The 115,343-nt window shown below is 72.3% G+C and carries 101 protein-coding genes, 3 tRNA genes and 2 pseudogenes (2 of these 106 only partly in view); 66 read left to right on the top strand and 40 right to left on the bottom strand.

All coding sequences use genetic code 11. From position 1 onward, the window contains the following. The 4 genes from sigM to trxA form a co-directional block, all read left to right on the top strand. On the top strand, nt 1-51 hold the end of the coding sequence (sigM, locus tag OG702_RS18115; protein WP_327289931.1) for an RNA polymerase sigma factor SigM. The gene continues 621 nt to the left of window position 1, outside the view; the window shows 51 of its 672 coding nt (coding positions 622-672); the start codon falls outside the window, past its left edge; its stop codon occupies nt 49-51. After that, the gene (locus tag OG702_RS18110) at nt 48-947 is read left to right on the top strand and encodes an anti-sigma factor family protein (protein WP_327289930.1); all 900 of its coding nucleotides are present in this window, start codon (nt 48-50) and stop codon (nt 945-947) included. The genes sigM and OG702_RS18110 overlap by 4 nt, the downstream gene beginning before the upstream one ends. Before the next feature lie 139 nt (nt 948-1,086). After that, nucleotides 1,087-2,037, top strand: a complete 951-nt coding sequence (gene trxB, locus OG702_RS18105; RefSeq protein WP_327289929.1) for a thioredoxin-disulfide reductase — start codon at nt 1,087-1,089, stop codon at nt 2,035-2,037. Nucleotides 2,038-2,084: 47 nt separating this feature from the next. Continuing rightward, nucleotides 2,085-2,414, top strand: coding sequence for a thioredoxin (gene trxA, locus OG702_RS18100; RefSeq protein WP_327289928.1), 330 nt, complete (start codon nt 2,085-2,087; stop codon nt 2,412-2,414). 101 nt (nt 2,415-2,515) lie between these two features. Here trxA and OG702_RS18095 read toward each other — a convergent pair whose 3' ends face one another. The 9 genes from OG702_RS18095 to rpmH all read right to left on the bottom strand — a co-directional run bounded on the left by OG702_RS18095 (nt 2,516) and on the right by rpmH (nt 9,162). Continuing rightward, nucleotides 2,516-3,133 carry a GNAT family N-acetyltransferase gene (locus OG702_RS18095; protein WP_327289927.1) on the bottom strand — a complete coding sequence of 206 codons (618 nt, stop codon included), beginning with the start codon at nt 3,131-3,133 and terminating at the stop codon, nt 2,516-2,518. A gap of 75 nt (nt 3,134-3,208) precedes the next feature. Next, nucleotides 3,209-4,306, bottom strand: a complete 1,098-nt coding sequence (locus OG702_RS18090) for a ParB/RepB/Spo0J family partition protein (protein WP_327289926.1) — start codon at nt 4,304-4,306, stop codon at nt 3,209-3,211. After that, nucleotides 4,303-5,427: an AAA family ATPase gene (locus OG702_RS18085; RefSeq protein WP_327289925.1), complete on the bottom strand. Its 1,125-nt coding sequence runs from the start codon at nt 5,425-5,427 to the stop codon at nt 4,303-4,305. Before OG702_RS18085 ends, OG702_RS18090 begins: the two co-directional genes overlap by 4 nt. A 235-nt stretch (nt 5,428-5,662) precedes the next feature. Further along, entirely contained in the window at nt 5,663-6,406 is a 744-nt protein-coding gene (gene rsmG, locus OG702_RS18080; RefSeq protein WP_327289924.1) for a 16S rRNA (guanine(527)-N(7))-methyltransferase RsmG, read from the bottom strand. 108 nt (nt 6,407-6,514) lie between these two features. Further along, nucleotides 6,515-7,033 (bottom strand): Jag family protein, encoded by a 519-nt coding sequence (locus OG702_RS18075; RefSeq protein WP_327289923.1) that lies wholly within the window; start codon nt 7,031-7,033, stop codon nt 6,515-6,517. A gap of 15 nt (nt 7,034-7,048) precedes the next feature. Further along, nucleotides 7,049-8,290, bottom strand: coding sequence for a membrane protein insertase YidC (yidC, locus tag OG702_RS18070; RefSeq protein ID WP_327289922.1), 1,242 nt, complete (start codon nt 8,288-8,290; stop codon nt 7,049-7,051). Between the two features lie 2 nt (nt 8,291-8,292). Then, a complete protein-coding gene (gene yidD / locus OG702_RS18065; protein WP_327289921.1) occupies nt 8,293-8,610 on the bottom strand; it encodes a membrane protein insertion efficiency factor YidD in 318 nt (105 codons plus the stop codon). After that, the gene (rnpA, locus tag OG702_RS18060) at nt 8,607-9,005 is read right to left on the bottom strand and encodes a ribonuclease P protein component (protein WP_327289920.1); all 399 of its coding nucleotides are present in this window, start codon (nt 9,003-9,005) and stop codon (nt 8,607-8,609) included. Before rnpA ends, yidD begins: the two co-directional genes overlap by 4 nt. A 19-nt stretch (nt 9,006-9,024) precedes the next feature. Next, the gene (gene rpmH, locus OG702_RS18055; RefSeq protein WP_030354375.1) at nt 9,025-9,162 is read right to left on the bottom strand and encodes a 50S ribosomal protein L34; all 138 of its coding nucleotides are present in this window, start codon (nt 9,160-9,162) and stop codon (nt 9,025-9,027) included. A gap of 391 nt (nt 9,163-9,553) precedes the next feature. Between rpmH and dnaA the strand changes: the two genes are divergently transcribed. The 14 genes from dnaA (at nt 9,554) to OG702_RS17985 (ending at nt 26,579) form a co-directional block, all read left to right on the top strand. After that, entirely contained in the window at nt 9,554-11,494 is a 1,941-nt protein-coding gene (dnaA, locus tag OG702_RS18050) for a chromosomal replication initiator protein DnaA (protein WP_327289919.1), read from the top strand. Nucleotides 11,495-12,227: 733 nt separating this feature from the next. After that, nucleotides 12,228-13,358 carry a DNA polymerase III subunit beta gene (dnaN, locus tag OG702_RS18045; protein ID WP_327289918.1) on the top strand — a complete coding sequence of 377 codons (1,131 nt, stop codon included), beginning with the start codon at nt 12,228-12,230 and terminating at the stop codon, nt 13,356-13,358. 124 nt (nt 13,359-13,482) lie between these two features. Beyond that, a complete protein-coding gene (gene gnd, locus OG702_RS18040) occupies nt 13,483-14,361 on the top strand; it encodes a phosphogluconate dehydrogenase (NAD(+)-dependent, decarboxylating) (RefSeq protein ID WP_327289917.1) in 879 nt (292 codons plus the stop codon). A gap of 57 nt (nt 14,362-14,418) precedes the next feature. Then, nucleotides 14,419-15,588, top strand: a complete 1,170-nt coding sequence (gene recF, locus OG702_RS18035; protein WP_327289916.1) for a DNA replication/repair protein RecF — start codon at nt 14,419-14,421, stop codon at nt 15,586-15,588. Next, nucleotides 15,585-16,133, top strand: a complete 549-nt coding sequence (locus OG702_RS18030) for a DUF721 domain-containing protein (protein ID WP_327289915.1) — start codon at nt 15,585-15,587, stop codon at nt 16,131-16,133. Before recF ends, OG702_RS18030 begins: the two co-directional genes overlap by 4 nt. A gap of 359 nt (nt 16,134-16,492) precedes the next feature. Next, nucleotides 16,493-18,493 (top strand): DNA topoisomerase (ATP-hydrolyzing) subunit B, encoded by a 2,001-nt coding sequence (gene gyrB / locus OG702_RS18025; RefSeq protein WP_327293275.1) that lies wholly within the window; start codon nt 16,493-16,495, stop codon nt 18,491-18,493. A gap of 43 nt (nt 18,494-18,536) precedes the next feature. Next, the gene (gene gyrA / locus OG702_RS18020; protein ID WP_327289914.1) at nt 18,537-21,179 is read left to right on the top strand and encodes a DNA gyrase subunit A; all 2,643 of its coding nucleotides are present in this window, start codon (nt 18,537-18,539) and stop codon (nt 21,177-21,179) included. Between the two features lie 3 nt (nt 21,180-21,182). Continuing rightward, on the top strand, nt 21,183-21,869 hold the full coding sequence (locus OG702_RS18015; protein WP_327289913.1) for a DUF3566 domain-containing protein: 687 nt from the start codon (nt 21,183-21,185) through the stop codon (nt 21,867-21,869). A 71-nt stretch (nt 21,870-21,940) separates the two neighbouring features. Further along, nucleotides 21,941-22,017: transfer RNA gene (locus OG702_RS18010), tRNA-Ile, on the top strand. 189 nt (nt 22,018-22,206) lie between these two features. Next, nucleotides 22,207-22,395 carry a hypothetical protein gene (locus tag OG702_RS18005; RefSeq protein ID WP_327289912.1) on the top strand — a complete coding sequence of 63 codons (189 nt, stop codon included), beginning with the start codon at nt 22,207-22,209 and terminating at the stop codon, nt 22,393-22,395. 18 nt (nt 22,396-22,413) lie between these two features. After that, nucleotides 22,414-22,614 (top strand): hypothetical protein, encoded by a 201-nt coding sequence (locus tag OG702_RS18000; RefSeq protein WP_327289911.1) that lies wholly within the window; start codon nt 22,414-22,416, stop codon nt 22,612-22,614. 171 nt (nt 22,615-22,785) lie between these two features. Beyond that, the gene (locus OG702_RS17995; RefSeq protein ID WP_200804389.1) at nt 22,786-22,926 is read left to right on the top strand and encodes a DLW-39 family protein; all 141 of its coding nucleotides are present in this window, start codon (nt 22,786-22,788) and stop codon (nt 22,924-22,926) included. Nucleotides 22,927-23,109: 183 nt separating this feature from the next. After that, the gene (locus OG702_RS17990; protein ID WP_327289910.1) at nt 23,110-25,074 is read left to right on the top strand and encodes a vWA domain-containing protein; all 1,965 of its coding nucleotides are present in this window, start codon (nt 23,110-23,112) and stop codon (nt 25,072-25,074) included. 74 nt (nt 25,075-25,148) lie between these two features. Next, the gene (locus OG702_RS17985) at nt 25,149-26,579 is read left to right on the top strand and encodes a hypothetical protein (protein ID WP_327289909.1); all 1,431 of its coding nucleotides are present in this window, start codon (nt 25,149-25,151) and stop codon (nt 26,577-26,579) included. A 28-nt stretch (nt 26,580-26,607) separates the two neighbouring features. Here OG702_RS17985 and OG702_RS17980 read toward each other — a convergent pair whose 3' ends face one another. Together OG702_RS17980 and OG702_RS17975 are read right to left on the bottom strand one after the other, a co-directional pair. Further along, nucleotides 26,608-27,870, bottom strand: a complete 1,263-nt coding sequence (locus tag OG702_RS17980) for a serine/threonine-protein kinase (RefSeq protein WP_327289908.1) — start codon at nt 27,868-27,870, stop codon at nt 26,608-26,610. A gap of 73 nt (nt 27,871-27,943) precedes the next feature. Next, the gene (locus OG702_RS17975; RefSeq protein WP_327293274.1) at nt 27,944-28,462 is read right to left on the bottom strand and encodes a DNA-binding protein; all 519 of its coding nucleotides are present in this window, start codon (nt 28,460-28,462) and stop codon (nt 27,944-27,946) included. A gap of 152 nt (nt 28,463-28,614) precedes the next feature. Here OG702_RS17975 and OG702_RS17970 point away from each other — a divergent pair. Together OG702_RS17970 and OG702_RS17965 are read left to right on the top strand one after the other, a co-directional pair. After that, nucleotides 28,615-28,687: transfer RNA gene (locus tag OG702_RS17970), tRNA-Ala, on the top strand. A gap of 526 nt (nt 28,688-29,213) precedes the next feature. Then, nucleotides 29,214-30,089 carry a LuxR family transcriptional regulator gene (locus OG702_RS17965; protein WP_327289907.1) on the top strand — a complete coding sequence of 292 codons (876 nt, stop codon included), beginning with the start codon at nt 29,214-29,216 and terminating at the stop codon, nt 30,087-30,089. A 34-nt stretch (nt 30,090-30,123) separates the two neighbouring features. Here OG702_RS17965 and OG702_RS17960 read toward each other — a convergent pair whose 3' ends face one another. Genes OG702_RS17960 through OG702_RS17935 form a run of 6 tightly spaced genes read right to left on the bottom strand, consistent with a single transcriptional unit; the run spans nt 30,124 to nt 36,384 of the window. Then, nucleotides 30,124-30,789, bottom strand: coding sequence for a TRM11 family SAM-dependent methyltransferase (locus tag OG702_RS17960; protein ID WP_327289906.1), 666 nt, complete (start codon nt 30,787-30,789; stop codon nt 30,124-30,126). An 11-nt stretch (nt 30,790-30,800) separates the two neighbouring features. After that, nucleotides 30,801-32,066 (bottom strand): MFS transporter, encoded by a 1,266-nt coding sequence (locus OG702_RS17955; protein ID WP_327289905.1) that lies wholly within the window; start codon nt 32,064-32,066, stop codon nt 30,801-30,803. Further along, nucleotides 32,063-33,484: an ATP-grasp domain-containing protein gene (locus OG702_RS17950; RefSeq protein WP_327289904.1), complete on the bottom strand. Its 1,422-nt coding sequence runs from the start codon at nt 33,482-33,484 to the stop codon at nt 32,063-32,065. The genes OG702_RS17955 and OG702_RS17950 overlap by 4 nt, the downstream gene beginning before the upstream one ends. After that, complete coding sequence (locus tag OG702_RS17945) at nt 33,481-34,782, bottom strand: ATP-grasp domain-containing protein (RefSeq protein ID WP_327289903.1); 1,302 nt, start codon at nt 34,780-34,782, stop codon at nt 33,481-33,483. Before OG702_RS17945 ends, OG702_RS17950 begins: the two co-directional genes overlap by 4 nt. Further along, a complete protein-coding gene (locus OG702_RS17940; protein WP_327289902.1) occupies nt 34,772-35,362 on the bottom strand; it encodes a serine O-acetyltransferase in 591 nt (196 codons plus the stop codon). The genes OG702_RS17945 and OG702_RS17940 overlap by 11 nt, the downstream gene beginning before the upstream one ends. Before the next feature lie 5 nt (nt 35,363-35,367). Then, nucleotides 35,368-36,384, bottom strand: coding sequence for a PLP-dependent cysteine synthase family protein (locus tag OG702_RS17935; protein WP_327289900.1), 1,017 nt, complete (start codon nt 36,382-36,384; stop codon nt 35,368-35,370). 255 nt (nt 36,385-36,639) lie between these two features. On the opposite strand from OG702_RS17935, the gene OG702_RS17930 reads away from it, so the two are divergent. Beyond that, nucleotides 36,640-40,581, top strand: a complete 3,942-nt coding sequence (locus tag OG702_RS17930) for an amino acid adenylation domain-containing protein (protein WP_327289898.1) — start codon at nt 36,640-36,642, stop codon at nt 40,579-40,581. Next, nucleotides 40,569-40,793 carry a tautomerase family protein gene (locus OG702_RS17925; RefSeq protein WP_327289897.1) on the top strand — a complete coding sequence of 75 codons (225 nt, stop codon included), beginning with the start codon at nt 40,569-40,571 and terminating at the stop codon, nt 40,791-40,793. The genes OG702_RS17930 and OG702_RS17925 overlap by 13 nt, the downstream gene beginning before the upstream one ends. Before the next feature lie 71 nt (nt 40,794-40,864). On the opposite strand, the gene OG702_RS17920 is transcribed toward OG702_RS17925, so the two are convergent. Continuing rightward, nucleotides 40,865-41,509: an FMN-dependent NADH-azoreductase gene (locus OG702_RS17920; protein WP_327289896.1), complete on the bottom strand. Its 645-nt coding sequence runs from the start codon at nt 41,507-41,509 to the stop codon at nt 40,865-40,867. Between the two features lie 84 nt (nt 41,510-41,593). Here OG702_RS17920 and OG702_RS17915 point away from each other — a divergent pair, with 84 nt between their 5' ends. The 3 genes from OG702_RS17915 (at nt 41,594) to OG702_RS17905 (ending at nt 47,251) form a co-directional block, all read left to right on the top strand. Continuing rightward, a complete protein-coding gene (locus OG702_RS17915; RefSeq protein ID WP_327289895.1) occupies nt 41,594-42,079 on the top strand; it encodes a MarR family winged helix-turn-helix transcriptional regulator in 486 nt (161 codons plus the stop codon). A 123-nt stretch (nt 42,080-42,202) separates the two neighbouring features. Further along, entirely contained in the window at nt 42,203-45,592 is a 3,390-nt protein-coding gene (locus tag OG702_RS17910; RefSeq protein ID WP_327289894.1) for an AfsR/SARP family transcriptional regulator, read from the top strand. 69 nt (nt 45,593-45,661) lie between these two features. Beyond that, nucleotides 45,662-47,251, top strand: coding sequence for an MFS transporter (locus OG702_RS17905; protein WP_327289893.1), 1,590 nt, complete (start codon nt 45,662-45,664; stop codon nt 47,249-47,251). Between the two features lie 47 nt (nt 47,252-47,298). On the opposite strand, the gene OG702_RS17900 is transcribed toward OG702_RS17905, so the two are convergent. Beyond that, on the bottom strand, nt 47,299-48,075 hold the full coding sequence (locus OG702_RS17900; protein WP_327293273.1) for a DUF5324 family protein: 777 nt from the start codon (nt 48,073-48,075) through the stop codon (nt 47,299-47,301). A gap of 224 nt (nt 48,076-48,299) precedes the next feature. Between OG702_RS17900 and OG702_RS17895 the strand changes: the two genes are divergently transcribed. Next, nucleotides 48,300-48,830 (top strand): peptidylprolyl isomerase, encoded by a 531-nt coding sequence (locus OG702_RS17895; RefSeq protein WP_327289892.1) that lies wholly within the window; start codon nt 48,300-48,302, stop codon nt 48,828-48,830. 92 nt (nt 48,831-48,922) lie between these two features. Then, nucleotides 48,923-49,777 carry a rhomboid family intramembrane serine protease gene (locus tag OG702_RS17890; protein WP_327289891.1) on the top strand — a complete coding sequence of 285 codons (855 nt, stop codon included), beginning with the start codon at nt 48,923-48,925 and terminating at the stop codon, nt 49,775-49,777. 268 nt (nt 49,778-50,045) lie between these two features. On the opposite strand, the gene crgA is transcribed toward OG702_RS17890, so the two are convergent. Continuing rightward, complete coding sequence (gene crgA / locus OG702_RS17885) at nt 50,046-50,300, bottom strand: cell division protein CrgA (RefSeq protein ID WP_327289890.1); 255 nt, start codon at nt 50,298-50,300, stop codon at nt 50,046-50,048. A 227-nt stretch (nt 50,301-50,527) separates the two neighbouring features. Here crgA and OG702_RS17880 point away from each other — a divergent pair, with 227 nt between their 5' ends. From OG702_RS17880 to OG702_RS17860, 5 genes are all read left to right on the top strand, one after another. Further along, a complete protein-coding gene (locus OG702_RS17880; RefSeq protein ID WP_442814458.1) occupies nt 50,528-51,241 on the top strand; it encodes a DUF881 domain-containing protein in 714 nt (237 codons plus the stop codon). 132 nt (nt 51,242-51,373) lie between these two features. Beyond that, nucleotides 51,374-51,550 carry a hypothetical protein gene (locus OG702_RS17875; protein ID WP_327289889.1) on the top strand — a complete coding sequence of 59 codons (177 nt, stop codon included), beginning with the start codon at nt 51,374-51,376 and terminating at the stop codon, nt 51,548-51,550. Continuing rightward, nucleotides 51,547-52,185 (top strand): aminodeoxychorismate/anthranilate synthase component II, encoded by a 639-nt coding sequence (locus tag OG702_RS17870; RefSeq protein WP_327289888.1) that lies wholly within the window; start codon nt 51,547-51,549, stop codon nt 52,183-52,185. The genes OG702_RS17875 and OG702_RS17870 overlap by 4 nt, the downstream gene beginning before the upstream one ends. Before the next feature lie 35 nt (nt 52,186-52,220). Further along, on the top strand, nt 52,221-53,414 hold the full coding sequence (locus OG702_RS17865) for a class E sortase (RefSeq protein WP_442814718.1): 1,194 nt from the start codon (nt 52,221-52,223) through the stop codon (nt 53,412-53,414). Nucleotides 53,415-53,456: 42 nt separating this feature from the next. After that, nucleotides 53,457-54,188 (top strand): class E sortase, encoded by a 732-nt coding sequence (locus OG702_RS17860; RefSeq protein ID WP_327289886.1) that lies wholly within the window; start codon nt 53,457-53,459, stop codon nt 54,186-54,188. 56 nt (nt 54,189-54,244) lie between these two features. On the opposite strand, the gene pknB is transcribed toward OG702_RS17860, so the two are convergent. From pknB to OG702_RS17830, 6 genes are all read right to left on the bottom strand, one after another. Continuing rightward, the gene (gene pknB, locus OG702_RS17855; protein ID WP_327289885.1) at nt 54,245-56,236 is read right to left on the bottom strand and encodes a Stk1 family PASTA domain-containing Ser/Thr kinase; all 1,992 of its coding nucleotides are present in this window, start codon (nt 56,234-56,236) and stop codon (nt 54,245-54,247) included. A 210-nt stretch (nt 56,237-56,446) separates the two neighbouring features. Continuing rightward, nucleotides 56,447-57,910 (bottom strand): peptidoglycan D,D-transpeptidase FtsI family protein, encoded by a 1,464-nt coding sequence (locus OG702_RS17850; protein ID WP_327289884.1) that lies wholly within the window; start codon nt 57,908-57,910, stop codon nt 56,447-56,449. Continuing rightward, nucleotides 57,907-59,289: an FtsW/RodA/SpoVE family cell cycle protein gene (locus tag OG702_RS17845; protein WP_327289883.1), complete on the bottom strand. Its 1,383-nt coding sequence runs from the start codon at nt 59,287-59,289 to the stop codon at nt 57,907-57,909. Before OG702_RS17845 ends, OG702_RS17850 begins: the two co-directional genes overlap by 4 nt. A 22-nt stretch (nt 59,290-59,311) precedes the next feature. Beyond that, nucleotides 59,312-60,907 (bottom strand): Stp1/IreP family PP2C-type Ser/Thr phosphatase, encoded by a 1,596-nt coding sequence (locus OG702_RS17840; RefSeq protein ID WP_327293271.1) that lies wholly within the window; start codon nt 60,905-60,907, stop codon nt 59,312-59,314. A gap of 57 nt (nt 60,908-60,964) precedes the next feature. Beyond that, nucleotides 60,965-61,489: an FHA domain-containing protein FhaB/FipA gene (locus OG702_RS17835; protein WP_327289882.1), complete on the bottom strand. Its 525-nt coding sequence runs from the start codon at nt 61,487-61,489 to the stop codon at nt 60,965-60,967. A 10-nt stretch (nt 61,490-61,499) separates the two neighbouring features. Continuing rightward, on the bottom strand, nt 61,500-62,420 hold the full coding sequence (locus tag OG702_RS17830) for a DUF3662 and FHA domain-containing protein (protein WP_327289881.1): 921 nt from the start codon (nt 62,418-62,420) through the stop codon (nt 61,500-61,502). 411 nt (nt 62,421-62,831) lie between these two features. Here OG702_RS17830 and OG702_RS17825 point away from each other — a divergent pair. Beyond that, nucleotides 62,832-62,915, top strand: a tRNA-Leu gene (locus tag OG702_RS17825). A gap of 426 nt (nt 62,916-63,341) precedes the next feature. After that, nucleotides 63,342-63,917 carry a TerD family protein gene (locus OG702_RS17820; RefSeq protein WP_327289880.1) on the top strand — a complete coding sequence of 192 codons (576 nt, stop codon included), beginning with the start codon at nt 63,342-63,344 and terminating at the stop codon, nt 63,915-63,917. A 96-nt stretch (nt 63,918-64,013) separates the two neighbouring features. On the opposite strand, the gene OG702_RS17815 is transcribed toward OG702_RS17820, so the two are convergent. Then, the gene (locus OG702_RS17815) at nt 64,014-64,448 is read right to left on the bottom strand and encodes a MarR family winged helix-turn-helix transcriptional regulator (protein ID WP_327289879.1); all 435 of its coding nucleotides are present in this window, start codon (nt 64,446-64,448) and stop codon (nt 64,014-64,016) included. 83 nt (nt 64,449-64,531) lie between these two features. Next, nucleotides 64,532-67,399 (bottom strand): SpoIIE family protein phosphatase, encoded by a 2,868-nt coding sequence (locus OG702_RS17810; protein WP_327289878.1) that lies wholly within the window; start codon nt 67,397-67,399, stop codon nt 64,532-64,534. A 159-nt stretch (nt 67,400-67,558) separates the two neighbouring features. On the opposite strand from OG702_RS17810, the gene OG702_RS17805 reads away from it, so the two are divergent. The 6 genes from OG702_RS17805 to OG702_RS17780 all read left to right on the top strand — a co-directional run bounded on the left by OG702_RS17805 (nt 67,559) and on the right by OG702_RS17780 (nt 73,571). After that, nucleotides 67,559-68,980: a DUF2252 domain-containing protein gene (locus tag OG702_RS17805; protein WP_327289877.1), complete on the top strand. Its 1,422-nt coding sequence runs from the start codon at nt 67,559-67,561 to the stop codon at nt 68,978-68,980. Between the two features lie 138 nt (nt 68,981-69,118). Further along, nucleotides 69,119-69,946 (top strand): hypothetical protein, encoded by an 828-nt coding sequence (locus tag OG702_RS17800; protein WP_327289876.1) that lies wholly within the window; start codon nt 69,119-69,121, stop codon nt 69,944-69,946. Between the two features lie 126 nt (nt 69,947-70,072). After that, nucleotides 70,073-70,405, top strand: coding sequence for a rhodanese-like domain-containing protein (locus tag OG702_RS17795; protein ID WP_327289875.1), 333 nt, complete (start codon nt 70,073-70,075; stop codon nt 70,403-70,405). A 184-nt stretch (nt 70,406-70,589) separates the two neighbouring features. Then, nucleotides 70,590-71,255 (top strand): DUF5819 family protein, encoded by a 666-nt coding sequence (locus tag OG702_RS17790; RefSeq protein ID WP_327289874.1) that lies wholly within the window; start codon nt 70,590-70,592, stop codon nt 71,253-71,255. 125 nt (nt 71,256-71,380) lie between these two features. Continuing rightward, the gene (locus OG702_RS17785; protein ID WP_327293270.1) at nt 71,381-72,700 is read left to right on the top strand and encodes an HTTM domain-containing protein; all 1,320 of its coding nucleotides are present in this window, start codon (nt 71,381-71,383) and stop codon (nt 72,698-72,700) included. A 64-nt stretch (nt 72,701-72,764) separates the two neighbouring features. Continuing rightward, complete coding sequence (locus OG702_RS17780) at nt 72,765-73,571, top strand: TrmH family RNA methyltransferase (RefSeq protein ID WP_442814457.1); 807 nt, start codon at nt 72,765-72,767, stop codon at nt 73,569-73,571. A 28-nt stretch (nt 73,572-73,599) separates the two neighbouring features. Here OG702_RS17780 and paaN read toward each other — a convergent pair whose 3' ends face one another. Continuing rightward, nucleotides 73,600-75,282, bottom strand: a complete 1,683-nt coding sequence (paaN, locus tag OG702_RS17775; RefSeq protein WP_327289873.1) for a phenylacetic acid degradation protein PaaN — start codon at nt 75,280-75,282, stop codon at nt 73,600-73,602. A gap of 165 nt (nt 75,283-75,447) precedes the next feature. Here paaN and OG702_RS17770 point away from each other — a divergent pair, with 165 nt between their 5' ends. Beyond that, complete coding sequence (locus OG702_RS17770; RefSeq protein ID WP_327289872.1) at nt 75,448-76,995, top strand: 3-hydroxyacyl-CoA dehydrogenase; 1,548 nt, start codon at nt 75,448-75,450, stop codon at nt 76,993-76,995. Beyond that, nucleotides 76,992-77,579 carry a TetR/AcrR family transcriptional regulator gene (locus OG702_RS17765; RefSeq protein WP_327289871.1) on the top strand — a complete coding sequence of 196 codons (588 nt, stop codon included), beginning with the start codon at nt 76,992-76,994 and terminating at the stop codon, nt 77,577-77,579. The genes OG702_RS17770 and OG702_RS17765 overlap by 4 nt, the downstream gene beginning before the upstream one ends. 99 nt (nt 77,580-77,678) lie before the next feature. Here OG702_RS17765 and OG702_RS17760 read toward each other — a convergent pair whose 3' ends face one another. Further along, complete coding sequence (locus OG702_RS17760) at nt 77,679-78,161, bottom strand: Lrp/AsnC family transcriptional regulator (protein WP_327289869.1); 483 nt, start codon at nt 78,159-78,161, stop codon at nt 77,679-77,681. 181 nt (nt 78,162-78,342) lie between these two features. Between OG702_RS17760 and pdhA (OG702_RS17755) the strand changes: the two genes are divergently transcribed. The 14 genes and pseudogenes from pdhA (OG702_RS17755) to OG702_RS17695 all read left to right on the top strand — a co-directional run bounded on the left by pdhA (OG702_RS17755) (nt 78,343) and on the right by OG702_RS17695 (nt 93,814). Beyond that, the gene (gene pdhA, locus OG702_RS17755; protein ID WP_327289868.1) at nt 78,343-79,443 is read left to right on the top strand and encodes a pyruvate dehydrogenase (acetyl-transferring) E1 component subunit alpha; all 1,101 of its coding nucleotides are present in this window, start codon (nt 78,343-78,345) and stop codon (nt 79,441-79,443) included. Next, the gene (locus OG702_RS17750) at nt 79,440-80,468 is read left to right on the top strand and encodes an alpha-ketoacid dehydrogenase subunit beta (protein WP_327289867.1); all 1,029 of its coding nucleotides are present in this window, start codon (nt 79,440-79,442) and stop codon (nt 80,466-80,468) included. Before pdhA (OG702_RS17755) ends, OG702_RS17750 begins: the two co-directional genes overlap by 4 nt. Next, nucleotides 80,468-81,859, top strand: coding sequence for a dihydrolipoamide acetyltransferase family protein (locus tag OG702_RS17745; RefSeq protein ID WP_327289866.1), 1,392 nt, complete (start codon nt 80,468-80,470; stop codon nt 81,857-81,859). The genes OG702_RS17750 and OG702_RS17745 overlap by 1 nt, the downstream gene beginning before the upstream one ends. 47 nt (nt 81,860-81,906) lie before the next feature. Continuing rightward, nucleotides 81,907-82,500: pseudogene (gene mobA, locus OG702_RS35515) on the top strand (molybdenum cofactor guanylyltransferase); the annotation flags it as partial. A 133-nt stretch (nt 82,501-82,633) separates the two neighbouring features. Next, a pseudogene (locus OG702_RS35510) lies at nt 82,634-82,900 on the top strand (DUF6457 domain-containing protein); the annotation flags it as partial. Further along, nucleotides 82,897-84,315 (top strand): molybdopterin molybdotransferase MoeA, encoded by a 1,419-nt coding sequence (locus OG702_RS17735; protein WP_327289865.1) that lies wholly within the window; start codon nt 82,897-82,899, stop codon nt 84,313-84,315. The pseudogene OG702_RS35510 and the gene OG702_RS17735, both read left to right, overlap by 4 nt. Continuing rightward, nucleotides 84,312-85,409 (top strand): potassium channel family protein, encoded by a 1,098-nt coding sequence (locus tag OG702_RS17730; RefSeq protein WP_327289864.1) that lies wholly within the window; start codon nt 84,312-84,314, stop codon nt 85,407-85,409. The genes OG702_RS17735 and OG702_RS17730 overlap by 4 nt, the downstream gene beginning before the upstream one ends. A 186-nt stretch (nt 85,410-85,595) precedes the next feature. Beyond that, the gene (locus tag OG702_RS17725) at nt 85,596-86,270 is read left to right on the top strand and encodes a hypothetical protein (RefSeq protein WP_327289863.1); all 675 of its coding nucleotides are present in this window, start codon (nt 85,596-85,598) and stop codon (nt 86,268-86,270) included. Between the two features lie 183 nt (nt 86,271-86,453). Continuing rightward, complete coding sequence (locus tag OG702_RS17720) at nt 86,454-87,419, top strand: NAD(P)H-quinone oxidoreductase (protein WP_327289862.1); 966 nt, start codon at nt 86,454-86,456, stop codon at nt 87,417-87,419. Nucleotides 87,420-88,014: 595 nt separating this feature from the next. Further along, nucleotides 88,015-88,383, top strand: a complete 369-nt coding sequence (locus OG702_RS17715; protein WP_327289861.1) for a hypothetical protein — start codon at nt 88,015-88,017, stop codon at nt 88,381-88,383. A gap of 318 nt (nt 88,384-88,701) precedes the next feature. Continuing rightward, entirely contained in the window at nt 88,702-89,382 is a 681-nt protein-coding gene (locus OG702_RS17710; RefSeq protein ID WP_327289860.1) for a PadR family transcriptional regulator, read from the top strand. A gap of 92 nt (nt 89,383-89,474) precedes the next feature. Next, nucleotides 89,475-90,311 carry an ABC transporter ATP-binding protein gene (locus tag OG702_RS17705; protein ID WP_327289859.1) on the top strand — a complete coding sequence of 279 codons (837 nt, stop codon included), beginning with the start codon at nt 89,475-89,477 and terminating at the stop codon, nt 90,309-90,311. Between the two features lie 20 nt (nt 90,312-90,331). After that, complete coding sequence (locus tag OG702_RS17700) at nt 90,332-93,208, top strand: ABC transporter permease (RefSeq protein ID WP_442814456.1); 2,877 nt, start codon at nt 90,332-90,334, stop codon at nt 93,206-93,208. Nucleotides 93,209-93,253: 45 nt separating this feature from the next. Then, the gene (locus OG702_RS17695) at nt 93,254-93,814 is read left to right on the top strand and encodes a bacterial proteasome activator family protein (RefSeq protein ID WP_327289858.1); all 561 of its coding nucleotides are present in this window, start codon (nt 93,254-93,256) and stop codon (nt 93,812-93,814) included. 107 nt (nt 93,815-93,921) lie between these two features. Here the strand turns inward: OG702_RS17695 and OG702_RS17690 are convergent, their stop codons facing one another. Further along, nucleotides 93,922-95,631, bottom strand: a complete 1,710-nt coding sequence (locus OG702_RS17690; RefSeq protein ID WP_327293267.1) for a protein kinase domain-containing protein — start codon at nt 95,629-95,631, stop codon at nt 93,922-93,924. A 274-nt stretch (nt 95,632-95,905) separates the two neighbouring features. Between OG702_RS17690 and OG702_RS17685 the strand changes: the two genes are divergently transcribed. Next, nucleotides 95,906-97,507: a protein kinase domain-containing protein gene (locus OG702_RS17685; RefSeq protein ID WP_327289857.1), complete on the top strand. Its 1,602-nt coding sequence runs from the start codon at nt 95,906-95,908 to the stop codon at nt 97,505-97,507. A 21-nt stretch (nt 97,508-97,528) separates the two neighbouring features. Here OG702_RS17685 and OG702_RS17680 read toward each other — a convergent pair whose 3' ends face one another. Together OG702_RS17680 and OG702_RS17675 are read right to left on the bottom strand one after the other, a co-directional pair. Continuing rightward, the gene (locus OG702_RS17680; protein ID WP_327289856.1) at nt 97,529-98,563 is read right to left on the bottom strand and encodes a phosphotransferase; all 1,035 of its coding nucleotides are present in this window, start codon (nt 98,561-98,563) and stop codon (nt 97,529-97,531) included. 95 nt (nt 98,564-98,658) lie between these two features. After that, on the bottom strand, nt 98,659-99,321 hold the full coding sequence (locus tag OG702_RS17675; protein WP_327289855.1) for a response regulator transcription factor: 663 nt from the start codon (nt 99,319-99,321) through the stop codon (nt 98,659-98,661). A 419-nt stretch (nt 99,322-99,740) separates the two neighbouring features. Here OG702_RS17675 and pdhA (OG702_RS17670) point away from each other — a divergent pair, with 419 nt between their 5' ends. From pdhA (OG702_RS17670) to OG702_RS17640, 7 genes are all read left to right on the top strand, one after another. Then, on the top strand, nt 99,741-100,928 hold the full coding sequence (pdhA, locus tag OG702_RS17670) for a pyruvate dehydrogenase (acetyl-transferring) E1 component subunit alpha (protein WP_327289854.1): 1,188 nt from the start codon (nt 99,741-99,743) through the stop codon (nt 100,926-100,928). Between the two features lie 2 nt (nt 100,929-100,930). Beyond that, complete coding sequence (locus OG702_RS17665) at nt 100,931-101,908, top strand: alpha-ketoacid dehydrogenase subunit beta (RefSeq protein ID WP_327289853.1); 978 nt, start codon at nt 100,931-100,933, stop codon at nt 101,906-101,908. A 19-nt stretch (nt 101,909-101,927) separates the two neighbouring features. Further along, nucleotides 101,928-103,322, top strand: a complete 1,395-nt coding sequence (locus tag OG702_RS17660; protein WP_327293266.1) for a dihydrolipoamide acetyltransferase family protein — start codon at nt 101,928-101,930, stop codon at nt 103,320-103,322. 167 nt (nt 103,323-103,489) lie between these two features. Beyond that, the gene (locus OG702_RS17655; RefSeq protein WP_327289852.1) at nt 103,490-103,684 is read left to right on the top strand and encodes a hypothetical protein; all 195 of its coding nucleotides are present in this window, start codon (nt 103,490-103,492) and stop codon (nt 103,682-103,684) included. Nucleotides 103,685-103,784: 100 nt separating this feature from the next. Then, complete coding sequence (locus tag OG702_RS17650; protein WP_327289851.1) at nt 103,785-104,456, top strand: GntR family transcriptional regulator; 672 nt, start codon at nt 103,785-103,787, stop codon at nt 104,454-104,456. After that, nucleotides 104,453-105,769 carry an MFS transporter gene (locus tag OG702_RS17645; protein WP_327289850.1) on the top strand — a complete coding sequence of 439 codons (1,317 nt, stop codon included), beginning with the start codon at nt 104,453-104,455 and terminating at the stop codon, nt 105,767-105,769. Before OG702_RS17650 ends, OG702_RS17645 begins: the two co-directional genes overlap by 4 nt. Nucleotides 105,770-105,915: 146 nt before the next feature. After that, nucleotides 105,916-107,142, top strand: a complete 1,227-nt coding sequence (locus OG702_RS17640; protein WP_327289849.1) for a cytochrome P450 — start codon at nt 105,916-105,918, stop codon at nt 107,140-107,142. 14 nt (nt 107,143-107,156) lie between these two features. On the opposite strand, the gene OG702_RS17635 is transcribed toward OG702_RS17640, so the two are convergent. The 6 genes from OG702_RS17635 to OG702_RS17610 form a co-directional block, all read right to left on the bottom strand. Next, complete coding sequence (locus tag OG702_RS17635; RefSeq protein ID WP_442814455.1) at nt 107,157-108,404, bottom strand: cytochrome P450; 1,248 nt, start codon at nt 108,402-108,404, stop codon at nt 107,157-107,159. Continuing rightward, nucleotides 108,401-109,009, bottom strand: a complete 609-nt coding sequence (locus OG702_RS17630; RefSeq protein ID WP_327289848.1) for a GTP-binding protein — start codon at nt 109,007-109,009, stop codon at nt 108,401-108,403. Before OG702_RS17630 ends, OG702_RS17635 begins: the two co-directional genes overlap by 4 nt. After that, nucleotides 108,990-109,367, bottom strand: coding sequence for a DUF742 domain-containing protein (locus tag OG702_RS17625; protein WP_327289847.1), 378 nt, complete (start codon nt 109,365-109,367; stop codon nt 108,990-108,992). Before OG702_RS17625 ends, OG702_RS17630 begins: the two co-directional genes overlap by 20 nt. Continuing rightward, entirely contained in the window at nt 109,364-109,816 is a 453-nt protein-coding gene (locus OG702_RS17620) for a roadblock/LC7 domain-containing protein (RefSeq protein WP_327289846.1), read from the bottom strand. Before OG702_RS17620 ends, OG702_RS17625 begins: the two co-directional genes overlap by 4 nt. Further along, nucleotides 109,813-111,312, bottom strand: coding sequence for an ATP-binding protein (locus OG702_RS17615; protein ID WP_327289845.1), 1,500 nt, complete (start codon nt 111,310-111,312; stop codon nt 109,813-109,815). Before OG702_RS17615 ends, OG702_RS17620 begins: the two co-directional genes overlap by 4 nt. A 353-nt stretch (nt 111,313-111,665) precedes the next feature. Next, a complete protein-coding gene (locus OG702_RS17610; protein WP_327289844.1) occupies nt 111,666-112,490 on the bottom strand; it encodes a maleylpyruvate isomerase family mycothiol-dependent enzyme in 825 nt (274 codons plus the stop codon). 134 nt (nt 112,491-112,624) lie between these two features. Between OG702_RS17610 and OG702_RS17605 the strand changes: the two genes are divergently transcribed. After that, on the top strand, nt 112,625-113,431 hold the full coding sequence (locus OG702_RS17605; RefSeq protein ID WP_327289843.1) for a carbon-nitrogen family hydrolase: 807 nt from the start codon (nt 112,625-112,627) through the stop codon (nt 113,429-113,431). 172 nt (nt 113,432-113,603) lie between these two features. Here the strand turns inward: OG702_RS17605 and OG702_RS17600 are convergent, their stop codons facing one another. Further along, entirely contained in the window at nt 113,604-114,089 is a 486-nt protein-coding gene (locus OG702_RS17600; protein ID WP_327289842.1) for an LURP-one-related/scramblase family protein, read from the bottom strand. Nucleotides 114,090-114,129: 40 nt separating this feature from the next. Between OG702_RS17600 and OG702_RS17595 the strand changes: the two genes are divergently transcribed. Then, a protein-coding gene (locus tag OG702_RS17595) for an NHL domain-containing thioredoxin family protein (protein ID WP_327289841.1) crosses the window boundary here: on the top strand, nt 114,130-115,343 show its 5' portion. Its footprint extends 622 nt past the window's final position; 1,214 of the gene's 1,836 nt are visible here — the first part of the coding sequence; the start codon lies at nt 114,130-114,132; its stop codon lies beyond the right edge, outside the window.

The following is a 115,343-nucleotide window of genomic DNA, read 5'->3' as shown; positions in this document are numbered from 1 at the left end:
ACATCCGTCCCACCGGCAGGAACGGAACAGGGCGGAGGTGACCACCGATGACATCGACCACGGGCCAGGACCCGCATCCCGAGGTCGCGGACATCTCCGACCTGGCCGAGGGCATCCTGCTGCCGGAGAAGGCGGCGGAGGTCCGCGCCCACATCGAGTCCTGCGAGCAGTGCGGCGAGGTGCTGGCCTCGCTGCGGGAGATCCGTGAGCTGCTCGGCGATCTGCCGCAGCCGGAGCCGATGCCACCGGACGTGGCCGCCCGGATCGAGACGGCGCTCGCCGCCGAGGCGCAGCGGGACACCGCGCCGCCACATGTTCCACGTGAAACATCGCTCCCGGCGCAGCACGCTCCCGCAGCGGCGGATGTTCCACGTGGAACATCCGCACCCGCGGGTCGCCCCTCCGCACCCACCGGACCCGGTCGCGCCAGTCGGCGGCGACGTGGCCTGCTGGTGGTCGCCGCCTCGGCAGTCACCGTCATGGCACTGGGCGGGGCGGTCTACGAGCTGGCGTCGCACAGCGGCCCGAGCAGTACCAGCGCCGACAGCAGCGCGGAGCGCAAGAGCAGCACGCAGGATCGCGGCAGCTCCAGCGCGGTCGGCGACGAGGTGGCGCGGCTGCTCGGCGGGTCGGCCGGCGGCGCGGCAGGCAGCAAGACGGCGGGCGGCGGTATCACCTCGCCCATGCTGGGTACGCGAGGCGATACCCGGGTCACCGCCCCCGACGGCACCGTCGTCACGGTGCCCGGATGCGTGCTCCAGGCCACGCAGCAAAGTCGGCAACCGGTGGCCGCCGACCGGGAACCCTTCCAGGGCGTCGACTCCTTCCTCGTGGTCCTGCCCGACCCTGCCGACCCCGCCCGGGTCGACGCCTTCGTGGTGGCCGCCTCCTGCACGGGCGACACCCCCGGCCGGGTGCTCTTCCAGGACAGCTACCCGCGCAGCTGACCAGGGGTCCACGGGGGTCACCGCGCTGGGCGTGGGGCGCCTCGCCTCCGGGGGAATGCCAGCCCCGTAGGATCCGTTAGGCACGACGAGAGTCCAGCCAGGGCCCCCACCGCAGTCCGCAGAGACGAGGAAGACACCCGTGAGCGACGTCCGTAACGTGATCATCATCGGCTCGGGGCCCGCGGGCTACACAGCGGCCCTGTACACGGCACGCGCATCCCTCAGCCCGCTGGTCTTCGAGGGCTCGGTCACCGCCGGCGGTGCGCTGATGAACACCACCGAGGTGGAGAACTTCCCCGGGTTCCGTGACGGCATCATCGGCCCGGACCTGATGGACAACATGCGCGCCCAGGCGGAGCGGTTCGGCGCCGAACTGGTCCCGGACGACGTGGTCGCCGTCGACTTCAGTGGCGACATCAAGACCGTCACCGACTCCGCGGGCACCGTCCACCGGGCGAAGACCATCATCGTCACCACCGGGTCGCAGCACCGGAAGCTCAACCTGCCCAACGAGGACCAGCTCTCCGGCCGTGGCGTCTCCTGGTGTGCCACCTGTGACGGCTTCTTCTTCCGCGAGCACGACATCGCCGTGATCGGCGGTGGCGACACCGCGATGGAGGAGGCGACCTTCCTCTCCCGGTTCGCCAAGTCCGTCAAGATCGTGCACCGCCGGGACAGCCTGCGGGCGTCCAAGGCGATGCAGGAACGCGCCTTCGCCGACCCGAAGATCTCCTTCGTCTGGGACAGCGAGGTCGCCGAGATCCACGGCGAAGGCAAGCTCTCCGGGCTGACCCTGCGCAACGTGAAGACCGGCGAGACGTCGGAGCTGCCCGTCAGTGGGCTGTTCATCGCGATCGGCCACGACCCGAGGACCGAACTCTTCAAGGGTGTTCTCGACCTCGACCCGGAGGGCTATCTCACCGTCCAGGCGCCGAGCACCCACACCAGCGTGCCCGGTGTCTTCGGTGCCGGAGACGTCGTGGACCACACCTACCGCCAGGCGATCACCGCGGCCGGCACCGGCTGTTCCGCCGCCCTGGACGCCGAGCGCTACCTGGCGTCGCTCAGCGACGCCGAGAAGGCTGCCTGATCCCTACCCCCCCCCCGCCCGCTCGTATCGAACCTGAGGAGACTGCCGTGGCCGGCACGCCCAAGCACGTAACCGACGCGACCTTCGCCGAGGAGGTTCTGGCCAGCGACAAGCCCGTGCTGGTCGACTTCTGGGCTGATTGGTGCGGCCCCTGCCGTCAGATCGCCCCGTCGCTGGAGGCCATCGCGGCGGAGCACCCCGACGAGATCACCATCGTCAAGCTCAACATCGACGAGAACCCGGCCACCGCCGCGAAGTACGGCGTGATGTCCATCCCGACCCTCAACGTCTACAAGGACGGCGAGGTCGTGAAGACCATCGTGGGTGCCAAGCCGAAGGCCGCGCTCGTTCGCGACCTGTCCGACTTCATCGGCTGACAAGGGCCCCGAACGCGCACTGTTCCACGTGGAACATCGAAGGGTCGGCTCCCCGATCGGGGAGCCGACCCTTGTTCGTGCCGTGTCGGGTGCAGGCGAGGTCAGAGCGGGCGGAGCACCGGTTCCTTCTGGACGGCACCCAGGAGCCGGTCGATCGCCATCTCGACGTCTTCCTTCCAGGAGATCGCCGAGCGCAGCTCCAGCCGCAGCCGGGGATAACGCGGGTGCTGGCGGACGGTCTTGAAGCCGACCGCCAGCAGATGGTCGGCGGGGAGCACGCAGGACGGCGCCGACCACTTCGCGTCGCCGAACGCCTCGATCGCCTTGACGTTCCGCCGCACCAGATCCTTCGCCACCGTCTGCACGAGCACCCGGCCGATGCCCTGGCCCTGATAGCCGGGCAGCACGCGGGCCGTCATCAGCTGGACGGCGTCAGCGGACACCGGACTGGTCGGGAAGGCCATCGACCGCGGCACATACGCGGCCGGGGCGTAGAGCACGAATCCGGCCGGCATCTCGTCCACATAAACTACCCGGCCGCAGGAACCCCACTCCAGCAATACCGCGGAGATCCAGGCCTCCTTCTCCAGCTCGGGCTTGCCCGCCTGGATTGCGGCCTCCCCGCTCACCGGGTCCAGCTCCCAGAAGACGCAGCGCCGACAGGGCTTGGGAAGGTCGGGAAGGTTGTCGAGGGTGAGCGGTACAAGCCGACGGCCCATGTGCCAAGGACCCCATTCCTGTCGCTGAACGAACTGCGGTGGCACCCCGGTGGTCAGAACCGGGGCGCCACGGTGTCACTCGTCGTCGTCCTCGGCCTCGTCGTCTTCCAGCCGGTTCTCCAGCACCTTGCCCTCGCCCGGTGCCATCGCGCCGAGGATGCGTTCCAGATCCTCTATCGAAGCGAACTCCACCACGATCTTTCCCCGCTTCTGGCCCAGGTCCACCTTCACCCGGGTGTCGAAACGGTCGGAGAGCCGGGTGGCGAGGTGGGTGAGCGCCGGGGAGACCCGGCGGCCGGCCCGTGGCGCCGCTGACTTACGAGCGCTCTTCGGCTCGCTGTTCATCAGCTTCACGATCTCTTCGACCGTGCGGACCGACAGCTCCTCGGCGACGATCCGGAGGGCCAGCTTGTCCTGGTCCTCGGAGTCGTCCAGCGAGAGCAGGGCCCGGGCGTGCCCGAAGGAGATCACCCCGGCCGCCACCCGGCGCTGGACCGGGGCCGACAGCTTGAGCAGCCGCAGGGTGTTGGAGACCTGCGAGCGGGACCGGCCGATCCGATCGGCCAGCTGCTCGTGCGTGCAGGAGAAGTCCCGCAGCAGCTGGTCGTAAGCTGCCGCCTCCTCCAGCGGGTTGAGCTGCGCGCGGTGCAGATTCTCCAGCAGGGCGTCCAGCAGCAGCTTCTCGTCGTCCGTGGCCCGGACGATGGCCGGGATCCGCTCCAGGCCTGCCTCCCGGCAGGCCCGCCAGCGGCGCTCGCCCATGATCAGCTCGAAGCGGTCCGCGCTGATCTCGCGCACCACCACCGGCTGGAGCAGACCCACCTCCTTGATCGAGGTGATCAGCTCGTTGAGCGCGTCCTCGTCGAACACCTCGCGCGGCTGGCGCGGGTTGGGGGTGATCGCGTCGAGTTCCAGCTCGGCGAAGTAGGCGCCGGAGACCGGAACGCGGGACGACGAGAGATCCGGCTCTGTTTCACGTGAAACAGGGATCTCCGCCACCGGTGACACGGTCTCCGGCGGCCGGCGGTCGACCAGGCCCGTCACCTTGGCCGCCGCGACCCCGCGGTCCGGCACCAGGACCGGCGCGGTCCCCGACGTCGAGCTGGTTGCCTGCGGCGCGGCAGGGATCAGCGCGCCGAGACCACGGCCGAGCCCTCTGCGTCGATCACTCACTGGATCCCCTCCGACATGCTGTGCGGGTGCTGCTCGTTCTGCTGTTCGCCCGGCGCCTGCGGGTCATACGCGACTGCCATCTCACCCGGCTGACCGCGCAGTGCCATCTCCCGGGCGGCCTCCAGATACGACAGTGCGCCGCTGGAGCCCGGGTCGTAGGTCAGGACGGTCTGCCCGTAGCTGGGTGCTTCGGAGATGCGTACCGACCGGGGGATGCTGGTGCGCAGCACCTCCTTGCCGAAGTGGGTGCGCACCTCCTCGGCCACCTGGGAGGCCAGCCGGGTCCTGCCGTCGTACATCGTCAACAAGATGGTGGAGACGTGCAGCTTCGGGTTGAGGTGGGCGCGGACCAGGTCCACGTTCTTCAACAGCTGCCCGAGTCCCTCCAGCGCGTAGTACTCGCACTGGATCGGGATGACCACCTCGGCGCCGGCCACCAGGGCGTTGACGGTGAGGAGCCCGAGCGAGGGCGGGCAGTCGATCAGGACGTAGTCCAGCGGCTGCTCGTAGGACTCGATGGCCCGCTGCAGCCGGCTCTCCCGCGCCACCAGCGAGACCAGTTCGATCTCGGCGCCGGCCAGGTCGATCGTCGCCGGAGCGCAGAAGAGCCCCTCCACGTCGGCCACTGGCAGCACCACATCGGACAGCGGTTTGCTCTCCACCAACACGTCGTAGATGGACGGCACTTCGGAATGATGGTCGATCCCCAGCGCCGTGGAGGCATTGCCCTGCGGGTCGAGATCGATCACCAGCACCCGGGCTCCGTGCAGAGCCAGGGAGGCCGCCAGATTCACCGTGGTCGTGGTCTTGCCGACCCCGCCCTTCTGGTTGGCGACCACCATCACCCGGGTCTGTGCGGGTCTCGGCAGTCCCTCACCGGTACGGTTCAGCGCCTCGACGGCCATCTGGGCAGCACGGCCGATCGGGGTGTCATCCATGGGAGGCAATGTTTCACGTGAAACATCGCTCCCGAACCCCGGGGGCACGGAAAGTGGGCCCCCGGCTGTTTCAGCTGAGCGGGGACCGGGGACCGGGTCGGCCATCGGCCCCGCGATGTTGGCGTCGGACCGCAAGGACTCACTCTCCTCGACTTCAGGCTCGCTATGGGAAGAGCCTGCCATGCCCGAGGGGTGCTGAACCAGCGAGCCCCGGCCGGCTGTGGATAAATCCCGGTTATCCACAGCCGAATTCGACTTGGTCGGTTTGTTGGCGCGCGCCTCGGCCGCGGCGCGGCCACGGCTGAGGACTCCTGGAAGCAGTGAGCGACGTTTCACGTGGAACACGATGCGCCGCGCCGCGCCGGTATCCCGGCAGACACTCCGGATTATGCCGTTTTGGCCGTTTCTCGGCGACCGGTCAGCGGCGCCGGCGCCCCGCGTTGCCGCCGCCGCGCGGTGTCCGGCTGGCCCGGGCCGCCTTCGCCCGCCGGGTGGCCGCGCGCACTCCGCCAGGACTTTCCCCCACCAGCACGCGGACCACTGTGGACAACGGATCCACCACGCCCTCGCCGACCTGGATCACCGAGGCGTTCACCGCACCGAGGCGGCCGAGCGCCGCCCGGGCGGCCTTGAGCTCCTCCTCGGCGGTGTCGCCCTTGAGCACCGCCATCTCACCGTGCGGGCGCAGCAGCGGCAGTCCCCAGCCGGCCAGCCGCTCCAGCGGCGCCACAGCCCGCGCGGTCACCACGTCGACCGGCGGCAGCTTGCCCACCATCTCCTCCGCCCGGCCGCGGACCACCGCCACGTTGGCCAGTCCCAGCAGCCGGACCACCTCCTCCAGGAAGGTCGTGCGGCGCAGCAGCGGCTCCAGCAGGGTGATCTCCAGGTCCGGCCGCGCCAGGGCCAGCGGGATGCCGGGCAGCCCGGCTCCCGAGCCCACATCGCACACCGACACGTTCTCGTCGATCACCTCGGAGAGCACCGCACAGTTCAGCAGGTGCCGCTCCCACAGCCGGGGCACCTCGCGCGGACCGATCAGACCGCGTTGCACCCCGGCATCCGCCAGCAGTTCGGCGTAGCGCAGCGCGTCGGCGAACCGGTCGCCGAACACCGCCCCGGCCTGCTCGGGCGGCGCGGGAAGCTCCGCTGCTGCCTCCGTCACGGGACTGTCCTTTCCTCGGTTCTCGCACACGTTCGTCTCTGTCCAGGCTGACAAGCCTCGGCCCCGCCTGCGAACAGACGGGGCCGATCGATCGGGGCGAACAGCCGGTCAGACCGGCAGGACGACCACCCTGCGCTGGGGCTCCTCGCCCTCCGACTCGCTGCGCAGGCCGGCCGCGGCCACCGCGTCGTGCACGACCTTGCGCTCGAACGGTGTCATCGGGTCCAGCTTCACCGGCTGACCGCTCTCCTTGGCCTCCGCTGCGGCCTCGGCGCCCAGCTGTGCCAGCTCGGCGCGCTTGCGGGCCCGGAAGCCGGCGATGTCCAGCATGAGCCGGCTGCGCTCACCGGTCTCCCGGTGCACCGCCAGCCGGGTCAGCTCCTGGAGCGCCTCCAGCACCTCGCCGTCCCGCCCGACGAGCTTGGTGAGCTCCCGGGAGGAGGTGTCGCCGATGATCGACACCGACGCCCGCTCACCCTCGACATCCATGTCGATGTCACCGTCGAGGTCGGCGATGTCCAGCAGCCCCTCCAGATAGTCCGCCGCGATCTCACCCTCCTGCTCCAGCCGGGTCAGCGTCGCGGACGAGCTGCTGTCGGGTGCCGTGGTGGTGTTGACGTCGCTCACGCCTGGACTCTCCTCTTACTTCTTCTTCGACAGGTTGGTCGGCTTGCCCTTGCCGCCGCCGGACTGCTTACCCGTCGTGCCGCCGCCCTGCTTCTGGCCGCCCGCCCGTGGAGCACCGGCCCGCGGCGCGCCGCCACTGCCCTTGCCGCCGCCACCGGATCTGGGCGCACCGCTCTTGGGGGCACCGCCCGACTTCGGGGCGCCGGGCTTGGTGCCGCCCGCGGCAGGCTTCGTGTCCTGCACATCGGCCGCCGTGGCGCCGCTGGAGCCGGGGGTGTCCGATCCTGCCGAGTCGCCGGCCCGGGGCGCTCCGGGGCCGCCTGCGGCGCCTCCGGTCCCCCGCTTGGCCTTCGGCTGCCGCTTGGGCTGGGTGCGGTTCGCCCGGGCGACCTCGACGGCCTCCTTCGCGGCGACCTCCTCGGGCGCCTCGACCAACTTGCCCTTGGCCCGCAGCCGCTCCTGGCGCTGCTGGAAGGCCAGGCTGCCGGGGGTGGGGTTGCGGTAGATCACGAACATCTGCTGGCCCATGGTCCACACGTTGGTGGTCAGCCAGTAGATGAGGACACCGACGGGGAAGTTGATGCCCAGGACGGCGAAGACGAGCGGGAAGACGTACATCAGCATCTTCTGCTGCTGCATGAACGGGGTCTTCACGGACATGTCGACGTTCTTCGTCATCAGCTGGCGCTGCGTGTAGAACTGCGAAGCCGACATCAGCAGGATCATCACGATGGTGACAACCCTCACATCGACGAGCGTGGCGCCGAGGGAGTGGGCCTTCGCCGAGTTGTCCAGGAACTTCGCCGCGAGCGGGGCGCCGAAGATGTGCGCGTGCTGCGCGCTCTCGACGAGGTTGGTGTGGATGACACCGACCTCGTTGCCCTTCGCGATGTTGCTGAGCACGTGGTAGAGCGCGAAGAAGAACGGGGACTGCGCCAGAATCGGCAGGCACGAGGAGAGCGGGTTGGTGCCCGTCTCCTTGTACAGCTTCATCATCTCTTCGGACTGCTTCTGGCGGTCGTTCTTGTAGCGCTCCTGGATCGCCTTCATCTTCGGCTGGAGCGCCTGCATGTTCCGGGTGGACTTGATCTGCTTGACGAACAGCGGGATCAGACAGATCCGGATCAGGACCACCAGCGAGACGATGGACAGACCCCACGCCCAGCCGCTGTCCTTGTCGAAGATCAGGCTGTAGAACGCGTGGAACTGGACGATGATCCACGACACTGCGTCGTATAGGGGGTTCAGGATCCCCACGGTCAGGCTCCTTGGGCGTGAGAGGGTCCGGTGGGCTCGGGCGTGACGGGCCCGTCGGAGCCGCCCCGCAGTGTGCGGCGCAGCAGTTCGTGCCATGGCGGCCGCTTACGCGGCGGGACGTGGTCCACTCCGCCGGGCGACCAGGGGTTGCACCGGAGGATGCGCCACGCGGTAAGGGCGGTGCCCTTGACCGCGCCATGCCGGTCGATCGCGGTGTACCCGTAGTGGGAGCACGACGGGTAGTACCGGCAGACCGGGCCGAGCAATGGACTGATCGTCCACTGGTACAGCTTGATCAGTGCCAGCAGCGGGTATTTCATTGAGCCACCCTCCCCTCGGCGTCGCCATGGGTGTCACGGCCCAGCAGCCGCTCCAGTGCGGCGTCCAGGTCGAGGGCCAGCTGTGCTTGGTCAGCGCCTCCCGCGTCGGGAAGCGCGCGTACCACTACCAGGCTACCGGGGGGCAGCAGAGACAGACGCGCCCGGACGAGATGACGCAATTTGCGCTTTACCTGATTCCGCAGTACCGCCCCGCCGACCGCTTTGCTCACGACGAAACCCGCACGTGCCGGGGGAGTGCTCTCCCCCGGCAGATGCGGGTAGGTGGCGTCTCGGCGCAGATGGACGACCAGCAGCGGGCGGCCCGCCCGGCGTCCACGGCGAACCGCCGTCGCGAAGTCCTGGCGCCGCCTCAGCCGATTCTCGGTGGGCAGCACGACATCAGGCCTGAGGCAATCAGGCGGACAGACGCGCGCGGCCCTTGCCACGGCGGGTCGCGAGGATCGCGCGGCCCGCACGGGTGCGCATCCGCAGGCGGAAGCCGTGGGTCTTGGCGCGGCGGCGGTTGTTCGGCTGGAAGGTGCGCTTGCTCACTCGGGGGCTCCAGGAGAGATCGGGTCCGGCGGGGCGTCGCCTGGCTGTCACCGTGCGCCCACGAAAAGCTCGCGGACCAAACGGGTGCACCGCTTGACGATCGCCCGGCAGCGTTAACGCTCCGGAAGATCCTCGCCCATCGGTAGGCAGGCGGCAGCAGCCATCGACAACTCGACCTCGATACGGTACGTGCGGCTAGGCCATCCGGTCAAACCCGGCGGCGCGGCCCCGCCATTTGTACACAGCCTGTGGACAACGACTTGAACCGCGCACGCCGCGCTGATTACCGTGGCTGAACTCCGTACTCTTCCCGCCCCTGCCGAGGTCCACACGCCTGCGGGAGTTCGCTGCCCCCACCTACGCAACTAAGCAACCCGAGAGAGCGTGCCCTGTGGCTGACGTATCCGCCGATCTTGCCGCAGTGTGGCCACAAGTGCTCCGGAAGCTGCTGGTGGACAGCGAGGACCTGAAACCCACCCACGCCGAGTGGCTCCGGCGCATCCAGCCGCTGGCCCTGGTGGCCGGCACCGCCGTGCTGTCGGCGCCGAACGAGTACGCCAAGAAGATCCTCGAAGGGCAGCAGCTCAAGCAGTTGATCACCGATGTGCTCAGCCACGAGTTCGGTCACCCGGTGGGGATCGCCATCGCCGTCGCGTCCGGCGGCGAGCAGGATCCGAGCGCCCCGCCGCCGCCCGTCCTGCCCGAGCAGCCGCAGGGCGGCCCTGATCCCTACGACGAGGCGCCGCGGATGCGCCGGGCCTACCAGGATCAGCCGGATGGCGGTACGGACGACTGGTCGCCGCGTGCGCCGGGCGAGGAGTGGCAGCAGCCCGGGCTCGGGAACTGGGGGGCGCCGGCCGGCGGGGGTTTCCAGGACCGCAGGCCCGATCCGTATCCCGACACTCGGGACGGACGTGATAATCGCGACAATCGAGACAGCCGCGACCCGCGCGACGACCGCGGTGACCGCGGTGACCGCGACCCGAGGGACCAGCGGGACCCGCGGCTCGACGGGCGCGACCACCGCGACCCGAGGGATCCCCGCGGCCACCGCGACGACCTCGATCACCGGGACGGCCGCGGGGACCGCGACCGGGACCGCTACCGCCCCGACCGCCTCGACGGCGGCTACCCGGCCGTCCCGCACCAGGCGCACCCTGCCGACCGCCCCTACGGACCCGGCTCCGGCGGCTATCCCCCGCAGGGGGCGCCGCCGCCCGCCGCGCGGCCCGACCGATCCTCGATGCCGCCCGGCGGCGCGGGGGGCGGCGGTACGGGCGGCAGCGGCGGGGCGGTGGAGCCCACTGCCCGGCTGAACCCGAAGTACCTCTTCGACACCTTCGTGATCGGCGCGTCCAACCGCTTCGCGCACGCCGCCGCGGTCGCGGTGGCCGAGGCGCCGGCGAAGGCGTACAACCCGCTGTTCATCTACGGCGAGTCCGGTCTGGGCAAGACGCACCTGCTGCACGCGATCGGGCACTACGCGCGCAGCCTCTACCCCGGCACCCGGGTCAGGTACGTCAGCTCGGAGGAGTTCACCAACGAGTTCATCAACTCCATCAGGGACGGCAAGGCCGACGCCTTCCGCAAGCGCTACCGGGACATGGACATCCTGCTGGTCGACGACATCCAGTTCCTGGCGAGCAAGGAGTCGACGCAGGAGGAGTTCTTCCACACCTTCAACACGCTGCACAACGCCAACAAGCAGATCGTGCTGTCCTCCGACCGGCCGCCCAAGCAGCTGGTCACCCTGGAGGACCGGCTGCGCAACCGCTTCGAGTGGGGCCTGATCACCGACGTCCAGCCGCCCGAGCTGGAGACCCGGATCGCGATCCTGCGCAAGAAGGCGGTCCAGGAGCAGCTGAACGCGCCGCCCGAGGTCCTGGAGTTCATCGCGTCGCGGATCTCCCGCAACATCCGGGAGCTGGAGGGCGCGCTGATCCGGGTCACCGCCTTCGCGAGCCTGAACCGGCAGCCGGTGGACCTGCAGCTCACCGAGATCGTGCTCAAGGACCTGATCCCGGGCGGCGAGGACTCGGTGCCGGAGATCAGCGGGACGGCGATCATGGCGGAGACCGCGGCCTACTTCGGGCTCGCGGTGGACGACCTGTCCGGTTCCTCCCGCAGCCGGGTGCTGGTCACCGCGCGGCAGATCGCCATGTATCTGTGCCGGGAGCTGACCGACCTGTCGCTGCCCAAGATCGGCGCCCTCTTCGGCGGCCGCGACCACACCACGGTGATGCACGCGGACCGGAAGATCCGCTCGCTGATGGCCGAGCGGCGGTCCATCTACAACCAGGTGACCGAGCTGACCAACCGCATCAAGAGCTGACGCGCGCCGCCTTCTGTTCGATTACCCGTCGCCGCGGTCCTGTTGTCCACAGGATCGCGGCGATTTGTCTGTCCACACCCTGGGGACACCGGAGTTGTCCAGATACTCTCCACAGGCGGGCTGCCCGCGACGGCGTACGGGCTGCTCAGTGGGGTGGGGATATGTGGGTAACCGGTGTCCACAGACTGTGGACGGACCGGCTGTCCACAAGGCCCCCCGACCGGTTGTCCACCGCTCGCCCACAGGTTGAGGCCGGTTGTGCACAGCTCGGGGCCACTTCTCCACATCTTTGTCCACTGTTCGGCAACGAAATGCGCTCTGTCCCACGGGAGAGTGAAAGCCGTCACACCAACGTGGTGGATTGGCCTGGGGAGAACCGGGGTATTTCTGGGGACGGAGCTGGGGACAACCCGGGGTCGCCTGTGTACGGGGTGTGCACAACTTTCGGCCGTCCACAGCACCCCCTGGTTGTCCACCGGTGCCGTCCACAGGCTCTGGGGATAAAAAACACCGGCTGACCTGCGCAGGAACCGGTTATCCACGGTATCCACAACCCCTACTACTACGACTACACGTAGAGAACGGGGAAACTGCTTCGAAGTGGCTGCTGTGCACAACTCGGCCCTCGCCGCCCGGCACCTCGTGTCGCCGCTTGACGCCAAGCCGCTCCGAGTGACAGTCCTGTGCGTCAGACTGTTCCCCGACAGCTGGCAACAAGCAGGAGGCGGTTCCGGTGAAGATCCGGGTGGAGCGCGACGTACTTGCCGAGGCAGTGGCTTGGGCAGCCCGCAGCCTCCCGGCCCGCCCCCCGGTGCCGGTGCTCGCCGGACTGCTGCTCAAGGCCGAGGACGGCCAGCTGAGCCTGTCCGGCTTCGACTACGAGGTCTCGGCCCGGGTCGCCGTCGAGGCCGAGGTGGACGAGGAGGGCACCGTCCTGGTGTCCGGCCGGCTGCTCGCCGACATCTCCCGGGCGCTGCCCAACCGCCCGGTGGAGATCTCCACCGACGGGGTGCGCGTCACCGTCGTCTGCGGCAGCTCCCGCTTCACGCTGCACACCCTGCCGGTGGAGGAGTATCCGGCGCTGCCCGCGATGCCCGTCGCGTCCGGCACCGTCCCCGGTGAGGTCTTCGCCGCCGCCGCCAGCCAGGTCGCCATCGCGGCCGGCCGGGACGACACCCTGCCGGTGCTGACCGGCGTGCGGATCGAGATCGAGGGCGACACGGTGACGCTGGCCGCCACCGACCGCTACCGCTTCGCGGTCCGCGAGTTCCTGTGGAAGCCGGAGCAGGCCGACATCTCCGCCGTCGCCCTGGTGCCCGCCAAGACGCTCCAGGACACCGCCAAGTCACTCACCAGCGGTGACACCGTGTCCATCGCACTGGCCGGCTCCGGCGCGGGCGAGGGCCTGATCGGCTTCGAGGGCGCGGGGCGGCGTACGACGACCCGGCTGCTTGAAGGCGACCTGCCGAAATACCGCACGCTGTTCCCGACCGAGTTCGCCTCCGTCGCGGTGATCGAGACCGCGCCCTTCGTCGAGGCGGTCAAGCGCGTCGCCCTGGTCGCCGAGCGCAACACCCCGGTGCGGCTGAGCTTCGAGCAGGGTGTGCTCACCCTGGAGGCCGGCTCCAGCGACGACGCACAGGCTGTGGAAAGGGTCGACGCCACGCTGGAGGGCGACGACATCTCGATCGCCTTCAACCCGACCTTCCTGCTCGACGGTCTGAGCGCGATCGACTCCCCCGCCGCGCAGCTGTCGTTCACCACCTCCACCAAGCCGGCCCTGCTCAGCGGACGGGCGGCCGTCGACGCCGAACCCGACGAGGCGTACAAGTACCTGATCATGCCGGTGCGGCTGTCCGGCTGAGCCCACCCGCGGCGCGGGCCGCGGCCGACGTAGGCTCATCCCCAGGTCAGGTTCAGGGTCAGGCAGCGGCCGGCGTCCACCGGATATCCCGGGCGCCCGCGACGCCTCGAACGAAGGGTTTGTGATGGAGCTCGGTCTCATCGGTCTCGGCAAGATGGGCGGCAACATGCGCGAGCGCATCCGCCGCGCGGGCCACACCGTCATCGGCTACGACCGCAACCCGGATCTCGCCGACGCCCACAGTCTCAAGGAGCTGGTGGACTCGCTGCACGGGCCGCGGGTGGTCTGGGTGATGGTGCCGGCCGGCGCCGCGACCCAGTCCACCATCGACCAGCTCGGCGAGCTGCTCTCCCCCGGCGACGTGGTGGTCGACGGCGGCAACTCCCGCTGGACGGACGACGAGAAGCACGCCGACCAGCTGGCGGCCAAGGGCATCGGCTTCGTCGACTGCGGCGTCTCCGGCGGCGTCTGGGGCCTGTCCAACGGCTACGCGCTGATGTACGGCGGCAAGGACGAGGACGTCGCCAAGGCGCAGCCGATCTTCGACGCGCTCAAGCCCGAGGGTGACTCCGGCGCGGTGCACGCGGGCCGGGTCGGCGCCGGCCACTTCGCGAAGATGGTCCACAACGGCATCGAGTACGCGATGATGCAGGCCTACGCCGAGGGCTGGGAGCTGCTGGAGGCCGTGGGTTCGGTCACCGACGTCCGCGAGGTCTTCCGCTCCTGGAAGTCCGGCACGGTCATCCGCTCCTGGCTGCTCGACCTGGCCGTGGACGCCCTCGACAAGGACGAGCACCTGACCAACCTGCGCGGTTACGCCGACGACTCGGGCGAGGGCCGCTGGACGGTGGAGGCCGCGATCGACAACGCGGTGCCGCTGCCGGCGATCACCGCCTCGCTCTTCGCGCGTTTCTCCTCCCGCCAGGAGGACTCGCCGCAGATGAAGATGGTCGCCGCGCTCCGCAACGAATTCGGCGGCCACGCCGTCACCGCCGCCGAGTAGGCGGCCCGCACCACACAGCAAGCAGGGAGGTCGGCGCGGCGACGCGCCAAGCACGCGATGCACGTAGCGCACCTGTCGCTCGCCGACTTCCGCTCCTACGCCCGGGCCGAGGTCCCACTCGACCCGGGCGTCACGGCTTTCGTGGGCCCCAACGGGCAGGGCAAGACCAACCTGGTCGAGGCGGTCGGCTATCTGGCCACGCTGGGCAGCCACCGGGTCGCCTCCGACGCCCCGCTGGTCAGGGTCGGCGCCGAGCGTGCGGTGGTACGCGCCCAGGTGGTGCAGGGGTCGCCCGGCCTGCCCGGTGCGATACCGGCCGACGCGGAGCGCCGCCGGCTGCTGGAGCTGGAGATCAACCCGGGCCGGGCCAACCGGGCCAGGATCAACCGCTCCTCCCAGGTCAGGCCGCGCGATCTGCTCGGCATCGTCCGCAGCGTGCTCTTCGCGCCGGAGGACCTGGCGCTGGTCAAGGGCGACCCGGGCGAGCGCCGCCGCTTCCTCGACGAGCTGATCACCGCCCGGGCCCCCCGGCTCGCGGGGGTGCGCAGCGACTTCGAACGCGTGCTCAAGCAGCGCAACACGCTGCTGAAGACCGCCGCGCTGGCCCGCAGGCACGGCGGCAAGGGCGCCGACCTGTCCACCCTGGACGTGTGGGACCAGCACCTGGCCACGGTCGGGGCCGAGCTGCTGGCCCACCGGCTCGACCTGGTGGCGGCGCTGCAGCCGCTGGCCGACAAGGCGTACGAGCAGGTGGCGCCGGGCGGCGGCCCGGTGGGCCTGGACTACCGCAGCTCGATCGGCGACGAGGCGATGGCGGGCGCCACCGGCCGCGAGGAGCTCTTCCAGCGGCTGCTCGAAGCGCTGACGGCGGCACGGCGGCAGGAGATCGAGCGCGGGGTGACGCTGGTCGGCCCGCACCGGGACGACCTGGTGCTCAGGCTCGGCCCGATGCCCGCCAAGGGCTACGCCAGCCACGGCGAGTCCTGGTCGTACGCGCTGGCACTGCGGCTGGCCTCCTACGAGCTGCTGTGCGCCGACGGGGAGGAGCCGGTGCTCGTCCTGGACGACGTCTTCGCCGAGCTGGACGCCAGGCGCCGGGAGCGGCTGGCCGAGCTGGTGGCGCCGGGCGAGCAGGTGCTGGTCACCGCGGCGGTGGACGACGACGTACCGGGAGTGCTGCGCGGGGCGCGCTTCGCGGTGGAGAACGGGACGGTGGTTCGGCAGTGAGCGAGACGGCGGGGACCGGCGACGTACCCCAGCAGCCCGCGCCCCCTGAGGCGTCGGGCGTGGATCTGGCGCGGGTGGCGCTGCGGGCGGCCAAGGAGCAGGCCAGGGCCAGGGGCGCCGCGGCCGTACAGAAGAAGCAGGCCAGGCGGGGCGGGCTGCGCAGCGGCGCGAGGGCGGACGGCAGGGACCCGCTGCCGCTGGGCGCGGCCATCAACCGGCTGATCACCGAGCGCGGCTGGGAGGCGCCGGCCGCGGTCGGCGGCGTGATGGGCCGCTGGCCGCAGCTGGTCGGTCCCGAGGTCGCCCAGCACTGCTCGCCTGACCGCTACGACGAGGAGGCGCGGGTGCTCACCGTGCAGTGCGACTCCACGGCCTGGGCGACCCAGCTGCGGCTGCTGGCCCCGACCCTGGTGGCCCGGCTCAACGCCGACCTCGGCCACGGCACGGTCAAGCTGCTCAAGGTGCTCGCCCCGGCGGCGCCGACCCGCAACTACGGCCGGCTGCGGGCGCCCGGCAGCCGGGGCCCGGGGGACACGTACGGCTGAGCGGGCCGCTGCCGGGCGCCCGCACGGGCCTGGCGCGGGGAAGGGTCGCCGTACTCACGGCGGCCCTTTTCGTACGCTCGCGCGATCGGCGGAGCGCGCCCCTGCTCAGCGTAGCCGGACCCTGACAGCCGGAAGCCCTGGAGGCCCGTGTGAGCGGTTTTGGCACCGGGGCCGCGTGTAGGGAGTCGGGCGGCGGCCGGTTTGGGCGGCACATGGGAAGGGAGGTACCGGCAAAGCCCCATTCATGTCGGCGCTACCGGTAGACTGATGTCACACCGCCCTCCCCTGGCATCGCGGCAGGGGTACCCCAGCGGAACATGTCGAAGACGCAGCCGATCCCGCCCCGCGGGACCCGGCTCGTGCTGTGCCAGAAAGGGCGCTTCGTGGCCGATTCCGGCAACCCCAACGAGAAATCCAGCAAGTCCTACGACGCCAGTGCGATCACCGTGCTCGAAGGCCTGGACGCGGTGCGCAAGCGCCCGGGTATGTACATCGGCTCGACCGGTGAACGCGGCCTGCACCACCTCGTGCAAGAGGTGGTCGACAACTCGGTCGACGAGGCGATGGCCGGGCACGCGGACACCATCGATGTGACGATCCTCGCCGACGGCGGCGTCCGGGTGGTCGACAACGGCCGCGGCATCCCGGTCGGCATGGTCGCCTCCGAGGGCAAGCCGGCCATCGAGGTGGTGCTGACCGTCCTGCACGCAGGCGGGAAGTTCGGCGGCGGCGGCTACGCGGTCTCCGGCGGTCTGCACGGCGTCGGCGTCTCGGTGGTCAACGCGCTGTCCACGCGCGTCGCCGTCGAGGTCCGCACCGAGGGCCACCGCTGGACGCAGGACTACAAGCTGGGGGTGCCGACCGCGCCGCTGGCGAAGAACGAGACGGTCGAGGAGACCGGCACCTCGGTCACCTTCTGGGCCGACCCGGACATCTTCGAGACCACCGACTACTCCTTCGAGACGCTGTCCCGGCGCTTCCAGGAGATGGCGTTCCTCAACAAGGGCCTGCGGATCTCGTTGACCGACGAGCGCGCCGACCACGTGGACGAGGAGGGCAAGCCGCTTGCCGTCTCGTACTACTACGAGGGCGGCCTGGTCGACTATGTGACATATCTCAACTCGCGCAAGGGTGAGCTGATCCACCCCACCGTCATCGACATCGAGGCGGAGGACAAGGAGCGGCTGCTCTCCGTCGAGGTCGCGATGCAGTGGAACAGCCAGTACAGCGAGGGCGTCTACAGCTTCGCCAACACCATCCACACCCACGAGGGCGGCACCCACGAGGAGGGCTTCCGCGCGGCGCTGACCAGCCTGGTCAACAAGTACGCGCGCGAGAAGAAGCTGCTCCGTGAGAAGGACGACAACCTCAACGGCGAGGACATCCGCGAGGGCCTGACGGCGATCATCTCGGTCAAGCTCGGCGAGCCGCAGTTCGAGGGCCAGACCAAGACCAAGCTGGGCAACACCGAGGCGAAGACCTTCGTGCAGAAGGTCGTGCACGAGCACCTGACCGACTGGCTGGACCGCAACCCCACCGAGGCCGCGGACATCATCCGCAAGTCGATCCAGGCGGCCACCGCCCGGGTCGCGGCCCGCAAGGCGCGCGACCTGACCCGCCGCAAGGGCCTGCTGGAGTCGGCGTCGCTGCCGGGCAAGCTCAGCGACTGCCAGTCCAACGACCCGACGAAGTGCGAGATCTTCATCGTCGAGGGCGACTCGGCCGGCGGCTCGGCGAAGTCCGGCCGCAATCCGCAGTATCAGGCGATCCTGCCGATCCGCGGCAAGATCCTGAACGTGGAGAAGGCCAGGATCGACAAGATCCTGCAGAACACCGAGATCCAGGCGCTGATCTCGGCCTTCGGCACCGGGGTCCACGAGGACTTCGACATCACCAAGCTGCGCTATCACAAGATCATCCTGATGGCGGACGCCGACGTGGACGGCCAGCACATCAACACGCTGCTGCTGACCTTCCTCTTCCGCTTCATGCGTCCGCTGGTCGAGGCCGGGCACGTCTACCTGTCCCGCCCGCCGCTGTACAAGATCAAGTGGGGTCGCGACGACTTCGAGTACGCCTACTCCGACCGTGAGCGCGACGCGCTGGTCGAGCTGGGCAAGGGGAGCGGCAAGCGGATCCGCGAGGACTCGATCCAGCGCTTCAAGGGCCTGGGCGAGATGAACGCGGAGGAGCTGCGGGTCACCACGATGGACATCGACCACCGGGTGCTCGGCCAGGTCACGCTGGACGACGCGGCCCAGGCCGACGACCTGTTCTCGGTGCTGATGGGCGAGGACGTGGAAGCGCGCCGCTCGTTCATCCAGCGCAACGCCAAGGACGTCCGGTTCCTGGACATCTGAGTCGGCCCCCACTTTGGCCGTGTGAAAGGACAATCTGACAGCGATGGCCGACGAGACCCCCAACATCCCACCCGTGCCCGACGTCCCCGCGTCCGAGCGGGAACTGCGCAACGAGTCCGGCGGACTGCGTGTCGAGCCCGTCGGGCTCGAGACCGAGATGCAGCGCAGCTATCTCGACTACGCGATGTCCGTCATCGTCTCCCGCGCGCTGCCGGACGTGCGCGACGGCCTCAAGCCGGTGCACCGCCGGGTGCTGTACGCGATGTACGACGGCGGCTACCGGCCCGAGAAGGGCTTCTACAAGTGCGCCCGCGTCGTCGGCGACGTCATGGGCACCTACCACCCGCACGGCGACTCCTCGATCTACGACGCGCTGGTCCGGCTCGCGCAGCCGTGGTCGATGCGGATGCCGCTGGTGGACTCCAACGGCAACTTCGGTTCACCGGGCAACGATCCGGCCGCCGCCATGCGGTACACCGAGTGCAAGATGATGCCGCTGTCCATGGAGATGGTCAGGGACATCGACGAGGAGACCGTCGACCTCCAGGACAACTACGACGGCCGCAACCAGGAGCCGACGGTTCTGCCGGCGCGCTTCCCGAACCTGCTGATCAACGGTTCGGCGGGTATCGCGGTCGGCATGGCCACCAACATCCCGCCGCACAATCTGCGCGAGGTCGCCGACGGCGCCCAGTGGTGCCTGGCCAACCCCTCGGCCACCCCGGAGGAGTTGCTCGACGCGCTCATGGAGCGCATCAAGGGCCCGGACTTCCCGACCGGCGCCCTGGTCGTCGGCCGCCGCGGCATCGAGGACGCGTACCGCACCGGCCGCGGCTCGATCACCATGCGGGCGATCGTCGCGGTCGAGGAGATCCAGAACCGGCAGTGCCTGGTCGTCACCGAGCTGCCGTACCAGACCAACCCGGACAACCTGGCGCAGAAGATCGCCGACCTGGTCAAGGACGGCAAGATCGGCGGCATCGCCGACGTCCGCGACGAGACCTCGTCGCGGACCGGCCAGCGCCTGGTGATCGTGCTGAAGCGGGACGCGGTCGCCAAGGTGGTGCTGAACAACCTCTACAAGCACACCGACCTGCAGACCAACTTCGGCGCCAACATGCTGGCCCTGGTCGACGGCGTGCCGCGCACCCTGTCGCTGGACGCGTTCATCCGCAACTGGGTGAACCACCAGGTCGAGGTCGTCGTCCGGCGCACCCGCTTCCGGCTGCGCAAGGCCGAGGAGCGCGCCCACATCCTGCGCGGCCTGCTCAAGGCCCTGGACGCGATCGACGAGGTCATCGCGCTGATCCGGCGCAGCGACACCGTCGACGTGGCGCGTGAAGGCCTGATGGGCCTGCTGGACATCGACGAGATCCAGGCCAACGCGATCCTGGAGATGCAGCTCCGCCGGCTGGCTGCCCTGGAGCGGCAGAAGATCATCGCCGAGCACGACGAGCTGCAGGCGAAGATCAACGAGTACAACGCGATCCTCGCCTCGCCCGAGAAGCAGCGGCAGATCATCAGCGAGGAGCTGCAGGCCATCGTCGACAAGTTCGGCGACGACCGGCGCAGCAAGCTGGTGCCCTTCGACGGTGACATGTCCATCGAGGACCTGATCGCCGAGGAGGACATCGTCGTCACGATCAGCCGTGGCGGCTATGTCAAGCGCACCAAGACCGAGGACTACCGCTCGCAGAAGCGCGGCGGCAAGGGCGTACGCGGCACGAAGCTCAAGCAGGACGACATCGTCGACCACTTCTTCGTGACCACCACCCACCAGTGGCTGCTGTTCTTCACCAACAAGGGCCGGGTCTACCGTGCGAAGGCCTACGAGCTGCCGGACGCCGGACGGGACGCGCGCGGCCAGCACGTGGCCAATCTGCTGGCCTTCCAGCCCGACGAGCGGATCGCCCAGATCCTGGCCATCAAGGACTACCAGGCGGCGCCGTATCTGGTGCTGGCCACCAAGTCCGGCCTGGTGAAGAAGACCGCGCTGAGAGACTACGACTCCCCGCGGTCGGGCGGCGTGATCGCCATCAACCTGCGGGAGGCCCAGGTCGAGGGCGGCTTCGACGAGCTGATCGGCGCCGAGCTTGTCTCGGCCGACGACGACCTGCTGCTGGTCAGCCGTAAGGCGCAGTGCATCCGCTTCACCGCATCGGACGATGCGCTGCGGCCGATGGGCCGGGCCACGTCCGGTGTGAAGGGCATGAGTTTCCGCGAGGGTGACGAACTGCTCTCGATGAATGTCGTCAGGACCGGTACGTTCGTCTTCACCGCCACCGACGGCGGTTATGCGAAACGCACGGCTGTGGACGAGTATCGGGTGCAGGGCCGCGGCGGACTGGGGATCAAGGCAGCCAAGATCGTTGAGGACCGGGGCTCGCTGGTCGGGGCGCTGGTGGTCGAGGAGACCGATGAGATCCTCGCCATCACGCTGAGCGGCGGGGTGATCAGAACGCGGGTCAACGAGGTCAGGGAGACGGGCCGTGACACCATGGGCGTCCAGCTGATCAACCTCGGCAAGCGGGATGCCGTGGTCGGTATCGCGCGTAATGCCGAAGCAGAGGATGATCCTGAGGCGGCCGGTATCGTCGGCGTCGAGGATGATGACACAGTGCACGACAGTGAGCACGACGTTGCGGCCGAGGGCGGGCAGCCCGCGGCCGGTGAACCGGAGGAGTAAGCCGTGAGTGGAGCCACGGGCGCCGCGGGTGGGGCCGGGAGGTCCGGGGGTGCCCGTGGCTCGGCCGACCTCAACGGCCCGGACGAGGGGGGATTCGCCGTGACGGGCACCCGTCAACCGGCACAGCCGCATCAGCCGCCGCAGGCGTACGCGCCGCCGCCGCCCGGCGCGCCGCCGGCGCCGCCGGCTGCCGCGCCGGCCGGGCACGGGAACCGCGGGACGCCGCCGAGCAAGCCGGGCACGTCCGGCGGGCACGGATCGCCGGCCGCAGCGGGAGTACGCCGCCCGCGCCCGGCCGCCCGTACGGCGCCGCGTACGCGCAAGGCCCGGCTGCGGATCGCCAAGGCCGACCCCTGGTCGGTGATGAAGGTCAGCTTCCTGCTGTCCATCGCGCTGGGCATCTGCACGATCGTGGCGGTGGCCGTGCTGTGGATGGTGCTGGACACGATCGGTGTCTTCAGCACCGTCGGGTCCACCATCAGCGACGCCACCACCTCCGAGCAGGGCGGCAAGGGCGGCTTCGACCTGGTGGCCTTCCTGTCGCTGTCCCGCGTGATGCTCTTCACCACGGTGATCGCGGTCATCGACGTGGTGCTGGCCACCGCGCTGGCCACGCTGGGCGCCTTCATCTACAACCTGTCGGCCGGCTTCGTGGGCGGCGTCGAGCTGACGCTGGCCGAGGACGAGTAGGACCCCCGACGGGGGGCGCGATACCGATTTTGGGACATGGCCCGCCGTGCGCTAATCTTTCGGTGCAGCGCGGGGCTATAGCTCAGACGGTTAGAGCGCTTCCCTGATAAGGAAGAGGCCCCAGGTTCAAGTCCTGGTAGCCCCACCAGCGCAAGCAGCCCCTCACGGGATTCCGTGAGGGGCTGTTCGCATGGGCGGGCGCTCAGTTCGCTTCCGCGGGGCAGAGATGCGCGGAGGGTCACGGTCGGCTACCGGAGTCGGCATCCGCAGGCAGACATCGTGCCGGGTGGGTAAAAGTGCCGCTATGGCGGGATCGCGGACAAGACGCGTCGGTGCCGTGTACGCGGCGGGGCAGCTGGCGGCCGTGGTGGTCGCGTTATGGCTGAACCGGCAGTACCACCTGGGGAGTACGGCGGCGCTGGTCGTGGTGCTGGTGCCGACGCTTCCGGGGGCGTTCCTGGGGTGGGAGGCCTTCCGCGCCGACCGGGCCGGAGGCGGCTCTCGACCTGGACGTCACGGCGCGTGAACGACCCGGCCCGTACGGATGCCGACCCGGTCCCGGTGCGGGTCTCGCTGGCCGGGTGGGACCCACCAGTCGCCGGCCGAGTGGCCGGCCGAGCAGATACACCAGCGCTACGCCGGTCGGGGCGTCAGCTACGCGGAGGCGTACTGGCTGGTCGACCAGCGGCGGGTGCTGCCGGTCCTGGAACTCCAGGACCGGCCCGCCGTCAATCCCGCGCCGTGACCGGCAGGTCCCTGGATTCCTGCCGGTGCGGGGCGATTTCGGTGCTCCGGGTGTGGCGGGTGGAAAATAGGGGTAGGGCGTGCCGACCTCAGGTCACCGTTCGGTATCGGCTGCTGTGTATAGTCGGGCGCGTCAGATGCTGTCCCCACCCATGAAGGAGGAGGTCACGCGATGAAGAAGTTTCTCCTGGTCGCACTGGCCGCCGTCGCCGGGCTGTTCGTGTACCGACAGATTCAGGCGGACCGCGCCGAGCAGGACCTGTGGACGGAAGCCACTGACGCTGTCCCGGCGGGTTCCGGCGCGAACGTGTGACGCACGGCGGTGCGGCACCGTGAGGTGCCGCGACCGCCCCGGGTCCCGGCCGCACTCTGCGGCCGGGACCTTCGTTGTTGCAGGACCGTGACCGCAGCCGCTTGAGTTTGCGCCAGCAAATCAAATACTTTGCTTGAGCAAACGACAACGCGGGTGTGCGGAAACGATGGGGGAAGTGGCGCCATGAAACGACGACCACCGCCGGGGCGGTTCCTGCGGCCGGCCGCCGGCCTGCTGCTCGCGGGGCTCACCGGACTCGCCGCCCTGGCCGGGCTCGCGGGGGCGGGCCTGCTCGCCGCGACCACGGCGTCGGCGGCGCCGCCCGCAGCAGGGAGTCAGGACGGCAGCCTGATCATGGTGCTGGACTCGTCCGGCTCCATGGCAGGCCCGGACGGCTCGGGGCACACCCGGATCGAATCGGCCCGCGCCGCCGTCGGTTCCGTGGTGGACGCGCTGCCCGACCGCTATCCGACCGGGCTGCGGGTCTACGGCGCGGGAAAGACCCACGGCTGCGACGACACCTCGCTGGCCCAGCCGGTCACGGCGCTTGACCGGGCGGCGATGAAGCAGGCGGTGGGCGCCGTGCAGCCGAAGGGGGACACCCCCACCGGGCTCGCCCTGACCAGGGCCGCGGCCGACCTTCCGGCGCAGGGCCGGCGGACGATCCTGCTGGTCTCCGACGGCGAGTCCAACTGCGGTGCGCCCGAGCCCTGCGACGTGGCGGCGGCACTCGCGGGCGACGGCCTGAACCTGCGGGTCGACACGGTCGGCTTCCAGGTCAAGGGCGCCGCGCGCGACGAGCTGGAATGCATCGCGAAGGCCGGCCACGGCGCCTATTACGACGCCCCGGACGCCGCCGCCCTCGCCCGCCAGCTGGTGCGTGCCTCGCAGCTGAGCGCCGACGCCTACCGCATGGCGGGCGATCCGGTGACCGGCGGGGCGACCCCGGCGAAGGCGGCGCCCATCGGCCCCGGGCAGTACACCGACACCATCGGCCCCGGTGAGACCCGGTGGTACGCCGCGCGGCTGGACGCGGCGAGCACCGCCGACCTGTCCGCGACGGCGGTCCCGCAGCCGGGCGTACCCGTCGACTACGGCGACGGCATCGAGTTGAAGCTGGCCGGCACCGGGACGTACTCGTACACCTGCGGCTCGGACTCCGCGCACTTCGGCCAGCACGAGGGCGCGATGACGCTGACCGGTGCGGTGAGCCGGGTGCCGAGCCGGGACGGCAAGGACGACTGCGACGAGGCCGCCCGCTACCTGTTCTCCGTACACCGCACCACCGCGGCGACCTCCGACCGCAGCCGCTGGCCGGTCGAGCTGCGCTTCGACAACGAGGCCCCGCTGCCGGAGGGTACGGTCGCCGCGGCCGCGCGGACCGACTACGGGAAAGCGCCCGCACCGCTGACCGGCACCCCGAAGGACCTGGTCGGCGGGACCGGTTTCAACGACGCCGCCGAGGTCACCAAGGGCGTCTGGCGCGACCGGCTGCTGCCGGGCCAGACCCGCTACTACAAGGTGCACGTCGGCTGGGGCCAACAGCTCACCTACGCGGCCGAATTCGCCAACGAGCCGGTGCTCGACAGCGCCTCGTCCAGCGCGTCGACCTTCGTGGCGACCAGCGCCTACGCACCGGGCCGGCTGCCCGTCGAGGACGCCTCGGACGCGCGCGACAACCGCTTCTACAACGGGACGCCGGCGTCGGTGGGCCTCGGCACCGTCCCGGTGACCTGGACCAACCGCTGGGTGGACGACGGCGACGCGGCCACCGTCCACACCGCGGGGGACTACTGGATCGCGGTCGGCCTCGGCCCGGACGCCGCCCAGCTCGCCAGGAACACCGCGGTGGGGGTGATCCTGCGGGTCGACGTCACCGGGACCGAGCTGGCCGGGCCGCAGTATCAGGCGCCGGCCCTGGCCGCCCACGGCAATGTGCAGCGCAATGTACCCGGCACAACGCAGGGCGACGTACAGAGCGACGGCAAAGGCGGCTCCGACGCGGCCGCGCCCGCCTCCTCCAGCGGCGGCATCAAGGGCATGGACCTGGTGGCAGCGGGTACGGGCGGCGCCCTCGCGCTGGCCGGCATGGGAGCGGTGGCGCTGGCGCACCGCAGGCGGAGCGGTACGACAAGGGGTGGGGCATGAGACGGGGCAGCTCGACGAAGCGCGCTGTATCCGCCGCGGGGGCGCGGCGGGGCGGCATGCGTAGCGCGGCATCCATGGCGGCGCCGACCGCGACGCCCGGCATATCCATGGCTGGACGCGGCGCCTCTGCCGGGGTCACCCGGCGCGGCATCCGGACGGCGGCCGCCGCGCTGCTGGCGCTGACCGCGCTCCAGGGTTTCCTGGGCGGGCAGGCCGTCGCCGACGGGACCCCGACCAGCGGGCCCGGGGCGCCGGCGACCTGGCAGCCGCAGGGCACGGTGATCGCGGGCGCGGCCACCACCGCCGACGCCCCCGCGATGAAGCCGGGCGTCACCTACCGCGACACCATCAAGGTCGGCGAGACCCGCATCTACGGCATCACGCTGGACGACAAGTCCTCCGCCTACGCCTCCGCCTTCGCCCTTCCCGCGCCCGGCACCCGGGTGGCCTACGGCGACGGGATCGAGCTGAAGCTGGAGAGCTCCGACGGCGACGACTGCGACAGCGTCGACGCGCACTTCCAGGCGGACGGCGCCGTACGCCCGGTGGGCAGCGCGGTGGCCCGGCTGATAGGCGTCGACACCTCCTGCCAGGACGCCAACCAGTACACGCTGTCGGTGCACCGCACCAGTGACGGCGCATCGGACCCCGGTGCCTGGCCGCTCGAACTGCGCTACGTGCTCGAACCGCCGCTCAAGGCCGGTGCGGCAGCCGGCCACGCCCCGGCCGGCGCCGGCACGGCCACGCCCACCCCGCTGACCAGCGGCACCCCGCACCAGGCGACCGGCGGCACGTCGTTCGAGACCGCGGCCGCGGTCAGGACCGGCATCTGGAAGGACAAGGTGCTGCCGGGCGAGACCCGCTTCTACAAGGTCCCGGTCGACTGGGGCCAGCAGGCGACCGTCTTCTCGGACTTCTCCAGCGCCCAGGTCACCGACAGCGGCGCCTACATCGGCTCCGGGGTGCGGCTGGCCGCCTACAGCCCGGTGCGCGAGCTCATCGACGACCAGGAGCACTCCTACACGGGCACCCCGGCCTCGGTGTACGAGCAACTGGCCCCGGTCTCCTACGCCAACCGTGCGGCCGACGACACCGAGGTCTCCCGGGTGCGCTACGCGGGCTGGTACTACTTCGCGGTGAGCGTGCACCCGGATGTGGCCAAGGCGGTCAGCGGCGCGGTGCCGGTGACGCTGCGGGTCGACGTGACGGGCTCGGCGCAGGCCGCGCCGGCCTACGCGCAGGACCCGAAGGCGGCCGGCATCGGCGTCGGGGCGCACGACGTGTCCGCGGCGAACGGTTCGCCGCAGTCCGCCGCCTCCTCGCCCGCCGGTAATTCCGCCAAGCGGTTCCTGGGCTTCGCCGCGCTCGGCGCGGGCACCGTGCTGGTGCTGGCGCTCGCGGTGTGGATCCTGGCCGCACGACGCCGTGCGGCCGCCCTGCCGGACACCGTGACGCGGCAAGTGCCCCCGCCGCCGCCCGGCTTCGGGCCGCCGCCTTCCTGGTGACGACCGCGCGGTCCGCGCGACCGGAGGGTCAACTGCCGGCCAGCGCGTAGAAGCCGACCGCGAAGCAGATCGCGGCGAGCACGAGAACCGGAATCACCACGGAGGCGGGTGGTCCCGGTTTCCGCCTGCGGGCGGGCGGTGCGGCCTCGGGCCCGGCGGCGGCCGGCCGGGGCGGTTGCGGCGTCGGCGACGACTGCTGCGGCTGGGGCTGCGGCTGCGGCTGCGGCATGGGGTGCGCGGCCTGCGGCGCCGCCGGTGCCGGGACGTCGGTCCTGGTCGGCGGATGCGCGGGCGCCGCCAGCGGGTAACCGGCCGTCGCCGAGACGTAAGCGGGCTCCGGCGCCTGCCGTGGCGGCGCGGGCGGCGCCTGCGGCGCGGGCGGGCGTACGGAGGCGGCGACGGGGCCCGCCGCCAGCGGGCCGTCCGGGCCGAAGCCCTCGGGCAGCGGCCCGATCTGGTCGAAGATCTCCACCGGCTCCTCCCCCGGCGGCGGCTCGGGAAGCAGCTCGACGGCGCCGGCCAGCGCCTTGCGCGCCCCGGTGGCGGTACGGAAGCGGGCCCGCGGGTCCGGCCGCAGCAGGGCCCCGATCACCTGCCACAGCGGCTCGGGCACCCCGACCGGCGCCCCGGGGACACCCTCAGCCATGAAGCGCTCCGCGATCGCGCGCGAGTCCGGCTTCCGCCCGCTCAGCAGGTAGAGGGCGACCAGGCCGACGGCGTAGAGGTCGGCGGGGATGTCCGGCTCCGCGCCCATCATCTGCTCCGGCGCGAAGTATCCGGGCGTACCCACCACGTAGTCGGCCTCGGTCAGCCGCGGCTCGCCCTGGCGCATCGCGATGCCGAAGTCCGACAGCCGCACATGCGGGGTGCCGGTGCCGGTCGCCTCCAGCAGGATGTTGGCCGGCTTGATGTCCCGGTGGATGATGCCCTCGGCGTGCACCGCGTGCAGCCCGGACAGCAACTGGTCGAGCAGCACGCACACATAGCGCGGTGGCAGCGGCCCGTAGTCGCCGATCAGGTGCGACAGCGAGCCGCCGTGCACCAGGTCCATGGTGAACAGCACCTTGTCGTCGTCGGCCGCCCAGCTCGCCGGCGCCAGCACATGGGGGTGGTCGATGCGCATCGCCTGCTCGCGGACGAAGCGCAGCAGCGCGTGGGCGTCGCTCTGCTGGAGCACCTTCGCCGCCACGTAGCGGCGCCGCCGCTGGTCCCAGGACCGCCAGACCGCGCCGGCACCGCCGCGCCCGATCGGGTCCACCAGCTCGTAACGGCCCGCGAAGACCTCACCCATGGCGTACCGCTCTCCCCCTGCTCGCCGGCCTGCTTGCTGTCCTGCCTGCCGTCCCCGTGCTGTCCAGCTGACGTCAGTCCCGGTGCGCCTCGTAGTGGGCCACGGCCTCACTCGTCCGCCCGGCGCCGTACACACGAAGGAACTCTGCCAGGTGGGGATGGCTCCGCGCGAGGGAGTGGGCGGCCTGCTCGATCTCCTCGGCCGACGCGACCGACCGCAGCACCTCCTGGATGCCCCGCACCACCTGCCGGGGCGCGACCGCTGCCGCGGCCGCCGGATGCGAGGTCGTGCCGAGCACCGAGGACCCCGCCGACTCGCGGATCTCGTCCATCCTGGCCGCCGCCTCCAGCGCCCCGGTACGCCCCTCGGCCACCTGCCACGCCAGCTCCTGCAGCGCCTGCAGCCGCTGCACCACCGCCGGGTTGCCGATCTTGGCCCGCTGCCCGCTCTTGAGTTGCGACAGCATCGGCGCCGACAGCCCGAGCACCGCGGCCAGCCGCGCCTGATTGAGCCCCAGATCCCCGATCAGCCGCTGGAACAACTCCCCCAACGGCTCCCCGTACCACCCCCGCTGCAGCTCCCTGGCCTCCATCGCCCGGTCCACGGCGTCCTGCCCCGAGCCGCCCTGTCCCGAGCCGTTCATACCGCCCCCCAAATTTGCGCCTGCGAATCCGCAAACCATCCTAGGCGCCCGCAATCCCGTTTCGGCCCACGCCACCCGACCCGGTACGCTGTTTCCGACGCGGGGCCTTAGCTCAGTTGGTAGAGCGCTGCCTTTGCAAGGCAGATGTCAGGAGTTCGAATCTCCTAGGCTCCACTCGTGTTCTTCGCAGGCCAGTGGCCTCCTCACCCGGTCAGGGTGAGGAGGCCACTGGCCTGCGGCACGCATTCCGCACGCATCAGCCTGCGGCTCGCGTTCGCGAGTCACTGCCGCCGGGATCCCGCGGGGCAAGGTCATCAGCAGCGCCACCGCGACGGGGTCGTACAACATCGCGATGTGCGAGGTCATGCAGGACCCGATGGGTGACGGCTGGATCGACGCGAACTCGTTCTGACCACGGGAGCCGTCCCGCCTGCCGGACTCCGGTGGGCGGGACGTGAGCACTGATCCGTGGGTGCCGGTCCGCGTGGTGCGGGCTCTGGAGGGCGGTCGCGGCGCGAGGGACCCGGTGGAGGGCAACCGGGAAGAAGCCGGGGCGGGTGGGGTGTGGCATAACGGCATCGGTGTGCGCGGGGCCGGCGGGGGCCTGGCCGGGGGAAGGGGGTCCGGGGGGCGGGGAGGGGGGACGCGCCCGTGGCCGCGGCACCGTGACCAGGAGGAAATCCAGGTAAAGGACGATGTCATGAGCGCAGGCAGTACATCGACGCAAGGGGGCGCGACGCCCGTCAACTTATCGCTGGAGTCGCTGCTGCGGATCGCCGACACCCTCAGCAGCCTCGAGCGGTACGCCACGCAGACCGCGGTCCGACTGGTCCTCGCCGAGGGCGGGGACGGCGAGGCGGGGGAGGCGCGGGGGCGGATCCGGTACGTCGAGGGGCGGGGGGCCGTGCGGGAGGCGGTCGGGGAGGTGCTGTGGCGGGCGGAGCGGGAGATTCTCAGCGCGCAGCCGGACGGACCGGGGGCCGGCGGCACGCTGGAGGAGGCCTTCGCGACGGTGCGCGGGCCGCTGGCGCGCGGGGTGGCGATGCGGACGCTGTTCCAGCACAGCGCCCGCTTCTCCGAGCCGGCCAAGAAGTACGTGCAGAAGGTGCTGGCGCACGGCGTCGAGGTGCGTACGCTGCCGGAGTTCTTCGACCCGCTGATCATCGTGGACGGCGCGATCGCCCTGATCCCGGGCGGCGAACGCCTGGACAGCGCCGCGCTGATCCGGGACCGGGCCGTCGTCGCCTTCCTCGGTGACGTCTTCGAGCGGGCGTGGGTGCGGGCCGAGCGGTTCCCGTTCCGTCCGGTGCGGGCCGCAGACGCCGCGGGCGAGGTCGTGCCGGACATGCGGCAGGCCATCAAGGCGCTGCTGATCGAGGGGCGTTCCGACAAGGCCATCGCCCGCCGCCTCGGCATGAGCCTGCGGTCCGTGCAGGGGCACATCGCGGTGCTGCGCGAGCAGTACGGCGCCCAGCACCGCTTCCAGCTCGGCTACCGGATGGCCCGCACCGAGGCGGAGTCCCTGGCGGACGCCGCCTCGGCCGTGACCGTCCCGGCCGACGGCGAGGCCGTCTGAGCGCGGCGGCTCCACGGGTGGCCCCGCGGGTGGCTCACTTCCTGGCCATCAGCAGGTACTCGTGCGACCGGTTCGTCCGCATCGGGTCGTCGCCGTCCTTGACCGGCCAGTCGTAGAGGTGGACGCGCTCGTCCCCCAGGGTCAGATGGCGGCCGAGCACCCGGGCCGCGTCCCAGGCAAGCGGGACGAACCGGTCCGCGATCCGGCGGTTCTGGACGGCGACGACCGCGTACGCGCCCGGCCGCATCACCCGGGCGACGGCGGTGAAGGCCTCGTCGAGCGCGGCCAGGTAGGCGTCGTAGTCGCGCAGCGCGTACAGCTGGCCGGGGTCGGGCGCGTCGAGGTCCAGGTCGGTGCCGAAGTAGGGCAGGTCGCACAGGACCAGGTCCACGGTGTCCGGGTCGAGCGGCGGCCTGCGGGCGTCGCCGCAGAGCATGCGCTGCTCGGGGAAGCGGGCGACGCGCTGCCCGGCCTCCGCCGCGCGGGCCGGGTTGACCTCGATGCCGACCCCGCGCCGCCCTTCGGCCGCGCAGGCCACCAGGGTCGTGCCCCAGCCGGCGAACGGGTCGAAGACCAGGTCCCCCGGCTTGCTCAACTCGGCGATCAGCGGCCGCAACTGGCTGACGAGACCGCCCTGGCTCGCGACCTCCTCCTGGGCGAACTCCGGGTCCTCCGCGCCGAGTACACGCCAACTGGACATCCCCATGACGGTCACGCAACCTCTCGTGCGGTACTGGTGGTGGTCAGAGCGGGTTCTGCAGCGGGCAGCACCGGGTGCACCGCGGCCGGCGGCAGCGTGCGCTCCAGGCGCAGCACGCCCAGCGCGGAGCCCGCCGTGCCCGCGGCGAGCAGCAGCCACATCCCGGTGGCCGACAGCGACAGCAGCGCGGTCAGTACGGTCGGTGCCAGCGCGATGGGGACCGCCCACGACAGCTGGTAGACCGACAGGTGCCGGCCGCGGGTCTCCTCGGGCGCGGCCTGGGCGACCAGCGCGGAGGCCATGGCGCCGTGCAGCAGCTCGCCGGCGGTGAAGGTGGCGGTCGCGGCGAAGACCCCGGCGATCAGCGCGGCGCCGCTCGACAGGCTGCCGAGCACCGCGAAGGTGACGAAGGACAGCGCGAAGATGCCTGCTCCGAGGGCCACCGCCCGGGTCCTGCGGTATCTCACCAGCACCCGGCTGACCGGGATCTGCAGCACCGCGATGCCGACGGTGTTGACCGCGTAGAGGACGCCCACCAGCGAGACCGGCGCGTCCAGTTGACGGGTGAGGTAGACCGGCAGTGCCACCGAAAGGACCATGTAGCCGAAGGCGGTGGGGATGTTGAGCAGCGTCAGGCTCAGGAAGGGGCGGTTGCGCGCCACCATCCGGTAACCGCCCTTGCGGGACGCCCGCTCGCCGGCCGGCTGGGCGGGGGCGCCGGGGCGGATCGTACTGAGCAGGGCGGCCGAGAGCAGGTAGCCGGCGGCCGCGCCGAGCACCACGACGTAGTAGCCGGAGTCGCCGACGGCCAGGGCCGCGCCCGCGAGCAGGCCGCCCACGCCCATCCCGGCGTTGCGCAGGCTGCGTTGCAGGGCGAGCAGCTTGTCCCGGTCGGTGCCGCGCACGATCTCCGCGACGAAGGACTGGATGGACGGCGGGTAGGAGGTGTCGCCGAGGGCGACCGGCAGCACGACGGCGAACATCACCACGCCGTTGTGCACCAGGGGATACGTGCAGAAGGCCGCGGCGCGCAGCACGTAACCGCCGACCAGGACGGCGCGGGCGCTGAAGCGGTCGATGAGGATGCCGGCGACCGGGTTGCTGATCAGGCCGATCACCGACGCGGTCGTCACGATCACGCCGACCTGGGTGAGCGGCAGGCCGGTGACGTGGTGGAAGTAGAGCAGCGACAGGGGCAGGTACATCCCGCTGCCGGTCGCGTCGACGACCATGCCCAGCATGTACTTGACGCGCACGGACGACGGTGTCTGCGTCATGAGGCATCCGCCGGCCGGGCTGCGCCCTCCTCGTGCGACGCCGGCGCGGCACCCCGAGGCAGCGGCGGGGCACCCCCGGGCGCCGCCCCGGCACCCCCGGGCGCCGCCCCGGCACCCTCGGGCCGCGGCTCGATCACCGTCGCCGCGATGACGCGGTCGCCCAGGTCGCGGAGCCTCGCCTCGCACTCCACCCGGGTGGGCGCCGAACCCACCGCCGCGGTCAGGAAGTCCGCCGAGCCGGCGGCCGGCGCGATGACCTGGCCCTCCTCGGCGAAGAGCCAGAAGCCCCGCACCCAGGCGTCCGCAGGGACGGCGGGCAGCGACCGCACCAGGCCGGGCCGCTTCATCGTGAGTACCTGCCCCGACATGCAGCGCGGCCGTAACAGGCCCGCCTCGTCCGTGGGGCCCTCGACCGACGGCAGCGGGAGGCCGGCCTCCGCGCGGGTCACCTGGACCGCGAGCTGGATGCCGAAGAGCGTCTCGAAGACCTCGCGGATCTTGGCGCCGCCCGAGCGGCCGGCGATCTCGCACAGCACCAGGCGGTCGTCGGGGGTGTGGAAGACCTCCGCGTGGAAGGCGTGCGTGCGCAGCCGGGAGCCGGCCGGCTTCAGGGCGGCCAGGGTCGCCTCGACCAGCGCGAGCAGCCGCGGGGTGAGCGGGTCGTCCAGGTCGAGTGTCAGGTCGACACGCGGGCCGGGGTCGGCGCCGAAGGAGGCCAGCTCGTACTGGTACTGGGAGGGCCAGGCGGCCACCGTCCTGCCGTCCACCACCAGGCCGTCGACGTGGCACATCCGCCCGGGGACGTACGCCTCGACGAGCAGGTCCTCCCGCGAACCGTCGCCGTAGGCCTGCGCCAGTCGCAGGTCCAGCTCCTCCTTGTCGGCGATGATGCGCAGGCCGATGGAGTTGTAGCCGGAGCGGTCCTTGAGCACGACCGGGAAGTCGTGCTCCGCGGCGAAGTCGCGGACCTGCTCGGCGGTGGCGGGCGCGGCGTGCGGGGCGACCTCGATGCCGGCCCGCACGGCCAGCTGCTTCATCAGCAGCTTGTCGCGGAAGGGCGTGATGTCGGCGCTCCAGGCGCCGTCCAGGCCGAGGCGTTCGCGCAGGGAGGCGGCGAGGACGACGTCCGCCTCGTGGTGGGCGACGACATGGGTGACGCCGTACTGCTCGGCGAGGGCGAGCGCCCGGGCCGGGACCGCCGCGTCGTCCAGGGTGTCGAAGACCTCCAGGTGGGAGAAGCCGTGGCCGGCGTCGCCGGGGACCTCCTCACCGGCCAGCTCGACCTTGTCGCGGGCGGCGAGGACGACGATGTCACCCGCGTACGGCGTGCCGGCGTCGAGCCCGGGGGCCAGGCCGTCCAGCCACTGGCGGTAGGGGAAGGCGGCGAAGGGGTTGCGGTGCAGGATCAGGACGCTCATGCGCTGATCACCGTCCGGTCGCTGACCGCGGCGACCCGGGCGACGCCCGGCCGGCCGCCGGGATCCTTCAGCAGGACCCGCACCACGTCGGCGATGATTTCGGCCCCGCGCGCGACGGCCGCGGTGGTGTCCGCGCCGGTCACCGCGACCAGGCCCAGCCGGTCCCAGTTGTCCCGCAGCGGGCGTACGGTCTCGCCCGGCTTGGCGCTGACACGTACCGCCAGCACGTCGTCCAGCGCCTGCGCCTCGGACACGCCGTCGACCGACTCGACGGTGTCGCCCGGCGAGCCGACCAGGGAGCGTACGGCGGCGCCGCCGTGCGGTTCAGGCCGGTCGGGGAGCCGCGGCGCCAGCCCGAAGGGGGCGGCGAGGGCGAGCGTGACGGTGTCGATGCCGTAGACGCTGTGCACCAGGTCGGGGATGGCGTCGCCGGCGATCCGGTTGTGGCTCTCGATGACGCGGGGGCCGCGGGCGCCGACGCGGATCTCGGTGTGGCAGACGCCGTCCCTGACGCCGAGCCGGTCGAGGAAGCCGGTGACGGCCGCGCGCACCCGCTCCTCGACCGCCGGGGGGAGCCGGGCGGGGACCGCGTGCCCGAGCTCGGCGAAGTGCGCGGGGTCGGTGAACTTCTCGGTGACGGCGATGACCACGTGGCGGCCGGCGGCGCTGAAGGACTCGACGCTGTATTCCGGGCCGTCCAGATACTCCTCCATCAGGAAGTCCCGCAGCAGCATCAGCGTCGAGACCCGGTCGGTCCTGGTGCCCGACAGCCGGCGCACCTCGGCCCAGACCCGGTCGGCGTCGGCGGGGCCGTCGAGGCGCTGCACGCCGATGCTCGCGGTGGCGTCGGTCGGCTTGACGATGAAGGGGTAGCCGTACCGCTCGCCGAAGTCGTCCAGGTCGGCCCGCGCGGCCAGCGTCCGGGCACCGACGGCGTCCGGGTCCAGGGCCGCCAGGTGCTCGCGCATCACCGCCTTGTCGCGGAAGCGGCGGGCCACCTCCCAGCCGGTGCCGCCCAGCCCTAACAGGTCGTTGACGCGGGCGGCGTTCTCCAGGCCGGGTTCGGTGATCGAGGTGGCGGCGGCGAAGCCGGGGGAGTCGTGCAGTCGCGACGCTATCGGCTCCACCAGGTCCCAGCGCGTGTAGTCCACGACCTCCAGGTGGTCGGCGAGCCGCTCCTGCTCGGCGGTGACCTTGGTCGGGTGCTGCAGCAGCAGGACGTGCAGGCCCAGTTGCTTGGCCTTGGCGACGGTCTCGTCGGTGGCGCCGACGAGCAGCAGTGAACGCTCAGGATTCATGGGTCCGTTCCGATCCGTTCCGGTGGGGATGCTGCGCGACGACCGCCTGCGGGGCGCGTACGTGCACCCCCTTGGGCACATCGCCGAGCACCAGGGACATCGCGCCGATCAGCGCGTCGTCACCGATGGTGATGGGTCCGAGCAGGGTCGCGCCAGCACCCACCGTCACTCCGTTGCCGAGCACCGGATGGCGGCGGCCGCCGGGACCGGGGTGCTCCCGCTCGTGCCACCAGCCGACCGAGCCCAGGGTGACCTGGTGGAACAGCGACACGTCGTCACCGATGACGGCGGTCTCGCCGACCACCACCCCGCTGCCGTGGTCGACGAAGAACCGCCGGCCGATCCGCGCGCCCGGGTGGATGTCGATGCCGCCGGTGAGCACCTTGGTGGCGGTGCACACCAGGCGCGCGGTCAGGCAGCGGCCGTGGCGGTGGAGGAAGCTGCCGGTGCGGTGGCCGACCAGGGCCAGCACGGTCGGATGCAGCAGCGCCTCGGTACGGGAGCGGACCGAGGGGTCGCGGGTCACGATGACGTCGAGCGTCTCGCCGATCCGCCGGCGCCAGGCGGGCAGGGTGCGCACCCCCGTCAGCCGGCCGGGCGCGCGGCGGCACCGGCGCCGAGCGGGGGCTGGGCGTCCACGGAGGCCTGGGCGGCCACCGGCGCCGGCGCGTCCGACCACCAGCTGAGGTAGCGCTCCCCGGTGTCGGGGAAGACCGTGACGACGGTGGCACCGTCCAGGTCGTGGCGGCGGGCCAGCTCGACACAGCCGTACGCGGCCGCGCCGGAGGACACGCCGACCAGCAGTCCGGTGGCGGCGGCGATGGCCCGGGTGGTGGCCGCCGCGTCCGCGTCCTCGACCACGATCACCTCGTCGATCACCGCGACGTCGGTGACCGGGCTGGTGAATCCGCCGTTCAGCCCGGGGATGCGGTGCGGTCCCGGGTCGCCGCCGGACAGCAGCGGCGAGCCCGCGGGCTCGACGGCCACGACCCGCAGGCGCGGGTTGCGCTCGCGCAGGAAGTGGGCGATGCCGGTCAGGGTGCCGCCGGTGCCGACCGTGCACACCAGGTGGTCGACCCGGCCGCCGGTGTCCCGCCAGATCTCCGGGCCGGTCGTCTCGTAGTGGGCCCGTACGTTGTCGGCGTTGACGTGCTGGCCGGCGTACCAGGAGCCGTCGGTCCCGGCGTGCAGCTTCTCCGCGCGCTCCACGCAGGCGGCGAAGCCGAGGGTGTGGTCGGTGAACTCGACCTCGGCGCCGAGCATGCGCAGCGTCAGCAGCCGTTCCCGCGAGGCGTTGTCTGGCAGCACGATCCGGCAGCCGTAGCCGCGGGCGGCGGCCAGCGCGGCCAGCGCGATACCGGTGTTGCCCGAGGTCGACTCGATGACCGTCCCGCCGGGCCGCAGGGCGCCGGACTCCTCGGCGGCGCGCAGCATGAACAGCGCGGCGCGGTCCTTGATGCTGGACAGCGGGTTGGCCGCCTCCAGCTTGGCCAGCACGTTCGCGCCCGCGGGCAGACCGGGCAGGCGCAGCCGCAGCATCGGCGTGTTGCCCACGAGTTCGTCGAGCGAGCTGACGACGTTGCCGGTGGATGGTTCGGTCACGGGGCCCTCCGGATCGCTTCCGCTCGACACGCGTCACCGGCGTCACCGCTGCCGCCGGGGCCACCGGTTTCCGTGCGCTCCGGTGGGCACGTGCTCGTCCAAAACCTGCCGCTCCTGCCGCGCCGTTGGCCACGCCGCCCATGGTTCGGGTTGCCGCAGTGCATGGATTGCGGGGGTGCCGCGCGGCGCGGGGCGGGGGGTGAATCCGTACGTTCGAGCACGAGGCCGAGGCCCCATCCGACTACGGGGGTACGTGTGACGAAGAGCCCGGACGCCGCCGCGACAGGCCTGCCCGAACTGCTGGCGACCCAGGCACTCGCCCGGCCCGGCGCGATCGCCGTGGTCCACGAGGGCGAGTCGCTGACCTTCCGCGAACTGGCCGACCGGGCGGACGACGTGGCGCGCTACCTGCACCACCTGGGCATCGGCGCGGACGCGGGCGTCGGCCTCTTCGTCGAACCCTCGCTGGACCTGATGACCGGCGCCTGGGGGGTGCTGCGCTCGGGCGGCGCCTATCTGCCGCTCTCGCCGGACTATCCGGAGGAGCGCATCCGGCACATCGCGCAGGACGCCCGGCTGTCGGTGGTACTCACCCAACTGCCGCTGCGGAAGAGGCTGGTGGACCTGCTCCCGGCGACGACCGCCGTCATCACCGTCGAGGACGTCGCGGACTTCGTGAAGGGACGCGCGGCGGAGGCGGAACCGGACGGGGCCGCCCTGCCGGCCGGCCCGGGCCCGGCGGACCTGGCCTACATCATCTACACCTCGGGCAGCACCGGCCGGCCCAAGGGCGTGACGATCGAGCACCGCGCCATCGCGCACCAGATGCGCTGGCTCGCCGCCACCTTCGGGCTCGGCGCGCGGACGACCGTGCTGCAGAAGACGCCGATCAGCTTCGACGCCGCCCAGTGGGAGATCCTGGCCCCCGCGTACGGCAGCAGGGTCGTGGTCGGGTCCGGCGGCATCCACCGCGACCCCACGCGCGTCGTCGAGGCCGTCACCCGGCACCACGTCACGACGCTGCAGTGCGTGCCGACGCTGCTGCAGGCTCTGGTCGACACCGACGAACTCCACCGCTGCACCTCGCTGACCCACCTCTTCAGCGGCGGCGAGGCGCTGTCCCGGGCGCTCGCACGGAAACTGACCCGGGCGCTGCCGGGGACGGCGCTGGTGAACCTCTACGGCCCGACCGAGTGCACGATCAACACGTCCGCCTACGTGGTCGATCCCGGCGCGCTCGGCGAGGGTCCTGGCGCGCTGCCGATCGGGGCGCCCCTGCCGGGCCTGCGCTACTACATCCTGGACGGCCGGGGCCGCCCGGTGGCGCCCGGCGGGACCGGCGAGCTGCACATCAGCGGGATCCAGCTGGCCCGCGGCTACCTGCACAGGCCGGAGCTGACCGCCGAGCACTTCCCGCCCAACACCGGTGTGGGCGCGGCGGCCTGCGAGCCGGGCCACGAGCGCCGCTACCGCACCGGCGACCTGGCGCACTGGAACCCCGACGGCACCGCCCAGTTCGCCGGCCGTGCCGACAACCAGGTCAAGCTGCGCGGCTTCCGGATCGAGCTGGACGAGATACGGCTGGCCATCGAGGCGCACGACTGGGTGCGCAACGCCGCCGTGCTGCTGCGCACCGACCCGCGCACCCGCACCCAGAATCTGGTCGCGTGCATCGAACTGAGCCCGCGCGAGGCCGCGTTGATGGACCAGGGCGAGCACGCCGACCACCATGTGTCGAAGTCCTCGAAGCTCCAGGTCAGGGCCCAGCTGTCGAATCCCGGCGTCAGGGACGCGGCCGATCTTGCGGGCCGCCCGGTGACCCGCCTGCCCGGCGCGACCGCGGGCCCCGAGCAGCGGCGCCGGGCCTTCGCCCGCAAGACCTACCGCTTCTACGAGGGCGACCGGCTGGACGTTGCGGACGTGCTGGCGGCCCTCGGACGGCGTACCGAGGCCGCCGGGCCGCGCCGCCCGCAGGAGCTGGGGCTGGACGAACTCGGCGCCATCCTGCGGAACTTCGGCCAGCATTTCAGCGGCGAGCGATTACTGCCGAAGTACGCCTACGCCTCCCCCGGCTCCCTCTACGCGACGCAGCTCTACGTGGAGCTGGCCGGTGTCGCGGGCCTGGCGCCGGGCAGTTACTACTACCACCCGGCGAACCACGAGCTGGTGCTGATCCACCCGGCGGGGGCGGACGGCGGGCCGCGGGCGCTGGTGCACTTCGTCGGCCGCAGATCCGCGATCGAGCCGGTGTACAAGAAGAACATCCGGGAGGTCCTGGAGATCGAGGCGGGACACATGGCAGGCCTCTTCGACGAGGTGCTGCCCGCGCACGGGCTCGCGCTCGCCGAGGCGGCCCATGACACCGGCCGGCTGCGGCAGCTCGGCTGCGCCGAGGACGACCACTACCTGGGCTCCTTCGAGCTGGTGCCCTGGACCCCGGCGCACGCCGAGCCGCCGGCGCACACCTCCCTCGACATCTACGTGCAGTTCCACCCGGGCAGCGAGGCCGGGCTGCCCAGCGGGCAGTACCGCTACCGGGACGGCGGCCTGCACCGGGTCAGTGACGAGCTGGTGCTCAAGCGCCATGTGATCGCCATCAACCAGGCCGTCTACCAGCGGTCCGCCTTCGGGATCACGCTGGTCAGCCCCGACGCGACGCGGGAGCGGGGACCGCTGAGCTATCTGGACCTGGGCCGCGGGCTGCAGCACCTGATGATGAACACCGGCCGGCTGGGGTTCATGTCGGCCGGCTACAGCTCGCGCACCGGTGACGACCTGCCGGCCGCCCGCCGGATGGCGGCGATCCTGCGGGCCGCCGGGCAGCGCACCGGGCACTCGTACTTCTTCGTCGGCGGCGCGGTCAGCGAGGAGCAGCTGCGCCACGAGGGCATGTACGAGGACCAGGTGCACATGAAGGGTCCGGCGGAGCTGATCAGGGAGGACCTGGTCTCCTCGCTGCCCGACTTCATGCTCCCCGGCCAGATCCTGGTGCTGCCGCGGCTGCCGCACACCCCCAACGGCAAGGTCGACACCAGGGCACTGGAGGCCTACGTCGACCGGACGGCGGCCCGGGCCCGCCCGGTGGTGGAGCCGCGCAACCGGGTCGAGGCGCGGCTGTGCGGGCTGTGGAAGGCCGCGATGCGGCGCGACTCGGTCTCCGTGCACGACGACTTCTTCCAGCTCGGCGGCAATTCGCTGATCGCGGTCGCGCTCGTCAAGCAGATCAACGAGGCCTTCGGCTGCAGCCTGCCGCCGCAGCTGATGTTCGAGGCGACCACGGTGGCCAAGCTCGCGGAGGCGGTGAGCGCGCGGGCCGCCGTCACGGCCTCGCGGCTCGCACCGCTGCGGGCCGAGGGCGGCGGGCCGCCGGTCTTCTGCTGGCCCGGGCTCGGCGGCTTCACCATGAACCTGCGGCTGCTCGCCGCCCGCGCGCCGGGCGAGCGGCCGGTATACGGCGTCCAGTCGTACGGCATCAACGCCGGCGAGACGCCCTTCCCCTCCCTTGAGGAGATGGCCGCCGCCGACGTCGAGACGCTGCGGCGCCGCCAGCCGGCCGGGCCCTACACGCTGTGGGGCTACTCCTTCGGCGCGCGGGTCGCCTTCGAGACCGCGTGCCGGCTGGAGCAGGCCGGCGAGCGGGTGGACCAGCTGTTCCTGCTGGCGCCGGGGTCACCGCGAGTGGGCGGGAACGCGCAGGCGCAGGCGGGGGGCGCCGGGGCGGAGGCCGACTTCGCCGACCCTATCTTCACCACCATCCTCTTCTCCGTCTTCGGCGCCACGGTCAGCGGCCCGGGCGTCGAGGAGTGCCTGCGCGAGGGCACCGACGCGGAGAGCTTCGCGCGGGTCATCGAACGCCGCTTCCCCCAGCTGGACCCCGCGCTGATCCGCCGGGTGGTGGATGTGGTGCGCTGCACGTACGGCTTCACCTACGACCGCCCCGACCCGGCCGCGCACCGGGTCTCGGCACCTGTCACGGTCTTCCGGGCCCGCGGCGACGAGCCCTCCTTCATCGAACGGACCCCGGGTCGCACGGCGGCCCCGCCCGTCGTCGTCCAGCTGGAGACCGACCACTACGGGGCGCTGCGCGACCCGGGCGTCGACGAGCTGGCCAAGGCGCTGCACCGCGCCACCCCCCGGCCGGCCGCCGCCGGCGGTCCGGCACCGTTACGGACAAGGACCCTGCCATGCCTCACGTGACCATCCAGCACTTCCCGAAGCCGCTCACCGCCGGCCAGCAGGCCCGGCTGGTGGAGCGGCTGACGGCCGCCGTCCAGGAGGCCTTCGAGGTCGACGAGAGCGCGGTGTCCATCGCCCTGACCCCGGTGCCACCCGAGGACTGGGACAGCGAGGTCTACCAGCCCGCCATCGCCGCTCACCGCGGCGAACTGGCCAAGGCTCCCGGGTACTGACCGGCGGCGGGTCCGCGGGGGCGGCGGCCCCGGCGAGGGCCGGGGTCCGTCGTTCCGCGTGACCTTGCCGGTCAGGCGAGGGCGCTGGCCGGCCACAGCGCGTCGATGGACTGCTCCGCCGCCGCGAGGCTCTTGTCGGCCAGCGGGATCAGGTCGGCCATGGCCGGGTTGACCTTGGCCAGCGTCAGTTCCGCGGTGATGAAGCGCGGGGTCAGCCCGGCCATCGCGACGCCGTGCGGGAGCCACTGCTCGGCGTGGTCCCACCCCTCGCGGGGGGTGCCGGGGGCGTAGCCGCCGCCCCGGGTGGCCAGGACGACGAAGTCGCGGCCGCCGAGCAGGCCCTCGTGGGTCTCCGGGTCGATGGACAGGCCCAGCGCGATCAGGTGGTCGACCCAGGCCTTGACGCTGCTGGGCGCGCCGAAGTTGTAGACGGGCAGCCCCAGCAGCACGGTGTCGGCGGCCTGCACCTCGGCGAAGACCTCCTGGCTCAGCGCCCAGGAGGCGGCCTGCTCGGAAGTGCGGTCCTCGACCGGTACGGCGCCGGAGTAGACGGTGCTCGGGACGATGTGCGGCAGCGGGTCCTTGCCCAGGTCACGGTAGGTGACGGTGCCGTCCGGATAGGCGGCCTTCCAGGCCGCGGCGGCGCGGGCGGTGAGCCGGCGGCTGACCGAGGTGGCGCCCTGGACGCTGGAGTCAATGTGCAGCAGGTGAGGCATCTCATTGGCCTTTCATAATTGGTTTGTGTAGGCCAAACGATTTATACCACGACACGATTCCCGCGGGACAGATAGACTGCTCAGATGGCCTCACTGCCCGTGTTGAACCAGCCGCCGAGGCGGTCGGGCGCGCTGCTCGACAACCTGGCCAGGCGGATGCGCCTGCACGCCGAGTCGGTGCTGGAGCCGCTGGGGCTGCGCCCGCGGCATCTGGTGGCGCTGACCGTGCTGCGGGACCGGGACGGGAGTACGCAGCAGGCCCTCGCCTCGACGCTGATGATGGACCGGGCGACGGTGGTGGGACTGCTCAACGACCTTGAGGCCGACGACCTGATCGAGCGGCAGCGCTCGCCCCAGGACCGCAGGCGGCACATCGTGCAGCTGACCGACCGCGGCGCCAAGCGGCTCGCGAGGGCGGAGTTCGCGCTCGCGGGAGTCGAGGACGAGGTGCTCAGCGCACTGGACGCCGGGCAGCGGGCGGCGCTCTACGAACTGCTGCTGCTCGCCTCCTCCGGTACCGCACCGTGCGACCCGGGCGACCTGCGCAGAGTGCCGCCCGGGGAGTGCTGACCGGCGGGATTCCGGGGCCGCGGCGGCCCTGATGCCCTGGCCCGCGTCCGGGGACCCCGGGGCCCGTTCAGCGGGGTGATCTCGGGGCAGACCTCGCCGACGCCGGTGCGACACAATCGGCGCGTGAGGTTCGGCATCCTGGGTGCGACGCAGGCGCTGGGCCCGGACGGCGCCGAGGTGGCGCTGGGCGGGCCGCGACGGCGTGCCCTGCTCGCCCTGCTGCTGCTGGACGCCGGCCGGCCGGTCAGCGGTGAGCGGCTGATCGACGGGCTGTACGGGGAGGGGCCGCCGGCCGGTGCGGGTAACGCCGTGCAGTCGCAGGTCTCACGGCTGCGCCAGGTGCTGCCGGTGCCGATCGAGGGACTTCCGGCGGGCTACCGGCTCGCCGTCGACCCGGGCCAGGTCGACGCCCACCGCTTCCAGCAGCTCGCCGTGCAGGGCCGCGAGGCACTGACCTCCGGTCAACCGGGCGTCGCCGCCCGGCTGTTGCGCGATGCTCTCGCGCTGTGGCGCGGGCCTGCGCTGGCCGATGTCGGCGACGCCCCCTTCGCCGCCGCCCAGACCGTCCGGCTGGCCGAGCTGCGGACCGGCGCGGTGGAGGACCGGATCGAGGCCGACCTCGCGCTGGGGCGGCACCGGTCCCTCGTCGCCGAACTCGGCGAGCTGGTCGCGGCTCACCCGCTGCGGGAGCGGCTGCGCGGCCAGCTGATGCGGGCGCTGTCCGGCAGCGGACGGCAGAGCGAGGCCCTGGCCGCGTACGAGGACGCCCGCCGCGAACTGGCCGACTCCCTGGGCGCGGACCCGGGACCGGAGCTGGCCGCCGTCCACCTGGCCGTCCTGCGCGGCGAGCCGCTGGCGGCGCCACGGGATGTTTCACGTGAAACCGGACCCGTAGGGGATGTTCCACGTGAAACATCGCCGGACGTCGGCCGTTGGGCCGGTTCGCAGGGCGATTCGCCGTCGAGCGCGGACCCCGTACTGCCCGGACCCTCCGTGCGGCACGACCTGCCCGCCCAGCTCACCAGCTTCGTCGGCCGGGCGGACGAACTGGACCTGATCGCCGACCGGTTGGCCCGGCAGCGGCTGGTGACCCTGATCGGCCCCGGTGGCGCGGGCAAGACCCGCCTCGCCGTGGAGGCGGCCGGCCGCCACCCGCAGGACGCCTGCTTCGTGGAACTGGCCGGGGTGACCGATGGGGCCGAGATCCCGCAGGCGGTGCTCGGCGCGCTCGGGCTGCGCGACGGCGGCCTGCTGCCGGCGGTCGGCCACGGCTCGGCCGGCGGCACCACGGCGGGTCCCGACCCGGTCGCCCGGATCACCGCGGCACTCACCGAGCGCTCCCTGCTGCTGGTGCTGGACAACTGCGAGCATGTGGTGGCCGACGCGGCGCTGTTCGCCGAACGGCTGCTCACCGGGTCACCGCGGTTGCGGATCCTGGCCACCAGCAGGGAGGCGCTCGGCATCACCGGTGAGGCGCTGTGCCCGGTGGCGACGCTGGGCCTGCCGCGCCCCGGCACCGACCCCGAGCAGGTGCTAGCCTCCCCCGCCGTGCGGCTGTTCACCGAACGCGCGGCCGCCGTCAGCCCGGGCTTCGACCCGGCGGCCGACACCGCGACCGCCGACACCGTGCTGCGGCTGTGCACCGTTCTCGACGGGCTGCCGCTGGCCATCGAACTGGCCGCCGCCCGGCTGCGTTCGCTGTCCGTCACCGAGATCGCCGCCCGGCTCGGCGCACTGCCCGACGACGGCGTCCCGTACAGCCTCGGCGTGCGCCCCGACGCGCTCTTCCGGCTGCTGTCCCGGGGCAGCAGGACCGCCCAGCCGCGGCAGCGGACGCTGCGCGGCGTGGTCGACTGGAGCTGGGACCTGCTGCCGGACGACGAGCGGGCCGTGCTGCGCCGGGCCGCGGTCTTCGCCGGCGGCTGGACGCAGGCCGCCGCCGAGGCCGTATGCGCCGACGGCGACACCATCGCCACGGACGAGGTCCTGGACCTGATGGCCGCCTTGGTGGAGAAGTCCCTGGTGGTCGCCCAGCACACCGAGGGCGCCGGCCGGTTCCGCTACCGGATGCTCGAATCCATCCGGGCCTACGGCGCCGAGCGGCTGGCCGAGGCGGGCGAGACCGCGGCCGTCCACCGCGCGCACGCCGAGTATTTCCTCGACTTCGCGCTGCGGGCCGACCCGCATCTGCGCGGCACCGGGCAGTTGGCGTGGCTGCGGCTGCTCGCGGACGAGCGGGACAACCTGCAGGCCGCCCTGCACCGCTCGCTGGCGGCCGGCGACCTCCCCATGGCCATGCGGCTGATCGCCGCGCTGTCCTCCTACTGGCTGCTGCGCGGAGTCCGCTACGAGGGCGCCGGCCCGGCCCGGCAGGTGCTCGCGGCGCTCGGGCCCACGCCCCCGGAAGGGCTGGAGGAGGAGTACGCGCTGTGCGTGCTCGCGGTCGTCAGCGCGCTGTCCGACCCGTCCGACTACGCCGCGCATGTGGCCGCGGCGGCCGGGATCGTCGAGGGCATGAACCGGATCGCCCGGAACTTCCCGGTGCTCACCTTGCTGTGGGCGCCCTTCGCCGGCGTGCCGCAGGGCGAGGAGATGAACACCCTGGAAGGCATCGACGCGCTGCTCGCCGGGCGGAAGGACCCCTGGTACGACGCGCTGGCGCACCTCGGCTACGGCTTCCAGGCCTGGATGGTGGGCGGCGAGGCCGGTATCGCGCGGCACGAGTGCGAGCGGTCGCTGGCCGGCTTCCGTCGGCAGGGGGACCGCTGGGGCATGATCACCTGCCTGAACGTGCTGGCTGACCTCGCCGACCACCGCGGCGAATTCCAGGAGGCCGTCGGCCTCCTCGGCGAGGCGCTGGTGCTGGCCGAGGAGCTGGACTCGGCGCTGGACATGGCGGAACTGCTCACCAACCGCGCCGCCTACAGCCTGCGGGCCGGTGACTTCGCCGCCACCACCGCCTACTGCGAGCGGGCGGTCAGCCTGTCCCGGCGGGCCGGTGCGCCCGAGACGCTGGCGATGGCGCACCGCTGCCTCGCCGACACCGCCCGGCTGCGCGGCGACCTGCCCGCGGCCAGGGCGCTGGCCGAGCAGGCGCTCGCCGAATGCCCCACCGGCTGGTTCTCCAGCAACAGCACCCGCTCGGTGGTGATGACCTCGCTCGGCCTGGTCGCCGTCGCCGAGGGCGACGCGGAAGCCGCCCGGGACTGCTTCCGATCAGCCGTCACCTTCGACCGCGACGTGCTGCAGCTGTCGCTGAGCGCTGCCGACATCGCCGGCGCCGCCGCCGCGCTCGCGCTGCTCGACTGCGCATCGCGGCAGGCCGCCGCACTGCTCGGCGCCGCCGAGGCGCTGCGCGGCCGCCGCCCCACCGGCCCGGACACCGACGCGACCACGGCCGCCGCCCGGGCCGCGCTGGGCGAGGACGACTACGAGACCGCCGTCGCAGCGGCCGCCGCCCTGGGCCGCCCCGCGGCCCTGGACCTCCTCACCGCGTACGTCACCAGCGGCTGACCCGGCCGGTGCGCCCGCGGTCAGCGCGCGGTGCGCGGGCGGTCAGCGGCGCCGCGCACGCTGCCGGACATGACGACGACAACCGAGCACGACACGACCGGCGGGGCGGCCGCCGAGCGGGACGGGCGGCGCTGGGCCGTCCTGGCCATCTGCGCGGTCGCCTCCGCGCTGCTGGGCATCGACACCAGCGTTCTGAACTACGCGGTGCCCTCGCTGTCCGCACAGCTGGCCCCGTCCGCCACCCAGCTGCTGTGGATCGTGGACGTCTACGGCTTCGTGCTGGGCGGCCTGCTGATCGTGGCGGGCAACGTCGGCGACCGTGTCGGGCGCAAGAAGCTGCTGCTGCTCGGAGTCGCGGGCTTCGGCGCCGCCTCAGCGATCAGCGCCTACGCGAACAGCCCCGCCACCCTGATCGCCGCCCGCGCGCTGCTCGGGCTGGCCGGCGCCACGATCATGCCGTCCACGCTGTCCCTGGTGCGGGCCTCCTTCACCGACCCCAGGGAGCGCACCACCGCCGTCGGCATCAGCGGCGGGGCCGCGGCCGCCAGCTTCGCGCTCGGCCCGGTGGTCGGCGGGCTGCTGCTCGACCACTTCTGGTGGGGCTCGGTCTTCCTGGTCAACGTGCCGGTGATGGCCCTGGTCCTGGTGGCCGGAGCGCTGATCCTGCCGGAGACCCGCAACCCGCGGCCGGGCCGGCTGGACTGGGTCAGCGTGCCGCTGTCGGTGCTCGGGATGTTCGGCGTGATCTATGCCGTCAAGACGGCGGCGCGGGACGGCGCCGCGGAGCCCTCGGTGTGGATCGCGGCCGGTCTCGGCGCCGCGCTGCTTGCGGTCTTCCTGCACCGCCAGACCGTCTTGTCCGAGCCGCTGATCGACCTGCGGCTCTTCCGCAAGGCCGCCTTCTCGGGTGCGATCAGCGCCAACGTCGTGACGATGTTCGCCGCGTCGGTGCTGTCGCTGGGCTTCTCGCTCTACTTCCAGGTGGTCCGCGGCTGGTCGCCGCTGACCGCGGGCCTCGCGGTGCTGCCGGGGCCGCTGGCCGCCGCCCTCACCGCACCCGCGGCCGGCGCGCTCATCCCGCGTATCGGCCGGGCACGTACGGTCGCGGCCGGGCTGTTCCTGATGGGGATCAGCACGGCGGGCCTCGGCATGTCGACCCCGCACACCGCCTACTGGCAGCTGCTGCCGGTCGTCGTCGTCAACGGAGCGGGCCTGATGCTCACCTTCGCCGTGACCGCCGACACGATCCTGGCCAGCGCGCCCAGCACCAGGACGGGCGCCGCCGCGGCCATCTCGGAGACCGCGATGGAACTGGGCGGCGCGCTCGGCATCGCGATCCTGGGCTCGCTGCTCAGCGCCTCCTACCGCAGCGATCTCAGGCTGCCGGCCGGCCTGACGCCGCGGCAGGCCGGCGCGGCACACGAGTCGGTGAGCGGCGGGGTGGAGACCGCCCGGCACCTGCCGCGCGCCCTGGGGGGACAGGTCGCCGACGCGGCGCGGCAGGCCTTCACCGACAGCCTGCACACGACCACCCTGATCGGCGGGGCGCTCATGCTGCTCGGCGCCGTGGCCGCGCTGATCACCCTCAGGGACGTGCCCGCGGTATTGAACGACCCCGACCCCGAGCCGCTGCCCGCGCCGGTGACGGCGGCGGGCTGACGGTCGGGGCCGGGGCTCGGCCCCGCGGCCCTGTCAGGGCCGCGGGGTCAGGCGCCGTCGCGGTACGGGTTGTCGTCCTCGGACGGGGCGGCCTCCGGCTCGGCGTCGCCGCCCGGAGAACTGTCGACACTGCCCAGGTGGGCGCCGGAACCGTTCGCCGAGGCGGGGGAGCCGTCCAGCGGGTCCACCACGGTCAGGGTGCTGGTGCCGTTGACCCGGTCGGTGGCCTCGTCCGCCTCGGTCGCCTCGGCGGGTTCCACCAGCCAGTCCGGGTTGGCCTGCTTGCTCCACCAGCTGTAGGCCGCGAAGGCGGCGCCGCTGACGAGGCTCACCACCAGCACGCTGCGCAGGGCGCGGCCGGTCTGCCGGCGGCGGGCCCGCCTGCGGACCAGTCGGTCGATCTCCGCGGCGCTCACCTGGTTGCGCAGCGCGTGCAGGGCGGCGGCGCCGCGCACCATCGCCTCGTTGGTCACCGGCACCGCGACGGCCCGGGTCGCCGCGACCGCGGAACCCACCTTCGGCGCGGTGTAGTCGGCCGCGGTCTTCGCGGTCTCCACGGTCCGGCGGGCCGCGGTCTCCACGGCGACCGCGGTCTTCGGCGGCACGGCTGCCCACGCCTGTTCACGGGCCTGCCGCACCTGGGCGGCGAGCTTGGCGTCGTAGGTCTGCTTGGCGAGAGCGCCGGCCTGCTGCGCGTACGTACCGGCCTGTTGTGCGTATCGTGCTGCTTCGTCCTTGGCCGTGCTCGCGTACGGCGCAGCCACCTCCGCGGCGTGCCGCACGCTGTCCTTCGTGATGTCGGCCGCGTTGCGCACGCTGTCCATGCGGGTCACAGGAACCTCCTCTTCGGTGGCGTACCGTTTTCGCCTTTCCACCCGGTTTGAAATCATGCCCGGCTGGCGGAAGTACGGCATGTGCGGGCGGGCATCCGGGTCAGTCGGCCCGGTTGCCGCGGAGTCCGGACGGACGGAGAACGGGGGAAGCCCGCACGCCGGCCCGGGCCGTGCAAGGATTTGTCCCTGTCAGCGAAGACTATGGAAGGTAGACCGTGGCCGAGCAGCTCTACGCCACCCTGAAGACCACCCACGGCGACATCGTGGTCCGGCTGCTGCCGAACCACGCCCCCAAGACGGTGGCCAACTTCGTCGGGCTCGCCGAGGGCACCCGCGAGTGGACCGACCCGCGGACCGGCAAGGCGTCGCACGACAAGCTCTACGACGGTACGGTCTTCCACCGGGTCATCTCCGGCTTCATGATCCAGGGCGGCGACCCGCTGGGGAACGGCACCGGCGGCCCCGGCTACGAGTTCGCCGACGAGTTCCACCCGGACCTGGCCTTCGACAAGCCCTACCTGCTGGCGATGGCCAACGCGGGCCCCGGTACCAACGGCTCGCAGTTCTTCATCACGGTCGCCCCCACCACCTGGCTGACCCGCAAGCACACGATCTTCGGCGAGGTCGCCGACGACGCCAGCCGCAAGGTGGTGGACGGCATCATCAACAGCCCCGCCAACCCGCGCACCGACCGCCCGCTGGAAGACGTGGTCATCCAGTCGGTCGTCGTGGAGAAGCGCGACTGACGTAGTCTTCGGGAACACCGCGCCCCGCCCGCACGTCCAAGTGGGCGGGGCGTTCCGCGCGTCAGGGCGCGCTGCGACAGGAGAGTGCGTTGATGGACCAGGCGGTCTGCTGCTACCGGCACCCGGACCGGGAGACCGGCATACGCTGCACCCGGTGCGACAAACCGATCTGCCCGGACTGCATGGTCAGTGCCTCGGTGGGCTTCCAGTGCCAGGACTGCGTGCGGCAGGGCTCGGGGCACACGCCCCGGCAGCGGACGGTGGCCGGCGGGGTGGTGGCGCGCGACCCGTTCCTGATCACCAAGATCCTCATCGCGCTGAACGTCGCCCTGTTCGTGATCGAGCTGGCCGTCGGCGACCGGGTGGTGCGGGACCTGGGCCTGTACGCGGTCTGCAGCCCTCCGCGGTTCGGCCCCCAGCAGTGCATCGGGGTCGCCGACGGCGAGTGGTATCGGGTGATCACCTCGGCCTTCCTGCACGACCGGGACAACTTCGCCCACATCGGCTTCAACATGCTCTCGCTGTGGTGGATCGGCGGCCCGCTGGAGCGGCTGCTCGGCCGCAGCCGCTACGTGGCGATCTATCTGGTCTCCGCGCTGGCCGGCAGCGCGGCTGTGCTGCTGATCACACCGGACTCGCTGACCCTCGGCGCCTCCGGCGCGATCTTCGGGCTGTTCGGCGCGACGGCGGTCTTCGTCCGGCGGCTGCGCTACGACATGCGGCCGATCCTGATCCTGCTGGCGCTGAACATCGCCTTCAGCTTCCTGTGGCCGAACGTCAGCTGGCAGGCGCACCTGGGCGGGCTGGTGGCGGGTACCGCGATAGCGGTGGCGATGGCCTACGCGCCACGGGCCCGGCGCAACGCCATCCAATGGGGGACGGCCGGCGGCGTCCTGCTGCTGACGGTGGTGCTCACGGTGGTCGCTGTGGCGCAGGTCACGTCCTGAGGCCGTGACCGCTGGCGTTGATCACACGTTATCCACAGCGGGTAGGTGATCCTGTGCGAGTTGTGCACAGCCGGGGTGAAAGGCTGTGCCGTCGCCGACGCATCCGGGTTGTCCGGGTATTCCCGGCAAGATCAGCACAGTTCGGCGTCCGGACAGCAAACGACCGGTGGCCGTCAGCCCTGGCCACCGGTCGTACCGGCGTCAACCTCGTAGAGGTTATCCACAGATCTTCCGACCTTTTCCCCACTGTGGATAACCGTGTGGACAACTACTTCCACTGGGTCGAGACGACGAACCCGCCGGCGATGAAGCCGAAGCCCACCACGATGTTCCAGTTGCCGAACGCGTCCACCGGCAGGCTGCCCTGGGTGACGTAGAACAGCACGATCCAGGCGAGACCGACGATGAAGAACGCCAGCATCAGCGGAGCCACCCAGCTGCGGCCGCCGAGCTTTATGGCGGTGGCGGTCTTCGCCGGGGGCGGGGTGAAGTCGGCCTTCTTGCGGATCCGTGACTTCGGCACGAGGGGATCTCCTGTCGATGCGCTGCGTAACCGCGCGGATGTGCGGGGCGGTTCTGGCGGATAAGGGGGTGGCAGTCCGTGCCGGCGAGGGGCACTGCCGCCGCCGGGCGTCCGTTAGCGTAGTGCTTCCTCTGGTTGTAAGGAGACAGCGTACGGTGGCGACGGATTCCGGTGGAAGCGCACCCACCCCCTCCCCGCGTGCTGTCTCCCGCACGGTAGCGCTGCGAGTGCTCAGTGCGGGAGTCTTCGCACTGGCCGGCCTGATCTTCTGGATGAGTTTCGACACCGCCAAGGGCGTGGACATCCGCAGTGACGACCCGCTGCCGAAGCTGTCCGACACCATTCGTACCAAGAACACCCGCAATGGCCGGCTGGAGGGCCAGCTGACCGGTGTGCGCAGCGACGTCGACCGGCTGACCCGGCAGGGCAGCGGCCTCAGCGCGGCCGAGCAGGCCAGGATCGACGCCCTGGGCAGGGCCGCGGGCGCCGACCCGCTGGCCGGACCCTCCATCGAGGTCACCCTCGACGACGCACCGCCGAACGCCACCGCCCTGATCCCCGGCGTCCCCGACCCGCAGCCCAACGACCTGGTCATCCATCAGCAGGACCTGCAGGCGGTGGTCAACGCCCTGTGGCAGGGCGGCGCCCAGGGCATACGGGTGATGGACCAGCGCCTGATATCCACCAGCGCCGTCCGCTGCGTCGGCAACACCCTGATCCTCCAGGGCCGCGTCTACTCGCCGCCCTACCGGATCACCGCCGTGGGTGACCAGGGGAGACTGCGCCAGGCACTCGACGACAGCCCGCCCATCCAGAACTATCTGCAGTACGTGGCCGCCTATGGCCTCGGCTGGAAGGTCGGCTCCGCGAAGAAGACCACTCTTCCCGGCTACTCCGGCTCGACCTCTCTTCACTATGCGCAGCCTGTGAGCCCGCCCTGAGAACTCCCAGGTCGGCGGGCGCGGACCGGCCGGACGCCCAGGTGAAGCCATGACGAAGCTTTGTCCGGCTACCAACCCACTCCGTGCGATCTCCCCTTACTCTGTTCCGGGGAGCCGGAAGGAAGGGACCGCATGTACGGCTGGATCTGGCGGCATCTGCCAGGGAACGCATGGGTGAGGGCGCTGATCTCCCTCGCACTGGCCCTGGTCGTCGTCTACGTCCTCTTCCAGTACGTCTTCCCCTGGGCGGAGCCGCTGCTGCCGTTCAATGACGTGACCGTCGACAATGGGATGGCTGCCGTCCGATGAGCGCACGCATTCTCGTGGTCGACAACTACGACAGCTTCGTCTTCAACCTGGTGCAGTACCTCTACCAGCTGGGCGCCGAGTGCGAGGTGCTGCGCAACGACGAGGTGCTGCCCGCGCACGCGCAGGACGGCTTCGACGGGGTGCTGCTGTCCCCCGGCCCCGGTGTCCCCGAAGAGGCGGGGGTGTGTGTCGACATGGTGCGGCACTGCGCGGAAACCGCGGTGCCCGTCTTCGGCGTCTGTCTGGGAGTGCAGTCGATCGCGGTGGCCTACGGCGGAGTCGTCGACCGGGCGCCCGAGCTGCTGCACGGGAAGACCTCGCTGGTGACACACGAAGGGGTCGGCGTCTTCGCCGGACTGCCGACACCGTTCACCGCCACGCGTTACCACTCGCTCGCCGTGGAGGGCAGCACCCTTCCGGACGAACTCCAGGTCACCGCGTGGACGGAGAACGGCATCATCATGGGGCTCCGGCACCGGGAAGCGGCCGTCGAGGGCGTGCAGTTCCATCCCGAGTCGGTGCTCACCGAATGGGGGCACAAGATGCTGGCGAACTGGCTCGCCGACTGCGGTGACGACAGCGCCCGGGGTCGCTCGCACGGACTCGCGCCGGTCGTCGGGAGGGCGGGGGCGTGACCACGCTCCGCCCGGAGCGTGCCGCGGACGGCCCGATGTCGTACGAGGACACCGGGCAGTTCAAGGCGGTCGTGGAGCAGCTCGACGACCCGCTGAACGACCCGCTGCCCGGCCGCCCGCCGGCGGTGCCCGAGCCGGAGTATCCCGAGCGGCCGTTCGCCGAGCCTGCCCCGGTCTTCCCCGACCCCGATGTGCCGCCGGTCGCCGAGCCGGACCCGGCCTTCCCGGACCCCGATGTGCCGCCGGTCGCCGAGATGGAGCAGACCGCGCGGATGCCGGTGGTCGCCGAGCCGGACGCGCCCGCGCGGAGCGGCGGACCCGAGCCCGTGACGCCGTCGGCGCCGCCGGTGCCGCCCGCGCCGCCGCCGGCACCCTCGGACGGCGGCCGGGCCGCCAGGCGCAAGGCCGCGCGGGCCGGCGGGGGCGGGCACCGGGCCGGTGGACGCGGCCAGAGCGGGCCCGCGCACGGCTCAGGCGCCGCCCAGGAGGCTTCAGGGGCGCCGCTGAGCCGGGTGGAGGCCCGGCGGGCGGCCAAGGCCGCCAAGGACAGCCCTGCGGTCGTCGTGAGCCGTATCGTCGGTGAGCTGTTCATCACCACCGGCGTGCTGATGCTGCTGTTCGTCACCTACCAGCTGTGGTGGACCAACGTCCGCGCCCACCAGCAGGCCAACGGCGCCGCGAACAACCTCCAGCACCAGTGGGACAGCGACTCGGCCGACCCGAACCGGGTGCCGGGCACCTTCTCGCCGGGCCAGGGCTTCGCGATCATGTACATCCCCACGCTGGACGTCAAGGCGCCCATCGCTCAGGGCGTCTCGAAGCACAATGTGCTCGACAAGGGCATGATCGGCCACTACGACGGCGCCCTGAACACGGCGATGCCCTGGGACAAGTCCGGCAACTTCGCGGTCGCCGCCCACCGCAACACCCACGGCGAGCCCTTCCGCTACATCAACCACCTGGTGCCCGGCGACAAGGTGGTGGTCGAGACGGCGAGCGACTACTACACCTACCAGATCACCAGCTCGCTGCCCTCCACGTCGCCGGCCAACACCGAGGTGATCAAGCCCGTCCCGGTCGGCTCGGGCTTCACCGGCCCCGGCCGCTATCTGACCCTCACCACCTGCACCCCCGAGTTCACCAGCGAGAACCGGCTGATCGTCTGGGGCAAGCTCATCGAGGAGCGGCCGCGCAGCAAGGGCAAGCCGGACGCGCTCGTCGGCCACTGACGCCCCGCCCCCCCTTCCCGGCACCTCGGGTGCCGCCCCGACATGCCACCGGACGGAGAGCCGAACAGCGTGACGACCAGCAGTCCCAGCGGGCGGCGCAGGGCCGCCTCCGCCATCAGCGTCATAGGTGAGCTGCTCATCACCGCGGGGCTGGTCCTGGCCCTCTTCGTCGTCTACTCGCTGTGGTGGACCAACGTGCTGGCCGACCGGCACGAGGCCAAGGCCGGCGACAAGGTGCGCCAGCAGTGGGCGGCAGGCTCGCCGGGGAGCCCGCCGCGCGGCCTGGACACCAAGGACGGCATCGGCTTCCTGCACGTCCCGGCGATGGGCAGGAACTACCAGGTGCTGGTCAAGAAGGGCACCACGACCGACGTGCTCAACGAGGGCGTCGCCGGCTACTACACCGACCCCACCCCCGCGGCCATGCCCTGGGACTCGGTCGGGAACTTCACCCTCGCCGCCCACCGGGACGGCCACGGCGCCAAGTTCCACAACATAGACAAGATCCACGCCGGCGACCCGGTGGTCTTCGAGTCCAAGGACACCTGGTACGTCTACAAGGTCTACAAGGTCCTCGACCAGACCTCGAAGTACAACGTCGCCGTCACCGACCAGGTCCCCAAGGAGTCCGGCCGCAACAAGCCGGGCCGCTACATCACCCTGACGACCTGCACCCCGGTCTACACCTCGCGCTACCGCTACATCGTGTGGGGCGAGCTGGTCCGCACCCAGAAGGTCGACCCGCAAAGGACGCCGCCGCCCGAACTGCGCTAGTCCGGACGGCGGTGCTCACTGCTGCTGGTGACGGTGCGGGTCGCTGGCGGCCCCGGCTACTGGCCGTTCCCCCCGCCCGGGCCACCAGCGGTCTGCAGCTGGATCTGCTGGCCCTGCGTCAACGGCGTCCCCTTGCCGGGGTTGCTGCCGATGACCCACGCGTTGTCGTCCTCCGGGCCGCCGTTGACGACCACGACGCTCAGGCCCAGATTCATCGAGTTCAGCTGGTTGCGCACCTCGCCGAGCCGGTGGAAGTGCACGTCCGGCATCGCCTGCCCCGGCGGCGGGTTCTGCGTCTGCGGCGGACCGGTGGACATGACCACGTTGATCGAGGTGTCCTTGGCCACCTTCGTCCCCTTGGCCGGCGTCTGGCTCATCACTGTGCCCGGCGGATCGTTGCCGTCCAGGGACGGCTGGTCGGTGAAATGGATGTTGGTGAAGCCGTCGCCGGTGAGCTCGTTCTGAGCGGCCTGCTTGGCGTAGCCGTGGAGGTCGGGGACCTCGATCTGCTCCGGCTCGACCGTGATCTTGAGGGTGATCACCGTCCCCTTGGGCTGCTTGCTGCCCGCCGCCGGGTCCTGGCCGACGACGATGCCCGGGTCCTTGGTGGTGGAGACCTGGTTCTGCGTCTTGACGTCGAAGCCGGCCTTCTGCAGTTCCGCCGTCGCGTTGTCGACCTGGTCGTTCTTCACGTCGGGTACCGCGACGGGCGCGTCACCCTTCGACAGGTAGACGGTGACCGTCTTGTCGGACGGGATCGCGGACTTGGCGGCCGGGGTCTGCTTGCAGATCAGGTCCTTGTCCACGCCCGCGCAGAACTCCGGCGTGCCCTTGACCAGGTTCAGGTCGATGTTCTGCGCCGTCGTCCTGGCCTCGTCGAACGACTTGCTGACGAAGTTCGGCACCGTGGTGTCGTTCCCGGCGCCGTGGCCGCCGAAGGCCTCCTTGCCCAGGAAGATCGCACCGATCAGCACCAGCACGCCCGCGACGACCAGCAGCACGGTGGACGTACTGCTGGCCTTCTTCTTCTGCCTGCGGCGGTCGGGGCGGTCGTCGTAGCCGTAGCCTCCGTCGTCGTCGCGGGACGGCGGCAGCATCGAGGTGTGCGGGTCGGTCTGCGGCGGCAGGGCTGTGGTCGCGCCGCCGTCGGCGTACCCGTGCGGGTAGCCGTATCCCACCGAGCCCATGGCGGCGGCCGCGGCGACCGGCTGGCCGTCGAGCGCCGCCTCGATGTCAGCGCGCATCTCGTCGGCCGACTGGTAGCGGTAGTCCGGGTCCTTGGTCAGCGCCTTGAGGACGATCGCGTCCATCGCCGGGGTGACCTCGGGGTCGAAGACCGACGGCGGCTGCGGGTCCTCGCGTACGTGCTGGTACGCCACCGCCACCGGCGAGTCGCCGACGAAGGGCGGGCGTACGGTCAGCAGCTCGTAGAGCAGGCAGCCGGTGCTGTACAGGTCGGAGCGGGCGTCGACCTGCTCGCCCTTGGCCTGCTCGGGCGACAGGTACTGCGCCGTGCCGATGACGGCCGCGGTCTGCGTCATGGTCATACCGGAGTCGCCCATCGCACGGGCGATACCGAAGTCCATGACCTTGACCTGGCCCGTACGGGTCAGCATCACGTTGGCCGGCTTGATGTCGCGGTGGACGATGCCGGCCCGGTGGCTGTACTCCAGTGCCTGGAGGATGCCGACGGTCATCTCCATGGCGCGCTCGGGCAGCAGCTTGCGTCCGGAGTGCAGCAGCTCACGCAGGGTGGAGCCGTCGACGTACTCCATCACGATGTACGGAATCGAGATGCCGTCGACGTAGTCCTCGCCGGTGTCGTAGACAGCGACGATCGAGGGGTGGTTGAGCGAGGCGGCCGACTGGGCCTCCCGGCGGAAGCGGGCTTGGAAGGACGGATCGCGGGCAAGATCCACCCGCAGCGTCTTCACAGCGACGGTACGGCCGAGGCGGGTGTCATGTGCGAGGTACACCTCGGCCATGCCTCCGCGGCCGAGCACCGAGCCCAGCTCGTACCGGCCGCCGAGGCGACGCGGCTCTTCCATAGCTCTGCCCTCTCCTCAAACCCGTATCGTGACGTTCACGACCTGAATTCCGTTAACCCATGCCCTGCGCCTGCACGGTGATACGGTACCGGGCGTTCCCGGCCCATCCGCGCGCCGGACGTTCGCCGATACCCGACCGGTATGTGGGCGGGTGCTTCGGCGCGGGTGACGTTCGTCTCGTCCGGCATGCACGGCGCGTCCTCGTGCCGGTCACTTGTTGAGGACCGCTTCCATCACGCTCTTGGCGATCGGAGCCGCGAGACCGCCGCCGCTGATGTCGTCCCGGTTGGCCGAGCCGTCCTCGACGACCACGGCCACCGCGACGGGGGAGCCCTGGTCGGTCATCGCGTAGGAGACGAACCACGCGTAAGGGGCCTTGTCGTTGTTGACGCCGTGCTGCGCCGTACCGGTCTTGCCGCCCACCTTGACCCCGGGGATCTTGGCCTTCTTGCCGGTACCGTCGTTGACGACCGTCTCCATCATCGACTGCAGCTTCTGCGCGTTCTCCGGCGACAGCGGCTTGCTCATCTCCTTCGGATCGGTCTGCGAGATGGTGCTCAGGTTGGGCGCGACCAGCTTGTCGACCTCGTAGGGCTGCATCAGCACGCCGTTGTTGGCGATCGCCGAGGCGACCATGGCCATCTGCAGCGGGGTGGCCGCGGTGTCGAACTGGCCGATCGAGGACTGGGCGACCTGGTCCGGGCTCATCTTGGTGTCGAAGTTGCTCGCGTCGGCGCGGACCGGGATGAGCTGCTCCTTGTTGAAGCCGAACTTCTCCGCCTCGTCGACCATGCCCTGCAGCCCGACGGTGGCGCCGAGCTTGCCGAAGACGGTGTTGCAGGACTGCCGCAGCGCGTCGCGCAGCGAGGTGTCCTTGCACTGGATGTGGCCCTCGTTGACCAGCTTGAAGGCGGAGCCGGGCAGCGGGTAGTACGGGTCGGGCGAGTTCGTCTTGCCGTCGATGTCCGTCACCTGGCCGCTCTCCAGTGCCGCCGCCGCCGTGACCAGCTTGAACGTCGATCCCGGGGGGTAGGTCTGGCGCAGCGCCCGGTTCAGCGACGGGTCGTCCGGGTCCTTCTTCTTGTCCAGCGCGATCCAGTTCTTCTCGTCGCTGGTGGAGTAGCCGGCGATGTCCGACGGGTCGTACGACGGGGTGCTCGCCATCGCGAGGACCGCGCCGGTGCGCGGGTCCAGCGCGACGACGGCGCCCTTCTTGTCGCCCAGACCGTCGAAGGCGGCCTTCTGCGCCTCGGCGTTCAGCGTGGTCACCACGTTGCCGCCCTGCCGCTGCTTGCCGGTGAGCAGGTCGATGGTGCGGTTGAAGAACAGCCGGTCGTCGTCACCGGTGAGGAACTTGTCCTCGACGCCTTCGAGCATCGTGGTGCCGTACGCCTGCGAGGCGTGGCCGGTCACCGGCGCCCACATCGGGCCGTCGGTGTAGGTGCGCTTGTACTTGAAGTCGCTGCCGTTGGTCTCGGTGTGGCCGGTGACCGCCTTGCCGTCGACGACGATGTCGCCGCGCGGCTGGGCGTACTGGTTGATGGCGACCCGGCGGTTGTACGGGTCGTTCTGGAGCTGGTCGGCCTGCACGAACTGCACGTAGTTGACCCGCACCAGCAGGGCGAGGACGAGGAGACCGCAGAAGACCGCGACCCGTCGTAGCGGCTTGTTCACTGGTTACGCACCACCTGGGTCGCTTCGGCGTCGGGGGAGGGGGCGGGGCTCGGGGCCGGCCGCCGCGCGGTGTCGCTGATCCGCAGCAGGATCGCGACCAGCGCCCAGTTGGCGATCACCGAGGAACCGCCCTGGGCCATGAACGGCATGGTCATACCGGTCAGCGGGATGAGCCCGGTCACGCCGCCGGCCACCACGAACACCTGGAGGGCGAAGCCGCCGGACAGCCCGATCGCCAGCAGCTTGCCGAACGGGTCGCGGGCCGCGAGAGCGGTCCGTATGCCTCGCTCGATCAGCAGACCGTAGAGCAGCAGCACCGCCATCAGGCCGGCCAGGCCGAGCTCCTCGCCGACGGTGGCCAGGATGTAGTCGCTCTTGGGCGCGATGCCGTGGATCAGCCGCGAATACCCCTGGCCGAGCCCGGAGCCGAACAGCCCGCCGGAGCCGAAGGCGTAGCGGGCCTGGGCGGTCTCGGTCACCGCGTCGTTCTGCAGGGCGAGCGGGTGCAGCCAGTCCTGCACACGGACCTTCACATGCCGCTCGGACGAGGCCACCGCGACCGCGCCGGCCGAGCTGAGCAGCAGGCCGAAGACGATCCAGCTGGTGCGCTCGGTCGCCACGTACAGCATGATCACGAAGAGGCCGAAGAAGAGCAGCGAGGTGCCCAGGTCGGTCTCGAAGACCAGGATGAGCAGGCTGACCGCCCAGATCACCAGGATCGGGCCGAGGTCGCGGCCGCGCGGCAGGTACAGGCCCATCACCCGGCGGCTGGCGAGCGCCAGCGCGTCCCGCTTGACCATCAGGTAGCCGGCGAAGAAGACCGTGATGATGATCTTCGCGAACTCCCCCGGCTGGAGCGAGCCGATACCGGGCAGCGTGATCCAGATCCGGGCGCCGTAGACGGGCGGGAAGAACACCGGCAGCACCAGCAGGACCAGCGCGAGCACCATCGAGATGTAGGTGTAGCGCTGCAGGATCCGGTGGTCCTTGATGAAGACCAGCACCGCCACGAAGAGCACCACGCCGAAGGTGGACCACATCAGTTGCTTGGGCGCCATCGCGGCGCCCAGGCTCGGCTCCTGGTCGAGCCGCCAGATGAGCACCAGGCCCAGGCCGTTGAGCAGGGTGGCGATCGGCAGCATCAGCGGGTCGGCGTAGGGCGCGAACTTGCGCACCAGCAGGTGGGTCACCGTCGCCAGCAGGCCGAGTCCCACACCGTAGCCGAGCAGCCCTGCCGGGACCGAGCCGTTCTTGGCCAGGCCGACGTTCGCGTAGGCGAAGACCGGGATGGCGACGGCGAAGACGAGCAGGGCGAGCTCGGTGTTACGGCGGTTGGGAGCGCCGATCGAGGTGATGGTGGTGGTGTTGCTGGCGCTCATGACGAGCCGACCCCTCCTGGTGTTACGGCTGGCCCGAGGTGCAGTTCGGGGCCAGCTTCTGCTCGTCCGGCGTCAGTGCCGGGTTCGGGGCGGTGGTCGGGGTGGTGCTCTTCTTCTGTGTCGTGCCGGTCTTGGTGGTGGAGCCGGCTGACGCCTTGCCGACGGGGGTGCTGGCTGAGCCGCCCGTCGCAGCGCCGCTCGCCGCCACCTCGTCCTGGGCCTTCTTCGCCGCGGCGGCGGCCTGGGCCGCGGCCGTGTTGGCGTCGGCGACCTTCTTGCACACCGAGGCCTGCTTGGCGAGCTCGTCGGCCTTCTCGTTGGCCTGGCCGAGGCTGCTCAGTGCGATGGTGCTCCTGACCTGGTCGCGCTGATACGACGGCAGGTACTTGAGTTCGATATCGGTTCGGTCCTTGTGCACCTTCGACAGGTCGATCCAGGCCAGCTTCTGGTCGATGCCCTGGTAGACGGCGACATGGTCGTCCTTGGCCCCGACGTAGTACTGCGTCTGCGTCCAGGCGTAGCCCGCGTACAGGCCGCCGGCCACCACCGCGAGGACGGCGACGCCGATCAGCGTGCGCTTGGGCCACCGGCGGGCGGCGCCCGCCTTGTCGAAGTCGGCGTCGTCGTGGCCGCCGAAGCTGCCCAGCGGGACGCCTGCGGCACCCGGGACCGGGTCGCCGCTGCCGGGCGGGCCGAAGGAGCCGGCCGGACCCGTCTGCTGCGGCGGCGGCGTACGGCCCAGCTCGGCCGCGCGGCCGGCCGGGGTCTGCAGGTGGCGGGCGTCGCTGAGCGGCAGCTGCGTGTCGGCGACCGCGCCGACCACCACGGGGGTGTCGTTGAGCTGCGCGGCCAGCGTGTCACCGTCGTCGGTGTCCAGGACGTCGGCGACGATGCAGGTGATGTTGTCGGGGCCGCCGCCGCGCAGCGCGAGCTGGATCAGCTCCTGCACGGTCTCGTGCGGCGCCTGGTAGCCGGCCAGGGTGTCTTCCAGCGTCTGGTGGCTGACCACCCCTGACAGGCCGTCGGAGCAGATCAGGTAGCGGTCGCCGACCCGGACCTCGCGGATGGACAGGTCGGGTTCGACCCGCTCGCCACTGCCCAGCGCGCGCATCAGCAGGGAGCGCTGCGGGTGGGTGGTGGCCTCCTCCTCGGTGATCCGGCCCTCGTCCACCAGCCGCTGCACCCAGGTGTGGTCCTGGGTGATCTGGGTCAGCACGCCGTCGCGCAGCAGATACGCGCGCGAGTCGCCGACATGCACCAGGCCGAGCCGCTGGCCTGTCCACAGCAGGGCGGTGAGCGTGGTGCCCATGCCCTCCAGCTGCGGGTCCTCCTGGACCATCTGCAGCAGCTGGTCGTTGGCCCGCTGCACGGCCGTACCCAGCGACGTGAGGATGTCGGAACCGGGAATGTCGTCGTCAAGCGTGACAATGGTGGAGATCACCTCGGAGGAGGCGACCTCGCCGGCGGCCTGGCCGCCCATGCCGTCGGCGATCGCGAGCAGACGCGGGCCGGCGTAGCCGGAGTCCTCGTTCCCCTCGCGGATCATGCCCTTGTGCGAACCGGCGGCGAAACGCAGGCTCAGAGACATGCGCACCTCCCCCGTCGGCTCCGGGTACATCCGCACGCTGCCCACCCTCTCGCTCGCGCGTCGTGGCTCCGCTCGCCCATTGTGCGACTACTTCCGCAGCTCGATGACGGTCTTGCCGATGCGGATCGGCGCACCCAGCGGGACCGGGGTCGGCGTGGTCAGCCGGTTCCGGTCGAGATAGGTGCCGTTCGTGGATCCGAGGTCCTCGACGATCCACTGGCCGTCGCGGTCCGGGTAGATCCTGGCATGCCGGCTGGACGCGTAGTCGTCATCGAGGACAATCGTCGAGTCATGCGCCCGGCCGAGCGTGATGGTCTGGCCCTGCAGCGCCACCGTGGTGCCGGCCAGCGACCCCTCGGCGACCACCAGTTTGGTGGGCGCGCCGCGGCGCTGGCGGCTGTTCTGCGCGGGTTGCTGGGCACGCCTGTCCTGCGCCGCGGCCTGCTGGCGCTGCTGCGGCGGGCGGGCTGCGGTCTCACCGCGGCGCCCAGCGCGCTGGGTCACCCGCGTTCCGAACAGGTCGCTGCGGATGACCTGCACCGCGACGATCACGAACAGCCACAGAACGGCGAGGAAACCCAACCGCATGACCGTCAGGGTCAGCTCTGACATTGGCCCCGCTTCACCCTTCGGCTTGCCGGTAGACGATGGTGGTGCTCCCCACGACAATGCGGGAGCCGTCGCGGAGCGTAGCGCGCGTGGTGTGCTGCCCGTCCACCACAATGCCGTTTGTCGATCCCAGGTCCTGCACGAGGGACGGTGTGCCGACGCGGATCTCGCAGTGTTTGCGTGATACGCCCGGATCGTCCACCCGCACGTCGGCCTCGGTGGAGCGGCCGAGGACCAGGGAGCCCCTGGTGATCTGGTGCCGGGTGCCGTTGATCTCGATCCAGCGCCGGGCGCCGGCCGCGGCGGAGCCGGCCGCTGCGCCGGTGCCGGGCAGCCGGGTGACGCCGGCCGGCGGCCGGCTTCCCGCGGGCGGCGGTGCGGCGGGCATCGGCGGCGGCGCCGACGGGCGCGGGCCGCCGGCCGCCGGGAAGGGGGTGCGGGGGGCCGACTGCTGGTAGCCCTGCGGAGCCTGCGCCGCTTGCGGATACGGCGACTGCGGGGCTCGCTGCGCCGGCTGGCCCTGCTGCTGGCCCTGCGGGAACTGCGGCTGTTGGGACTCGCTGGACGCCAGGGTGCGGCTGCGGACCCGGTACAGCCCCGTGTCGAGGTCGGCGGCCCGCTCCAGGTGCACCTTGATGGTGCCCATGAACGTGTAGCGCTGCTGCTTGGCGTAGTCGCGGACCATCCCGGCCAGTTCGTCGCCCAGTTGCACCGCGTACGGGCTCAGCCGCTCGAAGTCCGGGGTGCTCAGTTCGACGATGAAGTCGTTGGGCACCACCGTGCGGTCGCGGTTCCAGATGGTGGCGTTGTTGTCGCACTCGCGCTGCAGCGCGCCCGCGATCTCGACGGGTTGCACCTCGCTCTTGAACACCTTGGCGAAGGTGCCGTTCACCATGCCTTCCAGCCGCTGCTCAAAGCGCTTCAGTACTCCCACGGGGCACCTCCCTCCTCGGGGCCTTCCACCGAGTCGAATCCGATACTGCTTACTGATCGTATCCACGCGCGGGAAAAACCTGTGGTTCCCCGAACGCCCTGGACAGGCCAGTGTCAACCCTCACACCGGCCGTGCTTCCCCTCCCGGTGTCCACTGCGATGGTAGATGCGACCCCGTGCGCGGTGTTCCCAGTGTCGCGCACCGCCGGGCAGGTCCGCGCCGACTCCCCGCATCCCGTCTGCCCACCATTGCGCACCCCTCTCCTCTGCTTCCCAGCCGGGTTGCGTCCAGGCCGAACAGATGTGATTCCACCCCGTACCCCGTGCTAATCTTCTGCATGTCGGAAGGCACTCCCACCTCACCGGACCGAGCAGTCCACCGGATGTGTGAGAATCGAACGGCAGCACCCATGCGCGGGTGGCGGAATAGGCAGACGCGCTGGATTCAGGTTCCAGTGCCCGAAAGGGCGTGGGGGTTCAACTCCCCCCTCGCGCACAAACAACGGTTGGCGAAGTGGCAGAGCAGCACGCTGCCAGGCCGGCTTCGAGGACCCCCGCTCCGGATCACTCCGGAGCGGGGGTTCTTTCGTGACGGGGGTCCTTCGTGGCGGTCGCGCCGACGTCCGGCCGGCCACCCGGAGCCAGGCGAGACCCTGCGCAGGGTGTTCTTCCCGGGCGTCCTCACTCCGGTGGAGTCGCTCCCCCCCTCCCAGTCTCGAAGCGGCCCGCGCCGCCGAGGAGCCTGCCGCACGGGAGCGGTGGGCCGGGGGGCAGGTCGCCGGGCTCGGCTGATCGCCGCGCGGCCGGACGCGAAGGGTGGCAGCTCTTCGGGAACAGGGGCAGGGTGGTGTCCGTTGGAGTCATTGGGCAAAGGAATCGTCAAGTGGCGCGGCCCGCGCCGGATTGAGCAGGGAGATCCACCATGGGTGTCAGCCTCTCCAAGGGCGGCAATGTCTCACTGACGAAGGAGGCCCCCGGATTGACGGCGGTCACCGTCGGCCTGGGCTGGGACGTTCGCACGACCACCGGTACGGACTTCGACCTCGACGCGAGCGCACTGCTGCTCGACGCCACGGGCAAGGTCGTCTCGGACAAGCACTTCGTGTTCTTCAACAACCTCAAGAGCCCCGACGGCTCGGTCGAGCACACCGGTGACAACCTCACCGGTGAGGGCGAGGGCGACGACGAGGCGATCAAGGTCAACCTGGCCGGAGTGCCCGTCGAGGTGGACAAGATCGTCTTCCCGGTCTCCATCTACGACGGCGAGACCCGCCAGCAGAGCTTCGGCCAGGTGCGCAACGCGTTCATCCGCGTCGTCAACCAGGCGGGCGGCACCGAGATCGCCCGCTACGACCTGACCGAGGACGCCTCGACGGAGACCGCGATGGTCTTCGGCGAGCTGTACCGCAGCGGGGCGGAGTGGAAGTTCCGCGCTGTCGGCCAGGGCTACGCCTCCGGCCTGCGCGGCATCGCTCAGGACTTCGGCGTCAACCTCTGACGCCTGGTCCGCGTCCGTGAGTCCCCGTCCGCCACCGTGCTGGCCCGGCGGGCGGGACCCACGGCCCAGGGCTGCCCGCACGCGCCTCGCCGCGGCTCATGCCTGGGCCGCGGCGTCCGTGTTGTAGCGGACCAGATAGCGGGCGAAGCGCTCCAGGTCCGCCGGTTCCCAGGCGGCCAGCCGCGCCTGGACGGACTCCTGGCGGCGGGCCCGGGCCGTGGCGAGGATCTCGATGCCGCCCGGCGCCAGGTGCAGCACCTGCACGCGGTGGTCGGTCTCGTCCACCCGCCGTTCGATGAAGCCGAGCCGCTCCAGCGAGGCCACCTGCCGGCTGACGGTGGACTTGTCCAGCAGGTAGTGGGCGGCCAGATCGGTCGCCCTGCAGCCCTGCTGCTCCTCCAGGTGCGCCAGGATCGTGTAGGCCACCAGCGACAGCTCGGGGTGCATCCGGGCGGCGCTCGCCCGCGCCCGGCGGGCGAAGGCGGTCAGCTCCCGCTGCACGACGTCGAGGGACGACTCCCGTGCGCTCATGGCTGCGACTCCTCACACCGGTTCTCGGTCGGCCGGAGCCGGCGACCACCTGCGGAAACGTTGTGTTGTAGAGTGCAACGATATCATTTGGGCAGCGGGAGTTCGAACCACACGACCTTGCCGACCGCCTTGCGGCTGGTCCCCCACCGGCTTGACATGTGCGACACCAGCGCGAGGCCGCGCCCGCGGACGTCGTCGGCGTCCGCGCGCTGCAACTGCGGCAGGTTGTGGTTGTCGTCGCTGACCTCCACCAGCAGCTTGCCGACGCGCATCAGCCGGAGTTCCACCTCGTAGGAGGCGGCCCGGATGGCGTTGGTGACCAGCTCGCTGACCAGCAGCTCCGTGGTGTCGCTGAGCCGGTCCAGGCCCCAGGCGGCGAGCTGCCGCCGGGTCAGGTCACGGGCCCGCGCCACCTCGCAGTCCTCGACCCGCAGCTGCCACTTCACCACGTCCTGCGGTGCGACGCCCTCGAAGCGTGCGACGAGCAGGGCCACGTCGTCGCGCCGGTCCTCGGAGTGCACCCGGCTGAGGATCTGCGCGCACACATCCTCCGGGGTCTGCTGAGGCTCGATCACATGGGCGCACAGGGCGGCGAGTCCGGCGTCTATGCCCTGCCCGCGCACCTCCACCAGCCCGTCGGTGCACAGCACCAGCCAGCTGCCGTCGGGCGCCGGGATCTCCACCGTCTCGAACGGCACCCCGCCCACCCCGATCGGCGCGCCACCGGGAATCTGCAACAGCTCGCCCCGCCCGTCGTGCCCGGCGAGCACCGGCGGGATATGGCCGGCGTTGGCGAGCGTCAGGGTGCGGTGGATCGGGTCGTAGACGGCGTAGACGCAGGTGGCGAGGTGGTCGGTGCCGAGCCGCTGGGCCAGGTTGTCCAGATGGCGCAGCAGCTGGGCGGGCGGCAGGTCGAGCCCGGCCATGGTGATGACCGCCGTGCGGAACTGGCCCATGACGGCCGCGGCCTGCAGCCCGTGCCCCATCACGTCGCCGACGATCAGCGCGACCCTGCCTCCAGGCAGCTGGATCGCGTCGAACCAGTCGCCGCCGACCTGCGCCTGGCGGTCGCCCGGCATGTAGTGGTGCGCGATGCGCACCCCGGGGATGCGGGGCGGCCGGGTCGGCATCATCGAGCGCTGGAGGGTGGCCGCCGCGCGCGACTCCAGCCGGTGCAGCCGGGCGTTGTCCAGGTGGACCGCGCCGCGGGCGGCGACCTCGGCGGCGGTGGCGGCGTCGCGGGCGTCGAAGGGGCGGCGGCCTGGACCGCGTACGAAGCACACCCGGCCGAGCACCGTGCCGCGCGCGGTGAGCGGCGCGAGGATCAGCGAATGGCCGGCCAGCAGCCGGCCCAGCGCAGGAACGCCCAGGTCGGCGGCGACGTCGGGGGCCAGCGCGGCGTCGATGACCGGCAGCAGGAGCGGGTCGCCGAGCCGCGGCATCGCGTCCTGCGCGGCCAGCGTCAGCAGTTCGCCCTCGGGCAGCGCGGTCTCCCAGTAGGCCTGCGGGCCTGACCGGTCGGTGATCGCGACCCGGCGGACCAGCACCGTGTCGGCGACCCGGTCGTCCTTGGGCGGATCGGTGTCGGAGAAGAGCTGGTCCACCACCAGCACGGTGGCCAGGTCCGCGAAGCGCGGCACGGTGACCGCGCACAACTCGCGTGCGGTGGTGTGCAGGTCGAGGGTGGAGCCGACCACCGATCCGGTCTCGCGCAGCAGCGACAGCTGCTCGTCCAGCGCGCTGCCAGGCAGCGGGCTGCCGTGTCCTGCCCCGGCGGCGGGTCCGGCGCCGGCTGCCGGGTCCTGCCGGGCCGCAGCCGGCGGGGCGTATGGGGTGTAGGTGCCGGAGGAGGGGAACGGGACAGCGGTCAGGGCGGACGCGCTTGAACGGTCGCCACTGTGGGTAGTCACATCATTGCGGGGAGTAGGGTGGTCTGACGGTACGGCAGGCCCGGCGGCAGGGCAGGGCGTTGCCGCAGGACGAGGACCGGGCAGCAGTTCGCGGCGCGCGGAGCGGTCGGTGCGGGCCGCGGCGGCGACCTGGGCGTAGTCCTGCGGGGTGACGGGCAGCCGGACGCTGCCCTCCACCTCCAGGGCAGGGTGCCCGAGCGGGGCGATCTGCCGCACGATGCGGTCCAGCCGTCCCGGGCTGACGCCGGGCAGCACGGTGCCGAACCGCGCGGTCAGCGCGTGGCCCTGAGCCGGATCGGGGACGGGGCACAGCACGGCGGCGATGGCGATGTCCTGGCGCTGCGGCCCTTCGGCGGTGTACGGCAGCAGCCGGCCGCCCACCGCGATCCGCAGGCTGCCGGTGCGCAGCGGCCTGGCGTGCGTGGCGATGGCGAGCAGGCTGCGCCCGCCGGGCTCGGCTATCCGGTAGGTCCACCACAGCACGTCCTTGACCGTGCCGTCCCGGTCGGTGGCGGCCAGCGCCCCCGCCCAGGCGGAGGTGGTGAGGTCGTCCAGCACGTCGAGGGTGTCCTGGCGCGCGCTGCCCGAGGCGGCGGGCACCGCGCCCGCGGCGGCGCGGGTCGGGGTGAGCAGCCCCGAGGCGCGGTGGCCGAATACGTGCTCCCAGCGGTGGCCGAACAGCTCCTCCGCGCCGCGGTTCCAGTACGAGATCCGGCCGTCCGGGTCGACGCACAGCACGGCGAGGCGGAGCAGCGCGGTCATGCCGGCGCCCTGGAGCGTGCTGTCGCCGCCGCCGGTGGCGGCCGGGCTGCCGAACGGCGCGGCCACCGGGGCGGGACCGCCGGTGCCGGCGCGCCCGGCAGCGGGGCGGCCGGTGCCGGGTCGGCCGTCGCCGGTTAACCGGGCGTGCTGCGGCGGGTCGGTGTCCGGCGCCTGCCGGTCCGCCCTCCGTGCCTGCTCGTCGCGCTGTTCTTCTGCGGTGGGACGGTCTGTGTGATCATCTGCGTCGGTGGCTGCGGGATGCCGGGTGATGTCGTCCAACGTCGTGCACCTGCGGTTCGCCGCTGAGTAGGGTCCTGGATTCAAGGCAAGCACGAATAGCCCCGCGGGGGCGACCGAATAGCCGGATTGACCCCCGCGGTGGGAAACATGACGGGATGTCCGCTGACGCGGACTATGGGGATGTGGGGGAGACGACCGGTGCACGCACGAGTGCCGCAGGTGGCGGGATTCGCCCGCTGGCCGCACGAGCGGTCCGCCAAGCAGACGGGGAAGGCCCTGCGTGAGCGGGTGCCGAGGGCGGTTTTCGGCCGGCCCGAGGCATGGACGTGGCAGGACCGTGGGCGGGACGGCGCCGGGCCGGAGGTGGCGGCCGCGGTCGCCGCGGTCGAGGAGTCCAACGCGGGCCGGATACCCGGACTGGTCCCGCTGCGGGTCGGCCGGATGGCGGCGAGCCCCTTCGCCTTCCTGCGCGGCTCCGCCGGCCTGATGGCCGCCGACCTCGCCGACCGCCCGGTCACCGGCATCCCCGCCCAGATCTGCGGTGACGCGCACGCCGCGAACTTCGGCCTCTACGGCGACGCCCGCGGCGGCCTGGTGATGGACATCAACGACTTCGACGAGACCGTGCGCGGCCCCTGGGAGTGGGACCTGCTGCGGCTCGCCGCCTCGCTGGTGCTGGCCGGGCGCGAGGCGGGCGCGGCCGACGAGGTCTGCCGGGCGGCGGCGTACGACGCCGTGGGCGCCTACCGGCGGACCATGCGGCTGCTGGCGAAGCTCCCAGTGCACGAGGCGTGGAACGCCATCGCCGACGAGCAGCTGGTCGCGCACGCCGACGCCCGCGACCTGGCCGGGACCCTGGAGCAGGTCTCGGCGAAGGCCCGGCGCAACACGAGTGCGAAATTCGCCGCGCGCTCCACCGAGCCGATCGAGGGCGGCGCCCGGCGCTTCACGGACGCCCCGCCCGTGCTGCGGCGGATCCCGGACGCGGAGGCCGCCGCGGTGGCCGGGGCGCTGGACGGCTATCTCCGCACGGTCGGCGAGGACCGGCTGCCGCTGCTGGCGCGTTACGCGGTGCACGACGTGGCCTTCCGCGTCGTCGGCACGGGCAGCGTCGGGACCCGGTCGTATGTGGTGCTGCTGCTCGACCACCTGGGGGAGCCACTGGTGCTCCAGGTGAAGGAGGCCCGCCCGTCGGCGCTGCTGCCGTACGCGGCCAAGGCCGGTTTCCCCGCCGAGCCGGTGGGACACGAAGGGCGCAGGGTGGTGCTCGGCCAGAAGACGATGCAGGTGGTCAGCGACATCCTGCTCGGCTGGACCGAGGTCGACGGTCTGCCCTGTCAGGTGCGGCAGTTCAGGAACCGCAAGGGCAGCGTGGACCCGGCGACGCTGCCGCCGGGGCTGCTCGACGACTACGGCCGGATGACCGGCGCGCTGCTGGCCAGGGCGCACGCGCACAGCGCCGACCCGCGGCTGGTGGCGGGCTACTGCGGCAGGAACGAGGAGCTGGACGAGGCGATCGCGGCCTTCGCGGTGGCCTACGCCGACCGGACCGAGGCCGACCACGCCGACCTGCTGGCCGCGATACGGGCCGGGCGGCTGCCCGCCGACCTCGCGGGCTGACCAGGCAGGACCGCCGGCCCGCCCGGTCGGGGCGCCGTCCGTACGGGGGCGATCCCGTACCCCGGTCGGCGCCCCGCGCCGGGTCCCCCGCGGCCCGGCGCTCCGCGCGACCACCCGGACAGGCCCTAGGCTGTCCGGGTGACGAACACCTTCGGAACCGAGTCCGCCGCCGAGTCCGCCGCTGCCGCGGCGCCCGCGGCCGGTTCGCAGGAACGGCTGGCGACGGCGGTGCGGGCGGCCGAGCAGGCGCTGATCGAGTTCGAGATCGCCGTGGAGACCTTCCGGGTCGAGGTGGAGAACTTCTCCCGGCTGCACCACCAGCGGCTCGGCCCGATGTACGCGCGGCTGGACGAGCTGGACGCGCTGGTGGCGGAGGCCGTCGCGGCGCACAGCGGCGAGCGGGCGGACATCGAGCGCGCCTGGGAGGCCCGCGCCCTGGTGATGCCCATGCCCGGAGTGGAGGAGCTGTTCGGCGGCCTGCTGGGCTCCGACGGCGTACGCCCGGTGGAGGACCCCAACCCGCCGCGCCGGGTCCGGCCCGGCAAGGAGGCCCAGCGCCTCTACCGCGAGCTGGCCCGCAAGGCGCACCCCGACCTCGCCCAGGACGAGGAGGAGAAGGAGCGGCGCAGCGCCTTCATCGCCCGGGTCAACGAGGCCTACGCCTACGCCGACGAGGAGGCCCTGCGCACCCTGTCCGCCGAGTGGGACGCGGGACCGGTGCCGCTGGCCGACCTGCCCAGCGAGGCCGAGGTGCTGTACGCCCGGCTGGAGTGGCTGGCCGAGCGCAAGGAGAACCTCTCGGCCATCGCCGCCGAGCTGGACGAGAGCGCGATCGGGCAGATGATGCGGCTCGCCCCCGACGACCCGGACGCGCTGCTCAACGAGATCGCCGAGCAGCTGCTCACCCAGGTCGCCCAGCGCGAGGCAAGGCTCGCCGAACTGGTCAGGGACCGTACGGGCGGCTGAGGTAGTTTTGCCGGGGCGCACCGGAAAGCCGCCGCACGAGCCGCTCACGCGGCGCACGTCCTCGCACGTGGGCGGTACCGCCGGTGCGCGGACCGCATTCCCCCGTGTCCTTGGAGGCCGCACCCGATGTTCCGTTCCCAGCTGCCCTCGGTGGACGCCACCGCCGTACCGGCCGACGCGTTCCTGCTCGACGTCCGCGAGGACGACGAGTGGGCGGCGGGTCACGCGGAAGGCGCGCTGCACATCCCGATGGGCGAGGTCGTCTCCCGCATCGACGAGCTGCCGCAGGACGCCACCCTCCACGTCGTCTGCCGGGTCGGCGGCCGGTCCGCGCAGGTCACGCAGTATCTGATCGGGCAGGGCAGGGACGCGGTCAACGTCAGCGGCGGCATGCTCGACTGGGAGTCCGCCGGACGCCCGGTCGTCACCGGCGACGGCGCCGACGGCCACGTCCTCTGACACCTGCTCGCCGATCTCCGCCCGCCGCCCACCGGTCCTGCCGCTCCCCCGCACGGCCGGTGGCGCATTGTGGGTGCGCCGAGCCATTCCGTCACCTGTGGGTAACTGGATAAGGTCACCGCCTGGACCCGGCGGTGGGTAGCGTGCTGCCCCGCAGACCTGCCCGGCGGAGAGCGGAGAGACGATGGAGTCAGAGCAGGGGCCACCGCCCCAGGTGGCGGCATTGTCGCTGCCCGCCCGGATAGCCGTGGCCGTGACGGTGGGCGTGGTCGCCGTGGGAGCGCTCCTCCACCTCGGCATGATCTTCCTGCACGTCGCACCGTCCAACACGCTGAGCAAGCAGCACGCCACGGCGGTCAGCGACTACGTCTATCCCGAGTTCGAGCAGAACTGGAAGCTCTTCGCGCCCGACCCCGTGCAGCAGAACAACCACGTGCAGGCCCGCGCGGAGGTCCGCAAGCCGGACGGCAGCACACAGACCACCGGCTGGGTGGACATGACGGGGATCGACGTGGCCGACATGCGGCACAACCCGCTGCCCAGCCACACCGAGCAGAACGAGCTGCGCCGCGCCTGGGGTTACTACACCGACACGCACAACGACCAGAACCAGCCGACCGCCGGCAGCGGCAGCGACCTGAGCAGCAGCTACCTGGAGAACATCCTGGCCGGCCGCCTCGGCCACACGCTGAACGGCGGCACGGTCGTCCGCATCCAGGCCAGGGGCGCCACCACCGCGGTCGCCCGGCCGACCTGGAGCGGCGAGTCGGTCGACGCCACCACCCAATATCGCGAGCTGCCCTGGTGGACCGTCACCACCACGCCGGCAGGGCAGGAGAAGTCCTCGTGAGCGACCACCGCACCCCGGCCGCGCACGCCGGGGACCCGTCCGCCGCCGCCGCCACCACCGCCCCGGCCGGCGGCAGCCACGCCCAGGACGCCGCCTCCGCCGCCGCGCCCTCGCCCTTCGCCGGGATGGGCCGTGCGATCGACCGGGGCATCGCCCGCGGACTGGCCCGGGTCACCGGCGGCGCGCTGGCCCCCTACCAGGCCGCGGTCGTACGGATCGGCTTCGCGTTGACCTGGCTGCTCTTCCTGCTGCGGGAGTTTCCGCACCGCTCCGAGCTCTACGGCCCCGACAGCCCGTGGAGCTTCGACCTGGCCAAGCGGCTGGTCGCCGGGAACCACGCCTTCACCACGCTGCTGTGGAGTGACAGCCGCGGCTGGTTCGAGCTGGTCTACGCGGTGGCGGTCCTCAGCAGCGCCATGCTGCTGGTCGGCTGGCGGACCAGGAGCGCGTCGGTGGTCTTCATGCTCGGCGTGCTGTCGCTGCAGAACCGCAGCGTCTTCATGGGCGACGGCGGCGACAACGTCGTCCATCTGATGGCCATCTACCTGGTCTTCACCCGCTGCGGGCAGGTCTGGTCCCTCGACCGCAGGATCGCGCTGCGGGCCGCGGCGAAGGCCGAGCCGAAGGGTGCGGCAAAGGACGAGGCGCGGGAGGGGGCCGGGACGGCGCCCGAGCGGCAGGCGCAGGGCGGCGACGGGCAGGCCGCCCTCGGCCGGTCGCAGGTCGCGGGGATCGACCCGGTGGGGATCGCCCTGTGGACGGTGCTGGGCGCCGCGCTGGCGGTGGCCACCGCGATGGGCAAGCTCAGCACCGAGTGGGAGGTGGCCCTGTGGGCAGGGCTGCTGCTCCAGGCGCTGTGGTGGGCGGTACGCCGTTACGCGCCCGGCGAGCCGCGCACGGTGCTCGACATCATGGCCAACGTCATCCACAACGGCGCCATGCTGGTGATCGTGGTGGAGGTCTGCCTGATCTACTCCACGGCCGGCTGGTACAAGATCCAGGGCAGCCGCTGGGAGGACGGCACCGCGCTCTACTATCCGCTGCACCTGGACGACTTCACCCCGTGGCCGGGCCTGTCGCACGCCCTGGCGGGCAATTCGCTGATGGTCATGCTGATCACCTACGGCACAGTCATCGTGCAGGTCGCCTTCCCCTTCACCCTCTTCAACCGACGGGTCAAGAACGTGCTGCTGGCGGCAATGATGCTGGAGCACGCCTCCATCGCCGTCGTGCTGGGCCTGCCCTTCTTCTCGCTGGCGATGATCGCCGCCGACGCCGTCTTCCTGCCCACCGGCTTCCTGCGCTGGCTCGGCGAGCAGCTCGCGCGGCCGCTGCGCCGTCCGCCGGCGGCGCCGAAACCCGCGGTGGTCCCCGGGCAGCGGCCGGGAGACGGCGACGCGGCGCAGCCCGCGGCCGGACCGCCACCCACCGAGGCCGTCAGCTGACCGACGCCGGGAGCGCCGCCCGGACCGGGGCGGCCGGCGGCGGCCGTCGCCGTAGGCTGGCGCCATGAGCGAAGAGCAGGCCGCACTCCGGCTGCCCGGGGTGCGGTCCGCGATGACGTGGTGGCATGAGCGGGCTGCCGACGCGGACACCGTCCTGCTCGACGGCTTCCACGCCCTCAAGCACGCGCTGCGCTTCGGCGCCGACGTCCATGTCGCGGTCAGCAGCGACAAGGCCGCCGTGATGCGGCTGGCCGCCGATCTCGCGCCCGACCTGACCGCGGAGCTCGCCGAACGCGTCACCGAGCTCCCGGCCGCCGCGCTCCGCGAGCTGGTGACCCGCGTCCATCCCACCGGGGTGGCCGCGCTCGCTGCCCGGCCGGGCAGCGACGGGCGTACCGCCACGCTGAGCGCGCTGCCCCGGCAGGCCCCCGTCGTGGTGCTCGACCGCCCCCGCAACCTCGGCAACGTCGGCGCCGTGATCAGGCTCGCCGCCGGATTCGGCGTCACCGGCGTCGTCACCACCGGCGACCTGGACCCCTGGCACACCAACGCCGTACGGGCCGGCGCCGGGCTGCACTACGCGACGGCGGTGCGGCGTACGACCCCGGACGGGCTGCCGCCCGGACCGCTGCACGTCCTCGACCCCGAGGGCGAGGACATCCGTGCCGCCGAGCTGCCCGACGACGCGCTGATCGTCTTCGGCTCGGAGCGGCACGGTGTGTCCGACGAGCTGCGCGCCCGGGCCACCGCTCTGGTGTCGCTGCCGATGCGGCCGCAGGTGTCGAGCTACAACCTGGCCACCAGCGTCGGTATGACGCTGTTTCACTGGTCGGCGACCTCGCGCTCGCCGCTGGTCCCCGGGCGGCCCTGACAGCACTTCGGCGGCGGGGCCGGCCCGGTCAGGCCTGCCTGCGCACCTCCACCGTCCGGAACCGGCTTGCGACGAAGGCCGCGTCGCACAGCGCCGCGTTGGCGGCGGGGTTGCCGCCGGAGCCGTGGAAGTCGGAGAAGGCGGCGGTCTGGTTGACGTACACCCCGCCGGTCAGGTTGAGCGAGAGCTGGGCGCACTCCTCCTGGCAGACCTGCTCCAGCTGCCGCTCCACCTCGGGCGAGGTCGTGTAGGCGCCCACCGTCATGGCGCCGTGGTCGCGGATCGTGCGGCGCAGCAGCTCGACCGCCGCGTCGGCGGAGTCCACGGCCACCGCGAAGGCGACCGGCCCGAAGCACTCGGCCATGAACGCCGCCTCCGAGTCCGGCTTGGCGGTGTCCAGCCTGACCAGGACCGGGGTGCGGACGACCGCGTCGGGGAAGTCGGGGTGGGCCACCGCACGGGAGGCCAGCGCGACCTCACCCATGCCGGGGGCGGCCTCCAGCCGCGCCCTGACGTCCGGATTGACCAGCGCGCCCAGCAGCGCGTTGGCCCGGGCGTCGTCGCCGAGCAGCTTCTCCACCGCGGCCGCGAGGTCGGCGACCACCTCGTCGTACGTCCGCGGTCCCGACTCGGTGCCGATGCCGGTCCGCGGGATCAGCAGATTCTGCGGGGTGGTGCACATCTGGCCGCTGTACAGCGACAGGGAGAAGGCCAGATTGCCGAGCATGCCGCGGTAGTCGTCGGTGGAGTCGACCACCACGGTGTTGACCCCGGCCTTCTCGGTGAAGACCTGCGCCTGGCGGGCGTTGGTCTCCAGCCAGTCGCCGAAGGCGGTGGATCCGGTGTAGTCGATGATGCGGACCTCGGGCCGCAGCGCCAGCGTCCTGGCCAGTCCCTCGCCCGGCCGGTCGACGGCGAGGCACACCAGGTCGGGGGAGAAGCCCGCCTCGGCCAGCACCTGCCGGGCCACCTCGACGGTCATCGCCAGCGGCAGCACGGCCCGTGGGTGCGGCTTGACCAGCACCGCGTTGCCCGTCGCCAGGGAGGCGAACAGGCCCGGGTAGCCGTTCCACGTCGGGAAGGTGTTGCAGCCGATCACCAGGCCGATGCCGCGCGGCACCGCGGTGAAGGACTTGCGCAGGCTGAGCGGGTCCCGCTTGCCCTGCGGCTTCACCCACTCGGCGGCGGCGGGGGTGCGCCGCTGCTCGGCATACGCATACGCCACCGCTTCCAGGCCGCGGTCCTGCGCGTGCGGGCCGCCCGCCTGGAAGGCCATCGTGAAGGCCTGGCCCGAGGTGTGCATCACCGCGTGCGCGAACTCGTGCGTCCGCGCGTTGATCCGGGCCAGGATCTCCAGGCACACCATCGCCCGGGCCTCGGGTCCGGCGTCCCGCCATTCGGGCATCGCCGCACGCATCGCGGGCAGCAGTACGTCGGGATCGGGGTGCGGATACTGCACGCCCAGCTCGATGCCGTACGGCGACTGCTCGCCGCCGGTCCACTCGTCCGTCCCCGGCTGCGCGGACGCGAAGGCGAAGCGGTGCCCGAGCAGCGCCTCGAAGGCGGTCCTGCCCTCCTCGGCATCCGGATAGGCCTTCGGCTGCTCGGGGTAGGGCGACCAGTAGGCGCGGGTCCTTATGGTCTCCAGCGCCTTGTCGAGGGTGTCGCGATGGCGGTCGGCCAGGGACTGGGTGGAGAGATCGGCGGACAATGGGACCAACTCCTCGTCGAGCTGGGCTGGGTGAAGGGAACACCGCTAGATTAACCGAATGTTCGGTCGGGACAAGGGCGGAAAACCCGGCCTGTGGATAACTTCGCCGGAGCCGTTCCAGGCCCGGCAGGAACCGGCCGGCGCCGGCGAGGAGTCGTGGACAGCGTGAGCGCACTTGACCGCAACAGCACCGTGGCCGTCGTCGGCGTCGGGACCATGGGCCAGGGAATCGCGCAGGTTGCGCTGCTCGCCGGCCACCGGGTCCTGCTGTACGACGCCGTCCCCGCCCGTGCGCAGGTGGCCGCCGACGGGGTGGCGGCCCGGCTCGACCGGCTGGTCGCCAAGGGCAGGCTCGGCGCCGAGGACGTCAAGGAGGCGCTGGCCCGGCTCGTCCCCGCGGAGAGCAGCGCCGACCTGGCGGGCGCCAGGCTGTTGGTGGAGGCGGTGGTCGAGGACCTGTCCGTCAAGCAGGCGCTCTTCGCCGAACTGGAGGCGGTCGTCGGCGACGACTGCCTGCTGGCGACCAACACCTCCTCGCTGCCGGTGACCGCGGTCGCCGGCGCGCTGCGGCTGCCGGGACGGATGGTCGGGCTGCACTTCTTCAACCCCGCCCCGCTGCTGCCCCTCGTCGAGGTGGTCGCCGGGGCGGCCACCGACCCCGCCGCCGTCACCACCGCCTGCGACACCGCCACCGCCTGGGGCAAGACGCCGGTGCGCTGCGCCGACACCCCCGGCTTCGTGGTGAACCGCGTCGCCCGCCCCTTCTACGCCGAAGCCCTGCGGGTCTACGAGGAGCGGGCCGCCGACCCCGCGACCATCGACGCGGTGCTGCGCGAATGCGGCGGCTTCGCGATGGGTCCCTTCGAGCTGATGGACCTGATCGGCCAGGACGTCAACGAGGCCGTCACCCGGTCGGTCTGGGAGGCCTTCTTCCACGACCCGAAGTTCACCCCGTCGCTGGCCCAGCGCCGCCTGGTCGAGTCCGGGCGGCTCGGCCGCAAGACCGGCCGCGGCTGGTATCCCCACCCGCGGCAGACCGGCGGTGCGGGCGGCGGGGGAGGGACCGGCGGCGGACCCGGGCCGGAAGTCCGGCCGCAGACCGCCGGTCCTGCCGCCGCGCCGGCGTCCCTCGTGGTGCGCGGCGATCTCGGTCCCGCACGGGCGCTGGCCGGGCTGGCCAGGGAGTCCGGGATCGAGGTCCGCGAGGAGCCGGCGGCGGGCCCGGGCGTGATCGTGCTGCCCGGCGGTGTGCCGCTGCGGCTGGCCGACGGCCACCCCATGCCCGCCCCCGGGATCCGCTTCGACCTGGCCCTGGACTACCGCACCGCCACCAGGATCGCCGTCGCGCCCGGCGACGGGGTGGAGGCCGGCGACGTGGACCGGGCGGTGGGGCTGTTCCAGGCGCTGGGCAAGGAGGTCAGCGTCATCGCGGACGTGCCCGGCCTGATCGTGGCGCGGACGGTCGCGATGCTGGCCGATCTCGCCACCAACGCGGTCGCCCGGCAGGTCGCCTCGGCCGGGGACGTCGACACCGCGATGCGCCTGGGCGTCAGCTATCCGCTCGGCCCGCTGGAATGGTGCGAGCTGATCTCCGCGGCCTATGTGCGGGACCTGCTGGAGGCGCTGCACCGCGACTCCCCCACCGGGCGCTACGCCCCCTGCCGGGAACTGAGGCGGCGTGCGGACGCGGCCGGGGGTGTGATCTCCTCATGACCATGCCGAAGCGCGACACCTATACGCCGGACTCGCTGCTCGCCGTGGCTGTCGAGGTCTTCAACGAGCGCGGCTACGACGGCACCTCGATGGAGGACCTCTCGCGCGCAGCGGGCATCTCGAAGTCCTCGATCTACCACCATGTGCGGGGCAAGGAGGAACTGCTCAACCGGGCGGTCGGCCGGGCTCTGGACGGTCTCTTCGGCATCCTCGACCAGCCGGCGGCCGGGGACGGGCCCGCCGTACGGCGGCTCGAGTACGTGATCCGGCGCACCGCGGTCGTCCTCATGGACGAGCTCCCCTACGTCACGCTGCTGCTGCGGGTCCGGGGGAACACCACGACCGAGCGGTGGGCGATGGAGCGCAGGCGGGAGTTCGACCAGCGCGTCGCCGAGCTGCTGAAGGCGGCGGTGGCGGAGGGCGACCTGCGGGTGGACGTCGAGGTGCGGCTCGCCACCCGGCTGCTCTTCGGGATGATCAACTCGATAGTCGAGTGGTACCGCCCCGCCGTGAAAGGGGCGCTCGACCGCGAGCAGGTCGCCGACGCGGTGGTGCGGCTGGCCTTCGACGGCCTGCGCGCGTAGGCCGCGCCCGCGGTGGTGGGGTCCCGGGCGGCCGTTCACCCGAACAGGCCAGGGGGCTCGGGGTGACCTCCGGCGGCTCGGAGGACCGGGCCCCCGGAGTCAGTCCGTGATCACCGGGTCGGTCTCCTCGAAGACCAGCAGGGTCCGGCTGCTCAGCACCTCCTCGATGGACTGCAGCCGGGTGAGGACCAGTTCGCGCAGGCTGCGGTTGTCGACGGTGTGCACCAGGAGCAGGACGTCGAAATCACCGCTCACCAGTGCGATGTGGACGACGCCCGGGAGGGTGACCAGCTTCTCCCGCACGGTCCGCCAGGAGTTCTGGACGATCTTGAGGGTGATGTACGCCGAGGCGCCGTGCCCGGCGCGCTCGTGGTCCACCCGGGCGGTGAAACCCCGGATCACTCCGTCCTCGATCAGCCGGTTGATCCGCGCGTAGGCGTTCGCCCTGGACACGTGCACCCGCTCGGCCACCGAGCGTATCGAGGCCCGGCCGTCCTCCTGCAGCAGCCGCAGGATCGTGCGGTCTATCGGGTCCAGAGGTCGGACCGTGGGCTCCTCGTCGGCCATCTGTTCTCTCGCCATCCCCCGCAAGCTCCCTACCATGGACGTACTGGCTCCATCTCAGGCTGTGCAGAACCGTTTGTCCACAGGCGAAACCACCCCGTAGCCAAAATGCCTCCGGCGACCGAACAATCGGTAGGGAGAGCGGAACCCGCTCGCACTACCGATTTCTCAGGTCACCGACCACGAGGAGGTGCTCGCGATGACCGTGCTGGACACCCCTGCCTGGCGTCCTCGCGCCGACGCCGCGCCGCTGCTGCCCGACCCGGAGCCGTACCGGCTGCTCGGTACCCCCGCGGCCGCCGAGCTGGACCCCGCGCTGCTCAGCAGGCTGTACGGGCAGCTCGTCCGCGGCCGCCGCTACAACCGGCAGGCGACCGCACTGACCAAGCAGGGCCGGCTGGCGGTCTACCCGTCGAGCACCGGCCAGGAGGCATGCGAGGTCGCCGCCGCCCTCGCGCTGCGCCCGCGCGACTGGCTCTTCCCCAGCTACCGCGACACCCTCGCCGTCGTCGCCCGCGGGGTCGACCCCGTCGAGGCGCTGACGCTGCTGCGCGGCGACTGGCACACCGGTTACGACGTCCGCGAGCAGCGGGTGGCACCGCTGAGCACCCCGCTGGCCACCCAACTGCCGCACGCGGTCGGCCTCGCGCACGCGGCGCGGCTCAGCGGTGACGACGTGGCCGCGCTGGCCATGGTCGGCGACGGCGGGACCAGCGAGGGCGACTTCCACGAGGCGCTGAACTTCGCGGCGGTCTGGCAGGCCCCGGTGGTCTTCCTGGTGCAGAACAACGGCTTCGCCATCTCCGTGCCCCTTTCCAAGCAGACCGCCGCCCCCACCCTCGCGCACAAGGCGGTCGGTTACGGGATGCCCGGACGTCTGGTCGACGGCAACGACGTGGCGGCCGTCCACCAGGTGCTCACCGAGGCCCTGGAGCGGGCACGCGGCGGCGGCGGCCCCACCCTGGTCGAGGCCGTCACCTACCGGATCGACGCGCACACCAACGCCGACGACGCCACCCGCTACCGCGAGGAGGCCGAGGTCGCCGCCTGGCGCGCGCACGACCCCGTCGAGCTGCTGGAAAGAGAGCTGACAGCCCGCGGACTGCTCGACGACGCCGGCCGCCGGCGCGCGGCCGACGAGGCCGAGGCGATGGCCGCCGACCTGCGCGAGCGGATGAACGAGGAGCCGCGGCTCGACCCGATGGAGCTGTTCGCCCACGTCTACGCCGAGCCCACACCGCAGTTGCGCCAGCAGGCGGCGCAGCTGCGGGCCGAACTGGAAGCGGAGCGGCAGTCATGACCACCGCCACCACCGCTGCGGACCGCGCCCCCGCACCCGCACGCAAACCCGCGACCATGGCGCAGGCGCTCAACCAGGCGCTGCGCGACGCCCTCACCGCCGACCCCGCGGTGCACGTGATGGGCGAGGACGTCGGCACCCTCGGGGGGGTCTTCCGGATCACCGACGGGCTCACCAGGGACTTCGGCGAGGACCGCTGCACCGACACCCCGCTGGCCGAGGCGGGCATCCTCGGCGCCGCCGTAGGCATGGCGATGTACGGGCTGCGGCCGGTCGTGGAGATGCAGTTCGACGCCTTCGCCTACCCGGCCTTCGAGCAGCTGGTCAGCCATGTCGCGCGGATGCGGAACCGCACCAGGGGGGCGCTGCCGCTGCCCATCACCGTGCGGATCCCGTACGGCGGCGGCATCGGCGGCGTCGAGCACCACAGCGACTCCTCCGAGGCGTACTACCTGCACACCCCCGGCCTGCACGTGGTCACCCCGGCGACCGTCCAGGACGCCTACGGGCTGCTGCGGGCCTCCATCGCCTCCGACGACCCGGTGATCTTCCTCGAACCGAAACGGCTGTACTGGTCGAAGGCCGACTGGTCGGCGCAGCAGCCGTCCGCCGTGCCGCCGATCGGCCGGGCCGTGGTGCGCCGGCCGGGGCGCACGGCGACGCTGATCACCTACGGCCCCTCGCTGCCGGTCTGCCTGGAGGCGGCGGAGGCGGCCAAGGAGGAGGGCTGGGATCTGGGCGTGGTCGACCTGCGCAGCCTGGTGCCCTTCGACGAGGAGACGGTCGCCGCGGCCGTGCGCGGCACCGGGCGCGCGGTTGTCGTCCACGAGTCGTCGGGCTTCGGCGGCGCGGGCGCGGAGATAGCGGCGCGCATCACCGAACGCTGCTTCCACCAGCTGGAGGCGCCGGTGCTGCGGGTGGCGGGCTTCGACATCCCCTACCCGCCGCCGATGCTCGAATGGCACCACCTGCCGGGCGTGGACCGCATCCTCGACGCCGTCGGCCGACTGCAGTGGGAGGACTGATGGCCGTCGTGCGCGAGTTCACCCTCCCCGACCTCGGGGAAGGGCTGACCGAGGCGGAGATCGTCCGCTGGCTGGTGCAGGTCGGCGAGGTCGTCGCCGTCGACCAGCCGGTGGTCGAGATGGAGACGGCCAAGGCGGTCGTCGAGGTGCCCTGCCCCTACGGCGGGGTGGTGACCGCCCGCTTCGGCGAGGAGGGCGACTCGCTCGCCGTGGGCCGTCCGCTGGTCACCGTCGCGGTGGGCTCCAGCGCGGACGGCCCCGGTGCCGCCGGCGGGCAGCCGGGCCCGGCGGACGGCGGCAGCGCCGAGGCCGACCCCGGCGGCGACGGGCAGGGCTCAGGCAATGTCCTGGTCGGATACGGCACCGGCGCCGCCGCCGCGCGACGCCGGCAGCGGGTGCGGGCGGTCCGCCCCGGCGGGGCGGCGGTGCAGGCCGCCGGCAGCGAGGCGCCGGCGGCCACCGGGGCGGTGCGGCCGCTCGTCCCCGCGGGCGGCCCCGTGGCGGCGATCCCCACGACGGTGGACGGCGAGGCCGGCCCCGTTGCGGTCATCTCGCCGCTGGTCCGCAGGATCGCAAGGGAGCACGGTCTGGATCTGCGGCGGCTGGCCGGCAGCGGGCCGGAGGGGCTGATCCTGCGATCCGACGTCGAGCGCGCGATCGCGGCCCCGGCGCCCGCCCCGGCCCCGGCGACGGTGCAGGACGGCGCCGAGCGGGTGCCGCTGCGCGGGATACGCCGGGCCGTCGCGGAGAAGCTGACCCGCAGCCGCCGCGAGATCCCCGACGCCACCTGCTGGGTGGACGCGGACGCCACCGGACTGCTCGAAGCCCGGGCGGCGATGAACGCCTCGGGAGAGCGGCGGATCTCCGTCCTGGCGCTGCTGGCCCGGGTGGTGACGGCGGCACTGGCGCGCTATCCGGACCTGAACGCGACGGTGGACGCCGAGCGTTCCGAGATCGTGCGGCTGCCCGCCGTGCACCTCGGTTTCGCGGCACAGACCGACCGCGGTCTCATGGTGCCCGTGCTGCGGGACGCGCACAGCATGACCACGACGGAGCTCGCGGCGGAGATCGCCCGGCTCACCGAGGCGGCCAGGACCGGGTCGCTGACCCCGGCGGAGCTGACCGGCGGGACGTTCACGCTGAACAACTACGGGGTCTTCGGGGTCGACGGCTCCACGCCGATCATCAACCACCCCGAGGCGGCGATGCTCGGCGTCGGCCGGATCGCCGCCAAGCCGTGGGTCCATAACGGGGAGCTGGCGGTGCGGCAGGTGGTGCAGCTGTCCTTCACCTTCGATCACCGGGTGTGCGACGGCGGGACCGCGGGCGGCTTCCTGCGGCTGGTGGCGGACTGCGTGGAGCAGCCCGCGGTGCTGCTCGCCGCGCTGTGAGGTGAGCCCCCGGCCCGGGACCGCCCGGCCGGGGGATACTCGCGGGCATGACGAGGAGCTTCGACGCGGTGGTGCTGGCGGGCGGCGCGGCCGGCAGGCTGGGCGGCGCCGACAAGCCTGCGCTCCCGGTCGGCGGCCGGACGCTGCTCGACCGGGTGCTCACCGCCTGCGCGGGCGCCGGCCGCACTGTCGTGGTGGGTCCGCGCAGGCCGACCGCCGTGCCGGTGCGGTGGACCCGGGAGCAGCCCCCGGGCGGGGGTCCGCTGCCCGCCCTCGCCGCCGGGCTCGCCGCCCTGGCCGCCACGGAGGCCCCGGCGGTCGTCGTGTTCGCCGCCGACCTGCCGTTCCTGACAGCGCCTACGGTGACGGCGCTCACCGAGGCTCTGCACGGCGCCCGGGCCGACGGGTGCGAAGGCGTCCTGCTCACCGACCCCGGCGGCCGCGACCAGCCGCTGGCGGCGGCGTATCTGGCGGAGCCGCTCCGCCGGGAAATCGCCCTGCTCGCGGCCGAGCACGGCACGTTGAGCGGGCTGCCGCTGCGCCTGCTGACCGGCGAGCTGACGCTGCGCCGGATCGCGGATCCGACCGGCGAGGCCAGCTTCGACTGCGACACCTGGGACGACGTGGCTGCCGCGCGGGCCCGGCTGGGCGACGCCCCGGAGCGCTGAGCGGGTGCGGCGCCCTGCCCCACGGTGGGGATCCGCCAGGGCTCCTGACGCCCGGCCACGGGAAAGCAGGGAAGTCCGAGGGGTGAGCCTGGGTGGCTTGTGCGGCCGGATCGGGGACCATGGGCGTGTGGTGGACGAATGGATCGCAGCAGCCAAGACCGAACTGGGCATCGACCTCGACGTGGACACCGGGGTCCTGCTCGACCTGGCACGTGACGCGGCGCACGGCGTCGCCAGGCCCGCCGCCCCGCTGACCACCTTCCTGGTGGGATACGCGGCGGCGCAGGCGGGCGGCGGACCCGAGGCCGTACGGGAGGCGGCGCGGAAGGCCGCTGACCTGGCGTTGCGGTGGACGGCGGAGTCCGGCGGATGAACGGTCCACGCGAGCGGGGCCGTCCGGGCGGCGCCGACGCCGCGGACCGGGCGCTCGACGACGCCGTGGCGCTGGCCAACGGCCCCGCGACGGCCCGCCCGGGCAGCCGGCAGCCCAGCACCGACCCTCTGGTCGTCGCGCTGGGACACGAGCCCGCGGGCGCCGGCCCGGCGCAGGCCAGGACCCGGGCCCGGCAGCGCCCGGACGCCGTCGCCTGGCCCGAGGCGCGGCGTCTGGCCCGCCGGGTCGGGCGCCGGCTCGACCCCCGGGCGCTGCCGCTCGGCGAGGACCTGCTCGGCATGGCGCTGGCGCGCTCGCTGACGGCGCTGACGGACCTGCCGTCGTTCGACTCCTCGGCCATGGACGGCTGGGCGGTCGCCGGTTCCGGCCCGTGGCGGCTGAAGGGCCAGGTGCTGGCCGGACAGCAGCGCTCGGCCGACGCCCTGCTCGGCGGCCACGCCGTCCGCATCGCCACCGGGGCCGTGCTCCCGCCGGGCACCACCGCGGTGCTGCGCAGCGAGCACGGCAGCACCCAGCTCAGGACCGACGGCGAGTGGCTGCACGTCCTGGCCTCGCACTCCGCACCCCGCGCGGGCCAGGAGATACGGCGCAAGGGCCAGGAGTGCCGCGGCGGCGAGGAGTTGCTGCCGGCGGGCGCGGTGGTGACCCCGGCGGTGCTCGGCCTGGCCGCGGCGGCGGGCTATGACGAACTGACCGTCACCATGCGCCCCCGGGTGGAGATCTTGGTGCTCGGCGACGAGTTGCTCGACCAGGGGCCGCCGCGGGCCGGCCGGGTGCGTGACGCGCTCGGCCCCATGCTGCCGTCCTGGCTGCGCGGGCTCGGCGCCGAGGTCACCTCGGTGCGGCGGCTGGTCGACGACGCCGGGACGCTGCACGCGGCCGTGGCGGCGAGCACCGCCGACCTGGTGGTGACCACCGGCGGCACGGCGAGCGGCCCTGTCGACCACGTGCACCCCGTGCTGGCGCAGCTGGGTGCCACGCTGCTGGTCGACGGGGTCGCGGTACGCCCGGGGCACCCGATGCTGCTGGCCCAACTGCCGGCCGGCGGCCTGCTGGCGGGGCTGCCCGGCAATCCGCTCGCGGCCGTCTCCGGGGTGCTCACCCTGGTCGATCCCGTGCTGCGGACGCTCGCCGGCCGCCCGGCTCCCGCTCCGTACGCGGCCCCGCTGACCGCGAACGTGCCCGGGCATCCGGTGGACACCCGGCTGGTCCCCGTCGTCTTCGACGACGAGTCGGCGGCGCGGCCGCTGCACTTCACCGGCCCGGCGATGCTGCGCGGCCTGGCCGCCGCCGACGGTATGGCGGTGATCCCGCCGGGTGGCGCCCGGGCCGGTCAGGAGACGGCGGTGCTGGACACCGGGGCGCTGGCCCCGGCGTGGGGGAGCGGCGCATGACGCCCGGGGAGGGCGGCGGCGACCCACCGGATACCGATGCCGCCGAGGACCGGCCGCCCGCGGCGCCCGGCGCCCACCGGGTCGCCTTCCCGCGACCCGCGGCCGGCCCTCTGACGCAGGTCACCCGGCGCCTGGTGCTGGCGCTGCTGGTCCTGGCCGTCACCGTGGTGATCGTCTATACGGACCGGGGCGGTTACCACGACAACGCCGACGGCTCGGTGTCGTTCCTCGACGCCCTCTACTACTCCACGGTGACGCTCTCGACCACCGGCTACGGCGACATCGTCCCCTACAGCACGGGCGCGCGGCTGACCAACACCTTCCTGGTCACGCCGCTGCGGGTGATCTTCCTGATCATCCTGGTGGGCACCACCCTCGAAGTGCTGACCGAGCGGACCAGGGAGCAGTTCCGCCTCACCCGCTGGAGGAGAACGTTGGACGACCACGTGGTCATCGTGGGATACGGCACTAAGGGCCGGTCCACCGCGCGGACGCTGCGCGGGCGCGGGGTGCCGCCGCAGCGGATCGTGGTAGTGGACCCGGACCCCAAGGTGGTGCACGGGGCGACCGAGGAGGGCTACGTGGCGGTCACCGGGGACGCCACCCGCAGCGATGTGCTGCGGCGGGCAGAGGCGCAGCGTGCCCGGCAGATCGTCATCGCGACGCAGCGTGACGACACCGCGGTCCTGGTGACGCTGACGGCCCGGCAGCTGAACGCGGACGCGCACATCGTGGCCTCGGTCCGCGAGGAGGAGAACGCGCCGCTGCTGCGCCAGTCGGGCGCCGACGCGGTCATCACCAGCTCCGGCGCCGCAGGGCGGCTGCTCGGGCTGTCGGTACTCAGCCCGAGCGTCGGTCAGGTGATGGACGACCTGATCACGTACGGCAGCGGGCTGGACCTCGTCGAGCGGCCGGTGGCCGACTCCGAGGTGGGGCTGGCGCCGCGGGACGTCCGTGACCTGGTGGTGTCGGTCAAGCGCGGCTCACGGCTGCTGGACCACGACGACCCCGAGGCGGCGCCGCTGCGGGCCACCGACCGGCTGATCACCATCCGCCGGGCGACCGACGACCCGGCCGCCGCGCCGCTCGGCTGACCCGCCGGGCGTAATCAGCTGACATACCATCACATCGCCACATGCCAGGGGCACTTGCGTCTCGCATGATCGGCCGGTGGTGATATGATCACGCCGCTTGTCGGCGCTAGCCAAAGCGGGTAAGACGGACGGCAATCCGGTTGAGAGCGTAATCACTCCGAGGAGCACCATGCCGCAGTCGGGCATATGGAGCCGTTTCGATTTATCGACGCCTCGGTGCCGCTGCCGGCAGGACGAGTGCGATGCGACGGCATCGTCCACATCGGCGGATTCCTCGGGCTGAACGACCCCGAGCTCGCGCAGCGGTGCGAGCTGCTGCTCATCGCCACCGAGGGCTTCGCGACCTACGGCGGTCTGGCCGGACGCGACCTGGACATGGTGGCCCAGGGGCTGACCGAGATCACCGAGCCCGCCCATCTCGCCGAGCGGGCCGACATCGCCGGCCACCTCGCCCACCGGTTGCGCGCGGCGGGGGTCGACATCATCGAGCCGCCCGGCATGCACGCCCGCTACCTCAACGCCGGCCGCCTGCTGCCGCACATACCGCCCCACCACTTCCCCGGCCACGCCCTCGCCTGCCAGCTGTATCTGGAGGGCGGGATCAGGTCAGCCGAGCTGGGCTCGCTCTACCTCGGCGAGGAGGACGAGCACGGCAACCCGGTGAAGAGCGCGCCCTACGAGCTGGTCAGGCTCGCACTGCCGCGCCGGGTCTACACGCGCAGCCACTACGACCACGTCGGCGACACCCTGGCCAAGGTCGCCAAGCGTGCGGACAGCGTGCGCGGCTTCCGCATCGTGGACCAGTCGCCGATCCTGCGACACTTCCGCGCCACCCTTGAACCGGTGGCCGACGGGGGCTGACCCCGCAGCACCGCACCCCGCCCGCCTCGGCCCCGCCGGCGGACCGGGCGGGGTGCCGTGCCGTCGGGGTGCGACGGCCCGTCGCGGCCGGGCAGGGCGCGGGTCTTCGCGCTCCCGGGCGTCCCGGTGCGGTACGGGCACGGCACCGCGGGCCGGCGCCGGCCGCTCCCTTAGGGTCGTGGCATGCGTGCGATCACGATTCCCGAACCGGGCGGCCCCGATGCGCTGGTCCTGACGGAGGTGCCCGATCCCGATCCGGGCGCCGGCGAGGTGCTGGTCGAGGTCGCCGCCTCGGCCGTGAACCGCGCCGACATCCTGCAACGCCAGGGCCACTACGACCCGCCGCCCGGCGCCTCGCCCTATCCCGGCCTCGAGTGCTCCGGGCGGATCGCGGCCCTCGGCCCCGGCGTCACCGGCTGGTCGGTCGGCGACGAGGTCTGCGCGCTGCTCGCCGGGGGCGGCTACGCGGAGAAGGTCGCCGTCCCCGTCGGCCAGCTGCTCCCGGTGCCGGACGGCGTCGACCTCGTGACGGCCGCCGCCCTGCCCGAGGTGACCGCCACGGTGTGGTCCAACGTCTTCCAGGTCGCCCACCTCCAGCCGGGCGAGACCCTGCTGGTGCACGGCGGCTCCAGCGGCATCGGGACCATGGCGATCCAGCTGGGCAAGGCGGTCGGCGCGAGGGTGGCGACGACCGCGGGCAGCGAGCGGAAGCTGCAGTTCTGCCGCGACCTGGGCGCGGACGTCCTGGTCAACTACCACGAGCAGGACTTCGTCGAGGACATCGGCGGCCACGGTGCGGACGTCATCCTCGATGTGATCGGTGCTGCCTACCTGGCCCGGAACCTGGAGGCCCTGGCCGTGAACGGCCGGCTCGTCGTCATCGGCATGCAGGGCGGAGTGAAGGCCGAACTCAACCTCGGCAGGCTGCTCGCCAAGCGTGCCGCGATCGTCGCGACCAGCCTGCGGGCGCGGCCGGCGGAGGAGAAGGTGGCGATCGTCGCCGCCGTCCGCCAGCACGTCTGGCCGCTGATCGAGTCCGGCACCGTCCGCCCCGTCGTGGACAGTTCGGTGCCGCTGGCCTCCGCAGCCGAGGCCCACCGTCTGATGGAGAGCAGCGGGCACATCGGCAAGATCCTGCTCACGGTCTGACCGCGGCCGCGCCCGGCCGGGATGCCGGAAATGTCGCCTCGTGTGACGCTGAGACCACCGAGAGTCCGGCGGAGAGGCGATATGCGTGCGGTGGCCATCCGGCAGGCGAGCCCGACCGCGGGCCGTGGCGCACCCGGCCCGGGCGACCGCCGCCGTCCGCACCGCCGCCTCGCTGCTCCTTGCCGCAGCGGTGCTCGCGCCGGCCGGCGCGAGCCAGGCCGCCGAACCGCCGCCCGCCGCCCCGGTCCCGGCCGTACCGCGTGCGGCCGGCGGGGCGCCCGCGCCCGGGGGCGCAGCCGTCCCCGGTGCGGTCCGGCCGCCCGAGCCTCCGCCAGGGCGTGATCCCCGGCCTGGCGATCCGCCGCCTCCCGGGCCTGACCGGCCCGGGGGACCCGTGCGGCCCCCGCCGGCGAGGCCCCCCGGGACCGGACCCGCCCGCCCTGTCGTACCCCGTCCACCTGTCGTCACCGGCACGCCTGCCATGCCGTCACCTCCTTCGTCGCATTCGCCTGCCTCTTCCCGGCCGCCCGTGCAGCAGCCGCCCGGCCCCGCCCGGCCACCCGCCCCGGTCCGGACGCCGGACCACCCAGCGCCCGTGCCGACCCCGTCCGACTCCGGCGCGGGCGACACGCTGCTGCACCCCCCGGCCCGCCCGTCGGCGACCCCGTCCGCCGGGGCCACGGGCAGCGGACACCCCACCAGGAACACCTACGAGCATCGGCACTCCGTGCGTCACCACGGCCACAGCTACTCCGACCGGGCCACCTCGCTCGTGCCCGACGAGGAGCCCCGACCGACTCCGACCCTGCCCGCACCCACCGGCTCCGGAGTGGGTCGACAGGAACCGTCGGCCCCCTCCTACCAGCCCGGGCGGCGGGTCCTCAGACTGCTGCCGCTCGGTGCGGGGATGATCCTGGTCGGGCTGGGACTCGGCGTGCTCGGTCTGCGCCTGCGCCGTCCCTGACCGACGTCCCGCACTGCCCCCACCTCCCTGTCGACTCCTGCCGACTCCTGCCGACTCCTGCCGATTTCTTCCGCACCCGCTCGCGCCCGCCGGCCCGCCCGCGCTCGCACGCGTCCCGCGTGGGGGCGTCCGCGCTCGCAGGCGAGGGCCGGCGGCCCCGGTCCCTCGTGACTGTGAGTGACCGCTCACGTTCATGATTGCCTGCCGCGGGCCTCTTCGAACCTGCGGCATCGTTCGACCATCCGTTCGAGTGAAGAGTGGTGCGATCCCGCCGATCGGTCTTGCCCGCGCCGACCATACTCGGTATACATACTCAGTATGTCGATCCGTCACGGCCTGCTGGCCCTCCTCGAACGAGGTCCGCGCTACGGCTATCAGCTGCGTACCGAGTTCGAGTCGCGCACCGGTTCCACCTGGCCGCTCAACGTCGGGCAGGTCTACACGACCGTCGCCCGGCTGGAGCGGGACGGCCTGGTCGTCCCCGCGGGCGAGGACGAAGCGGGCCATGCCCTCTACGCCATCACCGAGGGCGGCAGGGACGAGCTGAGGCAGTGGTTCGCCACCCCCGTCGACCGGGCCAACCCCCCGCGGAACGAACTGGCGATCAAGCTCGCGATGGCGGTCGGCTCGCCCGAGGTCGACGTGCGCTCGGTCATCCAGGCCCAGCGCACCCACACCATCCGCGCGATGCAGGACTACACGCGATTGAAGGGCCAGGCGCTGGAGGCGGCGTCGCGCCGGCCGGGCGAGTTCGACCCGGACGACGTGGCCTGGCAGCTGGTCCTCGACCAGTTGATCTTCCAGGCCGAAGCGGAAGCGCGCTGGCTGGACCACTGCGAGACCAGGCTCGTCCGGCTGGCCCCGCAGGCCGCGGCCGACAGCAGGAAGGCACCGGCCGCCGATCCGGCCGACCCTGTCGACCCGGCCGGCGGCACACCGAAGCTCGGCGCCGCGCAGAACGGAGGACTGCGCGGCGCCCTCAGACGGCCCCGGCACTGACCACCCGGACCCAGCACCACCGCTCACCGCGTGACCAGAACGAACAGCCCGGCCCGAACGGTCCGGACCCGAAGCAGGGGGAAGCAGCTCTGATGACCACACAGCCCACTCCGCCGGCCGAGCCGCGCGACCCGTCGGACGCGGACGGCCGCGGCGCCCAGGCCGCCGCACACTCGTCCACAGCGCTCGCGGCGGCCGACCGCACCGGCCGGCCCATCCTCAGCCTCGAAGGGCTGACCCGGGTGCACGGCACGGGCGCGGCCGAGGTGCACGCGCTGCGCGGCATCGACCTGGACGTGTATCCGGGGGAGCTCGTCGCGGTGATGGGACCGTCGGGCTCGGGGAAGTCCACCCTGCTGACGATCGCCGGCGGCCTCGACCTGCCGAGCTCGGGGCGGGTGGTGGTCGAGGGCACCGATCTGACCCGGGCCAGCCGACGGGACATAGCGGCGTTGCGCCGCCGGAGCATCGGCTATGTCTTCCAGGACTACAACCTGATCCCGGCGCTCACCGCGGCGGAGAATGTCGCCCTCCCGCGCGAGCTGGACGGCGTCAGCAGCCGCAAGGCCCGCAGGGAGGCCATCGCCGCCCTGGAGGAGTTCGGGCTGCAGGAGCTGGCCGACCGCTTCCCCGACGAGATGTCGGGCGGCCAGCAGCAGCGGGTGGCGATCGCCCGGGCGCTGGTGGGCGACCGCCGCCTGGTGCTCGCGGACGAGCCCACCGGCGCCCTGGACTCGGAGACCGGTGACGCGGTGCTCGCCCTGCTGCGGTCCCGGTGTGACGCGGGGGCGGCCGGCGTCCTGGTCACCCATGAGCCGCGGTTCGCGGCCTGGGCGGACCGGGTGGTCTTCCTGCGGGACGGTTCGGTGGTCGACATGACGCTGCGCTCCTCCGCGGAGTCGCTGCTTGCGGGCGGAGCGGCACAGTGACCGGGCGGACACAGCCCGGTGTGCCAGGGTTCGGGCGGCTGCACGCGTGGCGTGCCGCGATCCGGATCGCCCGCAGGGACGCCGTGCGGTACAAGGGGCGCAGCCTGCTGGTGCTGGCGATGATCGCGCTGCCGATCATGGGTGTGAGCGCGGCCGATGTGACCATCCGCAGCTCGCAGCTGACGGCGGCCGAGAAGGCCACCAGGGACCTCGGCGCCGCCGACGCCCGTGTCAGTGACGCGGGCCAGGGCCCGCAGCCGGTGTATCAGGAGCCGGTGGGCGGCGGTGTCGTGGCCGTGCACAGCAAGGACGAGGGCACGGCCGCGGACGGCGGTCCGGCCGGCCCGGTGACCGGCGGGGACGGCGGGGCGGTCGATCCGCTGACCGCACTGCCGCCCGGGACGCGCCGGCTGAGGGACGCGTCCAGCTGGGCGCCGGTCAGGACGAAGTTCGGCCTGCTGGACGTCGAGGTACGGGAGCTGAAGGCGGCCGATCCGATGGCCGCGGGCATCGCCGACCTGGACCGGGGACGGTTCCCGGTGGCCGAGGACGAGATGGCCGCGACCAACGGCTTCCTCAAGTCCAGCGGCCTGCACGTGGGTTCGCGGGTGCGGGTGCGCGGCCTGGACCGGTCCTACCGGATCGTCGGCGCTTACGACGTGCCGAGCCGTCTGGACGACGAGCAGCTCAACGCGTTGCCAGGGGCGTTCATCCCGGCCTTCGAGGCCGTGCAGGACGCCGCGGACAAGGGGGTGGGGTCCGGCCCGGTGAGCTATCTGGTGTCGCTGAAGGGCGACTTCACCTGGGACATGGTGAAACGCGCCAACACCCAAGGTGTGGAGGTCGATTCGCGGGCTGTCCGGCTGCACCCGCCGGCCAGGGCGGACGTGCCGATCTACCGGACCGACTTCGGTGCCTCCTCGCTGGTCTACGGCGGCGGTGACGTGCGGGCCCAGGCGATCGCCGCGGGGGTGACCATAGGCGGACTGAGCATGCTGGAGATCTGCCTGCTGGCCGGTCCGGCGTTCGCGGTCGGCGCGCGCCGCTCGCGGCGCCAGCTGGGCCTGGTGGGTGCCAACGGCGGTGACCGCAGGCACATCAGGGCGATCGTGCTCTCCAGTGGCCTGGTGATCGGCGTGGCGGCGGCCGTGGTGGGCACGCTGCTCGGGGTCGCCGTCACCGCGCTGCTGCGCGGCACCCTGGAGGGCTACGTCGGCCAGCGGTTCGGCGGGCTGCGGCTGCGGCCGCTGGAGTTGGCGGGAGTGGGCGGGCTCGCCGTGCTCACCGGGGTGCTGGCGGCGATCGTGCCGGCGGTCAGCGCCTCCCGGCAGAGCGTGCTGGCCTCGCTGACCGGCCGGCGCGGGGTGCGCAGGGCCAATCGCGCCCTGCCGGTCGTGGGTCTCGCCCTGCTCTGCGTCGGTGTCGTCGTGGTCTTCTACGGCACGATGCACAGCGAGAGCAGTTACACGGCGGTGGCCGGCGCGGCGCTGGCGGAGCTCGGCCTGGTGATGATGACCTCGGCGATCATCGGGGTCTTCGGCCGGCTCGGCCGGTGGCTGCCGCTGTCCCCGCGGCTGGCGCTGCGGGACGCGGTGCGCAACCGGGGACGCACGGCCCCGGCGGTGGCGGCGGTGCTTGCCGCGGTGGCCGGCTCGGTGGCCGTCGCGACCTATGCGGCCAGCCAGGTGCAGGAGGACCGGCAGCTCTACACGGCACAGCTGCCGCGTGGCGAGGTCGCGGTCGGGGCGTACGGCGACGCCATCGGCGACCTCGGGCAGGTGCGAGCGGCGGTCGAGAAGAACTACCCGGTCACCGGCCGGGTGGACGTGTCCCGGATCTACGTCGGGGCGCCGTCCTGTGCCCAGCACCCGGGTGTGACGGGCTGCGGGCGGACGGAGGCGTTGATGCCGCCGGCGAACATCTGCCCGTCCTCCGGGCCGCAGGGGGCGCAGGGGCTGACCCTCGCCCAGCGCGAGGCGCTGGTGCACGACTGGCGGTGTGCCGTTCACGACCAGTCCTCCGCGATCTCCGTCGCCGACGGCGTGCTGGTCGGCGGACCGGGGGTGCTGCACGTGCTCGGCGTCCATGACGGTGACGCGGAGCGGGCGCTGGCCCGTGGCGAGGCGGTGCTGTTCGACCGGGCGTACGAGGACCACGGCACCGTGAAGATCAAGGTGATCGCCGATGTGACCAAGGAACCGCAGGACGGCACCGAGCCGCCGGGGAAGGTGAAGGCGCTGCCGGTCCACCTGGCGCCCGAGGACCGGCCCTACGGGGTGATGGCCGTCGTACCGCAGCGGGCGGCTGATTCGCTGGGCTTCCCGACCGCGCCCCTGGGTTCGTACTACACGACGTCCAAGATGCCGAGCGGGGCGCAGCGGCAGGCGCTCAACAGTGACGTGGCCAAGATCGGCACCAGGGCGCAGGTGCACCTGGAGCGGGGCTATGTCGGCAACGACGGCCTGATCCTGCTGGCGCTCATGCTCTTCGCCGGGGTGATCACGATCGGCGCCGCCGGGATAGCGACGGGGCTGGCGCAGACCGACGCGGAGCCCGATCTCAGAACGCTGGCGGCGATAGGTGCGGCGGGGCGGGTGCGGCGGACGCTGTCGGGCTTCCAGTGCGCGGTCGTCGCGGTGATGGGAGTCGTGCTGGGCTCGGCGGCGGGGGTGCTGCCGGCGATCGCCCTGCGGCGCGGGGAGCGGCACCAGCAGCTGCTCACGTACCAGCGGTCCGTCCGGTCGGGCTGGGGCGATCTGCGGGTGCCGAACGTGCCGGTGGTCGTCCCGTGGGGGACGCTGGGGATGCTGGTCGTGCTGGTGCCGCTGGGCGCGGGACTGCTGGCGGCGCTGGTCACCAGGTCCCGTCCCGAGCTCGGCAGACGGGCCGAGGGATGAGGGGGCACGGGCCCGGCCGGGACGGGGGTGCGGGACAATGGAAGTATGGAGATGCCGATGAACGAACGGTCCCCGGAGAGCTCGCAGAATCAGCAGGTCCTGGTGGTCGGGCCGGACGGAATGGCCCTGGGGGGGTCGCCGGGCGGTGAGGGCGAGCACGCCCGCGAGATCCCGGTGACGGAGATGGTCGAGCAGCCGGCGAAGGTGATGCGGATCGGCAGCATGATCAAGCAGCTCCTGGAGGAGGTGCGGGCGGCACCTCTGGACGAGGCGAGCAGGGTGCGGCTCAAGGAGATCCACGCCAGCTCGGTGAAGGAGCTGGAGGCCGGTCTCGCGCCGGAGCTGGTGGAGGAGCTGGAGCGGTTGTCGCTGCCGTTCACCGACGACAGCGTGCCGAGCGAGGCGGAGCTGCGGATCGCCCAGGCGCAGCTGGTGGGTTGGCTGGAAGGGCTCTTCCACGGCATCCAGACCGCGCTGTTCGCCCAGCAGATGGCGGCGCGGGCACAGCTGGAGCAGATGCGGCGCGCGCTGCCGCCGGGAGCGCTCGGCCACGACGAGGAGCAGGAGGCCGGTCAGCCGACGTCACGCTCGGGCCCGTATCTCTAGACCGCCTCTGTCGCGAGGGCCTGACCAGCCGGCCGCCGCGCCACCGGCGGTGGCCGCCCGCGGAACCGCCCCCCCGGCGCTGGTCCCGGCTCGCGCCGGGACGGGGATCAGCTGGCGCCCTTGCCCGTGGACACCCAGATGGTGATCTTCTGGCCGGAGTTGATGTCGAAGTCGTCCAGGGACTTCGGTGACTGCGAAGTGATGGTGCCCTTGCCCCACTGCTGCTCGTCCATGTCCCTGATCTCGTAGGGCCAGTTGGCGGCCTTCATGCAGGCCACCGCCGAGTCCACGTAGATCGAGGTGAAGTCGGGCATCGTCATCAGGTTGGGCTTGCCCGGGTTGATCAGGTCGTTGTGTGCCTTGGTGCACTCGGAGGTCTCGATGGTGCGGCTCTGGTCGCCCTCGATGATGCTCGCGGCCGGGCTGGGGGTCTGGGAGCCGGACGAGCTGACGGCCGGGTCGCCGGTCGGGTCGGTGACCGGGTCGTCGCCGCCACCGCCGGACATGGCGAGGAGGACCGAGACGACGACGATGACGGCCAGCGCCCCGACCGCCGAGCCCACGATCAGCGGGATGTTCCGCTTGCGACCGCCTCCGCCGCCGGGACCCCTGCCCATGCCGCCGCCGGGCGGCCTGCCGCCCAGGTGCTGCTGCGGCAGCGCCTGCAGGTGGGAGGGCGGCGGCGCGCTCATCCCGTACGCGGGGCTGGGCGGCGGGGTCCGGGTGCCACCCTGCTGCGGGTAGCCGTAGGCGGAGGGCGGCGGGCTGGAGGGGCCGAAGCCCTGGGGCTGCGGGGTGGGCGCGTACGGGGTGTGCAGCTGCTGCGGCGGGGTGGGCAGCGGTCCGGGTGCGGACGGGAAGACGGAGGCGCCGACGCCTTCGCCGCGGTTGCCGGCCGCCGGGCCGCCGGATATCAGCGGCATGGTGTCGCGGGAGGTGGCGGCCAGCACCCGGTCGGTCTCGTCGTGCATGGCGTCGGCAGTCGGGAAGCGCTCGGCCGGGTTCTTGCGCAGGGCGCGGGCGATCAGGGCGTCGACGGCCGGGGTGAGGGCGCGGTTGAAGGTGGTCGGCGCGGGCGGCGTCTCCTGCACGTGCTGATACGCCATCGCCAGCGGCGAGTCGGCGTCGAAGGGCAGCCGCCCGGTCAGCAGTTCGAAGAGCATGCAGCCGACCGAGTAGAGGTCGGAGCGCTCGTCGACCCCACGCCCCAGGGCCTGTTCGGGCGACAGATACTGCGGGGTGCCGACGACCATGCCGGTCTGGGTCATCGAGGTGACCCCGGACTGCATGGCACGCGCGATGCCGAAGTCCATGACCTTGACGGTGCCGCGCCGGGTGATCATCACGTTGCCGGGCTTGATGTCCCGGTGGACCAGGCCCATTTCGTGGCTGACTGCCAGCGCCGCCAGCACGTCGCCGGCGATCTTCAGCGCCCGGTCGGCGGGCATCGCGCCGTGCTGGGCGATGTCGGCGGCCAGGACGTCGCCGAGCGGTTTGCCCTCGACGTATTCCATGACGATGTAGGGGACGACCTGGCCGTCGATCGTGTCCTCGCCGGAGTCGAAGACCGACACGATGTTGGTGTGGTTGAGCTTGGCGACGGACTGGGCCTCGCGGCGGAAGCGCTCGCGGAAGGAGGGCTCGTGGCCGAGGTTGGTGTGGAGGGTCTTGACGGCCACCGGCCGGTCGAGCACGGTGTCGTGCGCCAGGTGGACGGACGCCATGCCGCCTTGGCCGAGCAGGTCGCGCAGTACGTACCGCCCGCCGCCGACCGAGCGCCCCGAGTACCCGCCGCCCTGCGTGGCGTCCCCGCTCATCAGTACCGCTACCCCCATGAAGGTCCAACGGGGTGAGACACGTCCCCGAGCTTGCCCGCCAAGTCTGGTCGATCGCGCGTGCACGTCAAGTTCGTTGACCATCTCGTCACCTGACGCACGTCGGCCCGCACAGAGGCGGAAGTTCCGCAAGTATCCGGATCGGCCCGTCAAACGCGGGTAAGCGCACGGACACGGGCCATGGGCGGGTGCCGAAAAGCGGTACGGTGGCGCACCAGACGAAGCACGAGGCGATGGCGAACGACGGCGAGGACTGATGGTCGACCCGAACGAGACGGCCGACGCAAGCAGCGCGTCCACCGGGGCGCCGGAGGTTTCCGGCGAGTCCCCCGGGCAGTTGGGCGTGGGCGCCTTCGTCGGCGACGGCCGCTACCGGCTGACCGGGCGGCTGGGCCGCGGCGGCATGGCGGAGGTCTTCGCGGCCGAGGACGTGCGCCTGGGGCGGATCGTGGCGGTGAAGCTGCTCCGCAACGACCTGGCCGAGGACCCGATCTCCAAGGCCCGCTTCACCCGCGAGGCCCAGGCCGTCGCGGGCCTGAACCACCACGCCGTCGTGGCCGTCTACGACTCCGGCGAGGACCGCACGCCCACCGGCACCGTCTCCTACATCGTGATGGAGCTGGTCGAGGGCCACACGATCAAGGACCTGCTGAACGGCCCGACCCCGCCGCCGATCGACCAGGCGCTGCTGATCGTCTCGGGTGTGCTGGACGCGCTCGCGTACAGCCACCAGCACGGCATCGTGCACCGGGACATCAAACCGGCCAACGTGATCATCACCACCGGCGGCGCGGTCAAGGTCATGGACTTCGGCATCGCCCGCGCCCTGCACGGCGCCGCGAGCACGATGACGCAGACCGGCATGGTGATGGGCACCCCGCAGTACCTCTCGCCCGAGCAGGCGCTGGGCAAGTCCGTGGACCACCGCAGCGACCTCTACGCCACCGGCTGCCTGCTCTACGAGCTGCTGGCGCTGCGCCCGCCCTTCACCGGCGAGACCCCGCTGTCGGTGGTCTACCAGCACGTCCAGGACGACCCGCGGGTCCCGTCCCAGGTCAGCGACCGGGTGCCGCCGGAGCTCGACGGCATGGTGCTGCGCGCGCTGGCCAAGCAGCCGGAGGACCGCTTCCAGAGCGCCGAGGAGATGCGCGGCGTCGTCGGCTACGCGCACCAGACGCTGGCCCAGCAGGGCGGCTGGACCGGCGGCATGTGGAACACCGGTGTGGTGACCGCGGTCATGCCGCAGTCGCAGCGCCCGGGCGGGCCCGGCCCCGGCGGCTACCGCCCCGACGGGAGCGGCAGCACCGCCGAGCTGGGCCTGCCGCTGCTCGCCGGCGACGTCGGCGGCGGCCTCGGCGGCAAGACCACCGGTTACGACGGCGGTTACGGCGGCGGCGGGCAGGCCTCCGGCGGCGGCCAGGGCGGCAACCGCTGGCTCAAGCCGGCCCTCTTCGCGGTCGCCGCGGTGCTTGCCGTGGTGCTCGGTGTGTACCTGGCGACGCTGCCGACCGGCGGCAGCGGCGGCACTCCCGCCGACAACCATTCCCCGACCCCGGTGGGCCATAGCGAGGCGCCGTCGGCCGACGAGCAGCCCTCGGAGGATCCGAACGAGGGGCCGACCGACGACACCGGCGAGGCGAGCACCGCGCCGACCACGCCGAGCTCGACCCCCTCGACGAGTGCCCCGCCGACCACCCCGCCCAGCACTCCGGCGACGACTCCGTCGGCGACGAAGCCGACCAGGCCCACGACGACGCCGCCGAGCAAGCCCACCACGCCGCCGCCGACCGACGACACGCCCAGCGCGCCGCCCTCCGGTGACAACGACACCCACGCCCCGGGCCTGGACGGCAACTGAGAGCTGAGCCGCCGCCGGCCGCTACCCGGCGAAGGCGTCGAGCACCGACTCGTACTCCCCCGTCCACCACACGGCCAGCGCCGAGGCGGCGGGGAAGAGCGGGTCGGAGCGGCGGTCGCGGCGCTCGTAGCGCCAGTGCAGCATCCAGAAGTCGTTGAGCCGCTCCCACCACACCCGGTGCACGGCGGCCGCGACCTCCGCCTCGCCCGCGCCGGAGGCGAGCCGGTACGCCCGGGCGTAGGCCCGGACCTTGCGCAGGTCGAGGCGGCCGTCCACCGGGTGGACGAAGAAGATGGCGGCGGCCCTGACGGCCTCCTCGGCACGCGGCTGGACGCCGAGCCGGTCCCAGTCGACGATGGCGGCGGGTTCGTCGCCGCGGTAGAGCAGGTTGAGCGGGTGGAAGTCGCCGTGCACCCAGCCTTGGATGCGGCCGTCCGGCGCGGGGTCCGGCGGGCGGCGGTGGGCGTGCCGCCGCAGCAGGTCGCCGCGCTCGACCAGCCGGTGTTCGGCCAGGCCGTCGAAGTCGTCGTAGGGATGGCGGGCCCTGACCAGGGCGAGCAGCCGGGCGATGTCGGCGTGCGTACGGTCCGGGTCGGCGCTGGGCCGCGGGCCCGCGGCCGGCGGCGGCTGGACGTGGGCGAGCCCGGTGTGCACCCGGCCGAGCAGGGTGCCGAGCCGCCGGGACTGCCCGGCGGTCAGCTCGGTGCCCTCGCGGTGGGTGCCGTCGATCCACGGGAAGAGGGCGTAGCCGTATCCGCGGTGCAGCGTCACCGTGCGGCCGTCGGCGTCCGGCAGCGGTGCCGCGGCGGGCAGGCCGAGCCGGGCCAGGCCCCGGGTGGCGCGGTGCTGGCGCACGATGAGAGCGGGCTCCGCGGTGTCCGGGGAGAGGTACTGCTTGAGGAAGTACCGGCCCCTGGTGGTGGTCACCCGCCACCCGCGGTTCAGCAGTCCCCGGGGGACTGCTTCGCAGGTCAGCGGCTCCCCCGCGCTTTCGTACCGATGCAGCAAGGCGGTCAGCGAAGCCCGCTCGTGCGGCTCCGTCGCCGTGCCCGTCACGTGCCACAGAGTAGATCACCAAAGGGGGCCGTTCGGGCGGGGTGGCGCCACCCCACCCCGACCTGCTAAGGGCACCCTTATGCCGACTACGGCCGTTATGGCACCGGCTTCGTCACTCGCGCCGCATAGGCCTCCGCCTGCGTCAGGCGCTCCATGCCGAGCTTCGCCAGCATCGCGGACATCGACTTCCTGACGGCGCTCTCCGCCAGCCCGGTCTGCTCGCCGATCTCGCGGTTGGTGAGCCCCTCGCCGATCAGGTCGAGCAGCCGCCGCTCCTGGCCGGTGAGGTCGCCGAGCCGCTCATCCTGCTCGCTGCGGGCGCCGCCGTCCCTGAGCCGCTCGATCACCTGGGCGGTGGCGGCCGGATCGAGCAGCGAGTGGCCGGCGGCGACCTCGCGTACGGCGCTGATCAGGTCGTCGCCCCTGATGACCTTGGGGACGTAGCCTGCCGCGCCTGCCATGACCGCGTCGAAGAGTGCCTCGTCGTCCGCGAAGGACGTGAGCATCAGGCACTTCACCGACTCGTCGCGCGAGCGGATCTCGCGGCAGGCCTCGACGCCGCTGCCGTCCGGCAGCCGTACGTCCAGCACGGCGACGTCGGGATGCGCGTCGGGCACCCGGTCCATCGCCTCGGTCGCGCTGGCCGCCTCGCCGACGATCTCGATCGACGGATCGACCGACAGCAGGTCGTTGACGCCGCGGCGCACCAGTTCGTGGTCGTCCAGTAGGAAAACCCGTATATGTCCGTTTTCACTCACGTGCCCAGCCTCGCACCCCGCGCGCCGGTCTGCCTCCCGCGGACCCGGCGCACCCCCGGGCGGCCCCTTACGGATGTCCGGCATCCGAGATACGGTGCCGTTGTCCCGGTGGCCTGCGACAACAGGTCGACCGGCAGGCCGGCGACGGCCGGGCCGGCTGCCCGGAAAGCGCCGCGCCCGCGTACTTACTAGGAAATCCAAGCAAAACCGCAGGTCGGACGGCTTCGCGCGAATGCGGGACTTCTGGGTAACGTCTGTGTTGCAGGCCATCCGCCGGGACGCTGTCACGCCTGGTTCGGCCATGCCGCACACACCCCGTGCGTCCCGCCGGACCAGGTGCGCCGCCCCCCGATCACGTGGGGGAGGCCCCATCCTGCTCCCCGGCAGATCCCGGGGGCCGGACAGACGGAGGAGCGAACGTGAGCGTGAAGAGCACTGCCGCTGGGGGTGCCCCCGCCAAAGGCAGGGGGCGGACGACCCGCGCAGCCGTCGCGAAGCGCGGTAGCGGAGAGCCGGGGCTCGTACAGCTGCTGACCCCCGAGGGCGAGCGGGTCGAGCACGACGACTACGCGATCGACCTGACGCCGGAAGAGCTGCGCGGCCTGTACCGCGACATGGTGCTGACCCGGCGTTTCGACGCCGAGGCGATCACCTTGCAGCGGCAGGGCGAGCTGGGCCTGTGGGCCTCGCTGCTCGGCCAGGAGGCCGCGCAGATCGGTTCCGGGCGCGCCACCAGGCCCGACGACTACGTGTTCCCGACGTATCGCGAGCACGGCGTGGCCTGGACGCGGGACGTGGACCCGCTCAACCTGCTGGGGATGTTCCGCGGTGTGAACCACGGCGGCTGGGACCCCAACGAGAACAACTTCCAGCTCTACACCATCGTCATCGGCTCACAGACGCTGCACGCCACGGGTTACGCCATGGGGGTGGCCAAGGACGGCGCCGACGCCGCCGTGATCGCCTACTTCGGCGACGGCGCCTCCAGCCAGGGCGACGTGGCCGAGGCCTTCACCTTCGCCGCGGTGTACAACGCGCCCGTGGTCTTCTTCTGCCAGAACAACCAGTGGGCCATCTCCGAGCCGACCGAGAAGCAGTCCCGGGTGCCGATCTACCAGCGCGCGGCCGGCTTCGGCTTCCCCGGCGTCCGGGTCGACGGCAACGACGTGCTCGCGGTGCTCGCCGTCACCAGGGCCGCCCTCGACCACGCCCGCAGCGGGCAGGGGCCGATGCTGGTCGAGGCGTTCACGTACCGGATGGGCGCGCACACCACGACCGACGACCCGACGCGCTACCGGCGCGACGAGGAGCGCGAGGAGTGGGCGTCCAAGGACCCCATCGCCCGGCTGAAGACCTACCTGGAGCGCGAGGGCATCGCCGACGAGGCCTTCTACGCGGAGATCGACGCGGAGAGCGACGCGCTGGCCAAGCGGGTGCGCGAGGGCGTGCGGAACATGCCGAACCCCGGCACCATGGCGATCTTCGAGAACGTCTACGCGGACGGCAGCGCGCTCGTCGACGAGGAGCGCGCGCAGTTCGCCGCATACCTGGAGTCCTTCGACACCGGGGACACGACCGTGGGCTCGACCGTGGGAACGGGGCACTGATCATGACCCAGACGATGGCAGTGGCCAAGGCCCTCAACGAATCCCTGCGCAAGGCGCTGGAGAACGACCCCAAGGTCCTCATCATGGGCGAGGACGTCGGAAAGCTCGGCGGCGTCTTCCGTATCACCGACGGCCTGCACAAGGACTTCGGCGAGGGGCGGGTCATCGACACCCCGCTCGCCGAGTCGGGCATCGTCGGTACGGCGATCGGGCTGGCGCTGCGCGGCTACCGCCCGGTGGTGGAGATCCAGTTCGACGGCTTCGTCTTCCCCGCGTACGACCAGATCGTCACGCAGCTGGCCAAGATGCACGCCCGCGCGCTCGGCAAGATCAAGCTGCCGGTCGTCATCCGCATCCCCTACGGCGGCGGCATCGGCGCGGTCGAGCACCACAGCGAGTCGCCCGAGGCGCTTTTCGCGCACATCCCCGGGCTCAAGGTCGTCTCGCCTTCCAACGCCTCCGACGCCTACTGGATGCTGCAGCAGGCCATCGAGTGCGACGACCCGGTCATCTTCTTCGAGCCGAAGCGGCGCTACTGGGACAAGGGCGAGGTCGACGTCTCCGCGCTGCCCGGCGACCTGCACCAGGCGGTCATCGCCCAGCCGGGCACGGACGTGACGCTCGCGGCGTACGGCCCGATGGTGAAGGTGTGCCTGGAGGCGGCGGCCGCGGCCGCCAACGAGGGCCGTAGCCTGGAGGTCGTGGACCTCCGCTCGCTCTCGCCGATCGACTTCGACACGATCCAGGCGTCGGTGCGGCGGACCGGCCGGCTGGTCGTCGTGCACGAGGCCCCGGTCTTCTACGGCGCGGGCGCCGAGATCGCAGCCCGGATCGCCGAGCGCTGCTTCTACCACCTTGAGGCGCCTGTACTGCGGGTCGGCGGCTTCCACGCCCCCTACCCGCCGGCCCGCCTGGAGGAGGAGTACCTGCCGGGCCTGGACCGCGTACTCGACGCCGTCGACCGCGCGCTGGCGTACTGAGGAGAGGGTTGTGACGACCATGACCGCACAGGCGCAGCGCTTCCGGGAGTTCCGGATGCCGGACGTCGGCGAAGGCCTCACCGAGGCGGAGATCCTCAAGTGGTACGTGGCGGTGGGCGACACCGTCACCGACGGGCAGGTGATCTGCGAGGTCGAGACGGCCAAGGCGGCCGTCGAACTGCCCATCCCCTACGACGGGGTGGTCAGCGAGATCCGCTTCGACGAGGGCACGACGGTGGACGTCGGTACGCCGATCATCGTGGTGGACGCCGGTGCAGGCACCCGGGAGGGCGACGCGCCCGCACCCGCGGAGACCGTGCCCGCGCCGGCCGCACCCGTGGAGGCGCCGCAGCCGGCCGCCAAGCGGCAGGCGGTGCTGGTGGGTTACGGGGTCGCGCCGTCCTCGACGACCCGCAGGCCGCGCAAGCAGGCGGCGCCGCCGGTCAACGGCACGGCTCCGGCCGCGCCCCCGGCCGGGGCGCCCGCCCCGGCCCCGGCGCAGGTGCCCGCCCCGGCCACCACACCGGTCAGGGCCGAACGGCCGCTGGCCAAGCCGCCGGTGCGCAAGCTCGCCAAGGAGCTGGGCATCGACCTGGCCACCGTCGTGCCGACCGGCCCGAACGGCGTGGTGACCCGGGAGGACATCCGGGCCGCGGCCGCGCCCCCGGCGACGCTCCCGGCGGCCGCCCCTGCCGTCGAGGCGGTGCCCGGCGCGCGTGAGACGCGCACCCCGATCAAGGGTGTGCGCAAGGCCACCGCGCAGGCGATGGTGGCCAGCGCATTCACGGCTCCGCACGTCACGGAGTTCGTGACCTTCGACATCACCAGGACGATGAAACTGGTCCAGGAGCTGAAGGAGGACCGCGCCTTCACCGGCCTCAAGGTCAGCCCGCTGCTGCTGGTGGCCAAGGCACTGCTGGTGGCGATCCGCCGCCACCCCCAGGTCAACTCCGCCTGGGACGAGGCGGCGCAGGAGATCGTCCAGAAGGCGTACGTCAACCTGGGCATCGCCGCGGCGACCCCGCGCGGGCTGATCGTGCCCAACATCAAGGACGCCCAGGACAGGACGCTGCCCGAACTGGCGTCCGCGCTGGGCGACCTGGTCGCCACCGCACGCGAGGGCAGGACCTCGCCGGCCGACATGCAGGGGGGCACCGTCACCATCACCAACGTCGGCGTCTTCGGCGTCGACACCGGCACGCCCATCCTGAATCCCGGGGAGTCCGCGATCCTCGCCTTCGGCGCGGTCAAGCTCCAGCCGTGGGTGCACAAGGGCAAGGTCAAGCCGCGCCATGTCACCACCCTCGCGCTCTCCTTCGACCACCGGCTGGTCGACGGCGAGCTGGGCTCCAAGGTCCTGGCGGACGTGGCCGCGATCCTGGAACAGCCCAAGCGGCTGATCACCTGGGCGTGAGGCGCAGGTCGTAACGCGTAAGGCACAGGCAGGCACAGGCACAGGCGCGGTCACCCGCACCCAGCGCCGCCCCCCCGCAGCGGGGGCTCCCGGTGGACAAACGTCCGGGAGCCCCCGCTCCTGCGTGTTTCCCGCGCATCGCGGCCGAATTGTGCTGCTATCGCCCTATGGTCGTCTCTGTCTCCGTCGTCCTGCTGCTGATCGTCATCGCGGCACTGCTGATGCACAACAAGAACCTCAAGGTCAGCCACGCCCTCGTGTGCGGCCTGCTCGGCTTCTGCCTGGCCGGCACCAGCCTGGCCCCCACGATCCAGTCCACCGTCGCCTCGACCGCCGACCTGGTCAGCACGATCCGCCCGTAGCGCCGTAGCGCCCTAGCCAGCGGGCTGGTCGGCGGCCCGGCGTCCGCACTGCGGGACAGCATGCCGGATGGTGACCTGTTGCATCTATGATGTGCGCATCATGGATGCAGCAGCCGTCGCGACCCCGGTCGCCGTCAAGTCGCCGCCCGCCGCCGAGCGGGTCTATCTGCATGTCAAGGCGGGGGTGCTTGACCGCAGTTACGAAGGCGGGACGCTGCTCACCGAGGGGGATCTGGCCGACGCCGTCGGGGTGTCGCGCACGCCGGTGCGCGAGGCGCTGCTGCGGCTGGAGGCGGAAGGGCTGCTCAAGCTCTATCCGAAGAAGGGCGCCCTGGTGCTGCCGGTCTCCGCGCAGGAGATCGCCGACGTCGTCGAGACCCGGCTGCTGGTGGAGCAGCACGCGGTCGCCAAGCTGGTGGGCGCGCTGCCCGGGCGGCTGGTCGCCCGGCTGGAGGAGCTGCTCGCCGAGCAGCGCGGGCACGCGGCCGCCGGGGACCTGGCGGCCTTCGCGGTCGCCGACCGCACCTTCCACGCGGAGATCGTGGGCGCGGCCGGCAACCGTATCCTCGCCCAGCTCTACGACCAGCTGCGGGACCGCCAGCTGCGGATGGGCGTGGCCACCATGCACGCCGAGCCCAGCCGCGTGGCCATGAACATCGCCGAGCACACCGCGATCCTGGACGCGCTGCGCCACGGCGGCGCGCGGCAGGCGGAGGCCGCCGTGCGCCGGCACCTGTCGCGGGTCGGCGTCCTGGCCCGGGGCGAGTCGTGACGGCGAAGGCACTGCCGGGCGACCCGCCGGGCGGCCGGCGGGCCGTCCTGGTCTGGGGCGTCGGCACCCTGGTCTACCTGGTGGCGGTGGTGCACCGCACCAGCCTCGGCGTGGCCGGCATCGACGCCGCCGACCGCTTCCACATCGGGGCCTCGGCCCTCTCGTCGTTCTCGATCCTCCAGGTGCTGGTCTACGCGGGGATGCAGATACCCGTCGGCCTGATGGTGGACCGGCTCGGCACCAAGCGGGTGCTGATGCTGGGGGCGGTGCTCTTCACCAGCGGGCAGCTGGCCTTCGCGCTGTCGCACTCGTACGGCATGGCGCTGGCCGCCCGGGCGGTGCTGGGCTGTGGCGACGCGATGACCTTCGTGAGCGTGCTGCGGCTGGGCTCGCGCTGGTTCCCGGCCCGCCGCGGGCCGATGGTCGCGCAGGGGGCCGCGCTGTTCGGGGTGGCGGGCAACCTGGTCTCGACGGTCGCGCTGTCCCGGCTGCTGCACTCGGCGGGCTGGACGCCGACCTTCCTGGGCACGGCGATCGGCGGCGCCTTCGTGCTGCTGCTGGTGGCGCTGTTCCTCAAGGACCACCCCGAGGGCTTCGAGCCCGCGCCGGCCGAACACGCAGGACTGGCCTACGTGCGGCGGCAGATCGCCGCGTCCTGGGCCGAGCCGGGGACCCGGCTGGGGATGTGGACGCACTTCACCACGCAGTTCTCCGGCATGGTCTTCCTGCTGCTGTGGGGGCTGCCCTACCTGGTGGAGGACCAGGGGCTCTCGCGCGGCACCGCGGGCAGCCTGCTGACGCTGGTGGTGCTGGCCAACATGGTCTTCGGGATGGTCTTCGGCCAGCTGATCTCCCGCCACCACGGGGCCAGGATGCCGCTGACGCTGGGTGTGATCGCGGCGACCGCGGGGATCTGGGCGGCGGTGCTCGGCTGGCCCGGCGGGCAGGACCCGGTGTGGCTGCTGATACTGCTGTGCGTGGTGCTGGGCGCCTGCGGCCCCGGCTCGATGATCGGCTTCGACTTCGCCCGCCCGGCCAACCCGCCGGAGCGCTTCGGTACGGCGTCCGGCATCGTCAACATCGGCGGCTTCACGGCCTCGATGCTCACCCTGCTGGCGGTCGGGGTGCTGCTGGACGCCACCGGCGACAACTACCGGGTGGCGTGGAGCAGCGTCTTCGTCCTCCAGGCGGTCGGGACCGCGCAGATACTGCGGCTGCGGCGGCACAGCGAGCGTCTGGAGCGCGAGCGCATCGCGGTCAGCCGGGTGGAGAGCGTGCACCGCTCCTCGGCCGCCGCGGTCAGCGGAGAGTGAGCGGCGGGCTCAGCGGGGAGTGAGCGGCGGGCACGTCACGGGCGTGGGAGCCGCGGGCACGTCACGGGCGGCAGCGGGCGCTATGCCCTTTTGGGTGACAACTCGCTAATCTCACCGATGAGTTGACGTCATCGCGAGGGAGCGCCATGAGCTCTGCGCACGCGGCACCCGACATCCTGTCGGCCGAATTCGCGGCCGACCCCTACAGCGCCTACCGGATCCTGCGCGCGGACCACCCGCTGGTCCGGCACGAGGCCACCGACAGCTACCTCGTCTCGCGGTACGAGGACGTGGAGCGCGCCTTCAAGGACCCGGTCTTCACCAGCGACAACTACGACTGGCAGATCGCCCCCGTGCACGGCAGGACGATCCTGCAGATGGACGGCAGGGAGCACTCCGTACGCCGGGCGCTGGTCGCCCCGGCCTTCCGCGGCCGGGAGTTGCAGGAGAAGTTCCTGCCGGTCATCGAACGCAACGCCGCCGAGCTGATCGACGGCTTCCGTACGGCGGGACGCGCCGACCTGGTCGCGGACTTCGCCACCCGCTTCCCGATCAACGTCATCGTCGACATGCTCGGCCTCGACCGCTCCGACCACGACCGCTTCCACGGCTGGTACACCGCGATCATCGCCTTCCTGAGCAACCTCAGCCAGGACCCCGAGGTCACCGCAGCGGGGCTGCGTACCCGCGAGGAGCTGGCGGCGTACATGATCCCGGTGATCCAGGAGCGGCGGGCGCACCCCGGGGACGACCTGCTCTCGACGCTGTGCACGGCCGAGATCGACGGCGTGACGATGTCCGACGAGGACGTGAAGGCCTTCGTCAGCCTGCTGCTCGCGGCGGGCGGCGAGACCACCGACAAGGCGGTCGCGGGCGTCTTCCGCAACCTGCTGGCGAACCCCGAGCAGTTGGCGGCCGTACGCGCGGACCGCTCGCTGATCCCGGCGGCCTTCGCCGAGACGCTGCGCTTCAGCCCGCCGGTGCACATGATCATGCGGCAGCCGTCGCGTGACGTGACCCTGAGCGGCGGTACGGTGCCGGCCGGTTCCACGGTGACGTGCCTGATCGGCGCGGCCAACCGCGACCCGGCGCGCTACGCCGACCCGGACACCTACGACGTCCACCGCCAGGACCTGACCACCGCGAACGCCTTCTCGGCCGCCGCCGACCACCTGGCCTTCGCGCTCGGGCGGCACTTCTGCGTGGGCGCGCTGCTGGCCAAGGCGGAGATCGAGGTCGGCGTCGGCCAACTGCTGGACGCCATGCCGGATGTGGCACCGGACGACGGCGAACAGGCCGTCGAGCAGGGTGTCTTCACCCGCGGCCCGGGGACGCTGCCGGTGCGCTTCACGCCTGCGCCGCAGGCCGCCTGAGGGGGCGGGCCGGCTCACAACGCGGTGAACCGCACCGGCAACTGGGCAGGACCGCGCATCCACACCGAGGGGCGCCACACCAGTTGGCCGGCCGGCACCGACAGCGCCAGGTCGGGCAGCCGGTCGAGCAGCACCTCCACCGCCGCCCGGGAGATCACCTCGGCCATCTCCGGGGCCGGGGCCGGGCAGCGGTGCTCGCCGTGGCTGAACGACAGATGCGCCTGGTTGCCGGTCGAGCCCGCGGTGAAGTCCGGGCGCACCTGCGGGTCGGTGTTGGCGGCGGCCAGGCCCAGCACCACGCAGTCGCCCTTGGCGATCCGCCGCCCGGCCAGCGTGGTGTCCCTGGCGGCCCACCGGCCGATGAAGTTCTGCGTCGGGGTGTCCGCCCACAGCACCTCGTTGAGCGCCTGGCCGACGTTGCGGCGGCCGCCGGAGAGCGTCACCGCGAAGCGGTCGTCGGTGAGCATCAACCGCAGGGTGTTGCCGATCCAGTTGGAGGTGGGCTGCTGCCCCGCCGCCATGATGGAGATCATGTCCTGGATGATCTCCTCGTCCGCCAGCCCCGCCGGGTGCCGCAGCAGGCGGGACGGCACATCGGGTCCTGGGGCCTCCCGGCCGCGGTCGAGCAGCATCTCCATCGTGGCGTGGATGCGCTGGTAGGCGTCCACCGCGCCGGGACCGTCGTCCAGGGAGGCGGCCATGTCCGCCTCCAGGGTGCCGGTCTCGTCCTCGTCCAGGCCGAACAGGCCGGCCACTACCCGCAGCGGGACCTGCCCGGCGTAGTCGGCCATCAGCTCGGCGTGCCCGGCGCCCGCGAAGCCGTCGACCAGCCGGTCGCCCACCGCCTCGGCGGCGACCCGCAGTTCGTACTGGTCGACCGTGTCCAGCACGTCGGTGATCGCCCCGGAGCGGCGCCGGTGGTCGGCGCCCTCGGTGAAGAGCACCGAGGCGGTGTGCATCACGTAGGGCAGCAGCGGCCAGTCCGGCGGGATGCGGTCCCAGGCGTGCCAGCGGCGCGAATCGCGGGCGAAGATCTCCGGGTTGGCGGTGACGTAGTGCAACTCGCGGTAGCCGAGCACCAGCCAGGCCGGGATGTCGTCGTCCAGCAGGACCGGCGCGACCGGGCCGTGCGCGCGGCGCAGCCGCCGGTAGAGGTCGGCGGGGTCGGACTCGAAGTCCAGCGAGCGCATCGGCACCGCCGTCTCCGCCGCGGCGGGCGGGGCTGCGGCCGGCGGGGCGGGGTGGTCCTGGTGGGTGGTCACGGCGTGGTCTCCCGGGCGTACGACAGGGTGTGCAGATGGGTGACGAGGGCGGTCAGCACCTCGACGCCGGAGTCGCGCCTGCGCGCGTCGCAGTCGATCAGCGGCACGCCGGGCGGCAGCGACAGCGCCTCCCGCAGCTGCTCCAGCGTGTGGTCGGGCTCCCCGAAGTTGTTGCGGGCCACGACGAAGGGCAGCCCGTGGTGTTCGAGGCGGTCGATCGAGTACCAGCAGTCGGCGACGTGGCGGGTGTCGACCAGCACGACGGCGCCGAGGGTGCCGGAGAACAGCCGCTCCCACAGGAACCAGAAGCGTTTCTGCCCGGGGGCGCCGAACAGGTACAGCACCATCTCGTCGTCCAGGGTGATCCGCCCGAAGTCGAAGGCGACGGTGGTGGTGGTCTTGTCGGTCGAGCTCTTCAGCTCGTCCACCCCCACGCTCGCCTGCGTCATCGTCTCCTCGGTGCTCAGCGGGCGGATCTCGCTGACCGAGCCGACCAGGGTGGTCTTGCCGACCCCGAAGCCGCCCACGACGACGATCTTCAGGCCGTCGGCGGCGGTGGCCCGCAGCGGCGGGGTGTCCACCGGCTCAGAGCTTCTGGAGCGCAAGGAGCACCTTCTTCAACGTGTCGCGGGGCGGGAGCTGGGAGCCGCGGCCGGCCGAGCGGGGGTGCCGTGCGGTGATGCCGCCGGAGTCCAGCAGGTCGCAGAGCAGGATCTTGACCACGCCGACCGGCATGGCCAGATGCGAGGACAGCTCGACCACGGCCACCGGGCGGCGGCACAGCTCCAGGATCCTGATGTGCTCGGACTGCATGCCGCGGGCCGGTTCGCCCTCGCTGACCACCAGGGTCACCAGGTCGAAGGAGTCCTCGTGGGTGCGGGACCTGCCGCCGGTGACCACGTACAGCCGGTCCGGCTCGCCGCTGTCCACCGGACCCCGGCCCGGGTCCCCGGCCCGGCTCATGCCGGCTGCCGCCCGCCGGGCAGCCGCGCCGACGGCAGGTCGGGCCCGTCGCCGGTGCCGCGCGGGTCGGCGCGCAGGTAGCTGCCGATCTGCTCGACCAGCTCGTTCATGGTGTGCCCGACGATCCCCGGGTCGGCCCCGTCGTCGCCGATCACCGCCAGATGCGCGCCCTCGCCCGCCTCGACGATGAAGAGGATGCCGCCGTGGAATTCGGTCATCGACTGCCTGACCCCGCCGCTGCCGTCCCCGAACTCCATCGAGGCGCCGTGCGACAGGCTCTGGATGCCGGACGCGATGGCGGCGAGCTGGTCGGCGCGGTCCGCGCTCAGGCCCGACGACAGGCACAGCTTGAGGCCGTCCCTGGACAGCACCAGCGCGTGCCGGGCGCCCGGGGTCCTCGCCAGCAGATTCTCCAGCAGCCAGTCCAGGCTGCGGTCGGTCGTGGTCATCTGTCGGTGTCCTGTCCTGTGTGCGGTTCTCCGAGTGCGGCCCGGCGGAAGGCGCGGAAGCGCTCACCTGACGTGGCCCTGGACTGCGCGTCCCGCTCCGCGGCGGCCGCGGAGCGGGGCCGTGCGGCCGCGGCGATGAGGTCCAGATGCCCGGACTCGGCCAGCGTCCGGCCCCTGGTCCGCTTGGGCAGCGGCGGCGCGGCGGCGCGTACGCCCTCCACGTGCCCGTCCCCGTCGGTCACGCGGTCGGTACGCCCGGCGTCCGCGTCCCCCGCGGCCGTACGCGCGGGTTCCGTACGCGCTTCCGTACGCGCCGGCGGCAGCGCGGCGCGGGCGCGGTCGTGGCCCCAGGCGTTCTGGGCGGGCAGCGGCGGCCAGTCCTCGCGGGGCCGGGTGATCAGCTTCGGCGGGATCAGCACCACCACGCCCGTGCCGCCCCGCGAGGAGGGACGGAAGGACACCGTCAGGCCGTACTTGCGGGCCAGGCAGCCCACCACCGCGAGCCCGAAGCGGGTCCCCGACAGGTCACGCAGGTCCAGCGGCGCGGCCGACACCAGCCTCTCGGCCCGCAGCAGCGTGGAGGGCGGCATCTCCAGGCCGCCGTCCTCGACGGTGACGACGACACCGGTGTGCGTCTCCTGCACGTACACGTGCACCTCCTCGGTCGGCGGCGAGAAGATGGTCGCGTTGTCCATGATCTCGGCGAGGGCGTGCATGACGCCCTCGGCCGCGTAACCGGCGACCGCCGCGGTGGAGGCGGAGTGCAGCCGCACCCGGCGGTATTCGTTGATCCGGCCCAGCGCGCCGCGCAGGATGCTCTCCATCACGATCGGCCGGGTCCAGCGGCGGCCCGAGCGGGACCCGGTGATCACCGCGATGCTGTCCGCCATCCGCCCCGCCTGCGAGGTCTGGTGGTCGATCAGCAGCAGGTCGCCGAGCACCTCCTCGCCGTGCCGCATCTGCATGTCGCGCAGGTCGGCGAGCATGCTGGTGGTCAGCGCCTGCACCCGGCTCGCGGTGTTCGCGCAGGCCGCCATGACCGCGGCCCGCATCCGCTCGCTGGCGCCGACCTCGCCGACCAGCGCCTCAAGCAGCCGCTGGTGGGCGGCACCTGGCGTGCGCTCCAGCCTGGCGAGCACCGTCGGCGCCGACTTGCCCGAGCGCAGCTGCTCGGCCGCCGCGGGCAGGATCACCTCGGTCAACCGGTCCGCCGCGTCCTCCAGCGCCGCCGCCCGCGCCGTCTCGGCCGCCAGGCCCGCCCGCAGGGCGGTCTCCCGGTCGTTCGCCGCCCGCGCCGCGTCCGCGGCCAGCCCGGCCCTGGCGGTCTCCGCCGCCAGCCGGTCTGCCGTCCGCGACCAGACGCCGGCCAGCGCGACCACCGCGCCGAGCAGCAGCGCCGCCGCGGCCGCCAGCACGCCGACGGTGGGCCGGTCGACGGCCGCGGTACGCGACACCGCCCAGCCGCCGGCCGCGGCGACCGCGAGGGTGGCGGCCACCGGCGGACCGTGGACCGGCCACACCGGCGCTCTGCGGGGCGGGCCCGCGAGCGGGGGAGGAGGCGGGGGTGACGGGGGCTGCGCTGCGGCTGACATCGATAGCTACCTCGTGGCGGTGGCCGGCAGCCGGCCGCCTGCCGTGAGCCGTGGGGGCGGAGGGGGGAGAAGGGCCGGCGGAAAGCGGAGCATTCCCCGGGACGCGAGAGTCGTGAGGGATTTCCGCGCTCTGCACCCTACTCGCCGAAGTCGCCCGATTCACACCGCTCTTGACGATCCGTCGGTTATATGCAAAGGGCCGGTGCCGGCGGGTTCGCACCCGCCGCCACCGGCCCTCCCACGGTCCCGGGACCGCCTCAGCGCGTCACCGCGATGTGCTGCAGGATCGTCTCGGCCAGCGCCGTGTCGCCCTCGATCTTGAGCCGGTCGGCGACCGCCGCGGGCCGCACCCGGCCGGTCAGCAGCCGCAGGAAGGTCTCCCAGTCCAGGGCGAAGGTCACCGCGGGGCCCAGGGAGACCGCCGAGTCGATGGACCCGCGGCCCTCGGCGTTGACCCGCACCGTCCGCATGAACTCCAGCGGCCCGTGCACGTCGAAGACCACCGCGGCCCCGGCCTTGGCACCCGCGTCGTGCGCGACCAGCTTCGGCAGCGAGCGCAGCAGGTGGTCACGGGCCAGCACGGCCTCGGCGGACGCCAGGTTGCCCGGCGTGTCCAGGGCCCTGCGCAGGTCCTGCTCGTGCACCCATACGTCAAAGACGCGCGCCCACAACTGCTCCTCAAGGGTGACCTCGCCGCCGCCGATCGCCCGTACCTCCGCGTCCGGCTGCCGTGTCTCGTTGCGCAGCTGCCGCGACCTGCGGATGATCGTGTACTCCAGCTCCGAGGTCATCTCGGGGGCGGTGTGGTGCCGCCGGATGTCGACCGGCACCTCGGTGTAGCGCGCGGCCTCGCTGGTGATGTGCCGGAGATCGCTGGGAAGTGTGTGGATCGGGCGCGGATCGCCGAGCAGCTCGCACTCGAAGCCGATGATGTGGGACACGATGTCGCGCACCGACCAGTAGGGGCACTCCGTGGGGCGGTTCCACTCCCCCTCGGCCAGTGGGGTCACCAGTTCGTTGATGGACTCTATGGAGTGGGTCCAGGCGTCGATATACGGCTGGAGCTTGCTGTGGACGGTCACGGGACCCCTCGACGGATCGGTGCGCGGTCGTGGTGGTTGGCGCCTAAGTTACGCTGCGCGCGGGCGCCCACGCAGTGCTTTCGAGTGACGATGGTAGGCCCGGCTTGACGACCCAACGTATGGGCGGTGTCCAGGTGCGCGCAACGCTTCTCCAGATCGAGGTCGACCCGGCCGAGACCACCGCCGACCGGCGGCGCCGTGCGGCTGCCCTCGTCCGCGCCCAGGCGGGCGCGGATCTTGTCGTGCTGCCCGAATTGTGGCCGGTCGGCGCCTTCGCCTCGGACGACTTCGCGGCCGGCGCCGAGCGGGTCGACGGCGGTCCCACCGCCGAGGCGATGAGCGCTGCCGCGCGGGACGCGGGGGTGTGGCTGCACGCCGGTTCGATCGTCGAACGCGAGCCGTGGCCCGACGGGCCGCTCTACAACACCTCGCTGCTCTTCGCGCCGGACGGGACGCTGCACGCCGCCTATCGCAAGATCCACCGCTTCGGCTTCGACCGCGGTGAGGCGGTGCTCATGGCGGGGGGCTCGCGGATCGTCGCCGCGCGGCTGCCGCACGGCGTGCTCGGCCTCGCGACCTGCTACGACCTGCGCTTTCCCGAGCAGTTCCGGCTGCTGGTCGACGAGGGCGCCGAGATGCTGGTCATCCCGGCGGGGTGGCCCGCGCGACGGCTCGCGCACTGGCGGGTGCTGGTGCAGGCGCGGGCGGTGGAGAACCAGGCCTACGTGCTCGCGTGCGGGACCGCGGGGACGCACGCGGGGGTGCCGCAGGCCGGCCACAGCATGGTCGTCGACCCCTGGGGGGCCGTCCTCGCCGAGGCCGGCGACGCCGAGGAGGTCCTCACCGTCGACCTCGACCCGGGCAGGGTCGCCGCGACCCGCACGGATTTTCCGGTACTCCGCGACCGCGTCCTCGGCGTCGCTCCCCTGCGGGAGGCGTAGCGCGCGCCTGGGGGGTGCCACTCGCGGTGGCCCTCGCATCCTGCGCTGCGTGGCGAACTGCGCGCGCAACCACGACGCTGGGAAAGACGCACCGCCACCACACGTGGCACCCCCCTGGGCGGCGGCCACCGCACGTGGCACCGCCCGGGGGGTCTGGCGAACCCCCGGAGGGCTAGTCCTCCTCCACGACCAGGCGGTCGACGCAGATGGCGATCGCGATGAGCATCGCGGCGTCCGCGTCGGGCCGTTCGATGTCGATCGCGTACGCGTCGCGGAGGGAGAACCAGCGGCGCGAGATGCGGGCGAGGCGCTCCCCCTCGTACTCGATGTCGAACTCCTTGCCGATGAGGTCGCCGCGGATCTCCAGCTCCTCGCCGGAGGCGAGGTGGGCGCGGTAGGCCTCGTGCAGCAGGGTGAGCCGCTTCTTGCGGACGGTGACCAGGACGTCGCCGTCCCGCTCGATCGTCATCGCGTCCCGCACGGAGATCAGCTTCTTGTGGATGACGACGAGCACCGCACCTGACGGGTCCTGGAGCTCCAGGGTCTCCCTGACCCTGAGCGCCTTCCCGTCGACGTAGAAGGCCTTGCGGCCGTCCTCGTCCTCGATCCAGTAGTCGTCGCCGACGGCGAACATCTTCTCCCGCACTACGTATTTCATGGGGGAATGCCTACCCCTCGTGATGCTGTTGGATGGGGATATGACTGCACGTGCACGCGTCCGGGCGCCCGAGCTGATCGGCAAGGGCGGCTGGCTGAATACGGGCGAGGCCACCCCCACCCTCGCCGACCTGCGCGGATCCATCGTGATCCTGGACTTCTGGACCTTCTGCTGTGTGAACTGCCTGCATGTTCTCGACGAGCTGCGCGAGCTGGAGGAGCGGCACCGCGACACCGTGGTGATCGTTGGCGTGCACTCGCCGAAGTTCGTGCACGAGGCGGAGCACCAGGCCGTGGTCGACGCCGTCGAGCGGTACGCGGTGCACCACCCGGTGCTCGACGACCCGCAGCTGGCGACCTGGAAGCAGTACGCGGTCCGGGCGTGGCCGACGCTGGTGGTGATCGACCCGGAGGGCTACGTCGTCGCGCAGCACGCCGGCGAGGGGCACGCGCACGCGCTGGAGCGGCTGGTCACGGACCTGGAGGCCGAGCACGGGGCGAAGGGCACGCTGCGGCGCGGCGAGGGCGTGTACGTGCCGCCTGAGCCGGTGGCGACCGATCTGCGCTTCCCGGGCAAGATGCTGGCGCTGCCCGGCTCCGGGCACTACCTGGTGTCGGACTCGACGCGGCACGCCCTGGTGGAGCTGGCGGCGGACGGCCAGAGCGTCGTACGCCGGATCGGCAGCGGCGAGCGCGGCTTCGCGGACGGCGACGCGGCGACCGCGCGGTTCAGCGAGCCGCAGGGGCTGGCCCTGCTGCCCGACGGCGGCGTGATCGTCGCGGACACCGTCAACCACGCGCTGCGCAGGCTCGACCTGGACAGCGGCCGGGTCACGACGGAGGCCGGCACCGGCCGCCAGTGGTGGCAGGGGTCGCCGACCAGCGGCGAGGCGCGCGAGGTGGACCTGTCCTCGCCGTGGGACGTGGCGTGGTTCGAGGACCGGGTGTGGATCGCGATGGCCGGCGTCCACCAACTGTGGACGTACGACCCGGCGGCCGGCCGCATCGAGGTGGCGGCGGGTACCACCAACGAGGGCCTGGTCGACGGCCGCGCCGCCGACGCCTGGTTCGCGCAGCCGTCCGGGCTGGCGGCGGCCGGGAGCCGGATGTGGATCGCGGACTCCGAGACGTCGGCGCTGCGCTGGGTCGAGCGGGCCACCGAGGGCGAGGGCTACGTCATCCGTACCGCCGTCGGCACCGGCCTGTTCGACTTCGGCCACCGCGACGGCCCGGCCGGGCAGGCGCTGCTGCAGCA

Origin of the sequence: Streptomyces sp. NBC_01198 (genome assembly GCF_036010485.1) — a bacterium.
GTDB lineage: Bacteria > Actinomycetota > Actinomycetes > Streptomycetales > Streptomycetaceae > Actinacidiphila.
Note: the sequence above shows the minus strand (reverse complement) of the source record. Positions and strands in the feature narration are given on the sequence as shown.

Coding starts and splice junctions, on each gene's coding strand:
- OG702_RS18110 (WP_327289930.1), top strand. CDS start 48: ATGACATCGACCACGGGCCAGGACCCGCATCCCGAGGTCGCGGACATC.
- OG702_RS18095 (WP_327289927.1), bottom strand. CDS start 3,133: ATGGGCCGTCGGCTTGTACCGCTCACCCTCGACAACCTTCCCGACCTT.
- OG702_RS18085 (WP_327289925.1), bottom strand. CDS start 5,427: ATGGCAGGCTCTTCCCATAGCGAGCCTGAAGTCGAGGAGAGTGAGTCC.
- yidD (WP_327289921.1), bottom strand. CDS start 8,610: ATGAAATACCCGCTGCTGGCACTGATCAAGCTGTACCAGTGGACGATC.
- gnd (WP_327289917.1), top strand. CDS start 13,483: ATGGAGCTCGGTCTCATCGGTCTCGGCAAGATGGGCGGCAACATGCGC.
- recF (WP_327289916.1), top strand. CDS start 14,419: ATGCACGTAGCGCACCTGTCGCTCGCCGACTTCCGCTCCTACGCCCGG.
- gyrA (WP_327289914.1), top strand. CDS start 18,537: ATGGCCGACGAGACCCCCAACATCCCACCCGTGCCCGACGTCCCCGCG.
- OG702_RS18000 (WP_327289911.1), top strand. CDS start 22,414: ATGCCGACCCGGTCCCGGTGCGGGTCTCGCTGGCCGGGTGGGACCCAC.
- OG702_RS17995 (WP_200804389.1), top strand. CDS start 22,786: ATGAAGAAGTTTCTCCTGGTCGCACTGGCCGCCGTCGCCGGGCTGTTC.
- OG702_RS17990 (WP_327289910.1), top strand. CDS start 23,110: ATGAAACGACGACCACCGCCGGGGCGGTTCCTGCGGCCGGCCGCCGGC.
- OG702_RS17985 (WP_327289909.1), top strand. CDS start 25,149: ATGGCGGCGCCGACCGCGACGCCCGGCATATCCATGGCTGGACGCGGC.
- OG702_RS17980 (WP_327289908.1), bottom strand. CDS start 27,870: ATGGGTGAGGTCTTCGCGGGCCGTTACGAGCTGGTGGACCCGATCGGG.
- OG702_RS17975 (WP_327293274.1), bottom strand. CDS start 28,462: ATGGAGGCCAGGGAGCTGCAGCGGGGGTGGTACGGGGAGCCGTTGGGG.
- OG702_RS17965 (WP_327289907.1), top strand. CDS start 29,214: ATGAGCGCAGGCAGTACATCGACGCAAGGGGGCGCGACGCCCGTCAAC.
- OG702_RS17960 (WP_327289906.1), bottom strand. CDS start 30,789: ATGTCCAGTTGGCGTGTACTCGGCGCGGAGGACCCGGAGTTCGCCCAG.
- OG702_RS17955 (WP_327289905.1), bottom strand. CDS start 32,066: ATGACGCAGACACCGTCGTCCGTGCGCGTCAAGTACATGCTGGGCATG.
- OG702_RS17950 (WP_327289904.1), bottom strand. CDS start 33,484: ATGAGCGTCCTGATCCTGCACCGCAACCCCTTCGCCGCCTTCCCCTAC.
- OG702_RS17945 (WP_327289903.1), bottom strand. CDS start 34,782: ATGAATCCTGAGCGTTCACTGCTGCTCGTCGGCGCCACCGACGAGACC.
- OG702_RS17925 (WP_327289897.1), top strand. CDS start 40,569: ATGCCTCACGTGACCATCCAGCACTTCCCGAAGCCGCTCACCGCCGGC.
- OG702_RS17920 (WP_327289896.1), bottom strand. CDS start 41,509: ATGCCTCACCTGCTGCACATTGACTCCAGCGTCCAGGGCGCCACCTCG.
- OG702_RS17915 (WP_327289895.1), top strand. CDS start 41,594: ATGGCCTCACTGCCCGTGTTGAACCAGCCGCCGAGGCGGTCGGGCGCG.
- OG702_RS17905 (WP_327289893.1), top strand. CDS start 45,662: ATGACGACGACAACCGAGCACGACACGACCGGCGGGGCGGCCGCCGAG.
- OG702_RS17900 (WP_327293273.1), bottom strand. CDS start 48,075: ATGGACAGCGTGCGCAACGCGGCCGACATCACGAAGGACAGCGTGCGG.
- OG702_RS17890 (WP_327289891.1), top strand. CDS start 48,923: ATGGACCAGGCGGTCTGCTGCTACCGGCACCCGGACCGGGAGACCGGC.
- OG702_RS17875 (WP_327289889.1), top strand. CDS start 51,374: ATGTACGGCTGGATCTGGCGGCATCTGCCAGGGAACGCATGGGTGAGG.
- OG702_RS17870 (WP_327289888.1), top strand. CDS start 51,547: ATGAGCGCACGCATTCTCGTGGTCGACAACTACGACAGCTTCGTCTTC.
- OG702_RS17865 (WP_442814718.1), top strand. CDS start 52,221: ATGTCGTACGAGGACACCGGGCAGTTCAAGGCGGTCGTGGAGCAGCTC.
- OG702_RS17860 (WP_327289886.1), top strand. CDS start 53,457: ATGCCACCGGACGGAGAGCCGAACAGCGTGACGACCAGCAGTCCCAGC.
- pknB (WP_327289885.1), bottom strand. CDS start 56,236: ATGGAAGAGCCGCGTCGCCTCGGCGGCCGGTACGAGCTGGGCTCGGTG.
- OG702_RS17845 (WP_327289883.1), bottom strand. CDS start 59,289: ATGAGCGCCAGCAACACCACCACCATCACCTCGATCGGCGCTCCCAAC.
- OG702_RS17840 (WP_327293271.1), bottom strand. CDS start 60,907: ATGTACCCGGAGCCGACGGGGGAGGTGCGCATGTCTCTGAGCCTGCGT.
- OG702_RS17835 (WP_327289882.1), bottom strand. CDS start 61,489: ATGTCAGAGCTGACCCTGACGGTCATGCGGTTGGGTTTCCTCGCCGTT.
- OG702_RS17820 (WP_327289880.1), top strand. CDS start 63,342: ATGGGTGTCAGCCTCTCCAAGGGCGGCAATGTCTCACTGACGAAGGAG.
- OG702_RS17815 (WP_327289879.1), bottom strand. CDS start 64,448: ATGAGCGCACGGGAGTCGTCCCTCGACGTCGTGCAGCGGGAGCTGACC.
- OG702_RS17795 (WP_327289875.1), top strand. CDS start 70,073: ATGTTCCGTTCCCAGCTGCCCTCGGTGGACGCCACCGCCGTACCGGCC.
- OG702_RS17790 (WP_327289874.1), top strand. CDS start 70,590: ATGGAGTCAGAGCAGGGGCCACCGCCCCAGGTGGCGGCATTGTCGCTG.
- OG702_RS17785 (WP_327293270.1), top strand. CDS start 71,381: ATGGGCCGTGCGATCGACCGGGGCATCGCCCGCGGACTGGCCCGGGTC.
- OG702_RS17780 (WP_442814457.1), top strand. CDS start 72,765: ATGAGCGAAGAGCAGGCCGCACTCCGGCTGCCCGGGGTGCGGTCCGCG.
- OG702_RS17765 (WP_327289871.1), top strand. CDS start 76,992: ATGACCATGCCGAAGCGCGACACCTATACGCCGGACTCGCTGCTCGCC.
- OG702_RS17760 (WP_327289869.1), bottom strand. CDS start 78,161: ATGGCGAGAGAACAGATGGCCGACGAGGAGCCCACGGTCCGACCTCTG.
- pdhA (WP_327289868.1), top strand. CDS start 78,343: ATGACCGTGCTGGACACCCCTGCCTGGCGTCCTCGCGCCGACGCCGCG.
- OG702_RS17750 (WP_327289867.1), top strand. CDS start 79,440: ATGACCACCGCCACCACCGCTGCGGACCGCGCCCCCGCACCCGCACGC.
- OG702_RS17745 (WP_327289866.1), top strand. CDS start 80,468: ATGGCCGTCGTGCGCGAGTTCACCCTCCCCGACCTCGGGGAAGGGCTG.
- OG702_RS17735 (WP_327289865.1), top strand. CDS start 82,897: ATGAACGGTCCACGCGAGCGGGGCCGTCCGGGCGGCGCCGACGCCGCG.
- OG702_RS17730 (WP_327289864.1), top strand. CDS start 84,312: ATGACGCCCGGGGAGGGCGGCGGCGACCCACCGGATACCGATGCCGCC.
- OG702_RS17725 (WP_327289863.1), top strand. CDS start 85,596: ATGGAGCCGTTTCGATTTATCGACGCCTCGGTGCCGCTGCCGGCAGGA.
- OG702_RS17720 (WP_327289862.1), top strand. CDS start 86,454: ATGCGTGCGATCACGATTCCCGAACCGGGCGGCCCCGATGCGCTGGTC.
- OG702_RS17710 (WP_327289860.1), top strand. CDS start 88,702: ATGTCGATCCGTCACGGCCTGCTGGCCCTCCTCGAACGAGGTCCGCGC.
- OG702_RS17705 (WP_327289859.1), top strand. CDS start 89,475: ATGACCACACAGCCCACTCCGCCGGCCGAGCCGCGCGACCCGTCGGAC.
- OG702_RS17695 (WP_327289858.1), top strand. CDS start 93,254: ATGGAGATGCCGATGAACGAACGGTCCCCGGAGAGCTCGCAGAATCAG.
- OG702_RS17690 (WP_327293267.1), bottom strand. CDS start 95,631: ATGAGCGGGGACGCCACGCAGGGCGGCGGGTACTCGGGGCGCTCGGTC.
- OG702_RS17685 (WP_327289857.1), top strand. CDS start 95,906: ATGGTCGACCCGAACGAGACGGCCGACGCAAGCAGCGCGTCCACCGGG.
- OG702_RS17665 (WP_327289853.1), top strand. CDS start 100,931: ATGACCCAGACGATGGCAGTGGCCAAGGCCCTCAACGAATCCCTGCGC.
- OG702_RS17660 (WP_327293266.1), top strand. CDS start 101,928: ATGACCGCACAGGCGCAGCGCTTCCGGGAGTTCCGGATGCCGGACGTC.
- OG702_RS17655 (WP_327289852.1), top strand. CDS start 103,490: ATGGTCGTCTCTGTCTCCGTCGTCCTGCTGCTGATCGTCATCGCGGCA.
- OG702_RS17650 (WP_327289851.1), top strand. CDS start 103,785: ATGGATGCAGCAGCCGTCGCGACCCCGGTCGCCGTCAAGTCGCCGCCC.
- OG702_RS17640 (WP_327289849.1), top strand. CDS start 105,916: ATGAGCTCTGCGCACGCGGCACCCGACATCCTGTCGGCCGAATTCGCG.
- OG702_RS17625 (WP_327289847.1), bottom strand. CDS start 109,367: ATGAGCCGGGCCGGGGACCCGGGCCGGGGTCCGGTGGACAGCGGCGAG.
- OG702_RS17620 (WP_327289846.1), bottom strand. CDS start 109,816: ATGACCACGACCGACCGCAGCCTGGACTGGCTGCTGGAGAATCTGCTG.
- OG702_RS17600 (WP_327289842.1), bottom strand. CDS start 114,089: ATGAAATACGTAGTGCGGGAGAAGATGTTCGCCGTCGGCGACGACTAC.